The following is a 115,343-nucleotide window of genomic DNA, read 5'->3' as shown; positions in this document are numbered from 1 at the left end:
TCCCGGCGAAGTTTGCTTTGATTATTCGTTCCTTGGTGACTCAAGAAGGTATTGCCCTTAGCCTCAACCCAGATTTCAAAATTGTTGAAGTGGGTTATCCCTATATAGCACGGCGGTTGCTGACAGGAGAATCGCCCGCATTACGGCGACGATTATTGAATGTGTTGTTCAAAGATGGTAAATTTCAGTGGCAGCGGTTAGAAAATTTAATTGCGATCGCTCGGACTGATAACAACTTTGATGTATTGCCCACAGCCCAGATGGGATTCCAATATTTAATTTCGGAAGAAGGCAAGTTTCTGCGGCGGCAGTTGGTGCTTGCTCTCACCGAAGATGACCGCCTCCACACCGAAGATGTCCAACGCCTGTGGAACCTGGTTAAAGATGACATAAAACCAGATCGTTTATTAAATGTAGCGATCGGCATTTTAACAAACTTATCCAGGGAAGGAGCAGCTGCTATCCTGCCAAAAGCTACATTCCTTGGGCCTTTTGCTGGGAAGCAGTCAACAAACAAAAAGTAAAAAATCTTTATTTAATATAAATCAGGAGTTTTCATGTACTATTTTCCTCTGCAACCGCCTTATTTTCTGTTACTTGTTGGATTTCTGACAGCATTAACATCTGGTTTGGCATTATCTGGTACTTTGAAAGTAATTGTGCAGAAATGGCCAACCGAACGTACAGAAAATACTAAACCGCGTTCCTCACTAAAACAATTACTTGTGCCATTTATCGGCATAACCGGCGGTACTAGTCTATTTCTATCTTCAGGTTTAGCAATATTTGGCTTTCCCTCCTCTTTAGCTTTAGGAGTCGGTTTACCAATTAGTGTGTTTACTTGTTTATTAGTTTGGTTGCAGTTGGGAAGCATGATGACCTTTATAGAACGCGAAGGTATGCAATCTTTAGATTTAGATTCTTTTTCTTAGATAGTAGAACGCTTCACCAACATACAAATTACCGTAAATACTCACCGCCAGCAATGATGTTCCACTAAAAATGAAATCATTAGCTAGTGGTGAATACTTATTTTGTACTAAAATTTTATAAATCCAAAATTTAATTGCGTTAAGATTACGTACAAATACTGAAATTTCCATTCTCAGTATCTCTGCTAAAGAGATATCAATTATGACTCAAAGTATACTCAACTTTGTTTATAATTTTGGCGTTGCAGATTTTTATTTAATTAGAAGGAGTGTAAAAAGCTATGACTCAAGACAAAAAGGCATTTTGTTTTTGTACTTTAGCATGTGGGAAGAACTATCGTGATCTTGCATTGTTATTAGCAAAAGATATAGATAAATATTCGCCTAACACTTCTTTTGTTATTTTAACTGATTGTCCTAGCGACTTTAGCCAACAACCTAACGTTTTAGCATTTAAGCACAGACAACAAAGCGTTAAGTTTTACCATGACAAAAGATTTGCAATAGCCAAGGGTTTATCTCTATTTAATTCATGCATATTCATTGATGCAGATATGCGAATATTAGCGCCAGTTCCACAAAATCCGAAATGGATTTCAATACCAGGAATAACGGCAAGGGGTTGTGAAAATATGCCGAAAAAGTATGCCAAGGTTCTAGCTGGTAATCCTGATACCAAACTTCTGAAAGAGTTTAAAGTGGCTAAAAAGGCTGCTTCAAAGTTAAATTTAGAACTAGAAAATGAAAATATTAACTTTGTTTATGAATATTTATTTGCAGTTACAAAAGACTCTGGAAAGGAAATAGAATTTCTCAAACAGTGGGAAATCCTCGCATCTTATTGTGAGTTAAATGGACTGTATGATTCCGAAGGTAATGCAATAGGTTTAGCAGCTGCTAAAGCAGGTTTACCCGTTAGATGGAGTGCAATGGAGGGTATCTCTTTCTTTAAGAATAGAATTGAATTTGTCAGAATCAAAAAGGGAGAGTCGAAAATGGAGGATGTGGCAATATATTTTGAGCAACAAACAAAGCTAGAATACCCCAAACGCTTCATTGGGCAAAGAATTATGCTTAAAAGCAATAAAATTATTAAATATTTATATAATTTACTGCGCTTAAGAATTATAACTTTGAAAGACTTTGATTTTTATTACCGATAAGTGGGCTATAGATAAGCTACAAATTAAACAACTTTCAAGTCGGATTTTGTTTAATTATTTAGTAATTCTATCCTTGAAATTACGATAGTTCAGCTTAATATTGTTGACTTTTTGATTGAAAAAACTTGTAGTAGTCTTTTGCAGACGTATTAGTGGACTCTGACGCTTAAAGCTTGTGGGTCTTTGTTCTGGCGACTTTAAATATCTATAATGCAAAAACACATCTCGATATGGAATATTAACATCTTCACCAGCGCAAAGTTGAGTAAAGTTTGATGAATTTATACTCATATAGTGCAGATATGTCAGCCGCCGTCCTTGGTCATAAAGGATGTTATCTACTACATCAAATTGAGAACTCCAGTGATTACCAGTTGACTGTTTGCAGTCATGAAAAGCAAAATTATAATATGGAATTCCACTTTTCAATACCATATAGTTAAATAAAGATTGGTCAGGGCCTAAACAACACATGACTTCAGCTTCACCCGCTATTAATTTGTTGAGAAAGTCGGCTCTTATAGCTGGGGAAAAAATATTCTTTTTAGTGGCAAACCAACCAGCACAAAATACTTTAGATTGCAAGTTATCTGAGTTGAAAACTTGCTGCATCTGCTCTGAGGAACCATCAAAAACAAACTTTAAATCAGACTTATACTGAAAATCATTGACTACCCAATCATAAGCATCTAATTTTTCATATACATAATCTACGCGCCCCATTAACAAGGTATCTGCATCAAAATAAATAAATCTATCAAAGGGGCCATCCATACCACATAATTTGCGGTGCATTGGTAGCCGATAGAGTTCTGGAAAGCCCCACCCTCGCCAAGTTTTTTGTGCTCTAGGATAATTTTTCCATATCTGAGTAGCAAAGTCATCCCAGTAAGCTATGGAATCAGAATCTTCAAATAAGGTGACATTTTCTCTAGATGCAATCTCTGCCTTTACTTTGTCTAACTGCTCATTATATGGAATTATACAAACAGGAATTTTTCTACCAGCATTAGCTTCTATACTGTTGAGCAACGCAACTAATTGGTCATAGACGACATCATTGGCTAGGATGTAAATGCCATCAATCATTGGGATACTCCTAATATTAAGTACGGGCAGAAACAAAGGGAAATAAACGGCGAGTCAGTTTGGGGATAAAGGCGAATTTACCCTCATGGAGATAGCGATAGTGTTCCCACAATTGCCAATAGGGACTACCAGTTTTCATCCGTGTGCCAGCCCAATGCAGATATTTTAGTCTTTGTCCTCGGTCATAGAGGGCGTAGTCTTGCTGTTGGAAATTTTGCGAACCTGCCCAACTACCAGGCCCTCCTCCAGGGATTTTAACGAGATTTCCACGTTTGGCAATTAGTTTGAGAACAAGATAATTTAAAATGGGTTGGTCTGTAACTCCTTCAGAAAAATCAAAATATTCGCGATGTGCAGCACATTCGCGCAAAGCTTCATCCATCTGTTGTTCGGTAATAGTTCCTTTTCTCGAAGCCCAAAAACCGCTATTGAAAACGTCTTCAAGTTGAGCATCTGAAAAAATTTGCTGCTCTTTCACAAATGTAGAAAAGATATTTCGCAGCTTGTCATTGGCATGATGGTAATCACAACAGAAGAAATCAACTTCTGAAAGCTTGTCTAAATTGTCGGCAATTTTTTCAAAAACAACAATATCCGTATCAATATAAATAAACTCATCTAAAGGGCCAAACCACGCCACAAGTTTACGCATTTTGTTGGGTAAGGCAAGGAAATCTCGATCAAAAATTTCTCCGATGCGTTTGGTAAATTTATCAATAAGTTCTAAATCTGGAAAAATTTGTACTTTATGCAAAGTAGCAAGCTGTTCTGCTACCTTATGATAATTTTCATTAAAAGGTATGAGATAAACGGTAACTTCTGGATCATAGTAACGAATGCTATTGAGTAAAGCGATCGCATTATCGATAACCCGGTCATTGGCAACAATATAAATGCCCCTAGTCATAAATTATCCTTGGTTAATTAACTTAAGTTTTCGCAAAGCTCTTGTAAGTAAATTTGGTGTTGGGGCGTCATTATAACTTTTGGGAGGGTTCTTAAAAACTGGACGCTTTTCTGGTTCGTGTAAGTAACGATAATAGAGAAATAAATCTCGATAGGGAAACTCAATATTTTCTCCAGCACAGACTGCTTGATTGATATTAGGAGGAATACCAATGTAATGGAGATAAGTTAGGCGATTACCTTTGTCATAAAGAATTTTATCTTTTTCTTCAAAATGATCAGAAGTAACAGAATTACCTGTAATTTCATGATTTTGTAAGTTATGGGCAAAGTTATAAACTGGTATGCCAGACCTCATAAACATATAGTTTATAACTGGTTGGTCTCCTGTTGGATAGAGTATTTCTCTCTCCCCTGCTCTCAAATTAGCTAATAGCTTATTTAATTTATCTGGTTCAAACAAGCCTTTTTTAGAAGCGTAAAATCCTGAACAAAATATTTCTGTTCTGATCCGATTTTCATCAAAAACTTGTAGTAGTTTAACTGAACTAATGTTATAAACTTTATCTGGATGTTTAAACTGGAAATCGTAGACAACACAGTTATATTCATCTAATTTCTGAAAAATCAAATCTAGTGAATTCATCACTAGAGTATCAGCATCCAAATAAACAAACCGCTCAAAGGGCCCATCAAACGCACAAAATCGCCGATGACCACCATAAATTCTGTATTTATTTTTGTTCATACTAGCAGGACTGGCCTCTAGCATAAATTGATCCCAACGGTTGATTGATTCTTGATTATCGTAAAGGAATACATTAGGGCGTTTAGCTATTTCGTCAGCAATTCGCTGTGTCTGATCATCAAAAGGATAGATACAAACAGGAGTTTCCGGCCCCAAGATAACATCAATACTGTTGAGCAAAGCTACCAGTTGATCGAAAACATAATCATTGCCAAGGGTACAAATACCATTCATAATTTATGAGTGTTGTTCAACAAAGTTTGACAACCAGTTAAGCAGGTTTAATTTGTGTAAAATGATTTGACGTGCTTCTGCGATCGCATCCTTAGCCTCATACCAAGCATCAGGCGTAGCTGTCACTTCTTGAATGTAGGCAATGCCTTTTTCATCTAAACTAGGCAACCGCAAAAAACTACCCGGTGGCAATAATTTATCAGCAGCCGGGCCGCCATAGTATATTGGCAGACACCAGGCAAGTAAACTATCCCAAAGTTTCTCACTCACATACCAATTATTATCAGCATAATTTTCAATTGCCAGATTGTAATAGTATGGTGCCATGCCATACCACTTATTACCCAGTTCTCCCGACTTTTTCGCCCATTGGGGTAAGTTACGCCCATACAAATCAAATTTCATACCACTAGATTGTAGGGACTGTAAAAAATTTAAACGTTGGCGATGATTAACTGTACGGCTAATTCCTGAAGTAATCCAACTACATGAGGCAACCTTTTGGGGAGGTGGCATTTCATTTAAATCTTGAAATGAATTTGAATGATACCAAATAGCAGGCATATAGTCGGGAGTGGGAGCAAAATCATCAGGGCCAGAAACATAGCCGCAATACTGCTGGGCTTGTTGATAATTATGATTATTTATTTCTACAATTTCATCTAAAGGCGGTTCTCTTAGTAAATAAATAATTTGCTCTTTACTCACATCACGCAGTAAAGAATCAATATTTACTACTGATTTTTGCTGCCGTTTGCGAAAACTATCTAACCAGGATTTTTGTGGCGATGCTTGGGGAAAATCAAATTGATACATCAGCAGAAAATCTGGTTTGGCTGCCAGTGCTTGCATTTGCATATTGCCCCAAACTCCAAATTGATTCGGAGTTTGTTGCCACAGCCAATCGGCTCTAGTTTCTAAACCTCGATAGCTGCTAATCATACCTACAGTTTTGATAGTCATTTTAGTTATTAATCAGTTATTATTTATCATTATTTATTTTGCCCATTTTCCCTTATACAACAAGTTGGGGTAACAGAGATTCATCAACATAACTAAGAATTTTTGCCGCTCGATTTTCCCAGGAAAACTGCTTGACAAAATTGATACTATCTGTATAACCTTCTATTTTTCTGGGATGAGTTTCTAAAACCCGCTTTAGACATTCGGCAAATTTGCTGGGGTTATCTGGCTCACACCAAGCAGTAATCGACTGAGTATCTTGAAATTCAACTAATGATGGAATTTCTGTTGCTACAATGGGAGTCCCAGAGGCGAAGTAGTCAAACAGCTTTAAAGGAGATGTGAAAGTTGCCGCTTTTCCCGAACAATGAGGGTGAGTTAAAACATCAGCTGCTTGTAGCAAAGATGCTAAATCGTTATGTAATATATAGCCCAAAAATTTAATATTATAAACTTGTTTTTCTTTTACCAATTGCTGATAATATTCAACTTGTGTTGGCTTACCACCTGCACAAACAAATTGCACATTAGGCATTTCGTTAGCCACATCAATTAGTACATCAATACCTTTAAATTGCTGTAACGCTCCCGCATAAAGTACCAATTTTTGGCTTTCGTCTGGCAATAGTTTTTGACGCCATTCTGCTGCTTTTTCTGGTTGTCTCTCCATAAATAAGCGATTAAAACCATTGTGCAGTTTAATCACTTTTTCTGGTGGCATCCCATTTTTAATCATGCTTTCGCGGATAGTATCTACAACTGTGACAGCAAGTTGCAATAGCGGATTTGTAACAATTTCTGGCTCAAATGGTTTATCTTCGTGGTGGTGGTGTTCATAAATTGCCGGAATGCCATTTTTGATGGCAGCTTTGATAAAATTCCAGTTGCGACTGTGGACAATTTTAGTAGTTGGAAGTATGTGAAATGGTAAATAATACTTGCTGGCAATGGTATTAGAGTCAGTAAATTTACTCCGAAAATGGTCAATCGGCCAAGGCATTGGTAAGGGAGCAACTTTTAACTTGTCATGAAGGTTGTAATATTTAATAAGTTCTGTTGGTGTTTGTCTCGGTTGAAAAGGACGAGCTAAATTAGCTGGATTAATAGCTTTTGCTCCTTTTTCAGGATATACCAAAACTGTTGAGTATCCCAAGTTGGCAGCGCCGTTAGCTGCATTTGTAGACTGTACTAGGTGAGCCTCTGGCTGCGGCAACTCTTCACCAATGAAAAAAATATAGTGTTTTTTTAAAGCATAATTTTTCATAATTTTAAACATTAATACTATTCTCAAAAATTTCTAAATGGTCGAGCAAATATATAGCATATTCATAACTTTCAGTAATTAATCCCTTTTGTTCTTCTGTGGTGTATGTCAAATTATCAGCTAGAGAGCGGAGAGAGCTAAGTATGAGATTTAGAGAAACCCGAAACTCAATGGAGAGATGATTAAAGGTCTGATAATAGGTACTTATAATATCTTGATTTTGTTCAGAAATTGAGATAATTTCCCCCTTTGTTTGCAAGTTAATAACATCCTCAAAAACATCTATGGTGTTGAGAATCCTCCAAGCTGATTTGTAAGAGTCTTCAATTAATTTCTGCTGTTCTTGGGAATCGTCTACCAAATCATCAAGTAATAAACGTAGGAACCCAATCATCGAGTTCAACTGTGTCCGAATTTCGTGAGAGATGCGGAACAAGCTTTGCTTGTGTTTAGTAGCGGCTTCAGGATGTTCAACAAATTTATTTGAGTTTAGGCGCATTGCCTTAAGAATTTTTGTCTGAATCAAGTTTTTGTTAGGGCGATCGCTAAATTGCATTGAGTACAAACGCGAGTAGTAACCACCTTTTTGTAAAAGTTCTTCATGGGTTCCCACTTCTACCACCTGTCCTTGATCTAATACGGCAATTTGATTGGCTTTTTGGACTGTGGAAAGGCGGTGAGCAATTATAAGGGTTGTGCGATCGCGACTCAAATCATCAAGCGCAGATTGTACTAAGCGTTCGGAAACGGTATCTAAAGCGCTGGTGGCTTCATCTAAAATCAGAATTTCGGGATTTTGAAGCAGGGCGCGGGCGATCGCTAATCTTTGCCTTTGTCCACCAGATAACATCACGCCGCGATCGCCAATCAAGGTATCAAATCCTTGAGGCAATTTGCTAATAAACTCATAGGCATTTGCCCGCTTGGCTGCTGCAAGAATTTCATCCTCAGTAGCCTCTGCTCGTCCGTATGCGATGTTATTCTTTACCGAGTCATTAAAAAGAAAGGTATCTTGACTAACAATCCCCATTCGCTTTCGCAGGGATACAACATCGAACTCCCGCAAATCAGTACCATCAATGGTAATACTGCCAGCTATTGGATCATAGAATCTGGGCAAAAGGTCTGCTAAAGTTGATTTACCAGCACCAGAACTGCCTACTAATGCTAAGGTCGTGCCACGCGGTAAAAATAAATTCACATCTTTGAGTACCAACTTTTCATGACCAGGGTAGGCAAAGCAAAGAGAATTAAAAGACACGCCCTCAAGTAATTTTGTATAGGGAACCTTACCCTTATCCATGAACGGCTTATCGTGCAGGCTTAAAAACTCATTCGTCACATCTACACTGGCAGCAGTACTGGCAAAGTTGCTGCGAATACTATTTAACTGAGAAATTAATGGCAGCACTCGCAGCAGCACTAATAAATACGTTAGGAGTACAGTGGAAAGAGAAGAAACTTGAGAAGCAAAGAAGGTTTTGCTCAAAAGTACAATCAGCAGTAAAGCTGTAATACCCATCACCTCACTCAGAGGTGTAATCGCTTCTGAATTAACCTGAGATTGGAAATCTGCTAATTCGCGATCGCGAATTAATTTTTTAATCCGTTGATATTCTTTTTCTTCATTTCCCGTCGCCTTTACCAGTCGGATTCCGTTCAAAGTCTCCAGCACAGAGATTGAATATGCTCTAGACATCTCACTAAGCTGTTTCCCAAAATTTCTAGAGCGGGAAATTGCATACTGATTTATTAACGTCACCAACGACAGCAAAAGCGTAGCAGCAATTGTCAGCTGCCAAGAGATTGACAGCAATAAACTGACGAAAACTAAAATTGTGATTCCCAGGATAACCATCCTGACTGTACTACCTATAGCAGTTGCAGCCCGACCAATTTCTCCACCAAGACGGTTGATTAAATCACCAACCTTTGTCTTGGCATAATAATCTATATCAATTTCTAGTAATAACTTTAACCCAGTTTCGCGCATATCCGATGTCAGCTTTCGGGTTAAAGAACTCGATGCTAAGGCGCTGGCATAAGTAGCTAAGTTTTTTAAAAAAATTGTGAATATAATCGCCCCAGCCATTACTACTATCCGGTAAGATTCTGGAGTATTATCAAAGGGAGATACCAAATTTTTTAGGATGGGAGGGGCAGTACTTAAATCTACTTCTTGTCCCACAATTTTTAAAATCACTGGCACAATTAAAGCTGTGCTAATTCCATTAAATAAGGCTCCAGAAAATCCTAACAATATTGTCAGCAGAATCAAACCTGGATAGGGTTTAGCGAATCTTAGTAGTAGTTTTCTGGTAGACATTGCGTATTTTTATGCCACTTTCACTTATTAATATAATTCACAAATTACTTGTTAGATTGGCTAATTATCAGATAAATAAAACTAAATAATCTTCATTTCTCAACTCCGTTAAAACACAGTTAAACCTACAACACCAGCAATCGCGAGATTTTGCCAGATAGTATCTAGAATCGATTTGGCACATAAGGCAATGAAAATCTCTTTTTTAATGCCCAATGCCCTATTAATATTCACAACTGAGCAATTACCGACTTCAGTACAGAAGCCATAGCCTCTATGCTATAGTGTTCCACACATCTTTCTCTTGCCTTGATACCTCGCTGGTTTGCTGACTCTAAATTTTGAAAAATCAATTGAATTTGTTCAGCAATCTGTTCAGGGCAACCAGGCTCGACTAAATAACCAGTATCACCTAAAATTTTGGGAATATCTCCAACTCGTGTTGATAATATAGGTTTAGCCATTGCCATTCCATCTGTCAACTTTAGGGGAAATTGAGCACGAGTTTCTGGGGTATCTCGCTGGGGGACGACTACAATGTGAGCCGCCGCTACCAAATCAGGCATAACATCAGCTGGATACTTTGGTAATTTGATAATCCAGCGTCCCCACTTTTGTTGAAGTTGCTGATCATAATCATCATAAGGACTGCCACCTACAATGACTAGTCTTAAGTCTGGCTGATTAATTTTATCGAGTGCTATGAGAACATCTTCTAGACCTTTATAGGGTCTTGGCGCACCAGGAAACATTAAAATACGATATTGAGATAAACCATAACGGCTTCTACTAGACTCAGCATCATATTGAGTGGGATCAAATAAAGAGGTATCCTTGCCATTGGGAACAAATGTCCCGCCAAAACGTTGGTGCAAAAATTCAGTATGTACTGTCACTGCATTAGCTTGATTCACCAAAGCTTCCATCCATTTCAAGTACAAAGGATGATTAGGTAATCTCAAAACACCGTCTTTTTTAAATAAGTCTTTTGCTAGCTGTTTGAGTGTGGGACGATATTGCCATTCATCGCCGCCATACCAGCTAAGTTCCCAATCATCGATGTCTAAAATTACTGCTCGGCGAGTGTATAGTTTCTTTAATAGTGCGACTCCAAAACTAGCTGGTTGAGGCTTAATTGCATAAATAATATCTCCATCAATATGTTTTAAAATTTTACCTACGGATTTAAAAAAACTTGGATAATTAATACCTTCTACAGCATATACTTCAGATTCTAAGGGAATTGCTCCGTACAACTCATTACCAAATAAGAAGCCCAGGATTTCTACTTCGTATCCCAGCCTAATCAAGGCTGCTTTTAATAACGAAGCACGAATAAAACCATCATTAGTAGATAAATTCCAGACAAGCAACGATACCTTTAATCTATCTTTCATAAATGCTAAATTTCCTACTTATAAATGCATCATTTATTACGCCAGGGATTTTGAACTTGATTTGGTAAAAAAACTTTAGCGAATCTGTCAAAAACCCTTGTATATAAGGAACGAGTAATGTTTTTAGCATATTGAGGCCTATAAGGATAGGTACAGTGAAGAACTTTAATTGTATCCTGAATATTGTAAGCATCCTGCCACTTACTGAGATAATTATAGGTTGGTGGCAGTATTTTCATGTGAGGGCGTACAGATGCGATCGCAGAAGCAAAAGCTCCTTGATCTTTTAGGAGTAATTTATCTTGGTTATTTTTGACAATCTCAAAATAACGTTGGAATTCTTCAAAAAATACCTTGGTTACTTCTGTTTTCCGAAAAGCCATAAAACCGCCATTATATTGCACACTATCTGCTTGTAATGGTAAACCTACAGATTGCAGAATTGGCAAAACATTTGGCAAAAGGTCTTCTTGTTTACCACGTAATAAATTTGTAGCTTTAAGAATAGAAGGTTGCACATCTTCAGTTAGTAAAAAGTCATATTCATCTAAATACTCAAATACATCATTGATATCCGAAAGTAAACAAATATCAGAATCTAGGTAAATTGTTTTATCAAACTCAGAAGCTGCATATAGAGCCAATTTTGCTTGGCGTGATGCTAAAACAGTATTTTCATTTGCAGGCGCTGGCTTTAAAATTACATTTTTGAACGCCTTTAGCAAGGGATAAAGAACTATTGGAACTTGGTCAATTAAAATAATGATCGGTTCTTGATGAAACTTTCTAACCGCCGCTAAAAAATGAATACAATCTTGAAAAGAGTATAGTCCAGTTAAAATTGTAATAAATCCTTTAGTTTTTGTTGACATAAATAAAATGATAATTGTTGTTTATTAGGAAATTAAATAGGGATTTTTTCAAAATTTTACTCTATTTTTAGTTATATTCAAATTAAATAGAGTAAATATAAACAAAATATTAACTTGAAAAATTATTATTTTTAAGTAAAAAAATAATAGAATAAATCTAACTTTTTATTTGTTGGTATTCCCAGCGAAATTTTACTGATAAATTCATCTGAAGTTGATTTAGTTTAAGTATAATTACCTTGTAAGCACGGTTGTATAATATCATCATGGTTAATATTGCACTATAGCTATAATAAACAAAGTATAAATACTTAATATAGCTTGTGCAGGTAGCCCTATTATTCACTGGAATGTAGGATTGCTACTCAATACCAAACATTTATGTTGTAAGGGAGACAGAGGTAATGCAGGTAATCCGTCTGGAAGCACTCTCAGACAACTACATATTCTTGTTGCATGACGAAAAGCAAAATATCGCCGCTGTTGTCGATCCAGCGGAGTCTCAACCAGTATTAAAGAAACTGGCAGAATTACAAGCTGAGTTAGTAGCAATTTTCAACACGCACCACCATAACGATCATGTGGGTGGTAATAAGCAATTAATAGAACAATTCCCCCAATTGATAGTTTATGGAGGAGCGGAGGATCGTGGTAGAATTCCCGGTCAGCAGGTGTTTTTGCAAGAAGGCGATCGCGTCGGGTTTGCAGATCGCATAGCTGAAGTTATCTTCGTTCCCGGACATACCCGCGCTCACATCGTTTACTACTTTCCCCCAGAAAAAGCTGGTGAGACAGGCGACTTATTTTGCGGCGATACCTTATTTTCTGGCGGTTGCGGTCGCTTGTTTGAAGGAACACCGAGCCAAATGGTGGACTCTTTAAGCAAATTGCGCTCTCTACCTGATGATACACGCATCTGGTGTGCCCACGAATACACCTTGAAAAATCTGCAATTTGCCCTAACTGTGGATGGCAACAATACCGACTTACAAAGACGCTTCAATGAAGTAAAAGCTTACCGTAGCCGAGGAGAAGCTACCATCCCCTCGCTGCTGGGAGTGGAGAAGCGAACAAATCCCTTTTTACGTTGGGATCAGGAATCATTACAATTAACTGTTAAGAGTAGCGATGCAGTCCAAACCTTTGCACGGATACGAGAAATGAGAAATAACTTTTAAGTATGGGCATTGGGCATTGGGCATTGGGAAGACACAAGGGGACAAGGAGAAAGACTTCTTACTTGTTGCAAGTTCTCACTTAAGTCACCTTGTCTCCCCTGCTTCCCCTGCTCCCTCTGCTCCCTCTGCTTCCCCCACTCCCCACTCCCCACTCCCCACTCCCCATTCCCCAATTCATTCAATTTTCTCTAATAGTTGCGATCGCACCCTTCCTTTCGCTACGATCTGTAAGCTTTAGGGTATAGGCAAAGAAGCTTGGAATACAGCACTGACATTGTGAGCTATCTTACCCAAACCCGAATTAATCAGATTTTACAGGAAAAACGATGGCGAAACGCGTACAGTTAGTTTTAAATCAGGATATCAGCAAGCTGGGAAAATCTGGCGATTTAGTGGAAGTAGCTCCTGGCTACGCTCGTAATTATCTGATTCCCCAAAAATTGGCAACCAATGCCACTCCTGGTATTCTCAAGCAAGTAGAACGCCGTCGTGAGCAAGAGCGTCAACGGCAATTAGAACTCAGACAACAAGCTCTTGAGCAAAAAGAATCTTTAGAAAAAGTTGGCAGCTTGACAATTGCCAAGCCAGTTGGTGAAAACGAAGCAATTTTCGGTACTATCACCACCCAAGATGTTGCAGATGCGATTAAGGCAGCCACCGGTCAAGAAATCGATCGGCGTGGAATTACCATCCCCGATATTAATCACCTTGGTACTTATCAAGCCGAAATCAAGCTGCATTCGGAAGTAGCGGCACAAATCGATATTCAAGTCGTCGCTAGCTAGGAGACAGCAGAGGGAGCAGGGGAAGCACGCTAACTCTTGTACAGACGCGATTAATCGCGTCTCCCTTGTACAGACGCGATTAATCGCGTCTCTAGCAAAATTTCAAAACTAAAATCGTTTATGGCTGAAGAACTGAGTTTTCAATTGTCTGGTAGCGATCGCCTCCCTCCACAAAATATTGAGGCGGAAGAAGCGATTTTGGGAGGTATTTTACTAGATCCAGAAGCGATTAGTCGAGTTAGCGATCGCCTCCTTCCCGAAGCTTTTTACATTAGCGCTCACAAAGATATTTATCAAGCAGCTGTGAGGCTCCACGCCCAAGGAAAACCCACAGACTTGCTCTCAGTCACCAGCTGGCTGACTGACCATGAAATGCTTGCCCGCATTGGTGGTAGAAATAAATTAGCAACTCTGGTAGACCGCACAGTGTCAGCCGTCAACATTGACGCCTTAGCAGGGTTGGTGATGGATAAATACCTGCGGCGGCGCTTAATTAAAGCTGGCAATGAAATTGTACATCTTGGTTACGAGACAGAAACAGAATTACCACAGGTTTTAGATCAGGCAGAACAGAAAGTTTTTGGCGTTACTCAAGAGCGTCCCCAATCGGGTTTAGTTCACATTTCTGATACTCTAATTAATAATTTTCAGGATATTGAAGATCGAAATCAAGGCATCGCCTTACCTGGTATTCCCTGCGGATTTTACGATTTAGATGCCATGACCGGCGGCTTTCAGCGTTCTGATTTGATTATTGTCGCTGCTAGGCCTGCAATGGGAAAGACAAGCTTTTCGATGAATATTGCACAATATATTGCCAATTACGAAATTATTATCAAGCATGATAACATTGACGAGCGGAAGAAACTACCAGTTTCTATTTTCAGTTTGGAAATGTCCAAAGAGCAACTGACGCAACGGTTATTAGCTAGCGAAGCGCAAATTGAAAGTAGTTATCTGCGGACTGGACGCCTGAGCCAAACACAGTGGGAACCTTTAAGCCGTGCTATTGGTATCCTTTCGGAGATGCCGATTTATATTGATGACACACCTAATATTACAGTTACACAAATGCGTAGTCAGGCAAGAAGACTGCAAGCTGAACTTGGAACACTGGGTTTGATTGTAATAGATTACTTGCAATTGATGGAAGGAGCAGGCGATAATCGCGTTCAAGAATTATCAAAAATTACGCGTCAACTCAAAGGTTTAGCGCGTGAACTATCTGTACCAATTATTGCTTTATCTCAGTTAAGTCGAGGAGTGGAAGCACGCACTAACAAACGCCCGATGTTATCTGATTTGAGAGAATCCGGTTCGATCGAACAGGACGCGGATTTAGTAATAATGTTATACCGCGATGAATATTACTCTCCAGATACTCCCGATCGCGGGATTGCAGAAGTGATTATAGCTAAACATCGCAACGGGCCTACTGGTACTGCGAAACTTTTGTTCAATCCACAGTTTACAAAGTTTCAAAATTTAAAAATTTAGCTATTGAATTGGGGGCTGGGGACTGGGAGAAACCAATGCCCAATGCCCAATTCTCAATGCCCTAGTTTCTACTTAACTCCCAGCAATTCCACTTCAAACAGCAGAGTTGCGTTGGGTGGAATCACACCACCAGCACCACGAGCGCCATAACCTAACTCTGGGGGGATGATTAACTGACGACTACCGCCCACTTTCATAGTGCTAAGTCCTTCGTCCCAACCTTTGATTACCTGTCCAGCACCGATTTTAAAGCTGAAGGGTTGGCCGCGATCGCGTGAACTATCAAACTTAGTACCATCTTCTAAAGTGCCGACATAGTGAACTTCAACCGTTTGTCCAGATTGAGGAGTCGCCCCAGTCCCCTCTTTTAACTCCACATACTTTAATCCAGAGGGGGTGGTTACGGCATTAGCATCAGACATAGTATTGCTCGCAATTAGAGTATTATTTTCAGTTACAGTTGGGGGCGCTGGCGGCGTTTGGGTTATCTGGGCAGCAATGGCAGTATTCTGTTTACTACCTACTTGCCCTACAGCCAAAAGTACAACACACGCCAGCATGAACGCCACGCTGAGGAAAATTGCTTTCAAAATCAGTTCTCCTTACTTAGGTATCCTGGCAAAAACATTACCAACAGGACACAATTAGTTTAAATCAGAAAGGACATTTTAACGCCAAAGCTTATTTTCTAAATCGCGCAATTGACGCTCTAAACGATCAATTCTACCGCGCAGTTCGTCTACTTCCGACTGGCGAGCTACCCCCAAATCTTGCATCATATTTCGCATTTGCCGTTGCATTTGGACATCGAAGTTTCCCTGCTCCGACTTTAACTGCTGGGCAATATCATCTATAACTGCCTTGGCTTGCTCTGGATTGAGCTTACCGTCTTTAACTAAATCATCGCTGACTTGGCGCAGTTTTTCTGCTACTAAAGACGTTGTGCCAAGACCCACCATCATAAGCTGTTGCAACCAGTTGTTGCTCTCCATACTCCCTTCCTCTTAAATTATTTCAAACCAGCCGATCCTTGCTCCTGAGTGTAGGCAATCAAGCTATGCTAAAAGCGTGGTTATTCTAGCCTACATCTCTATTTTGGCAAATTAGCAAACACAGAGATCGCACGGTGTGCTTATAGAACGACTCAAGTTTAAGGTTGCCCCGAGTTTAAGGGAAAATTTTATTCAGAAGGACGCATTAATTTGGACAATAGGGCTGGCTGAATATCCTAAATTTCTCCCTAAAGAGGTTTAGATTAGCCTCAATGACCACACAGAAGCTACCCTGATCATTTTTTGGGCAACACTCGAGCAGTGGAAAGCCTTACCCCAAGCAGATTTGCAGACTATTAAAGATAAATTCATCCAAGCACTGAGAGAATCTTATCCAGTAGTGGAGTCAGCAAAGTATCAAGTACGGAAATTTCCCCATTTCTAGGTGAAAGATTACTCTCGACTCCAAGAGTTGGGGCTTAACAACAGGCAAGCTTCCGCCACAGTTACTAGTGAAGCGATCGCCCCAAAAAATTATAGGAATCCAACTTGAGTTTTGCCAAGTATACTGAGAACCAAAACCTGATTTGGCAAGCTTTCAGTCAGCTTGGTTTTTCAAAAATCAAATCGGATTCCCATATCATAAAATGAGTTAGAGGTTAGATAAACTCATTGCTTTTAAAACTTAAAGCATCTTCTTTGTATCTCCATTTTTAAAAGTAGGGAGAAGTTAAATTTTTGCACGCCATTTCTGAAAGGATATCTCGTAATCCTCTGTTTTACTCTGATAAACACTCCACCAATGAAAAAATAGTCCTAACCCCCATCCTAATGCTGGGAAGATAGCCCAAAAATAACTAGGACTAGTTATTAAATTCAAAATAATAAGGAATAAATTCACCGCTATGAAGGAAATAAAGTGTGACCAAAAGGCTCTGCGTCGGAAAGTATTAAATGTGCGTCGCGAACGTTCCTCTTCTTGTTGAGCTAACCACTTTTTTTCAGTTGTTTCCAAAATATCAGAAGAGATACCTAACTCAGATGCCATTTCTATAAGCTGTTCTCGTGAAAATCCACCTTCCTGTTTACGAGCAAGTGCTATTTGAAGGATTTTTTGCACATCTTCTGAATCGTAAGTCATTTTAATTACCTTATAAGTTTGTGTGTAAATGCGCCTTTGATTTCACGAAGTTTTCGATAGGCTTCGTTCAATTCAGTTAGCGAATGCCTTCACATTTTGCACCCAATACTTAGTGACATTCACAAGCTTATTATTTTCTCACAATCGATTTAGGGCTACTGTATTTGTCAATACCTCTATATTGCTTTTATGACAATGCCGTAAGAGCGATCGCTCTTACGGCATTAAGCCAAACATTATTTGAAAGTTGAATGCTAGTCGGTAATTCTGAAGTGGTTAGGGGAGTTGCTTATTGGACATGAGTGGCCCTTATGGAAAGCGTAAGGTGATGTCTACGACGGGCATAGATACAGCACCTTTTCCATTAAGATTGTGTAGCGATCGCTTTCTTGTTTTCCGAGAGTGACAAAAAACTTTTTACCTAATTGCCTTCTTTTTCTTCAGCCATATTCCCAACAACCCAGCAATTGCTATTCCTCCAATACTTGATGGTTCAGGCACAGGTATTACACTCACATTATCTAAGTAGAAAAATGCGTATCTATCCACATACCCAAACTTTAACTCTGTAGATGATGCGTCTGCCGTAAAATTGAAATTATATTGTGTGTATGGCTGGTAAGAAATGTTTTTTTGATCAAAAATCTTATTTCCACCTACAAATGTCTGAAATTCATTATCAAGGTCAGGTGCCTCGGCTACAGATGCTAAAAAGTAACTAAGTTCGTATGTCTGACCAGGTTGTGTAGAAAGGGTCTGTGATATGTAGCTAAGGTCTACAAATCCACCAAGTGATAAACCCTGATTACCACTATGATGTAGAGGGAAATTGCTAATTTTAGTTAATGATGTATTTATCGGATCACCAGATTATTTTTTAGTGAGCTTCACGAAACATGACTCCAAATAGTTCAAATTTCACGACAACGACGTGGTGATTAAGGCGCGAGAAAGCCATAACCTTTAAAGATATTCTGGGCAGTAGTACCAGCTAAGTAGTTAGAAAAACTCCGTGCCGTCGTTAAAACTGTAGTTCTGGTGAGTATACCTAGTGGGTAGACAATTGCATCGCTCTCTCTTGTTAGAGCAGTTTGTACGACTCTTACCTTGTTAGAAATGGCAGCATCGGTTGTGTAAACAAAACCTGCATTAATAGTTTTATTTACACCGTTAACTTGAAGAGTTTTATTTTCAACAGCAGTTAAAACGGTACGCACATTACTAGCAAGGGATAATTTAGGACTAACAGTCGTGAAAATACCTCGACTAGTAAGAACTTGTTTGGCATAATTTCCTGCTGGCACAACTGGAGGAGTACCTGTGTAGTCACCTATAGCAATGCCAGTAATGTTAGCGTTGGTCAAACCATTAATGGTACTGAGACCAGCACTACCAGCACTAACAGGAGGTGTCGTAGGAGCAATCAAAGCTAGACGATTTTTGACAATGTTCTTACGGCTATTTGTCACCAATTTGCTTGGGGTTGCATTCTGTAATACATTTATTTGGTCTGTCGCAGCAGAAATAAAAATATCTGCTGGTGCGCCTGCTTGTATTTGGCTCAGTAAGGTACCAGAAGCACCAAATGTATACACAACGTTAACACCTGGGTTAGCATTTTGGTATCGAGTTTTAATGTCATTTAGCGCGTTTGTTAAGCTGACAGCCGCATACACGTTAAGTGTGGTTACGGAACTTGCTGGCGATAAATTGACAAACTGCAAACCTATTACCAACATCATGCTGGTAACTGCTGTAGCAATGCAAGCAATAAATCTTCTTCTGTTCATGAAAGTTATAGTTTGGGGAAAATATTACCTAGAAGTTTGATTAAATAAGGGGAACCCTAAAAACCAACTTTTTAAAGCGAGCCACTGCGCCTAAGTCCTATTGGAAATAAGCAGCTAATCACAATTGCTAAAAGCATTAATGTGATGGGCTGTTTATTATTTCCAAGTGAAATTACACAAACAACGAGTGAAATGTATTTAATGATGAAATAATACCAGTTAAATACGCTTACTACCAATTTTTTTGGTTAACAAATGCTGACACAAAGCTAGAGCAAGTACATTTAAATTTTCTAAAAACCCTATTTTGCTTACTCAGCAAAGATTTTACTATAAGATTGCCAGATAACTTCTAAATATCTAAAACTCTGCTTATACCAACAATGTACTTTTTGAGTATCAATTTAACTAATTTTATTGGTATTGCGAGTGCTGCACTAATAATCTTGGATGCGATCGCTCCTGCCTCTGTATAAAGAAGGAGCGATGCCTGCGGTGGTAAACTACACATCATAGAGTGCTTGTAACTCATCCGCCCAAACAATGTATATATAATTCTCTATTTGTATAAAAATATAGACAATCATTTATGATATCAATAAAAAATTTTATTCGGTATACGTCTAACGATAGATAGATTTTATTAAACAAATAGTTTAGATTTGTAACAGATTACACAGAATTAGGTAAAACACATGGCCAATATAGTTGATACCGCCGCTAATAATGGTTCTTTCAACACACTAGTTGCAGCAATCCAAGCAGCTGGTCTAGTAGATACACTGAAAGGCCCTGGGCCATTTACCGTCTTCGCACCTACTGATGAAGCGTTTAATAAGCTTCCAGCAGGTACAGTAGACTCATTACTTCAAGATATTCCAAAGCTCAAGAAAATCTTGACCTATCATGTAGTCTCAGGAAAGGTACTAGCTGCTGATGTAGTTAAGCTAAAGACAGCTACAACAGTTGAAGGTTCAGATGTAAAAATTGACGCTTCTAATGGCGTTAAAATCAATGATGCAACTGTTGCAACAGCAGATGTTGATGCTGATAACGGTGTCATCCACGTAATTGACACAGTTTTGATTCCTGCATAAGCAAACGTCAGAATAGCTAATGCTATTTCTGGGGCGGCGACTACCTGTAGTCGTTTCTCTATTACAGTCTGGTTGAATGTTTTTTAGTAAACACCAACTATCAACAAATCCATCTAGATACTGTCTAGATGGATTTATTGTTTCATAGGTTTAGATTTAATTAGGTGTAATCAAATTTTTAGTTTCGCCAAACCCAAATAACGAATACCTTCGGGGGAAATATCAAAACGGCAAGGTAAGACTTCTAAACCGAGAGCGATCGCATCCCGTAATAATTTACCATATATAGGATCTGTGCGATCGCCAGGGGAGAACTCAGTACAATCACCGCGATTGATAAAGTAAAGCATCACCGCACGAGTTAGAGGTAGCAGCGCCATTAGTTCTCGCAAATGCTTTTGTCCTCTTGTAGTTTCCGTGTCGGGAAATAAGGCTAGTCTTCCCTCAGACAAAGTTGTATTTTTCACTTCTAAATAAATCGCGCGTTCCTCATCACTCCCCATCAAGAAAAAATCCACTCGACTTTTTTTATCTAGCCCATAAACTACCTCGCCTTTGACTTGGCTATAGCCGCCCAATTCGGGGAAAAGATGTTTCGCCAAAGCTAGCTTTACCACCCGATTGGGCAAGAAAGTATTTATGCCTACCCAAGTCGGCTCGTTGTCATGTACCTGAATTAGTTCTAAAGTGTAAGCCAATTTGCGGTTAAGATTATCACTTTTGGAAAGCTGTACAGCACTTTGGGGAGTCGATACTCCAGTCATTGGCCCTGTATTTGGACAATGTGCTGTCACTATTTCGCCAGAAGTAAGTTGAACGTCGGCAAAAAATCGCTTGTAGCGTTTTAGCAGAATACCCGAATACAAAGGTGGGTAACGGTAAAGCCAATCTATCATTATGAAACCTTGTTGCTGCTAGTAAATATACGTCGATTCCTTATCCACCTACCTCTCAACAGCAAATCTTTTCAGCAGCTACTCTGCCCCATAACAGAAATTGAGTAACTGTGTATATCATAAAATGCGAATTTTTGTAGTTAAATTAACAACATAGTAATATAAAGTAGCATATACTAGGTATTATAATCCTCCCATAAAGAAAAATCCGGGAGAATTCCAACGTGCAAGGAGGTAAATCCTATGCAAAAAGTGTGGTCATCAACGGAATTAGAATATGCTTTTCTGTTTACTCTAAGAAAGGTAAATTCGATAAATGTAGAAGGTTTCAAGCCATTTTTTAGTAATATGCCTATTGACCCTTATATCAAAGGCAACTATCGTTCGAGAAGATTATCTCGGTTCACAGTTTCTGGAAATGAGTTAATCAAATTACCTCATGGCTACTTCTTTCAAAGTAAAGAGTATAATCCATTAGTGGGCGACGTAAAAAGAGAGTTTACAGAATTAGATGATGCACTCATAGAACTTGATATTTTTAGAAATCTTGTTTTAGCATTTAGCGATTCTTGTAAACTTCATCCTGAAGCTGAAATCGGAGTTCATCAAATTAGAATTATTTGTTCGCCAGATAATTTTGCTAATCCAGCCCCTGAAGGTATCCATCAAGATGGAACTGATTTTATTGGCGTTTTTTCAGTAGATAGAGATAATATTCAAGGTGGAGAAACACATCTATATACTGCCAAAAGAGAAAAACCTGTGTTTAGCAAAGTTCTAAATCCGGGGGAACTATTATTGGTCAACGACCATGAGTTTTTCCATTTCGCCAATCCCATAAAACCACAAACTGACGCTCAAGGAAGTTTTGATGTTTTTGTACTGACTTCTCCTAGCTTACTTTCAGAATAATTCTAGTTAACTGTAAATATTCTACAATCTACGAGATATGGGGAATTGAATGTAGTCATTTCCCCAGCTTTTTTATTTGTAATTGTAAATAATCAATCGTAATTAATAAACCTGCAATTTTTGCTATCTTTATATCACTTGGAATCGGAACTGTATCCAGATCACATCCACAAATTGCTGAATATAATAAGGAACTTGTAATATTATATGTTTGCTTGTTAGCCCTGTTAGCTAGTCCAACATCTTTAGAAATCGGAAGCATAAATCCAGAGTAACCACAGATTTTTATTGATACATTTTTTAATACACGAGAAACAAAGGCACGCTGAATACTTAAAATATTAAAGGTGAGTGTATAGGTGAGGCTACGAAACAAGCGTGCTGGAATTCAACTAACTGAATCAACTAAACAAATGCCATGAATGACGAATTCTACAATAGAGGATTGGAAAAGGCTAGGCGAAAAGACTACGCTGGAGCAATTGAGGAATTTAACCATGCTTTACAACTGACACCTTATTTTACCGAAGCTTACTTGCAACGGGGTTTGGCACATTATGACTCAGGTGCAATCCTTAAGGCTGTTTCAGATTATACCGAAGCCCTGAAGCTGAATCCTGAGAGTGTAGAGGCATATTATTGTCGTGGATTGGCAAGGGTGGCGCTGAAAAATTTACCGGGGGCGCTAGACGATGTTGAACGCGCTATTCGTCTCAATCTCAACTATGCTTCTGCTTATTATCTGCGGGGGATAGTGCGACGCAAACAGGGTTATATTCAAGACGCGATCGCTAATTTTAAAAAAGCTGCACAATTATATCTAGAACAACAGGATAAAGACAATTGTCGTCTGTGTCTGGAACAAATTAAACAGCTACAACCCCAAAAATTACCTGTTGTACAGCAATCACGTTCTCCAAATGCGCCCATTTTATCCACAAATGAATATTTCACGCAATTATTAGAAAAGGCTGAAAAGGGAGATACGCAAGAGGCACTAGCTGATTTAAACTGGGTATTAAAAGCCGATTCACAAGATGCCCAAGCTTACTGCTGTCGTGGGGTTGTGCGTTGCAAAATGGGGAATTATCGAGAAGCGATCGCAGATTTTAATCAAGCATTGCGATTAGATTTTCAAGATGCCATTGTCTATCGCAACCGAGGTAAAGCGCGTTCTATATTGGGCGATCATCAAGGTGCGATCGCGGATCTGAATCAAGCACTTCAGATGCAACCCGAAGATCCCTTAGTCTATATTGCCAGAGGCAATGCTTATCGAGCAATGGGTAACTATCTCGGTGCAATTCAAGATTACAGCTACGCACTACAAATAAACCCTGATGATGCTCAAGCTTACTACAATCGCGGCATTGCCTATACTTGCATGGAAGAAATGCAAAATGCCCTGGAAGATTATCAACGGGCGGCGAGTATTTTTTGTGAACAAGAAGACTGGGGAAATTATCAACAAGTCTTAAGTAGTCTAGAAAAAATCCACAAATTTAGTCCAGAGTCAAAAAAGCAAAAATATAACCTACTACGTCAGCGACTTTTGCGAATGGTTGGCGGATATTGGGAAATTGCCGAAAGATTAATTCAGCAGAAGCAGGATTACCATCCTGGGATGTCAGACGAGTGGTATTTGCAAAAAGTGATTGATGATTTAGAACGCGATCGCGGTAGATAATATCATGTCCGCCAAATTACCCATAATAAAAGAACCCCACCCCCAACCCCCTCCCCGCAAGCGAGGAGGGCAGGGTGGTTTCATACAACCACAGAAAAATTAAAACTGGGTTTCAAAGCCTCTCTCCGCTTCGGGGAGAGGTTTGGAAGTGGGGTAAAAAGCTATGTCACAAAACGAGAAATCAAGACTTATGTATTTTTCTTTTTTCGTATGAAACCACCCTGCTCCCCGCAAGCGAGGAGGGGACTATGATGTACCTCATTTGATTAGGAAAAGCTATAAGTAATCAAGCGGACATGATATCACTTGTTATTTTCCAATGAAACTAACTGACTACCGCTTCAGCTTTTTCCTCTACTTTTTCCTTCACTAACACATAAGGCGTTTCTGCACCTTGCGCGAGATATTCAGCTAGCTGACTTTCAATTTGATCGCGCACAATTTGGCGATACTCTAGAAAATGCTCGTTGTGGGCGCAAGCAGAGATGTAATGTTCAATAACTCCAGGGTTACGCTTGAGAATGCTGAACAAATGATGCCAGAACTTCCAACGGGTTTCCCGTTTGATGCCTTGTCGCCAAATTACAATTAACAGCGCTTTCACAACCACCCACTCTGGCATTTTTGCTGGCGCTTTCCAACTCGGCAAACCCATCATCAAGAAACAGCGATAGGTACGATCCAAATACTGCACTGGGTCGTATAAAGTACAAAACGCTTCAATATATTCTCGTGCAAGTTCTTCTAGGGGACGGGTGGGCAGGAAGTTCATCAATGTTGTTTGGTTGATGTTGCCATCTTGATTTTCCCGTAGTCGTCCTTCTTTTTTCAGGCGATGCCAAAGCGCAGTGTTAGGTAACGCTTGCAACATGGCAAAGGTAGTAGAGGGAATGGCTGCTTGTTCTGCAAAGCGGACAATGCGATCGCCTGCACCTGCTTTTTCGCCATCAAACCCGATAATAAACCCAGCCATTGGGCGCAATCCGGCTTTGATGATGGTTTCCACTGCCTCAGTTAGAGAACTGCGAGTATTTTGAAACTTCTTGGTCATTTGCAAACTATCCTCATCCGGCGTTTCGATTCCCAAAAACACCGCCGAGAAACCACACTCAACCATCAACTCCAACATTTCTGAGTCTTGGGCTAAGTCAATTGAAGCTTCAGTATCAAATCGGAAGGGATACTTGTGTTCTGCCATCCAAACTTTTAACTCTTTGAGCAACAATTTTACATTTCGTTTGTTGCCAATAAAGTTATCATCCACCATAAATACACCCCGCCGCCAACCCAATTCATAGAGGCAATCTAACTCTGCTAACAGTTGTGCTGGGGTTTTGGTGCGTGGTTTGCGCCCGTAGAGAACAATAATGTCACAAAATTCGCACTGGAAGGGACACCCACGCGAAAACTGCACCGACATCATGTCATAGGCATCCAATTCTAATAAATCAAAGCGGGGTATTGGTGTGCTTGTGACATCTGGCTTTTCTGTGGCGCGGAAAGTGCCAGATGTTTCTCCCCTTTTGATTGCCTCAATAAACATGGGGAGAGTGATTTCTCCTTCATCCAAAATCAGAAAATCTGCACCAACATTTTCAACTTCGTGAGGTACAGAAGTGGGGTAGGGGCCGCCAACTGCGACTAGCTTGCCACGTTTTTTTGCTTCCTGGATTTGTTCAAGTAAATCTTGTTTCTGGACAATCATCGCAGAGAGGATTACCACATCTGCCCATGCCCATTCTTCTTCTGTTGCTGGGCGGATGTTGCGATCTACCAGTTTGAATTCCCATTCTTGGGGCAGAATCGCCGCCACTGTTACTAAACCCAGAGGTGGTAATAAAACTTTGCGATTGACTAACTCCAAGATTTTTTCATAAGACCAAAAAGTTTTGGGAAATATTGGATACACTAACAAGATTCGCATGTAGTATCAATCCTCACACTTTGATTGTTATCCCACTCTAACGAAAATAAAGAGTTATTGACTTTTTATTAAAGTTGTTTTATTTTACCATTGATATTTTTCCCTCCAATGGACAAGTAGGGACGGGAATTCTTACAGCTAATCGGCAAAAAGAAAAGCATGTTGCAACAGGAGTCAGGAGATTTCTAGTTTCTCTAACTACGGCCAGGCTGCAAACTAAATGCATATCTGTAGGACTTACGCAACTGTCACAGGCGATCGCCAGATGTGTTCAGGATTATCACTAAAATTTATGAAGAATCTTAATCGCCTGTAATCCTGAATAGATATCCAACCTTTGATTTAAAGGCTTTACAGACTGATATTATCACCATCTGAGCGCGAAAACAGCTTTTCCTTAACTGTCACAGTAGACCCGATTAAATTCATCAGTACTTTTCAGCAGCTTCCTGTTTTGCGAGCTCGTTGGAAGGAAGTTAGACAGCAAAAAAGATTAGCTATTGTGCAATATTATTATGTTGCCTATCTCCAAGCACGTCAAGCAGCTCTAATTGCTACTTATCAAATACAAAAATTTACTGGAGGCTCCGGCATTGCCAGCCTTTATTCTCAAGCAACTTCTCCTAAGAATGTCAATCATCTTGCTAACCCAATACGCTTGGGTTAAGAAGAATCGTAGGTTGGGTTTCACTTCGTTCAACCCAACAAAGCCTTGATAATGTTGGGTTTCGTTCCTCAACCCAACCTACACCAGTTTTATTTTTTAGCCTTAACCCAAGCGTATTGCTTGCTAACCCTGATTACGTTGCAGCTGCAACATCTATGTTAGAAGCAAACACACGCAAACGATTGACACTAGAAGAACTGGCAGCTTGTGTCGGCTTATCTTTGCAAGAAATGACCGCTATCATTAGCAAAGAATAGATATTTTATCATGCACGTTTAACGCCACTAATTTTTAAAACATCACTCATAGTTGCACAATAATTTGGCAAGCCGAAACTATCAGGATTGATAAATTTTTCGTATGTGAAATGCCGATAGTTCATACAAAATCGATCCCAAGCGGCCATCTGAATGCGGAACAGAATAATAATCAAATTAGCTAATGCTAAAGATATGGGAATGCGAAAGTAAATCTTTTTGCCCAGATAAGCACAAACTTGTTTCACTGCTTGATTAGCAGTTAACGGTGCTTGACCTAAAACAAGCCGACGTGGTTGATCGTTTTTGGCAGGATGATCAATTAAATATCGCACGACAGTGGCAATATCTCGTCCGTGGATAAAGTGAAAACTACCATCTGCTTCCAAAAAGCGAATCAAATTAATATATTTCGTAACTTCTGGAATGCCAGAGGTGGCATGAGAATAGGGTTTATTGGCATCACCACCCAATACTAAAGTGGGAAATACTGTGGTAATTTTAGGTGCGATCGCTAATTTTTCTTTTTTCTGTAAGCAGTCATATTTGGAACGGATGTAATCTGTCCCAATTTCCCCAGCTTCTTTTAATGGTTGATTATAGCGATCCAAAACGCTAGCTGTCGAAAAATAAATTACCTGCTGGCAACGTTCTGGATCTAGCAGTTCTAGCAACTCTATAGTCTTGACAACATTAATATCAAATGTCTCATCACCACCCCAAGCTGTGGCTGTGAGTACTGCCGTATCAATTGTGGATAGCAAATCGGCAAACTGGCGAATATTTTGCATATCACCTTGCAAAACGTTGATACCTGAACGGGCCTTAGTATCAACTTGCAGTTTACTTGGGTTCCTAACTAGTAGATACAGTTCGTAATCTGTTTCTTTAATTAAGGCTTCTGTTAAATAATGACCTATACAACCACTTGCACCAGTCACTAAAATCCGTTTCTGGCTCATAGAGAATTTATCAAAAGTAAGGAGTTAAAAGTTAAGAGTTAAAAATGAAGTTAAAAGTTCCGAATCAGAAGCCATGAATCAAGTTAGGAGTGAGGAGTGAGGAGTTAAGAATAAAAAAATAACTCTGCACCTCGCAACTAAATAGTTTATAACTCCTAACTCATAACTCATAACTCATAACTCCTAACCCTTAACTCCTGCAAGATTCAGTTCTTTTGCTGTTTCAAAGAAGAAAGCGACATTTTCTTCTGGAGTTTCTGGGAGGACACCATGACCGAGATTGAGAATGTGACCCCAATTACCAGCTTTGCGAACGGTATCAAGAATGCGATCGCGGATAAACTGTTTAGAGCCAAATAGCACGCCTGGGTCAAGATTTCCTTGAACTTTGACTTGCTTACCCAATCTGGCTCGTGCGTCTGCCATATCCACTGCCCAGTCTACACTGACTATATCAGCGCCAGATTGTCCCATTCTTTCCAACACACCCGCACTACCGCTAACTAGCAAAATCAAAGGTGTATCGGGGTGGGTTTGCTTGACTTGTTGGAAAACTCTCTGCTGATAGGGGAGAGCAAAGGTGTCATAATCTTGAGGACTCAATTGACCCGCCCAAGAATCGAACATTTGCACAACTTGAGCGCCAGAGTCAATTTGGTAGCGGGCATAAATGGCGATCGCATCTGCTAATTTAGCTAACAATTGATGCAATATAGTCGGATCTGAAAATGCCATGTTTTTGATGATGGAATAGGTTTTGGAACCTTTTCCCTCAACTGCATAAGCTGCTAATGTCCACGGCGCACCCACAAAGCCCAACACCGTTGATTTATCGCCTACTTCAGAACGCAACGCTTGTAAAATTGTCTTGATAAATGGTAGAGCTGCTTCTGGTTCTAAAGGATGCAGACGTTCAATTTGTTCTTGAGTGCGGAGGGGCGAGTGAATGATTGGCCCTTTACCTTCGGCAATATCCATGTCAATGCCCAAACCAGGTAATGGGGTGACAATATCAGAAAATAAAATTACTCCATCTGGCTGGAAGGCTCTCCAGGGTTGCAAGGAAACTTCAATTGCTACATCTGGAATTTCCGAGCGATCGCGAAACGAAGGATACTTATCTCTTAAGTCTCGATATGCTTTCATATATCGTCCCGCTTGTCGCATCATCCATACAGGGGGACGATCTACTACTTCACCACGAGCAGCCCGTAAGAGATGAGGAGTCGTTGAATAAACACCCATTTATTACTTCATCCTATTTATGCCACTGTTTAGCTTATCATTCTGGGATTACGCTTTTCCAGCAAGTTCTCAGGAAAAGGTGAATAGCAGGGCATAATAGTAATATTTTATAATATTTTGATTATTGGATATGAGCGATCGGTTGGCTTGACTACAGTATTAATGCCAGCAAGTGCGACAAGTTATGGTTTTTTTGGCTTCTCCCATCAAATCATCGCTTTGAGTCCCACGTAGAAATGCACCTCTCACTTCTGCATCAAGGGAACGCATGAGGAAAACTCCATGACAAATAACAAATGTGTCTCTACGTCTGGCGTAAAGACACATCCTTAAGGGTTTTCAACGGGTATCTTGATAAATTTATGCTTTCACTGTCGCTTTATGTTGTGAGCGTTTGAAGAGTGACATCATACCACAAGCACCTATTGCTAACACACCTAACATCGCATTAGGTTCGGGAACGCTCTTGTTGGCTAGTCTATAGGCGTGGTTATCTGTTTCAAAGGCAACACCATCTGAGCGCATCACAACTCGGTTAAATGTTTCTCCTGTATCAGCTACAATATTGATAAACTTATTAGCATCAGAGCTAGTCCAGCTACCATTAGCTATAGCAGTTGGCACATTTGCACCACTAAAACTCTTTAATAACTTATCGCCGTTGTAAATGTCAAAATAGTTGTAACTATCCAATGAACCTGCATAAAAACCGAAGTAATTAACAGCTTCTTTGAAGTTAAGATTGACAAAACCACTGTTACCTGCAACAGCAGTATTTTTTGGAGCAATTGTTAGAAAGTTGGTGTTATCCCCATAAGGTGAGGCGTATTGACTATCTTTACTACCTTGAACAATGTTAGTAGTAATATTAGAGTAAGTAACAAATCCATTAGGATCATTTGCTGTGCCATCGTCAAAGGTAACAGTTTTCGCATCAGCATAGCTAGAAAACGGGCCAGTGTTGACTTGCAGAGTGAAGGCACTAGCTGGATTCGCACTCATGACTACAGCAGTTGTTCCGAGTAAAGCCAAGGAGATTTTTTGCAGCATTTTAGTAATAAACCTTGAAGAACGCAAAGAGAATTAAGATTGAACTTTTCTTGAAACCTAGCTATGAAAAACTGGTTTCATTACTTCAACAACATAGAAGAAAATCACAAAGATTATTAGGTCTTTGCAACTGACCGTTGTTGGGTAGAATAAGCCGAAGATGTAAGTTTATCTTGATGCTTTGTAATCCTATTTTGATTTTTATCAATCGCAAAAGATAGGGTGTATATACTAAAATATCTTTAAAGATTATGTGAAGGTTCTTGCGTAATTGTAGTGGGCAGGACAAACGCATCTAAATTACTCTTGATCGCAACCAAGGTTAAGAACCAACAAAAAAATCACCATTTCTCGTTTAGTTTCCAAGACTCAAAGCGATGTCTACGATGGGCTACCCCTAAATCTTTAGCAATATAGCGGTTCCCATTCAGATGCAAAACAACATCAATACGCTTGGCTTTGTGAAAAATTGCTTTGTTGGGTTGCCCTTTGCTTAACCCAACAAAGCCCCCGAAATGTTGGGTTGAGGAACGAAACCCAACCTACGCAACTGCTATTATTGACATAATATCCTCGCCTTGGGAAAGTGGCGAGTGGCCAGTGGGGAATGGAAAATAGGGACTGGCGATTGAGAAATAGGGTAAAACAAGAATCAATATTTAATTGAGGATTGGGCATTGGGCATTAGTTATTCTCCCCCTGCTCCCCTATCTCCCTGCTCTCCCTACTCCCTAGTCCCCTAACTTGATATGCAAACTGACTCTAACAGTCCGGATCATGTTGCATCTGCTAATAATGATCCTAACCCAGGAAAATTTTTGATTCCGCGATCGCAGCGACAGAGGTTCTTTATTCAGTTTACCTTAATGACCCTGATCGGATGGGTTGTGGGTGGCGTTGCCAGTATCGCCTTAGAGAAAATTATTCTCCAAACCTCACCTAGCGTTGCAATCCAACCACAAACATGGGGCATTTTGGTTAGAAGTCTCAGTAATGTTATATTTGCCGTGATTTTTGCTGCTGATCAAGCCCTTGTCCTTTACCGATATTTACCGGGTTGGCAGTGGATATTTGCTACTAGTGTAGGTTGGCTGATTGCCAACGGCGTTTCTACAGCTTGGATTAACTATATTTCAACTATTGCCATATCGTTAAATGAAACTTTATCTCCTGAACAAACTTTTATTTTTGGATTTCTGTCTGCGATCGCATATATAATTTCTGGTATTTGGCTGGGGCTTTGCCAATGGCTGGTATTGAGGCGATACACAACAGGCATTTGGTGGTGGAATTTTTTACCCTCAATCTCTTTCTTCTTGATCACTATTTTGGTTTGGTTGCTTTTTATTGTGCAAAATTTGATTCCAGAAGCCAACCGTACTTTTATTTTGTATTGGAGTGGACAAGGGTTTACAGCACTAATTTTGGGAATTATACCAGCAATTGGCTTGTGTACCTTGAAAATAAATTCAGATCGCCGGAGTGGAATTTCTGGTTAATCATAATTAAACATTGGGTTTGAAACCTAGTTTTTGCAAAGCTAAGTAAAAAGGAAGCCTTAGTTAGAATTTTAAATTTCATTTAGATTGTAGGGAATCCCAAATTGAATCGAGGTTTGCTTGAGCTTGTTTAAGTGCTGTTTCTGGAGATGCTCCTAGCATGGTGGCTTCGATGGCTCGACCTAAACTGTCAGACAAGCGACTATAGCCAGGAATGATTGGTCGAGAACCTGATACGGGCATTTGGTCAATAAAGACTTTCAAGACAGGTTTTTGCTGGAGAAATTCTTGATAAGCCTGACTTTGGGTAGATTTAATGTTAACTGGTAAAAAACCCGTCCCTATACTCCATTCTGTTTGGAATTCTTCACTTAAAACATACTCTAAAAATTTTAGTGCGGCTTGCTCTCTTTTTGGTGTAGTCTTCATCAAATACATATCTCCAGTGGCTGTCACCGTAGCAGGTTTCACACTTGCAGGTATGGGGAATACTTTAAAGTCAACATTAGACTTCATGATATAAGTCCAAGGGCCTGTGATCTGCATTGCAACGCGGCCTGAAATAAAAGCGTCTTCTTCATAACCTCGCTCTGGCGAAGAAAGGGTTGCTGAACCATCTTTTAATATATCCTGCCAAAATTGTAAGGCTGCGATCGCACCCACATTCGTCAAATTTGGACGGTTATTTGTTACAATCTCTCCACCAGCACTCAATAAAAAAGGAAACCAACTAAAGACAGTCCATTCTTCTTTTCCTAAAGGCAGCAACATTCCGTATTGTTCAGGTCGATTGTCGCCATTGCGGTCTATAGTCAACTTTTTGGCAACTTCCCTCAACTCTTCCCAAGTCTTAGGAATTTGCGTAATTCCCGCAGCTTGGAAAAGTTTAGGTCGGTAAAAAATCCCTAAATTGCTTGTAGAAAGTGGGATTGACCAAAGATGACCATCTAATTTTAGTTCCTCCCATAAGTTGGGGCTAATTTCCGACTTTAATGGAAAATTTTCCAGCCATTCTTCTAAAGACTGAATTGCCCCTAGTTCCATAAACTGACCTGTCAATTGAGGATCGAATGACAGAATATCTGGAGGCGCATTGCCCACAACTGCTGTTAAGATTTTTGGCAATTGGGGTTGACCTATGAAAATAGATTCCACCTGAACATCAGTATGAGTCTGATTAAATTTATCTACTAGTTTATCAAACACATACCGATTAGTAGGGGGATTGATTGATTGCCATAAACTCAGATGAATTACTCCATCATTCTTCTGGACTATCTTCTGACAACCATATAAGAATATTAAAAATATACTCAGAATAATTCCTATCAGCGAAAGCCGCCAAGGAGAATTGGTCAACTTGCGGAAAAAATTTGGAATTTGGGATTGAAAAAGGGTAACTTTCATGTCAATTTTTAGATTTGTTGGGCATTTCTCATTTCACCCTTCTTGAACTACAGTGCCGTGTAGTCAATTTTATGAATATTAAGTTGCTCTATTCTCAAACGTTCAAAATCATGTAAGGCTTTTGACAACCATCCCAATTATCGTAGTCATCCACTTGAATTATGCCATTAAGAACAATACCTTCATAAAAGATATTGAAGATATCGATATTTATTTTATCTATGAGTTCATTAACATCTTTATAGTTAAAAATCTCTATTGAATTCCCAATATTCTATAAAAAATATTTATCCTCTTGCATCAAAGTTAAAATATAATTTAATAAGGAAGGTGTAGAAATATAATCCCCAGCAACTAAGTAGGAAAATACATTAACGACGGCAAATGTACCATAAATTATTATTTATGTCTACCCCAATGGGTGCGTTAGGTTCAGGGTTGGGAGGTGGAGTAGAGTTAACGCTATCTAATATTGCTACAGAGATGCTCCGACGAGGACATAAATTAGAGATTGTTGCACCGCAAGGGTCTATTAGCAATTCATTACCTATTAGAGAAATTACAGGAGAACTAATACAGATACCAGCGCAAAATCAGAGTCGTAGTGATCCAATTTTGCTGCATAAAAATTCTGTTCTGGCGAATATGTGGGATTATGCTCGTCAAGTGCAAGCAGATTATGATTTGATTGTGAATTTTGCTTATGATTGGCTGCCACTGTATTTAACACCATTTTTTAACCGTCCGATCGCACATCTGATCAGTATGGGTTCTTTGACAGATGCAATGGATCAGATTATTGAACAAGTAGCAATCAATTTTCCGAATACTATCGGTGTTCACAGTCAAACCCAGGCAGCTACTTTCACATTTGCAGAACGATGTATATGTCTGCTAAATGGTTTGGATTTATCTATTTATCAATTTTGTCCCAAACCAGATCACAGCTTGGCGTGGGTAGGTAGAATAGCTCCTGAAAAAGGACTAGAAGATGCAGTAGCAGCAGCAGAAATCATCGGTATTCCATTAAAAATATTCGGATTAAAACAGGAAATATCTTACTGGGAGAAAATTTCTCAAGAATATCCTAATGCTCCCATCGAATATTTAGGATTTTTACCAACGGTTGAGCTACAAAAAGAGTTAGGGCAATGTCTATCTCTTTTAGTAACTCCTCGTTGGGTAGAAGCATTTGGAAATGTAGCAATAGAGGCGCTTGCTTGTGGAGTACCTTTAATTGCTTACCGTCGGGGTGGTTTAACAGAAATTGTCCAGGAAGGCAAAACTGGTTTTTTGGTGGAACCTGATAGTGTTCAAGGTTTAGTAGAAGCGATTAAGCATTTGGATGAAATTGACCGCCAAGCTTGTCGCCAACAAGCAGAAACTTTATACTCTTTAGAAGCTATGGGCGATCGCACCGAAGAGTGGTTTCAAAAAATCCTGAGAAACTGATATACTACTAATCAACATTTGCGCTCAACTATGGCGCGTAGCTTGCCGCCGTAGGCATCGCTAATATTCCCGCATCCCCATCTAAAATTACCTCTATACCCACTGGTAAAGCTGCATTGGGGCTATCATGACCAAAAGGCAAATCAGAGACAACAGGAATCCCCAAATCACCCAAGCGATCGCGCAATACTTCTTCTACACTAAAACTAGACACAGTTGGCGGCGCTTCACAGCGAGTAAAACCGCCCAAAGCAATACCGCAGACTTGAGACAAAGCACCACTTAAGCGCCACTGCGTCAACATCCTGTCAATACGATAAGGTGCTTCTGTAATATCCTCCAGCGCCAGAATTACACCATTCAGATGTGGCAGGATTGGTGTACCCAAAAGGTGAGTAGCGACTGTGAGATTACCTGGTAGTAAAGCGCCGGTAACCACACCACCACCCCAACCACAACCTTTGAGAGGGGCGAAAGAACTACTTTCTACCCAATCAAATAATCTCTCAATTGACCAATCTGGCTCATCTGCCAAAGTCGTCAGTACGGGGCCGTGAACGCCGGAAATTCCTGCTGTATAAAGGCTCCATAATAAAGCTGTGATATCAGAAAAGCCTATGAGCCACTTGGGAACCACTGAGTTTGGCCAATTCCAATCTTCTAGGATGCGGGTGCTACCAAAACCGCCTCTGGAACAGAGAATACCGCGACAATCGGGATCTTGCCATGCTGCTGCTAGTTGGTGACGGCGGGTTTCGTCTGTGCCAGCAAGATAACCCCATTTGTCATCTATCTGGGGGCTGATTTCTACTCGATAACCACGCGATCGCCAAATTTCTACACTCCGTTCAAATGCCTCAAATTCTCGCAAAGCACCACTAGGGGTAATTACTCGTAGTAAGTCTCCAGGTTTTAGGGGCGGTGGTAAGGTTTTAGATGGCATGAAAAAAGTTAGGAGTTAGGAGTTAGGAGTTAAGAATTAAGAACTATACCTCAGAACTCCTATAAAATTTTGTTGAATCATTTTTGAAATTACCGAGTGTTCCTATAATTAGCATAAGAATTACACAAACCGAAAGGAAACATTTGCAGTCAAAGGCTCTGGTAGTGGTTTTCCTTGTGCTTGGTAATCTTCAATCAAAAGTTCCAGCACTTCCTCACCATTATTGAGAGCATCTGCGTAGGTATTTCCATGAGTATGTGCATAAGGGCCAAACTCAGGTAGGCTGACAATGTACTTTTTATCTTCCATCGACCACTGAATTACAATACTATATTGTGGTTTCATTCCTGTTCTCCTTTATCTTCCTCCTCCAGTTGTTTTATTTCTATGAGCGCATTTATAACATCTTTTTCCTGGTAACGATCTGCATCTGCTCCGTCTTTTCCAGACAAAGTAAGGCTGTAAAATAGCAAAGGATGGCTCTATAGTGTATGACTGCCTTTGCCACTTCTATAAGTAAATCCAGCTTTGAGGAGCATTGCTTTTAGTTCCCGAATTTTCTTGGGCACTGTTAGAAATTTCTGACCTAGCTACAAATATTTTGTCATGATTATCAGGGAAAATCTCAGACCTACAGGGACGATACAGTAGATGTTTTCAATCAGGATTGCTAGCTTTTTGCGGCAAAAGATAAATACCCCCAGATATTAAAGTTAGGGCCACAGAAACCCAAAAGGCAATCAGAGAGGGAATTTGCCACACTTGAGCAAGAGGCGCAATCAAAAGTGCGATCGCAACTATTTGACTAACAGTTTTGAGTTTACCCCAAATATTCGCCCCCGTAATCGTCGTTTGATTCACCCGCCAACCAGCGATCGCTAATTCCCGCGCTAAAATCAAAAATACTCCCCAAGCCGGCACTTTTCCTAATTCAATAAAAACCAGTAACGGCGCAAGTACCAGAAGTTTATCCACTAAGGGATCAAGAAACTTACCCAATTCACTAATTTGGTTGAGTTTTCGCGCCAAATACCCGTCTAACCAATCAGTTAATGCAGCAATGAGAAAAATCGCCAAACATATCCACTGAGCTTGAGGTGTGGGATTATATAAACCGTAAAGCAGAAATGGTATCCCTAATAGACGAGAGAAGGTAATCCAGTTGGGTATGGTCATAGAGGGGATGAGGGGGATGAGGGGGATGAGGAGGATGAGGAGGATGAAGAAGACAAAGAAAACAAGAGGGATAAACAAGTAATTTTTCTCCCTCATCTCCCCCATCTCCCTTATCTCCCCACTTTCCCCCTAAGCGTGGGAAAATCTGTTTTCTGTAGCTCTCCTAAAACAATACTATGACTGAACACACAGACTCTCAATTCCGCATCGAACGCGATTCGATGGGCGATCGCCAAATTGCTAGTAGCCTTTATTACGGCATTCAAACCCTGCGGGCTATCGAAAACTTTCCCATAAGCGGCATAAAGCCTTTAGCTACTTACGTAGATGCTGGTCTAATCATTAAAAAAGCTACAGCAATTGTGAATGGGGAACTGAATTGCATACCTCAAGATATTAGTCAGGCGATTGTCCAAGCAACTGATGAAATCCTGGCTGGGAAGTTCCGAGATCAATTTGTCGTGGATGTTTATCAGGCGGGTGCTGGAACATCCCACCACATGAATATCAACGAAGTTTTGGCAAATCGCGCCTTAGAAATTCTTGGTGAAGAAAAGGGCAATTACAAACGTGTTAGTCCCAATGACCACGTTAATTATGGGCAGTCTACCAATGATGTGATTCCGACCGCAATTCGCATTGGTGGATTATTAGCATTATCCAAGACATTACACCCAGCAATAGATGGTGCGATCGCATCCTTAGAAAACAAAGCTGTAGAATTTCAAGATATCGTCAAATCTGGCAGAACCCACTTACAAGACGCAGTACCCGTGCGTTTGGGTGAGAATTTTCGGGCTTGGGCACAAATCCTCACAGAACATCAAAACCGGATTTACACCGCCTCTGGTGATTTGATGGTGCTGGGTTTGGGAGGTAGCGCAGCCGGAACGGGGTTAAATACTCATCCTTTGTATCGCGCCCGTGTGGTAGAAGTTCTTTCAGAATTGATTGATACTCCTTTAGAACCTGCACCCCATCTTATGGCAGCCATGCAGAGTATGGCCCCATTTGTAAATGTTTCCGGTGCTTTACGCAACTTAGCGCAGGATTTAGTCAAAATATCTCACGATTTACGACTGATGGATTCGGGGCCAAAAACTGGTTTGAAAGAAATTCAACTCCCTCCAGTGCAACCCGGTTCCTCGATTATGCCAGGAAAATATAACCCAGTAATGGCAGAGATGACATCAATGGTGTGTTTTCAGGTGATGGGTTACGACAGTGCGATCGCATTAGCCGCACAAGCCGGACAATTAGAATTAAATGTGATGATGCCACTAATTGCCTATAACCTAATTCACAGTATCGAAATTCTTGGGTTAACCATCGCTGCACTCACCGAACGCTGCATCCAGGGAATTACTGCGAACCAAGAACATTGTTTAGCTTATGCCGAAGGCAGTTTAGCTTTAGTAACCGCACTAAATACCCACATCGGTTATTTAAACGCTGCTGCTGTCGCCAAAGAATCTTTGGAAACTGGTAAATCCCTGCGGCAGATTGTTTTAGAACGCGGGTTGATGAGTGAAGCAGACTTAGCTACAGTGTTAAATCTAGAACAAATGAGTGGTATCTTACCGCTCAGAACAGAATAATAGGTTATGAGGCATGGGGCATTGGGCATGGGGAATTGGACATAGTATTCTCCTTGTCCCCCTCATCTCCCTCATCTCCCTCATCTCCCTCATCTCCCCCACTCCCCACTCCCCACTCCCCACTCCCTCTATCCCCATTTATCTATGCAGACTCAAAAACCATCTGTTAGTCTTATTCGGGCTACATCTTACGAACGAGAGGCTTTACGAGAATCCTTAGTCATTCTCCTGGAACCTTTTGGAGGAATAGCAGCGTTTGTAAAAAAAGGCGATCGCGTTTTACTCAAACCGAATCTACTTACAGGTACGCGTCCTGGTAAAGAGTGTATCACCCGTGCCGAACTAGTTTACGAAGTTGCCAAGATGGTAATTGAGGTTGGCGGTAAGCCATTTTTGGGCGATAGTCCTGCTTTTGGCAGTGCCAAGGGCGTAGCAGTAGCAAACGGCTATCTGCCTATTTTAGAAGAACTCAATCTTCCCATCATCGATTTTCACGGTCAGCGTTACCAAACCATTAGTGAGAATTTTAACCATCTGCGACTGTCTAAAGAAGCAATGGAAGCAGATGTAGTGATTAACTTACCTAAAGTGAAATCACACATGCAATTGACATTAACACTGGGCGTAAAAAACTTGTTTGGTTGCGTCCCCGGTAAAATGAAAGCTTGGTGGCACATGGAAGCTGGAAAAGATGCGAATAGATTTGGTGAAATGTTAGTAGAAACTGCCAGGGCAATTAACCCTAATTTAACCATATTAGATGGCATCATCGGTCATGAAGGAAATGGCCCCAGTAATGGTGAACCTCGCCAACTCGGCATTTTAGCAGCCGCATCAGATATATTTGCCTTAGATCGGGCAATGGTAGAAATCCTCAATGTTCCTCCAGAACAAGTGCCCACAGTTGCAGCTTCCCAAAGGCTAGGAGTTTGTCCAGAACTAGCTGCCATAGAGTTTCCGCATTTAAATCCTGACTTATTAAAAATACAAGATTGGCGGCTACCAGACAAATTGATGCCCATCGATTTTGGTATGCCCCGCGTAATTAAGTCTACGTTTAAGCATCTTTACACCCGATTTATCAAGGAACCAATGAGTGTTTATGGAAGGGAGTAGGGAGTGGGGAGTGGGGGAGATTAGGCGGACAAGGAGACAATAACCCATAACCCGTAACACATGCCCAATCCCAATACGGTTCGGTTAAGATCCCCCCGCCTGCGGCGACCCCCTTAAAAAGGGGGTAAAAGAGGGTTATAAAGCCCCCCTTAAAAAGGGGGGTTGGGGGGATCTGCTGGGCAAAATATCACTAACCGAACCGTATTGTGCCCAATCCCCAATCCCTACTCCCTACTCCCTACTCCCCAATTTAATGCAAACTTCGTTACAGCAATTTGATTTATTAGCAGACTAATCTGTAATTACCCTCCGATTGCTTAACCAGACCGCCCTATGATAGTTAGTGGCGGTTTTTTTAGCTGATTAATTTGTTATACAATTTCTCGTCTTAGATCAATATGCTTGGGTTAAGCATTTTTTCTCTTCTCTCTGTTTCCTCTGCGCCTCTGCGGTTCGTTAAAAATTTGACTTTGATAAAGAGTTTTAGCCTTAACCCAAGCGTATTGCGTCTTAGATTTTAATTTATCCAAAAACTTATACGGATTTAGGGTTAGGAAATTGGGATTGGGTATTTTGTTCAGATATGAGCAAAGTTTGGCGATAACTCCTACACCTCTACGCCACCTTCTAATATCAAGTTCGGCAAATTACTTACGATATGTCATTGCGTTCGCCCTTGGCGTTCCCGTTGGCGCAGCCTCTCCAAGAGTTGGGTATGCAACGAAGTGAAATGAAGCAATTCCCTTGGCTTTGGGATTGCCGCGCAACTCTTAGAGACGCTGCGCGAACGCTCGCTTTTGACTAAGTACTAAGTCGGACATGATATAAAATATTTTTGAATCTACCTACATATAGATTGACAAAATTCCTGTGATATCACATAGGTTTTAAAATTTAAATTCTAAAATATTTGTTTAGTGGTATCACTGAATCCATGCTGCACACATAGTTGATGCATCTGTATTTATTCGGTAGCTATCCTTGGTTACAAAAATTATTCCTATCCATTTCTTCTCTAGCGTCAAAGATTTTTATGTATAACTACTGTATAACAATCAAAAGCACTGAATATCTATCAGTGCAATTGCTAATTTGTGTCCTGTATCACAAATAAGCAATTCAAGTAAAATGACCTTATCAAAGGCGTTTTAGGATGTTATAATCATGAAGTATCGGAGAAATATGTTTTGCTAATTAATCTTTAAGCAGCGAAAAAATGTAATTTATGATGCTGTCAAAGTTGGCTTTGCGTATGCGAACCATTACACCATACAGGGAAACATCTGAAAATATTAATTGCAAAATAAAACATGATTTGTTTACTTGTAACTTTGTATTAAGAAGCCCATGTATAAAAAGGCTACTATGACAGTTATAGAACTGGTTTAGATTGTAGGATGCTACACATTCTACAGTTTAAAAATAGCTAACATAGAATTAAGACTCTCAATCAGAGAGTAGACCTACACAGTGTTACGAAGAACTTCAATTTTGTATGAATTCAAATAGCCAGTCTGCCAATACCGACACATATTCCCAACGTTTGGCAGACATTGTGGGAACTGCGATCGCTCTATTAACTCTCATTCTACCCGTATTTGTTATCGCCCACTATTCTTCAACTGATGTTCAAAATAACCAGCAGCCCCTGGTTCAAAATTTCAAAGGAAGTCAAGATTGATAAAGCTTTACAGTAGCATTTCACCAACAGGAAAGCTACAGAAAAGGAGAAAGCTGATTTTAAGAAAATTTCTCTAGATTTGGATGTAGTTCATCAGGAATAAGCTGAAATCTGTATTGTGTGACTCCAGATTTCAGTTGTCTTGACAGAGTACGGGCAGAAATAAACCCCCCCAACAGCAATTAAGGGCGGGAGATAATAATACCCTCTTGGAAAAAGCGTTGCGAAGTTTCTTCACAACGCTTTTTCCATTTCAATAGGAGTGGCAGAGATGAAGGGGAGGCAGGGGGCAGGGGGCAGGAGGCAGGGGGCAGGAGGCAGGGGGCAGGGGGCAGGGGGCAGGGGGGAGAATAAAAAATTAGCTCTTTCCCCTCAGCAAGAGCAGCACCCCGCCCCTCTGCCTCTTTTCAATGCCCTATCTCGTGAAATGAATACGTTGGGAAGAGATCCATATTGCCCTAAAATTCTACACGGGGAGCGAAGCTGACTGAGTGCCCCCATGATTCATTGTTATCAGAGGAGTTTTTGTGGACTTATCTCGTATTCCTGCCCAACCGAAACCCGGTCTAATCAACGTTCTGATTGAAATTACTGGCAAAAGTAAAAATAAATACGAATACGACAAGGAACTAGAAGCTTTTGCTCTAGACCGAGTACTTTATTCCTCGGTACAATATCCTTATGACTACGGCTTTGTACCCAATACTTTGGCTGATGATGGCGATCCTTTAGATGGCATGGTCATAATTGACGAGCCAACCTTTCCAGGCTGTGTGATTGCCGCACGACCGATTGGCTTCTTGGAGATGATTGACGGTGGCGATCGCGATGAGAAAATCCTTTGTGTTCCTGACAAAGATCCGCGCTACACTCAGGTCAAATCCCTGAATGACTTAGCGCCACACCGCTTAGATGAAATTGCCGAATTTTTCCGTAGTTATAAAAATTTGGAAAAAAAGGTGACTGAGATTCTCGGTTGGCAAGATGTGGACAAAGTTGCAGCTTTAGTAGAAAAATCCGTCAAAGCTTACAGAGGATAATAAAAGAGTTAGGAGTTAAGAGTTAGGAGTTAAGAATTATGAGTTAAGAGTTATGAATTTTTATTTCTTACTCCTCACTCCTCACTCCTCACTGCTAACTCCTCACTTTGATAACTTTCGCTTGTTACGGATTTTAAAATCTGCCACCAACCCCAAACTCAAATGCAGCGCACTCTCCTTTTGGCAAAAATTCATAACTGCACCCTCACGGGGGCGAATATCAACTACGTGGGTAGTATCAGCATCGATGAAATGCTTTTGGAAAAAGCTGGCATCTTACCCTATGAGCAGGTGCAAGTAGTTAATAATGCCAACGGTCAGCGTTTTATTACTTATGCGATCCCGGCTCCAGCCCATTCAGGAATAATTGAGCTAAATGGGGGTGCGGCACGTCTAGGCATTATTGGCGATCGCTTGATTATAATGACTTACGGGCAGTTCACTCTAGAAGAGTTAAAAAGTTACTCTCCTACGGTAGTCATTGTGGACGAAAAAAACAGGCTGTTGGAAGTGCGGCACTACGATGACCTGCTCAGTAAGGTCTAATTTCAAGGAAAATGTCAAATTTTGAGTTGTCGGATTCCCAGAGCTACATAAGAGAAAAATCATCTACCCTGCCAAGTAGCCCAGCAGGTGAATTTATCGTGCAATTTTGGGGTGTAAGAGGTTTGATTCCCACTCCAAGTAGCAATACCAATCGTTATGGTGGTAATACCGCTTGTGTAGAAATGCATGTAGCTGGGAAACGCTTGATTTTTGATGGCGGTACTGGCTTACGTATACTGGGTAAAACTTGGCAAGAACTGCAACAGCCATTAGAAGCCCATTTATTTTTTACCAACTGCCAATCAAACAGAATTCAAGGGTTTCCCTTTTTTGCTCCAGCATTTATTGTGGAAAATTGTTTTCACATTTACGGCACAGCTGCATCAAATGGAGCCTCAATCAAACAATGTCTGTACGATCAGATGCTCCAGCCACACTTTCCTTACCCTTTACAGGTAATGCAGTCGGAATTGCAGTTTTACAATTTGACTCCAGAAAGTGACGTGAAGCTAGATGATGTCACCATTACAACTGCATTAATTAATCAAACTCAGAGGTCAGTTGGCTACCGAGTCACTTGGCAAGAGTATAGTGTTGCTTACATCACGGATTTGCACCAGAATGCCGATCAAGTCGAGCGAGAGCGGATTTTACAGTTTATTAAAGGCGTTGACTTGCTGATTGCCAATGCCACTTACACTCCTCCTACGTCTCATAACCATGACTCTGCTGATTTACTCTGGCAAGCTGCGGTGAATGCAGCTCTTTCTGCTGGGGTTAAACGGCTAGCCATTTCTCATCATCACCCAGATGACCATGATGATTTTCTTGACCAGGTTCAAGTCGATATTAAATCTGCCTTTCCTCAAGCAATACTAGCTCATGAAGGTCTAGTATTACTTGTTGGTAAGTGATTTAGACTACCTTGGCACTTTGAAATCGGTGTAGAGCGATGCCGGTACCTTTTTGTGTAAATATCAGTATTAAATGTTAAAGTCTTACAGTCAAATTTTATTGAACATTCTACTAGGGATTACTGCCCTTCTTTCAATAGGTGTTGGTTTCGTTTGGCGGTATCCTTTCGAGTTATTAAGTCACGGCAGAGTTTATTACTTTTTAGTCTCTTTACTCATCACTATCGGGATTTTGTGTGCTTGGTTCGCTGGAATTCGTTGGCAAGGCACACTGTTTTTTGCTCTTGCTTTGCTAGCGTTTAATAGCGTTTGGATATTACCTTGGTATCTGCCTAATAGCCACCAAGGGCGAGGCGAATCTCTTAGAATTATAGAATTTAACATCAACAAGAAAAATACTCAGTTGACATCTGTCGCTAATCTCGTTGAACAGCAAAAGCCTGACATAGCTGTATTAATCGAGATCAGCCCGCCAGCTATGAAGGAACTAACCGGGCACCTGCAAGATACTTTACCCTTTGCTTACCGGACTCGTGGTGGTAGGTTGGCTGTTTTTAGCCGCTTTGGGTTGGAAAATCCTCAAGGAAAGACACTAAGTGCAGGAACGATTTTAACCACATCTGTAAAAATTGGCACTAAAAATATCACTTTGGTAGCAGCCCACCCTTCAGTACCGATCAAACCTGATCTTTTTACTAGGCGTAACACCGCATTAGCTGAAGTGACTCAGTACTTGCAAACTCAAAAGGATAAAAGACTAATATTTGCAGGTGACTTAAACCTAACTCCTTGGTCGCCCTACTATAAAAGACTAGTTGAAAAAACGGAACTACACAATACAAAACTAGGCTTTGGAGTAGAACCTTCATGGATTGAACCGACAACTCAAGTTCACTTACCAGCCTTGATTATAGGCGTACTTAAGCTGCCTATAGATCATATTTTTGTTAGTAATGATATCAAAGTCGTAGATTGTAAAACTATCAAAGGTGGAAATTCCGACCATCGGATGCTATTAAGCGATTTAGTCATTTAAAAATGGTCATCATCCAGAAGAAACTCTTTCAAGAAGAAAATCCAAATTATCATTAGGATAATACTCTTTTTTTTCTCCAAACTTGAATAAATATATCGTTTTGTTGCCAATCAATCTGATAGATGAATCTTCAATTTTTAACATTGTTCCTTCCGGCAACCCTACAACATAAATATCTGGATTGAAAACTAAGAATTCTTCCAGTCTTTGTTCTCTTGTCTCTCCATTGTGATTTGGGATTACTGCATTTGTATAGTGTGGGTTTATTTGAAAAGGAACTAAATTCAATCCTTGAAAACTTATCGATTCAATTATTGGCATATCATTGTATTTTTTTCTTGTATGATAATGTCAAGTCTTCTATCGAATTGTCATTTTGTATACAACACGCAGTAAGGGCACAGCATTGCTGTGCCCCTACTATTCCACACAATTAAAATCGGCTATATTGCTCCTCTACGAAGCATTTTGCAACTCGGCTGTGCGGACTGAAAGCTGCTGTGTCTGATTACCTCGTTGCACTTTCACCTGTAATACTTGACCAAGACGACTGTCTTCCACAACGTTCTGTAATTGTTCAGCACTGGTAATAGCTTTACCATCAACTTGAAGAATTACATCCCCACGCCGGATACCCGCAGATGCTGCTGGAGAATTGGGGACAACTCGCATGACAAAAACACCATTAATTTCTGGTATCTGAATAGGAGAATTGGGATCGGTGTTATTTTGCTTGGCAAGTTCGGGTGTCAAAGTTAGCATTTGCACACCTAGATAGGGGTGAGCAACTTTGCCATCACGTTGCAGTTGGGCGGCGATCGCTTTAGCTTTATCAATAGGAATTGCAAACCCAATACCCATCGCGTCAGGACGAATGGCTGTGTTAATGCCAATCACTTCACCTTGGCCATTCAATAGTGGCCCGCCAGAGTTACCAGGGTTAATGGCGGCGTCTGTTTGAATGAAATCCAAGCGTTTATCGCTAATGCCGACTTGAGCGCTAGAACGTTTGAGGGTACTGACAATTCCCAAGGTAACGGTGTTATCAAATCCCAAAGGATTACCAACTGCGATCGCCCAGTCTCCTACTTGGACGTTACTGGAAGAACCCAAGGGCGCTACTGGTAAATCGTTACCAGCATTAATTTTGACTACTGCCAAATCTGTGACTTCATCAATGCCTTGAACTTTCCCTTCAAAGGTGCGACCATCTTTGAGCCGGACTGTTACTTTATCAGCTTTATCAACCACATGAGCATTAGTCAGAACTAACCCGCTCTTGTCAATAATGAAACCTGAGCCTACACCGCGTAACTGCTGCTCTGGAGGCATCTGTTGAGAGAAACCGTCACCAAAAAACCGACGGAAAAAGGGGTCTTCCAAAAATGGATCAACGCGACGAGTAATTGTCCGCTCAGTATCAATCCGAACAACTGCTGAACCAACACGATTCACTGCTGCTGTCACAAAGCTGGTGTTACCGATCGCAGCAGTGGCTGGTGATTGCCGTTGGGCAATCAGTTGTGAAGTATCTCTAACAATTACTGGGGGTGCTGGTTCGGCTTGCGAGGGCAACACTTGCAATGTGCTAACGGTTAGCAGAACCCCTAGCGCGATCGCTAAAACATGAGTACTGAGTTGGCGTAAAGACCTGGGTAATTTGAGAAATCGCATAATCACAACCTGATTTATAAGCTTAATTGTTGCTTAGTCGTGACAAATCTATTTACAGTTATTTTTACAAAATTGACGTTGGCTTTTTACTTGGGGTTTCGCCTGCTCTCCCCAATAATGGGGTTAGGGCATTTTGCGAACTACCTGTAATCAAGTTAATAGAAAATTTAACCCAAAAGCTATTATGGACATTTACCCTTTACAAGTTCGGTTTTTACCCATCAATAAAACTTTTGGATTGCGAATGAGACTGGCTTACTCTCTGTTCTAACGGTGAACTATAGATGAACTAACTTTTGAATAAAATTTCATTCCGATTAGCTGCGCCTAGTTGGGGTAAAGAGTTGATGGCTGAGTGGGGAGTTAGGGTAACAGGAACAGTTGGAGGTAGTTGTAATTGTTTTACAACACTTTGCAACAGTTGATCTTGTCCAGTCCGCAAACCCCAGACATTTGTCCCCCGGTTGATAATAGCAAACCAAACCAAACCGCGATCGCGTGTGGGCATCACTCCCGCCAAAGCGCTCACATCCCGCAGAGTGCCAGTTTTAATCACAGTAGCAAGGGGAATGTGTCTGGAATATAGTGTCCCCCTGTGATCAAATCCAGACATGGGGAACAAGTCAGCCAGATTCAGTTGATGGGCAGATGCTTCACCTTGAATAGCCATCAACATGGCACAAGCAGCCCTGGGAGAAATGCGATTTTCCGGCCCTAATCCAGAACCATTGATTAACTGAATTTCTAGTTGTGGCACTCTCGCAAGGTGAGCAGCAGTTGATTGCACTACAGTGGCTCCTCCCACTGAGTCTGCTAGCATCTCTGCCATATCGTTGTTACTATAAACATTCATTTCCTTGATTAGTTGTTTCAAGGGCAATGAGCGATGACGCAATAACAAAGTTTGTCGAGGGTTTGGTTGCGCCTCAACTTTCACCGCACCAGCAATGACAACTTGAGGCTTGGGCGTTCCCTTGGGCATGATTGAGTGTGTATAAATAGCGGGGCGGGCCCAAGTCGCACGATTTAGTGTTTGCTTGAGCATCATACCTGCTAGCATCGGCTGACGTTGGAAATTCATGGCAAAACTGCCATTAACGATCAAATTTCCCTTTACCTGCTTGATACCCATTTTATTGAGAGTATTACCAACAGCGATCGCTTCTTCCCAAACAAACAAAGGATCGCCACCACCAGTAATTACCAAATCGCCCTGCACAACCCCATTTACCACTGGCCTAGTGGCACTAACTAAGGTATCAAATTGGTAGTCTGGCCCCCAAGTTTTCAAAGCAACTAGTGAAGTAGCAATTTTGGTTAAAGAGGCAGCTGGCAGAGGTGTTGTACCTTGGTGATTTGCCATCAGCATCGGCCCCGACTGCATCCAAATTCCCTGACTCTGGGCCAGATTTTGCGCTATCAGTTTCGATGTTACTAGCTGTTTCAGATATTCCTGCACCGTAGTAGCTCCAGTTGGATTAGGATCAGGGGCAAGAACCAAGCCAGGGCTACTTTGCCAAGTCAAAGCATCTAAGGCATCTAGAGGTTTGATTTGTACCCCGGCCATCTCTAGCCAGAGCGACACCAAACCTGAACCCAATAATTCCAGCATGTTCTATTCCTCTGATAAGATGTGACACAGTGTTTACTGTGCTAATATACAAGCTTTTTTACAAGAATCAGTATTGAGTCATAATAACTGCTGTTTTTCTCATCTGTAAGTAGGGTGAATCATATTGTTTTCGCGGCTCCTTTGACAATGCCAAAATGCCCATTGCTCAGGAAGATAACCGCATGGGAATAAAAAATCTCTAGCTGAGGTAATGATATGAATTAGTTATGAGAAAAGTTTATGGACAGGTATGAAGCGATCGCATCTCATCAAAATAATTCGTAATTCGTAATTCGTAATTCGTAATTGAATTAGTTAAGGATTCCTACCCCGACTAATTATAGAGCAACAATTTTAGAATTTAATACGGGACTCAAACCCTAAAATTACCTTAGCGCAGCGCGTTCGCTCTTAGCGTCTCAAAGAGAAGGAGTCCGTGAGCGTCATTACAAATTACGAATTACGAATTACGAATTACGAATTAGCTAACACCTACTTTCTTTCTGGATGCGCTGCATCCTCTGCTGAAGGAGTACCCATCCGGTTAATTGTGGCAATCATCTGATACAAGCGCCCCAAGTCGCGTTGATTGAAGTACAAAATGAGCCGGGGTAGTCCAACAGTTTCATCTTGTGCTTCTTGAGGTAATGCCTGACTTTTTTCAATCCGTCCTTGAATAATAATGTCGCTGAAATTAGCATTCAGTTGCTCTACCTGAGCGTCTGATATATCTGTCTTCAGGCGGATGACTAATTTATCGCCTACATATCGACAAGAGTGATAAACCTGGTAAAAACGAGTAATGGCATCATAAGCCACATCCAAGTTGTCTGTTACCGTGTAAAGGCTAGGGTCTTCAGGACTGACAAGACCATTTTGCACTAGTTGCTTATGAATGTATTCGCTCCAAGACCGCCAGTAATCACCACCAGGGCGATCGATTAAAACTAGAGGTACTGGGCCAAATTTACCATTCTGGGTTAATGTCATGCATTCAAAAGCTTCATCTTGAGTGCCAAAACCTCCCGGAAATAAGGCTATAGCATCACTTTCTTTGAGGAGAAACAGCTTGCGGGTAAAGAAATATTTGAAGTTAATTAGCTTGGGATCACCCTCTATAAACGGGTTCGCTTTTTGCTCAAAGGGTAACTGAATGTTTAATCCAAAGGAATTTTCTCGCCCAGCCCCTTCATGACCCGCCTGCATGATTCCACCGCCACCGCCGGTCATCACCATGAATCCTAATTCAGAAACAGCGCGAGCAAACTCAAGGGCCATTTGGTACTCTGGTGTATCTGGCGCTAGACGAGCAGAACCGAAGACGGTGATTTTGCGAACGTGTCGGTAATTATAAAAGAGTTGGAAGCCGCGCTCCATATCTGCTAAAGCAGCCGACAATATTTTCCAGTCGAGACGCTCAATTTCGGTATCAGCTAGACGAACGATAGTAGCAAGTGCTTGCTGAATAAATTGCCGATTTTTTAATGTCGGTAACTGAGCGATCAATTCAGCGATATTCGCCTGTAAAGACTCTAATGTGTCAAACGACGCAGATGAGGTCATGAGAACTGCCGCAACAATGGCATTATATTTTACGTGAACTACTCACACTCTAGCAAGCGGGATATGCCGAAGAATGACGAACCGCAGAGGCGCAGAGGACACAGAGGAAGAGAAGAGGCGATCGCACTGTGCTAATAATTAGACATTTGCTGTTTCTGAGTTCATCATTCAAGCTGAGATATCCATAGATGGTGTTCAGAACTCGGAAGGTCGTGTTCAGAACTCGAACGATGGTGTTCGGAACTCGGAAGGTCGTGTTCAGAACTCGAACGATGGTGTTCGGAACTCGGAAGTTGGTGTTCGGAACTCGGAAAGTCGTGTTCGGAACTCGGAAGTTGGTGTTCGGAACTCGGAAAGTCGTGTTCGGAACTCGGAAAGTCGTGTTCAGAACTCGGAAGATGATGTTCACCGTGAGTTCGACGAACCTCTCCCTGTCTTGAACTAAAGTTCAAGTCGATCACTTTGTAAAAACTGCTTCAAGGCTGCGGTTTTCCCTTTATTAGCTGGTAATTCTTCCCACTTATCTAACCATTTTTGTTGGAGTTGTCCATCCATTTCGACAATTTCCACCCGCTCTAAATTGCGGGGCAAGTAAGGGATACCTTGTAAAGACATCGACCTACCAGTGATTAACACCCGATGTCCCATTTCCGGGTAATTTTTGCACTCCTGCTGAAATCCAGAGACTTGTTTGATAAATGCTTCTAGATTGACGTTGGTTCTAGCCTCAATATGCAATTCATCAAACCCGTCAAGGATAAACAAGAAACGGGTATTTTTATTCGTCAACCAGTTTTCATCATTTTGAATAAAACTAATTTTCAGTTTTGCTTCTAAAGTGTTTTCTAAACGCGATTCAAAAGAGTCTAGATCCCGTAACCCAGTGCGCCCTTGCGGTTAAGAGACTTGAAGCAACTGGCGCGACACGGAGGAAGAGAAAAGGCGATCGCACTGTGCTAATAATTAGACATTTGCTGTTTCTGAGTTCATCATTCAAGCTGAGATATCCATAGATGGTGTTCAGAACTCGGAAAGTCAGGTTCGGAACTCGAACGATGGTGTTCGGAACTCGGAAGGTCGTGTTCAGAACTCGAACGATGGTGTTCGGAACTCGAACGATGGTGTTCGGAACTCGGAAGTTCGTGTTCAGAACTCGGAAGTTCGTGTTCAGAACTCGGAAAGTCCTGTTCAGAACTCGGAAAGTCGTGTTCAGAACTCAAAAGGTAATGTTCAAAGCTTGGCTTTTCCCCTCATCCCCCTCAATTCAATCCCAGTTCTTCCTTCAACGCCTCCGGCACATTAACTGCTGTTTCTAATCCCCGCACACCTTCCCACTGCTGCTTTTTACCCCAGGTCATTTTTTCCATATTGGCGTCGCTAAGGTCAGCACCACCGAGAATAGCGTAGCTAAGGTTACTGTGGCTAAGATCCGCACCATTGAGGATAGCACCACTGAGGTTACTGCCACTGAGGTTAGCACTGTTAAGGTTGGCATAGCTGAAGTCTGTACCGAAAAGGATCGCGTCGGTGAGGTCGGCACCACTGAGGTCGGCTTCGCTGAGAATCACCCCACTGAGGTCGGCTTCGTTGAGGATTACCCGACTCAGGTCTACACCACTGAGGTCTGCGCCTAAGAACATTGCACCGTTGAGTCTGGCGTTGTTAAGCTTGGCACCGTTAAGTTTGGCATAGCTGAGGTCAGCGGCGATGAGGATGGCATCACTAAGGTTGGTACTGAAAAGAATTGTGTCACTAAGGTTAGTACCGTTGAGGATGGCGTGACTCAAATCAGCACCACTGAGGTCGGCACGACAGAGGTCGGCATGGTTAAGGTTGGTGCTGCGGAGGTTGGCTTCACTCAGATTTGCACCGAAAAGGATAGCGTTACTTAGGTCGGCATGGCTAAAGTTAGTACTGCTGAGGTCGGTGCGGTTGAGGTCGGCGCGGTTGAGGTCGGCGCGGTTGAGGTTGGTGCTGCTAAGGTCGGCGCGGTTGAGGTCGGCGCGGCTAAGGTTGGCACAGCTAAGGTTTGCACCGCTAAGGTTGGTGCTGCTGAGGTCAGCACCACTGAGGTTGGCACCACTGAGGTTGGCACCACTGAGGTTGGTATCGCCGAGGTTGGCACCGCTAAGGTTGGCACCACTGAAGTTTACGCCAGTTAAGTTGGCATCGCCGAGATAAGCAAGGCTTAGGTCAGCACCCCTAAAGTCTGCCCCAGTGAGGTTGGCATCGCCCAGGTAAGCACCGTTAAAGTTGCCGCCTCTGAGAAATTGCCCGACTATACTGCTAAAATTGCCAATTTCCAGGGCATCGCTATAGTTGATGATCCGCAGCAGTTGGGATGTGAAAAAATTGTCTGTGTCTGGTTGAGCAGATGGATAGAAGGTAATTTTTTGTTTGAGTTGATCTCGCTCTTGGGCGTAGCGGTGTAACTCTAACAGTAAAATTAGTACGTTTAGCCCTGTATATATGTCAACCTGTCTCAGCCCGATCGCAATATTTTGCGCCGCTAGCTTTAACATTGTTTTTTGAGGTAGGTTATCATCTGGTGTCCCATCGATAAATTCTCCCTGAGACCAGCGATGATAAAAATCTTCTAACCGCCAAAAAAGCAGTTCTGGGCGAATTTTTTGACCAGTCACAACCAATTCCATTAGTTGGTTGACTATTTCTGGTTTCAGCGCCCCATTGCCCAGTAAATCATAAATCTCTTCATGCATCTGGCGATCGCACACTCTAAAGGAAAATCCAGAAGATAGTGTGCCTGATGTCCCATCGCCGATTTTAGAAGTCAAACCGCTCTTTGGTATTGTCCATTTTTCTAAACTTTCTTCCAGCCTTTGAAACCATAAACTTTCCTGTAAATTATCTTGACCAAATTTAACGCTTTTATAGGGTTCTTTAATACTTTTTCCTAGAGGTAAAACTGCTTCGGTTTTTACAGATGTGGTCTTTGGCATCTCTTCTAACCTTATATCCCTCACATAATTTCTCAGCAGTTGCCAAACTTGAGATAAATATGTTGACATTTCTGTGTCCGTTGTTACATTTAAATTACTGCTTTGATAATCCGGAATTAAAAATTTTTCTATGGTAGTTTGCTTGCCATTGCCAAAAATTAATAGTATCAATAAATACTACACGAAAAATATCATGCCTTGGCGATTTCTCCGATGGGTTACACCAACGCTGTTCCTGAAGAGCAGCTTCTCGCTAACCTGTAGTAAGCTCAAGTTTATTCTCCTGATGCAAATAAAGTGTCATCAGAAAAATTCTTTCAAGAATCAAGTTATTTTCCGCCTTTGGCTAATTTGTTATACTTTTTTTCCAAGATATTTACTAGTCTGATGTAAAAATAATACTTACTGTTTGTGAGAGTTGCAATTCTTAGGAAGAATCCTACTGTACAACAGCGTGAACATTGCGGAAAAATGACAACTAAAATTGAAGTCTAAACTTTGCTGCTTGATCTAAAGCATCTGAAAGAATCGATAAAAAGCAGGCTATATAGCTTTGCAAAAGTGAAAAATTAACTACGGAATAACTATCGGGGATACATGGGATGAAGAACAGCTTAACTTTTTATATTATTTTGTTACATGGTTTGTTTTTAGGAATAGCAACGGCTAGCGCCAAGTCACCGTCTGTTAACATTGATACATTAGCAGCCAACCATAACGCTGTGCGGGTTCTAGAAGCCTTAGTTACAAGAAGTGGAGAGAAATCCAATAGTCAGTTAACGACAGAAACTTCTTCAACTAAAACCTCAGCATTATCGCCAAAGAATACCAATATTCCTCAGGAAAAGAGGCTACCGTCAGGGCAAGTTTGGGTGGTTAATCAAAATAAACACGCACAGCCTCAACCGTTTATTTGGGTAGTAAAAGACCTTAAAAAAGCAGGACAGCAACCATTCTTGCAAGTTGCAAAACCCGCAGAAAAGCCTAAACCTAGCAAAACACCAACAGCAAAGGATGATTTAGAGCCATTTGACGAAGTAATCAAAGACACTCAAAAGTCAGGGGGATTGTTCACCCTTTATCGCAATAAAGAAAAGAATAAAGTTTATTTAGAAATTAAGCCAGAGCAACTCAATAAAAATTACCTAGCTACAGCAACCCTGGAATCGGGTATTGGTGAACGGGGTATTTACAGTGGTATGCCTCTGCAAGATTTTTTGTTTTATTTCCAACGAGTGGATGATAAATTAAACTTTGTCATCCGCAATGTTAATTTTCGCACTCGTGAGGGAGATCCCCAGGTGCGATCGCTAGCCCGATCTTTTAGTGATTCTGTTCTCTACAGCATTTCCCTTAAAAGTATTCATCCAGAACGCAAAACTCTTCTTATCGACTTAGGAGATTTGCTACTGACAGATTTAGGTGGATTATCTGCAAGTTTAGGAGTTCCATCAACCACAGACCAATCTTATTTTGGTACTGCTAAAGCTTTTCCCCAAAATTTAGAAATTGAGTCAGTTTTAAATTTTTCTGGTGGCAGTGACCGTGACAGTGAAGTGGCAAGCTTTGCGTCACTAGCTGACAACCGTGGTTTTACCCTGCGCGTTCACTACAGTCTCTCCCAACTACCTGATAAAGATTATCGCCCGCGCATTGCTGACGATCGCATCGGTTATTTCATCACCGCCTACCAAGATTTATCCAAAGATGATCGCGGCGATTCTTTTGTCCGCTACATCAATCGCTGGAATTTGGAAAAACAAGACCCAAAAGCAGTAATTTCTCCACCCAAAAAACCGATTGTCTTTTGGATTGATAACGCTGTGCCCTTAGAGTACCGCGATGGTATCAAAGAAGGCGTTTTAATGTGGAACAAAGCCTTTCTCAAAGCTGGATTCAAGGATGCAATTGAAGTCCGCCAAATGCCAGATGATGCCACATGGGACCCAGCAGATATTCGTTACAACACGATTCGCTGGATCAACACAGTCGATGGTTATTTTGCAATGGGGCCATCTCGCGTTAACCCATTGACTGGGGAAATTTTGGATGCAGATATTCTCGTAGATGCTAGCTTTGTGCGGGCACTTAAGAGTGAGTATCGCAAAATCGTCCAACCTAGCCAAACTGAAAATCGCACTACTATATCAGCTTTGATGCAAAATCGTCTACTTTGCGCCAATGGTTTAGATGCAAAAAACAATGGTGTGCCCCAGCAGGTGCAAGGGCAACAGGGTTTGTTGAGCCGTTTATCGAAAATGGCAGGCGAGTACGATTTATGCTACGGGATGGAAGCTGCTAACCAGTTTGCCTTTGGTTCACTGGCGATGTCACTGCTGCCAGATACCATGGCCACTCCTGACCAGATGAAAGAATACATCAATCAATATTTACGTTTAATCATCGCTCACGAAGTTGGGCATACTCTTGGTTTGCGCCATAACTTCCGTGGTAGTACACTGCTATCACCACAGGAGATGAATAATACGGAAATTACCAAAGCTAAAGGTCTGACGACTTCGGTGATGGATTATATTCCTCCAAATATTGCCCCTCAAGGGACAAAACAGGGAGATTATTTTCCCAGCATGGTAGGGCTTTATGATGAATGGGCAATTAAGTATGGCTACATCCCAATTCAGACATCAACTCCCATAGCAGAAAAGCCAATTTTGTCAGAAATTGCTGCACAATCCTATAAACCAGAGTTGAGTTATTCTACAGATGAAGATGTGTATGACCTTGACCCAACTGCTGATGCTTGGGATAACAGTGGCAATGTCCTGCTTTATTCTCAGTGGCAATTGAATAATTCGCGGGTGATGTGGGAACGTCTTGATAAGCGTTATCCAATGGCTGGTGATAGTTACAGCGATGTGAGCGAACGTTTTAGCACAGTATTGGGTAACTATTTCCAGCAAATATATTACACCACAAAATACATTGGGGGACAGTCTTTCTATCGCATCCACCCCAGCGAAATACCATTTGGAGTTAGCCCACAGCGATTACCATTTGAACCAGTACCAGTTGAAGAACAACGGCAAGCTTTAGAAACACTGCAAAAGTATGTGTTTGCAGAAGATGCCCTCAGCTTTTCACCAGAACTACTGAATAAATTAGCACCTTCCCGTTGGCGACATTGGGGTAGTTCTGTGCAAGTTGGTCGTTTGGATTTTCCAATTCATGACTTGGTGCTATTCATGCAGGGTTCTGTATTACGGGATTTACTCTCAGGCGATCGCCTCTCTCGCCTCAAGGATATTGAACTGAAAACGAAGGCCGAAAATGCACTGACTCTGCCTGAACTATTTGACACTTTGCAATCAGGTATCTGGACAGAAGTAATCAAACCAAAAGGTCAACCAATGAAGATTGCCAGTTTGCGGCGAGGCTTGCAACGGCAATACCTGGATATTTTGACTGCTATGGTGTTGCGAAAAGAATATGTCCCAGAAGATGCTCGGACTCTGGCGTGGTATAAACTCAAGCAACTAGATGAGAAACTCAAGCGGGTTAATTCAGATGATGAATATACCAAAGCGCACTTATTAGAGACACGCGATCGCATTGAGAAAGTGTTGAATGCGCCGTTGCAAGGGAATTAAAAAGGGAGTGGGGAGAGACGCGATTAATCGCGTCTGTACTAGGGAGTAGGGGGAATAATTTTTAATTGTTTCTCCCTCTCCCTTTTCTTTTTCCATCACCACTTTGGCAAAATATATTTAGAATGCCCATACATACTAAGAAAAAAGTTTATTCCAGTAGTTAGATAGTTAAATGCTGAGGGCAACATAATAAATAGTTAAACTGCAAGCAAGAGGTTTATTGTTTGGCAACTGTTCAAGATTCTTTGGTAATAGCTAATCCGTTGCCATCGGGTGATGGATACACATGGACTCTTGCCTCTCGGTTGGGTGAGATGATTTCGGACATTGAGGCACAGTTTGGTAAGCGCGTAGTTTACCGCCGTAGGCATCGCTCTTGGACAATTCTAGGAATTGAGTTTTGTGATAGCGGCCCTCAAACATGGTTCCCAGGAGACTGTCATATCAAGACCATTCAAAAAATGATGATAAAAAACTATACTATGGTCAATGTTTAGATTAATATAAATATCACCGTCAGCATAAATATCAAATACCATTTATGCTCCTAATTCTTATATATACTGAACGGTGTGTGCAGTAAATTCCAGTGATGTCACCTAAAGAATTAGATAGGATATTAGCCAGTAAATAAATCCGCATAAATACCGCTTTATTTTGTAGCTTTTGCGTAAAACGAGGCAGCAGATAATAAAATCTAACTCTGCTACCTCTGCTTTCTCCTAACTACTCAATGCCTTTAAAAACCGTTGCAAACTCTTAAATACACTCGGCTTTCTCGCAGGTGCAGCATCTGTTGTTGTTTGCGGTTGTCCCTTCATGAGGATGAGATCCAACTCATCACCCGATGGTTTTGTGGGTAATTCGGCAATTCTTTGATATTCGCCGTTAGTTTCCAGCCAAACTTCCCACTGGCCTGGGTAGCAGCGACATAGGGCACTTTCATCGTCTATAGGGCGGAGGTAATAGGCAGATTCAATGGTACTGATAAAACGATCGCGGATTTTTCTAGCTGTATAACCAATGCCCACAGTTCCAGAATCTTCTAGACGGGGATTTAACAAGACTAAAGGGCGATCGCCTATTTCTTGACATAGCTTTTCCAACTGCGGTACTTCTACCGAAGTGGGCGCGATGAATAAGAAAATTTCATCCTCTGCCTGAATTTTTGTCTGCAAAGAAGCAGCCCTTCCCGTACCAATATCCAAAATTTGAAATGGTGCATCACCCCAATCGCGTCGGGCTAAAGCCGCAGCACCAGCGTCAGCAAAGAAAATCTTCAAACGGGAATCATATTCTGTAAACAGGGGCAGAAATTGTTCCGCCACCGGCATAAACTTGAGTTCTGGGAACAGGAACTCAACTTGTATGCGAGTACAGCCATCTGCAAGGGCAGCTTGGACGGCTACACGAGATTGAGCGATCGCATCTTCAAGAGTATTGGGAAGTTCACTCATAGTTTATTATGTGGGTTTAGCATTACTCCCATTGTTCCAGTATTAGCTCTTATTGAGTAGGCAGGCGATGACGATTAGCCCCAGGATATAAAGGCTCAATGGGCGTTGGGTTTTGCGACGCCGATAGCGAACGCGAGTGCGTCTCCAAGAGTTGCGTTAGCGAGTATTCGTACCCCTACGGGGATCTTGCTACGCGCAGCGTCTCGTAGAGAGCGTCATAGCCCGTCGTAGACATCGCCTCTGATATCATATCTGCTCGATTACTTATTCAACCCGGAGAACCCCACCCCCCAAATCTATGCTTTGTTTCCCCTCCTGCTTGCGGGGCTACGGTGTACACACAAGTATCACCAGCATAGGTTTCAATTCTAGTAGTTTCGTAGGGTGCGTTATGGACACGCCGAAATAACAAATGCGTACGCCGAAATAACAAATGCGTACGCCGAAATAACAAATGCGTACGCCGAAATAACAAATGCGTACGCCGAAATAACAAATGCGTACGCCGAAATAACAAATGCGTACGCCGAAATAACAAATGCGTACGCCCGACGAAATAACAAATGCGTACGCCGAAATAACAAATGCGTACGCCGAAATAACAAATGCGTACGCCGAAATAACAAATGCGTACGCCGAAATAACAAATGCGTACGCCATGATTGCAAGAATTTAGCTTTGTCACGCCAGCGTAACGCACCCTTCTCCTATCGGAGACGCTACGCGTAGCTTGCTTCCCGAAGGGTACGGGTGACGCTCCTGCGTCGCTCTAAGCGAAGCCATGCCGCAGGCTTTACGCTGCGCTAACAGCAGTCGCCTGCGGAGGAGCCAGTGCGGTCTTGGGGTCTCCCCAAGTGGAGCATCTGGCGTTGGAAACCCTCCCGCAGCGCTGCTTCACTGCAAATCTTTGGTAGATGAAGTTTTTCCGACTTGTGTGTACACCGTAGCCTGCTTGCGGGGAGGGGTTAGGGGTGGGGTGTTGACTTACGAGAGCGGCAATCTAGCTGAAATGCTTACTACGGTAGCGAATCTAACATTGTGTGCAAACACTAACTTGAAGGTTATCTATGGACGGGTTCAGGATTGATGTTGTCTGTTGGTATTGATATGGGAATCTTAACAATAAAGTATTAATATCAGCGTCTTTTATGAAACCTGTTTTGCGTAAAGGTCAACTAACAACATGGAAAGATGACAAGGGCTTTGGCTTCATCCGCTCCAGTGATGGCAATCAAGACGTTTTTCTTCATATCACTGCACTCAAAGAAACAAATCATCGTCCACAAGTTGGTGATGTAATTTGCTATCAGCTAACGATTGATAAAGACGGAAGAGTTCATGCTTGCAACGCCTTCATTGAGGGAATTGTATCCAAACCTATACTGAGAACCTCACCTTCTGTAATAGAGAAAGCAACATTCAAACCCACAGTGAAATATTCTTTAATATTTGAGGTGTTGCTTTTATCATTATTACCGGCTTTGGGAGCAATACACTTTGCATTTACGACTTTCAACCCAATCCCTTTGATTCTCTATCCTGTAATGAGTTTTATTACCTTTGCACAGTATGCGGATGATAAATCTCGTGCAAAGCAGGGGCGTTGGAGAATATCAGAAAAGAGATTACATTTATGTGAATTTATGGGTGGATGGTTGGGGGCATTCATTGCCCAACGAAGATTACGCCACAAAAGTAGCAAGGTTTCATACCAAGTTGTATTTTGGGTAATAGTAGCTATTCACATTGTATTTTGGTTGGATTGGCTTTTCTTGGGTAAAAGACTAGTAGGTTTAGTTTTTAGAGGATAGCAAAGAACCCTTGCAAAACAAACTGCTGAGTCGAGATTCCCTGACTGCTTGCCCATTTATTGAAGAAGTGCGAGCGCATAGAAGACACACTTAATCTGTACTCCAACGCTTTGTAAGTTGAATACGATAACCTGAAGCTTCAGTAAGCAACTCGTAGGACAATACAGTTCAGTTAACGCTAAAAACCTTAAACTATGTAGGTTGGGTTGAGGAACGAAACCCAACATTTGCCGGGCTTTGTTGGGTTGCGCTTTGCTTAACCCAACCTACAATTTTTCTTAACTGAACCGTATTGACTCGTAGGAGTGAAAATGCATAGGATTTCCAAGACGAGCATCTTGAATATGTTCAAAGGAAAATTCTCGTTGCATGTAATCAATAAGACAATCTTGAACTACCAAAACAAGATGTTTACTGAGATGTTCAAACGTGTGAATTTTGTGATGGAGTTGCATCAAGATTGTCTTTGCAGTCATTTTCCAGTTCATACCAAAACCTTTCCCCGATGCAACATCTACATCTCTCACTGAAACACCATGACGCTGGAGAAAACGTTGCCGTTCTGGCCAGACTGTGCCAGAAGATTCCAAGCAAGTTATTGATATAGTCTTCCCACTTATCTTCAAGACCAATTCCTCCATTAATGTAAGCTCTTTGTCCCCAATAGGGGGGAGATGTGATTACACAATCGATACAATCAGCAGGAAATAACTTTAGTAGGGCATAACTGTCAGCTTGCAAGAACAGTGGTGTGCGGTTTGATGAAGTGAGGTAATCCTTAACAGTACCTATATCCTTTAGAAGCTCGTTCTCCTCAATCATCGGAACACCTAGCGAATTCATCCTATTACTTTACTTGAATTTGAAAGAACTGTTGCTTTAATGATTCGCTTGTCAGCCTTTGCAAAACTTGCTTCAATACCATCACTGTCCAATCTATATCAGCTTCAGTCGTATCACGCCCCAATGTGATGCGAATTCCGCCCAAGGCAGCTTTTTCTGAATAACCCATCGCTAACAATATCGGACTAGGGCTAAGTTTACCACTGTGACAGGCAGCACCAGCACTAATGCCGATACCAGCAAGATTTAGCTGTCGCACCAAGGTTTTACCGCTAAGTTTTTCCCCATCGGCGTATTCTAAGCACATACTGATATGGTGAGGCAAACGATCGCAACCATCCCCTGTAGCAATTAAACCAGGAATTTCAGCTAATTGGGCAAAGGCGCGATCGCGTAACTCAATTAACCGTGGTGTTTCCGTAGCCAATTCTTCGGCTGCTAATTCTGCTGCTACACCAAATCCCGCTATTATCGGTACTGCTTGCGTACCAGAACGCAATCCCATTTCTTGTCCACCACCACCCAGTAAGGGCATCAATTCCACACCAGGACGCAGGTATAGCGCCCCTACACCTTGGGGGCCATATATTTTATGACTGGAAAGGCTAAGTAAGTCTACAGGGAGTTGTTGCACATCTATGGGTAAGCGTCCCGCAGCTTGCACCGCATCTGTATGGAACAAAGCACCATGCGATGGCTCCGCCCGCCGCAGGCATCGCACTATCTTACCCAGTTCTGCGATCGGTTGCACAGTCCCAACTTCACTTTGACCGTAAATTATAGAAACTAAAACTGTGTTATGTCGCAACGCCACCTTTAAATCCAGGGGGTTGACTCTACCTTTAACATCTACAGACAAGCGCGTAACTTCCCAACCCCACATTTCTAGCAATCTTACTGTTTCAGAAATTGCTGAATGCTCCACGCTGGAGATAATAATATGTTGAGGAACAGTATACAACCGAGCCACACCCATAATCGCCAGATTATTTGCTTCGGTACCACCAGATGTAAAGATTATTGATGCTGGATCGACAGCGTTAATTAAACCAGCAACTTGGACTCTGGCTTGTTCCACAACCGTTGCAGCCCTTTGCCCCCACTCATGTAAGCTGGAAGGATTGCCCCACTGTTCGGTGAGGACTGTTTGCATAACAGCGATCGCTTCTTTTCGAGTGGGAGTAGTGGCGCTGTAATCTAGATAAATTTGCATATAACCGATAATGGTGAGAACACACGTTGGTAGTAGGCTGCTGATCTTGTCAGCATATACAGTTTGAGTGGACAAATCCTGAAAAAATCTCTGTAATGCCTCTAACAGTGGATTTTTCCCTTTACTTGGAAAGTTATTTTTCTACTTAATTCAGAAGACAAAATTTTGGGAATGATAAATATGTTTACTCCCAATCCACTTTTAACAGATTACAGTGCAACTTATCTCTAGACAAAGATATTTTTTATATATCTTTTTACTGATATTTCCCCTTGCTGCTTGTCAACGAGTCCAGTCTTTCAATCAGCGTCTACAACCTTTACCACAAGATCCGTTAGTTCAAGTTTACTTTAACCATTCTGAGTCTTCAGAATACAAGGAACCTTACCGTCAACAAACTCGCCTTGGGGATGATTTAGAAAAACAGATTGTCGATGCTATTACACAAGCTAAGTCTACAGTAGATGTGGCGGTGCAAGAATTACGTTTACCCAAAGTTGCCCAAGCACTGGCTGATAGACAAAAAGCTGGGGTAAAAGTCAGGATAATTTTAGAAAATACCTATAGCCGACCTTGGAGCAGCTTAACATCTGCTGAAGTAGGTAAGTTAGATAAAAGGGAACAGGAACGTTATAACGAATTTCGCAAATTTATCGATATTAACCAAGATAATCAACTTAGTCTAGGGGAAATAAATCAAAGAGATGCTTTGATAGTTTTGCAAAATGCCAAAATTCCCTGGATAGATGATCAAGCAGATGGTTCAGCAGGTAGCAGTTTGATGCACCACAAATTTGTGATTGTGGATAATCGCATTGTAATTATTACTTCAGCCAATTTTACTTTAAGTGATACTTATGGTGATTTCACAAATTCTAGCAGTTTAGGCAATGCCAATAACTTATTGCAGATTGACAGCCCAGAATTAGCATCTTTATTTACAGAAGAGTTTAACATTATGTGGGGAGATGGCCCAGGAGGTGAGCCAGATAGTAAATTTGGTTTGCAAAAACCAATACGTTTACCTCAACAAATAACTTTAGGTAACACCCAAATTACTGTGCAATTTTCGCCTACTTCTCCAACTCAACCTTGGGGTAACAGTAGTAATGGTTTAATTGGCAAAACTTTAGATTCAGCAACCAAATCTGTTGATATGGCGTTATTTGTCCTTTCCGATCAGCGGATTGCCAATATCTTAGAAAATCGCCATCAACAAAGTGTGCAAATTCGCGCTTTAATTGAACCACAATTTGCTTATCGTCCTTATAGTGAGGCATTGGATATGATGGGGGTTGCTCTTAGTAACAAATGTAAATATGAAGTTGATAACCATCCTTGGCAAGATCCAATTACAACCGTAGGCGTACCTGTGTTAGCCAAAGGTGATTTATTACATCATAAATTTGGTGTTATTGATAGTCAAACAGTAATTACAGGTTCTCATAATTGGTCAGATGCTGCCAATAATGGTAATGATGAGACGCTTGTAGTGATTCAAAGTCCCATAGTTGCTGCCCATTATGTGCGAGAATTTACTCGTCTTTATGCCAAAGTTAAACCCGGCTTACCACCAGGAATTCAAGAGAAAATTAAAGTAGAAGAAACACGGTGTCCACAGATAAAAAGTTCTTCATCAAGTGAACTACAAGCAATTAAATAATTCGTAATTCGTAATTCGTAATTCGTAATTAAGTTTTGTAATGGGGATTTAACCCCAACACAAAACAAAATTTTTATTGAACCGGGGGACTTAAACCCACGGAACTAGTTAAACAAATAAATATTAACACTGCAAGTCTAGAAGAATTAGCAACTCTCCCTGGTGTGGGTAAGAAGTTAGCACAACGGATAATTATTAGCCGTCAACAGCAAAAATTTACATCTTTACAAGACTTGGAAAGAGTTCCAGGAGTGAGTGCTAAAACTGTAGAAAAATGGAACAATTGCGTAATTTGGTAGGGGCGCACAGCTATGCCTCCCTACTTAGTTAAAAACATGTAAGATTACACAAATGGCATATTTAAGTGCGATCGCTACCTAAACTAATCAAACTGCGGAAATGCCCATTCTGAGAAAATCGTTTTGCTATTATTTGTTGATAAACCGCCTCATAGCCATCAGTCATTTGCTCAACGCTGAAACAGTCTTCAACATACTGACGGCAAGTATAGCGGTCTAACTCTATCACCCGATCAATGGCGCTGATGCATTCTTGAGTATTATTGCACAGGAAACCCGTCTTGCCGTGAGAAATTATCTCCTCAGTAGACCCCAATTTCATCGCAATCACTGGTGTACCCGAAGCCATTGACTCCACCATCACCAATCCAAAGGGTTCTCGCCAAGTGATGGGGAATAGAGTTGCGACTGCACCTCCCATAAGGGCATTTTTTTGAGCATGGTTAGCTTCACCTAGATACTCAATTTGCTTCCCGTCAATGTGAGGTTTAATTTCCTTCTCAAAGTATTCCGCATCAACGGCATCAATCTTACCTGCCATTTTCAAACGCCAACCAGCAAGTTTTGCAATTTCTATTGCTAAGTGCCCTCCCTTCTCAGGAGACATGCGGCCCAAAAAGGCTAAGTAGGGCGGATCTTCTGGTTGGGCGTGAAAATTATAACTGCTGACATCAATTCCGTTGTAAACCGTTGCTATACAGTTCAACCCTAACCTTGGTTCTCGTTGTGAATCGGAAATACTAACGTAGGGTTGTTTTTTACCAAAACTAAACATCTTTTCATTATCAGGGGTAAAAATTCCGTGCAACGTGTGAACCGTAGGGGTTGTGACGAGATTCGCGTATGACAGCGCCCCACACCCCACATGGGAGTGAATAATATCAAACTCTTCTGCGCGTTCATAAACCGAAGCTAGATTCAGCATTTCGTAAACGCTGTAATCTTTAATAGTGCGATCAAGTCTGAGGGCACGGGGATGAACTGACACTAGTTTTGCCAGACTAATAGAATCTCCCGATGCAAATAAAGTTACTTCATGTCCGCGTCGAACTAATTCATCGGTCAATAACCCCACTACTAACTCTATACCACCATAAGCTGGAGGTGGAACTCTCTCCCACAATGGCGCTACTTGAGCTATTCGCATCACAAACCTCCTAACAAATAAAACTTGAATTAAAAGTTTTTTCTTTCTTTTCTTTCTGTTGTTGTAGTGCTTGTAATTGATTAACTTGGTATCATAAAGTCACTTGAGATACTAAGTTTGTTAACACTTCTCTCAAAATATTATGCTTTTACTTCTATATATTTTGTCTATCTTAGTACGGAAATTACCCACCCCTAAAGAGGTAAATCAATTCTAATTTATTAACTTATGTGTGATTTGGTACAATTTTAAATATAGATAGATTTTTTTATAAAAAATAATTTAGAACTTACGCACGAGTTACGGAATAACGAACCGCAGAGGCACAGAGGGCATGGAGAAATCAGAGTTTGAGAGATAATTTGCGTAAGTCCTATAATTTTATAAAATCCTAAAAAATGAAGCTAAATATGGATAATCAGCGAAAATAGTCTATTATCTGATTTTAAAATCTTATTTAAAGAATAAATTGCGTAGTCACTTTTTGGGCGGTTTTCCGTACTCTAAAGGAAAACTCATAGCCACCTAAAGAACACATTGTCGTAAAGTAGGTACTTTAAAATTAGAAGCGGCAAAGTTTATCAGGAGGCACAAGGAAGACAAGAGAGTTAAATAATTCGTAATTCGTAATTCGTAATTCGTAATGACGCTCTCTACGAGACGCTGCGCGAACGGGGACTCGCTAACGCTGCGCTAACGTAAATTTTGTTTTGTAATGGGGATTTAGACCCCACCACAAAACTTGCGGCTTGTTAGTTGTCGGGGACAAAAAAGCGCGGAATTTGGTTAACTTATTGACTTATTACATTAAATGTGTTATGTTCCTATCAATAAAAATCAAATATAAACGTGAATATCTCTCCTTCTCTCAAAAAACCGCGTGTCTCATGGCAGGCGGTTTTCTCACTGCTCATGTTTGTGTTCATGTACCTGCCCATACTGGTACTTAGCTTTTATAGCTTCAATCAGTCACCTTACAGTGCAACTTGGCAAGGATTCACTCTCGATTGGTATCGTAAGTTGTTCAGTGACGATCGCATTTTATCAGCTTTGCAAAACAGTTTAATAGTTGGTGGTTGTGCAGTGGCAATATCAGCAGTGCTGGGAACCTTGATGGCGGTTGGGTTAGCGCGTTACGAATTTCCTGGTAAGAGATTGTATCGGGGTGTTGCTTACCTACCATTGATTATTCCCGATATTGCGATCGCAGTAGCAACCCTAGTATGTCTAGCAGCCTTTGCAATCCCTTTGAGTTTGTGGACAATAGTTGCAGCCCATATCGTGTTTTGTCTGGCTTACGTCGGACTTGTGGTTGCTTCACGGCTTACCAATTTAGATCCTCACTTAGAAGAAGCAGCACTAGATTTAGGCGCTACACCAACGCAAGCCTTCATAAAAGTATTACTACCTCAATTGATGCCTGGTATTATAGCTGGCTGTCTCTTGGCCTTTGTTCTCAGCTTAGATGACTTTCTCATTGCTAGTTTTACTGCTGGTAGCGGTTATAACACCCTACCAATGGAAATTTTTAGCCGTATAAGATCAGGAGTCAAGCCTGATATTAACGCATTGAGTGTGATGTTGATTTCAGTATCTGCGATCGCTGCTCTTGTAGCTGAACTAATTCGCATTTCTGGAGAGAATAAAAGCTGAAAATAAGACTCGCAATTGGTAATTAAATAATTCGTAATTCGTAATTCGTAATTCGTAATGACGCTCGCGGACTCGCTAACGCTGCGCTAACGTAAATTTTGTTTTGTAATGGGGATTTAACCCTAACACAAAACAAAATTTTTATTGAACCGGGGGACTTAAACCCACGGAACTAGTTAAAATTATGCATGAGTTGGTTCCTTATGAACTTTTTCGAGTCGGAAAGAAAAGCTATATTAAAAGAGACGTTGCAATGTAATCTTTCTACATCTTTTGTACCCATGTATTGATATTTACTAATATTTATAAACGTCCCAATATCAACAAATATATAGGATTTATTCATCTTTCTGCCTTCGTTCGGAAAGAAGTTTATAGTTTTTCCTAATCAAATGAGGTAATCAGAGCAAGCTCTTGAAGAGCGGGGAGGGGGTTGGGGGTGGGGTTCAGTACCTACTCAACAGAAAACCGATATAAACACATGAATAAACTTCCGTGTTCGCTTCTCTACATAACTGTTTTCAATTAAATGATATTGGGGCTAACTTTGGAGAAGATGCTATTTCCCCCTGATTATGCAAATCTGCCAAAATCCCAATTGCTCAAATCCATTCAACTCTGATAGCAATAGATTTTGCGTGAGTTGCGGACAAAGCAACTTTGGCAAACTTCTAAGAAACCGTTACCGAGTATTGAGACTTTTAGGTGAAGGTGGATTTAGCAGAACCTATGCTACAGAAGATGTAGACAGACTAAACGCGCCTTGCGTCATCAAGCAATTTTTCCCCCAGTTTCAGGGAACAGGACAACGTACCAAAGCAGCAGAATTTTTTAAAGAAGAGGCTTTTCGGTTGTATGAACTGGGAGAAAATCATACCCAAATTCCCAGATTACTTGCTTATTTTGAACAAGGTGCTAGCTTGTATCTCGTACAAGAATTTATTCAAGGAAAAACTCTCTTACAAGAAGTTCAGCAACAAATCTATAGTGAATCACAAATTTGGGAACTTTTAGCTGATTTATTGCCAGTTCTGCAATTCATTCATACTCATAATGTCATTCATCGGGATATCAAACCAGAAAATATTATCCGCCGTGCAAGTGATGAAAAACCCGTATTAATTGACTTTGGCGGTGCTAAACAGGTAACACAAACCAGTATAGGAAGACAAGCTACAGTAATTTATACCCTTGGTTATGCCCCAACCGAACAAATGGCTGGATTTGCTTGTCACGGCAGTGATTTGTATGCTTTAGGTGTAACTTGCGTGCGTCTTTTAACTCGATGTTTGCCGTTGCAGGATGCTTCTGGACAGATTACTGACCCTATTTATGATGCCATGAACGCTAAGTGGTTGTGGCGCGAACGTTTACAAGAAAAAGGCATTACTATCAGCGACGACTTAGGGAAAATTTTAGATAAATTACTAAAACATCTACCGAGTGAAAGGTATCAAACAGCAGTAGAAGTTCTCAACGATTTGAAATTTGCAAAATCGAACATTGAACCTGTTGCCCTAAAAATTGTTTCGATGCCTCAACCCATATTACCGCCGCTACCACAAAAAGTAATAGTACCATTACCCCCCTTAGAAACCTTTGAATTTGACGTAGTGACAGTAGACACAAGTGGTAGAGAAGTAAACCGCATGAGTTGTAATGCAAACTTCTTTGCCGAAGAATTGGGTAAATCTGTCACATTAGAAATGGTATCGATTCCTGGTGGTACTTACATGATGGGTTCACCGGAGTGTGAAGGAGATGCTGACGAACGTCCTCGACATAAAGTTACCGTTGAACCATTTTTTATGGGAAAATTTCCCGTAACTCAAGCACAGTGGAGAGTAGTAGCAGCTTTACCCAAAGTCAAACAAGCTTTAAATCCTCATCCGTCGAAATTCAAAGGTTTAGATAGACCAGTGGAAAATGTATCTTGGTATGAAGCTGTAGAATTCTGTCTCAGACTATCAGAAAAAACTGGACGCGACTATCGTTTACCGAGTGAAGCTGAATGGGAATATGCTTGTCGGGCTGGAACTACAACATCTTTTCACTTTGGCGAAACCATTACCTCTGAGTTAGTCAGTTGCACTATCGAACCAAAAAGCAAATTCCGTAAAGAAACAACAAACGTCGGTAGTTTTGAAGTTGCCAACGCCTTTGGATTGTACGATATGCACGGGCTAGTTTGGGAATGGTGCGCTGATTCGTGGCACAACAATTACAGCGACGCACCCTCAGATGGAACAGCTTGGGAAATTGGCGGTGATATTAATCGCCGAGTGCTACGCGGTGGTTCTTGGAGTTTCAATGCAGAACTGTGTCGCAGCGCTAGCCGTAGCTGGAATGAGTCAGACGGTGGACTGAGGGTTTGTGGTTTTAGAGTAGTATTTTCCGTAGAGGAGATTATTTAGCAATTTAATTCAAAGGCTGTAGAAATTATGAAGGATAGAATTGAGAAAGGTGACATAGTACTTATAAATAAAAGTGGAAAATATCATAATCAAGTGGGTAAAGTAAGTGAGATTGATTATAATATTTTCTTTGTGAAAATATTAATAGTAAAATTATACCAATTCTCCAAAATGAGGTAACAGATGTAGATCAGGAAAGTCCTGCGGCATCTAAGTTTATTAATTGCGAATTGCGAATTGCGAATTGCGAATTGGTATTAGGTAATCAAGAAGAAACGTTTGAAGAAAAAGATTTACAATTACAAAGTAAAAAGCCGAGCCTGAAAGAAGTCATTGCATCAGTAGACAAAATTTTAGAACTAGTTGAGCAGATTCCTCACTTAGCGACAAAAGAGAAAGTAGAGTTATCCAACCGTCTGAAATATCTCAAGTTAGATATCCCTAAACTAGATAAGCAGTTGATTCTAAAAAACTTCGACAGTATAGATAAAATACTCGCAGCAACAAGAGAAGCAGACTCATCAGCAAGCTTTTGGCAGGAAATAGATTCTAATTTGGAGAAAATAAGTTGGTGGATTAGAACAAGCCTGTAAAACAAAAAATAAGTCAGCAATAATAAATCAAACTATATCTTTTGCAAGCTTAAAGAGACGTAGCTGTGAGACACCATTTATAGCGCTTCTCGTTTGCATAAAGCAATACGCTTGGGTTAAGCATTTTCTCATTCTCTCTGTGTCGCGCCAGTTGCTACCCTACGGGAACGCTAAGAGCGAACAAGTCGGGAAACCGCAAGGGCGCACTGGCTTCTCTGCACCTCTGCGGTTTGTTCTGGCGTTATGTTATACCAATTTACGAAAATGAGATTGACGCTTACACCCACCAAATTTGGGCAAAATCTTCTTAAGTTGACACCAATGGGCAAAGACAAGCCCCTACGAGAAATCTATATGTATTATCAGGATTTTCGTGAATTGGTATGAGACAGCAGTTGGGCCATTTGCTGATTAATAATTGCAACATCAAAACGCCGACTAGCAGTAGTCCGGGCATTATTAGCTATAGTTGCAGTTATTTCCATCTCCTGAAGACAGGTAATAATTATTTGTGCAAGTTCCTGGGGTTCTCCTGGCGTCACTAGAAAACCATTAAGTCCATGTTCTACTAATTCCATTACACCCCCAGCTTTTGCTGCAACTACAGGTTTTCCACATAGCATTGCCTCAACAATCACTCTACCAAAAGGTTCTGGGGAAGTAGAGGTATGTGCTACCAAGTCACAAGCTGCCATTAACTGAGGAATATCAGAACGAAATCCTAAAAATTTGACGCGGTTTTCTAATCCCAGTTCAGCAACTTGTTGGTGTAACTGTTGGACGTAATCTTGTTCGCCAAATAGTGCATCACCCACTAAAATTGCCGTCACCTCTGGCGGACATTTGGCAAGGGCATCAATTAAAATATGCTGCCCTTTCCAAGGGGCAAGACGGCTAAAGTGTCCGACTACAAATTTTCCTTGCAATCCTAACTGTTGCTGTAATTTATTAACTTCAAACTCATCAGTTTGATAAATTTTTGAATCAAAGCCGTTATAGACAACTTCGATAATATCTGGGCGTCCTCCCGCTTGTACAAAGGCTGTTTTACTAGCTTGGGAATTGGCAATTACTAATGATGCAAAACGATTAGCTAAGTTAACAGCAATGCGAAGATTAGTTTGGCTAAAATGTTCTTTGGAAAGAATATCATGTAAATGATAAACTAGAGGGCGACGGCTGAAGAAACTTGCTAATGCTCCGACAACTAATGCTTTTTGGGTGTTGGCATAAATTAAATCGTATTCACGCGCTATTTTAACTACCTTAGTAATCAAAGGCGCAAGTTGTGCCAAACTCTTTAATCCTTGCACCAAACTGCTTTCTTTGCGAACTTGGATTGCTTGAGTTGCGAGAACTTCTACTGGGATATGATTTTGCTGTAGTAAATCTTTAAATGACCCATCTGCAAATAAACCTACCAAAGCGCAATCACCATAAGGTTTAGCAATATCTATTAAACACAATTCTGCGCCGCCTGGTTTACCACTTTGGTCTAGAAAAAAAATTCTCATTAAACCTCTATTTTAGCTAATTTGACTTACGTAGCACCCCTAATATCTATTACAATCACTTGTTTCTGACTTTTCTTTTCACGGTATCTGGAAAACCTCACTTCTATTTCTCTCTCCTAAGAGGAGAGAGACTTTGAATTTTCCCCCTTTCCGCGTCGGAAAGGAGGTTAGGGGGCAATACGCTTGGGTTAAGGCTAAAACTCTTTGTCATAGTTAATTTTTTTAACGAACCTTATTAGGCGCAGAGAGCACTGAGAGAGGAAAGAAACGCTTAACTGAACTGTATTGGGTTAGGGGGTTAAGTGTTTCGTGGCTTTTCCACATAACGTGAAAAGTCAGTCAATTGTTTAAGCTAATAAAATATTCCGTACTTGTTGGGCGATTTGATTCCAGTTGTAGTGTGTGGTAGCGTACTGGCGACAGGCTTCTCGTGAAGGTATGGGGATATTTCCCAAAAGCACTTGCTCTAATTTTTCAGCAATGGCTGAGGCTTCTGTTGAAGTAGTAATTAAATCGGGTGAAAATCCTGATAAAATTTCTGGCATTCCACCAACTGGAGTACATAAAACAGGAGTACCACAGGCTAGAGACTCAATTATTACTAATCCAAATCCTTCAAAAGATTGGCTAGGCATAACAGTTAATTCAGCAGCTTGATAAGCTATAGGCAATTGCTCATCAGGTAGAAAACCTAAAAATTTAACGTTGTCGTCTAGTCCTAATTCTGTAGCCTGTTGTTGTAGTGAAGTTTGGATGTGACCACGACCTGCGATCGCTAGCCAAATATCTGGTATTCTGGGCTTAATTATAGCCAGTGCTTGCAATAATTTGTCAACTCCGGTTCGATGTACTAAGCGGCGTGATGTAAATATAATCCGGCGATTACTTGGCCAGCCTAGTTTTGTACAAGCCTCCTGGGGTGATAAATTTGGCTGAAACCATTTAATATCAACTCCACCCGGAATAATATTAATTTTGCTCCACGGTACTTGATATTTATCATGTAGAATTTTACCAAATGCTTTGCTCAAAACAATAAAGCGATCGCAGCGATTATAAGTATTTTTTTCTATTAGCCAGTGCTTGATTAAAAGACTAAGGTTTTTATTAACCACTTCTTGCTGACTCTCAGAAGCCCAAGGGCCATGAAAGTTAAAAGTCACTGGTACTCCTTTTGGTAAAATATCTAAAATAGGAAAGCTATATAATGCAAAGTGCAAATTAATAGCATCTGGTTTGCTTGTTCTTGTTTTCTGGAAATTAGTGCGAATCGACCATAATCTTTGCCAAATAGCACTATCAACAGAAGCCAAATTAGTCAGCTTAATCGGCGAATTTATTTCAATCTCTGGTAGACCGACTCCGCATAATTCAACCTGGTCTTTATTTGCAGCTAATTTATGAGTTAGTTCATAAATATACCTTTCTAATCCTCCGGGACTTTTGGGAAACCAGCCTAATCCAAGGGTGAGAATAGATGCTGATGATGAAGCAAAATTTTCTGGTTTCTTTTTCACTGATATATCTCCTATAAATATATTAAAACAAACGCACATCTATCATTGGTGTCAACTTAACGTGAAAGCTATGTCCCGCAAGGAACTAAAGTTCCTTGCTAATAGCGAAAGTCATCTAAAGATGACTAAATAATCCGAAAAATCTTTAGTCTACTTTAGTAGACTTTAGCTAAAAGCCAAAGAACTTTAGTTCTAGGCGGGTGAGTCAAGCCGAAAGTTTTGCTATTTGTAACTTAAGTTGCCACCAATGCACATCTATGTACTCCTACATCTGTATCCAAACCTGAATCACTAAAATTTCCAAATATACATTACCAATAAAAGTTTTTGTATAGAACACCAATTTATAAACTATTTATATGTCAACGTCAACAAGGAATTAAAACTGTGTTTTTAGTAACTAAACAACACCGAGCTAGATATATATGATACCTGCCAATCAAGAAAGCTGAATGCTATATAGGGAGAGACAAAAGCTGATATAAAGTAATAAATATAAAATTATTTTGTATTAATTTTTACCACTATTACTAAACAATCAGTAAATCTTAATACCTTAAATGTATTAGCTGAAAATTCAAAGAATCGGGTGAGCTTTATAAAGCTTATGTAAAACTTGCTATCAAATGTCATGTCTATGAATAACCTGTATCTTAGCCACTTCAGAATAGTTATATTTTTTGCGGATTACCGAAAAAATGATTGTATATAAATAATTAAAAGCTTAAAAAGTATATAGCAATCCTATCTGAGTTGTGAAAATTACTTTTTAATCGAACCACAGAGGCGCAGAGAACACAGAGAGAAGAATCAACAGAAACTTTCACAAATGATTTAGGACTGCTATATGAAAAATAAATTACTGGCGCAGTTAATAAAACTCCGTCACCAACTCAACCAGCACCTCAAAAAAATATTTAAGATTAGATATATACAAAAAAGTAAAACTTTCAACTTTTTACTCAGTCTGACTGTTGGAGTAATTGTTACTACTCTTGGAATTACAACAGACTGGGCGACAACTGGAACACGCACTCTTATCTACAAAACATCGTCGATAAATAATACTATTGGCAGTGAAAACCTGCCGCTACAAAACAATACCGAAACATCCACGCTTACACACAAAGAAATCTCGATAAGTAATACTATTGCCAGTGAAAATCTGCTAGTACAAAACAATACGGCAACATCCACATCTACTTATAAAACATCGTGGATAGGTAATACGATTGGCAGTGGAAATCTGCGGGTACAAAACAATATTGAGGCAATGTATGTTGCCCCTGATGGCACAGTTTATACCAACAGCCATTGGGATGAGGCGGGAATGGAAGCAGCCATATATAAGGATGGTAAGGTTATTAGTGCTATTGGGGATACTCACGGCTGGAGTCGTGGAGGTGGCAAAGCTGTAACAGTAAATAGTAAATATATTTACATTGCCATGACTCAGGGATCGAAGGGCAAAACCAATGAAGATTACCCAGCAGAAGGAACAACTTGGCATTGCGTTAGACGTTATGACTTGTCGGGAAAACCTGCGCCTTTTCCTGAAGGGCGTGGCTGGGATAAAAGTATGTTGATTACCAGTACTAAAAGTGAAGTCACGGGATTAGCAACTGTGGGAAGCGAGTTGTATGTGAGTGATTTTGCTGCTAACCGGATTCGTGTTTATGATACTGATACGATGAAGGAATTACGCAGCTTTACCGTTGCAAATCCGGGAGCAATAACTATTGATCCACAAAAAAATCTGTGGATTATTCAAAGTAAAAATGGAAGTAAGCCTGCCAAAATTCTCCATTATTCGCCGAGTGGAAAGCAATTACCCCAACAGATTGCAGATATCGTTGAACCAACTGCAATCGCAATTGATCATCAAGGTAAGCTGTTGGTGGCAGAAAATGGGCCACGTCAGCAAATGTTGATTTATGACATCAAAGATAAGCCGGTGCAGGTGGGTAGTTTCGGCTGTAAGGGTGGTATCTATGCAGGAGTTGCTGGTGAAGTTCGAGATTTGAAACTTTATGGACTTACTGGAGTTGGTACAGATGCTTCAGGTAATATCTATATAAATAGTAATGGTTTCAACAAATCAGGAACAGATTTGCGGAAATTTTCGCCATCGGGAAAATTAATGTGGCGATCGCTGGGATTGATATTCGTCGATAATGCAGATGCTGATCCTAAAACTGATGGTGTAGATTTATTCACCAAACAAGAACACTATCTCATGGACTACAGCAAGGCTGCTGGTAAGCAATGGACTTACAAAGCCTACACTTTAAATGCTTTCAAATATCCTCAAGATCCCCGTCTGCATACATCGCCAGATGGAACCTTTGTTCGTCGCATCCAAGGAAAGCCGTTTTTGTTTCTCACAGATATGTATAACAGCTTTCTGCAAATATATCGTTTTAATCCAGCTACAGATGGGAAAGTAGCTATCCCAGCCGGAATGTTTGTCGGTACTAATGGCGATAAAAAATCAATAGCGGGAAATTGGCCACCGAATCAACCAAAACTAGGGGAATGGATCTGGCGCGATCGCAACGGTAATGGCAAATTTGAAAACAACGAATATGATACCAGCAAAGATTATCCCTATATCGGCGGATGGTGGGTAGACAGCAAAGGAGATGTTTGGAAAGCTTTGCGAACAGAAGATGGCATTCGACACTATCCTTTACAGGGAATAGATGCTAAGGGCAACCCCATCTACAGCTATAGTTTGATGGAAAAGCAAACTACTCCCAACATATTTAACGACTTGCGGCGGATCGAATATTTCCCCCAAACAGACACCATGTATTTGTCAGGCTTCACAGTAGATCACCCTGCATTCGGCGACGATACTGGAGTTGCTGGATCTGAGATTGCCCGTTTTGACAATTGGAGTAAAGGAAATCGTACTCCCCGTTGGCGAATTGTAATCCCTTATGACACCACCGGTAAACGTGAAGTGTCTACGGCGGCTATGAGTGTGGCGGGAGACTATGTATTTGCCGTGACAGTCAAAACCGCACAGGTATATGTCTATAATGCCAAGACGGGAGCGCAAGTACAACAGTTAAAACCAGGCCCAGAAGTTGGCAGCGAAAGTGGCTGGATTGATATACCCTACGGTATCCGCGCTTTTCGTCGTTCAAATGGTGAGCATCTGGTATTTGTGGAAGAAAATTGGAAAGGAAAAGTAATTATGTATCGGCTGGCGGGATGAGCGTTTAATATCGTGTGCGCTTAAAAACTTATCATCAGGTTTAGGGAATAGCTATAGCAATCCTATCTGATTTGTAAAAATTCGCAGTGTCCAGATTCACGACTTATCAAAGAAGTCGAGGAGCTAACTTTTCACAAATAATTTAGGATTGCTATAGTAATCCTATCTGATTTGTGAAAAATAATTTTTTTTGAAGAAGAAAACATTCGTCAGAATTCAGGAGCAAAGCCGGAGACGCTCTGCGGCTTGGCGTCAGAATCAAGACGCTCTTTACGAGACGCTAAAAGCGAAGGCAAACTCGCTCTAAGCGAACGCGAGTGCGTGTCGCAGACAAGCTATCCATAATGGCTTTTGTTTGAGTTTTTTCAAGTATTTTTCATCGTCATCTCCATAAAATCCTATAAATATAATATCACCGTCTATCTTTGATAGTTCTTCTTCAGGAATAAAAAGGTATCCGTTTGGAGTAATAACATCTTGTAATTTTGTGCGTTGCAGTCCAGCATCATTCAGTATTGAACCAGCAAATACATTTTTAAGTTCGCTAATGAATATAGAGCCATTACTACTTTGAAGATAGACATAAGAAAATTTTTGATTTTGATAGCGATCGCCCAGCGCAATTTTAAGTTCTTGAATTCGCTGATAATAACGATTCCATGCCTGTTGATAAGCGTCTTCTCTGCCTAACACTTTAGCGACAAAGCTAAAATGTTCCTTATCTGTAAGTATTGTCCAAATCTCCAGCGCGATCGCCTACGAAAAACAAGCCTATTCCAGCCCCCGCATCAACTTGCCCATTCCTGAGCAAATTATTATTCAATGCCTCAAATCCACGAATTCTATAGGTGGCGTATGGACCAGAGTTAAAATCTTGAGTTACACCAGGAACATTTCTGAGTGCATCGTCTAAACGAGTTACCTGTTGATCGCGCAGCACCTCTTGGGGTACGACTTGAATTGATTGGGGAATGTCACGCAAAGGTGTGTCGGTTCTTGTCCCAGTCGTCGCGGATATTTGTACACCACATCCATCACATCATCTCGATCTGGGTGTTGGGAACGTTCCACCGTCTCCTCAAATAGTTCATCAAAGCCTTGCTGGGAAAGGGTGATTGTCATAGCGATCGCTTGAGATCAAAACTTTTACTCTTAATAAGAAATTATCTCATTAAAATAATTCGTAATTCGTAATTCGTAAATTTTGTTTTGCATTAGCGAACGCGAGTGCGTCTCTAAGAGTTGCGTTAGCGAGTCCGCGTTCGCTTTTAGCGTCTCTTCGAGAGCGTCTGGGGATTTTAACCTCACCGCAAAACTTGTCGCGATTTAGAGGCTGTTTGAAAAGTCCTTTTGTTAGTAGCAAAAAGTTTTAGATCCCCCTAAATCCCCCTTTTCAAGGGGGACTTTGATTCTAATTCCCCCCTTTTTAAGGGGGGCTAGGGGGGATCAACGAGTACTTAAAATCACAGCTAACCACTTTTCAAACAACCTCTTAGAAGCGAGGGACTTAGACCCCTCAAAAATGTTAAAATTAGTAGTTTGATTTTGGCGTTCCTGCTTCAGGTTGCCGTAGGCATCGCTTCTGTAGTTTACGAGCCAAAAATCATACCGGAATTTCCATAGTCAATTAATTTAACTTATTTGGTTTCGGGATTAATTAGAATATTGGCGGGTTTAATATCTTTATGAATAATGCGCGAACGATAAAGTACATCTAAGGTATTGCATAGTGCGATCGCTATTTCTAAAAACTCTATCAAAGATTCTAGATTTCTCCCCACTCCCTAGTACAGACGCGATTAATCGCGTCTCCCCATTCTTTAAGAGAAATCCCCCCAAAGTCTTCCATCACCAGCGCATAGCCATTTTGGTAGGCTTGGAGGCTGTAGGTTTGGATGATTAGCGGTGAGTTGAGATTTTTAGCAATGGTGTACTGATTGCGAAACGACAAGAGTTCAGAAAAGGTGGGATAAGGATTTTTCAGCAGTTTAATCACTACCAGTTGACAAGATGTACTCCTGTTAACTCATTACCGTGGTTTCCTCCAACGATCGCAACTCGTTTAATCTGACTCATAACAACCTCATCTTTAAAAAATTACCCTACGGTTATTGAGAATGGTGCAAGATACAAGATAGAAGTATACCTGCTACTGACTAAATCTTGTAAAAGGCTGACGCGATGTCTACGACGGGCTACGCCTACGCTCTATGTTAGAGCCAAAATATGATAACTGTTAAGCTGTTGGTTTGAGTACAAAAGGGGAGGAAATTTATGGAGTATAATTTTCAAGCGATGCCTCCGGTGGTCACTGAGCGGCTGGTGAGCGGAGTCGAACCATGTCGAAGTGCGGGCTACGCCTACGCTGAACTTTACAAAAACGCCCTCCTCAACGACGTACTCCCCTTTTGGGAAAAATATTCTCTCGATTGGCAGCAAGGCGGCTATTTCACCTGCCTTGATCGCAAAGGTAAAATTTATGATACCGACAAATTCATTTGGCTGCAAAACCGCCAGGTGTGGACTTTTTCGATGCTTTACAACCAGCTAGAAAAACGCGAAAACTGGTTAAAAATTGCTAGTAATGGCGCTAATTTTCTCGCCCAACATGGCAGAGATAGTGATGGTAACTGGTACTTTGCCCTCACTCGTGAAGGGAAACCACTGGTTGAGCCTTACAACATCTTTTCTGACTGCTTTGCAGCAATGGCATTTAGTAAATATGCACTCGCTGGCGGCGAAGAATGGGCAAAGGATGTGGCGATGCAGGCTTATAATAACGTATTACGCCGCAAGGACAACCCCAAGGGCAAATATAATAAAACCTATCCCGGCACACGCCCGATGAAATCATTGGCTGTACCAATGATTTTAGCCAACCTGACTCTAGAAATGGAATGGCTTTTGCCAAAAGAAACACTAGAGAATGTCCTAGCTGAAACCGTCTGCGAAGTGATGACCGATTTTCTCGACCAAGAACGGGGGTTAATGTACGAAAATGTTGCCCCTGACGGTTCTCACATAGATTCTTTTGAGGGACGGCTGATTAATCCAGGTCACGGTATCGAAGCCATGTGGTTCATCATGGACATTGCGCGTCGCCAAAACGACACCAAAACTATTAACCAAGCCGTTGATGTGGTGCTAAATATCCTAAATTTTGCTTGGGATAACGAGTACGGCGGATTGTATTACTTTATGGATGCAGACGGTCATCCCCCACAACAATTGGAATGGGATCAAAAGCTGTGGTGGGTTCACCTAGAGTCTTTAGTTGCATTAGCAATGGGCTATCGTCTGACGGGGCGTGAGGAGTGTTGGGAATGGTATCAAAAAATGCACGATTACACTTGGTCACACTTTGCTGATTCAGAATACGGTGAATGGTTTGGCTATCTCAATCGGCGTGGAGAAGTATTATTGAACCTTAAAGGTGGCAAATGGAAAGGATGTTTTCACGTACCGCGTGCATTGTACCAATGCTTACAGCAATTTGAGGCGATCGCTACTCCTTTGCAATAGACTTTTTAGAAAAATTCATATTCATAACCACAACTTAAGCTGTGGTAACGACAGCTTCAGCATTAATAACAACAGCTTCAGTTGTAGTAACAACGGCTTTAAAGTTACTTATGAATGCTTCAGTTGTAGTAATAACGGCTTCAGCATTGATAACAATACCTTCAGTTATAGTAACAACAGCTTTAAGGTTACTTATGAATGCTTCAGTTATAGTAACAACAGCTTTAAGGTTACTTATGAATGCTTCAGTTGTAGTAACAACAGCTTTAAGGTTACTTATGAATGCTTCAGTTGTAGTAACAACGGCTTAAGTTATTGCGATGCCTGCGGCGGTAAACAACGCAGTCAGTTTAATATCTGTTAGTGTACAAGTAAAAGTAGAATCAGTGCCATTGGAAGGATGTCTCATGAATGCTGTGACACCTAAGCGATTTACGATCGCAGAATACCATCAATTGATTGAACTCGGATTTCTGACAGAGGCCAATCATATTGAATTGATTCGAGGGGAACTGATTCAAATGACAGCAAAGGGAACACCTCATACAGTTTGTAGTTCTATCCTGTGCCGTCAATTAGATCGGCTATTAGGCGATGGAGCAGTCATCCGTGGACAAGATCCCATCACCCTTCCCAATCAGAGTGAGCCTGAGCCGGATGTTGTCATTGCAAGAGGAAGAGATGAAGATTATCTCGCTCATCATCCCTATCCCGAAGATATTTTGTTAGTGATTGAAATTTCAGATAAAACTCTAGATTACGATCAAACAACCAAGCTTTCATTGTATGCAGAAGCCGGAATTTCTCATTACTGGATTGTGAATTTACCGGCTCGTCAACTTGAGCGTCATAACCAACCGTATCAAAATGCTCAAAATAAGTTTAGCTATCTCAGCAAGCAGATTTCTCTATCTAACCAGTCAGTGGCGATTCCTGGATTTAAAGATGCATTATTAGACTTGAATCGGTTGTTTCAAAAAGGTACTTGTGAATGATTTTGTTGGTGCGATGCCTACGGCGGGCTACGCCTACGCGTAAAAAAGTGTTCTATTCTCTGAAATATGTTTAAATACTGATACGTTATGCTTTAAATGATTTATCTTATACTAAAATACGCAAAAAGTATGCTGTTAGTATGCACCACATCGAACTAATTATATTAATTTTGGATTTGTTTCCGAATTACATGGGTTCAGACAAGCTATTGAGAATGCTAAAAATGCTTGATAATCATTTTAATGTAATTGATAGGCAGATAAGTGAAATAAAATCTCTTCTGTCTATGCTGTAAGTAAGCATTTTTCAGTTTTCTAATACATAACTACAAACTTTTGTTTGAGCCTGTGTTTGAGATTTGGGTTTCAACTTCACCACTATTTCCACATCACCCTTCGGGTTCAGCAGTAAAGAGCGACGGGAAACCCGTCTTCAGGGCTGCTTCACAACCTAAAGCATTTAGAAATCTGAAAAGTCGCTCTGTTGAAAAACCTGATAGTTTTCCCCTTATTAAAGCAGAAATCTTAGGTTGATCAACTCCCAATAGTGCGGCGGCTTCTGATTTAATTAAAGGTATTGCCCAAACAAAAAACTTTTAATATGAGAAAACTGTCTCTGATTCTCCCCTTAGCTATTCTAGGTTTTGGCAGTGTAGTTGTTAAGAGCCAAGAAATCTCCTCACCCAATACTTACACTCAATCTGTTACCCGTGAAGTTTTAGCGAGTGGTTATCCAACTCAAGATAAAAAGCAGATTCTTGAACTTGTACGCTATATCATCGCACCAAGAGCAAAACTCCCTACTCATACTCATCCGGGAATGCAGATTGAACGAGTAGAGGCGGGAACTTTAACTTATACTGTTGTGGAAGGAGAAGCTAAAGTAACGAAAGCTAACGGCACAGAATTGATTCTTAAAAAAGGGAAAACTATACAGCTTACAGTGGGAGATTCTTTAGTTGAATCTGCCGGAATGGTTCATTATGGAGAAAACCAAACAAACAAACCGATTATTCTGTTGTCTGCTTCTCTATTTAATGCTAATCAACCAAAAGCTATTTTAATCAATCCTGAAAGCAGATAAATTTGATGAGAGATTTCGACTTTTGTCAGAGGTTTACTCATTAGTATTTTAAATGGCATCACACAGATAACGATATGAGTCACCAGAGTTAGCTCGCCGCAGGCATCGCCTCCGTGGTCGGATAGGATTGAACTTGGTTAGCCCTACCCCACACCATACCCTGTGTATTCTCTGGCATAGACAGGCTGCAAGCCCAATACAATATCTTGTTTTAGTACACCCATTGCGACCAATTCATCAGCAATCAACTTATCAGTCTGATTACGTTGAATCCAAATTTTATGGTTCTTAATGTCCAAATGAATCACACAATTATAAATGCGGCGATGTTTATCCCATCCCAAATCAACAATTTGATAATGGTCGTGTTCTGTATCAAAAATTATTTGTGTATCAATTTCGCCGTTTATCGGGATAACGTCGCTGTATTCGGTCAATAGTTTTTGAATACACTGACGATAAAATGCTAGTTTATCCATTTAACTATCACCTCATCCACTGGATCATATACAATCAACTTAATTCGGTATTGCCGCACTGATGCTTGGGGTAAATCCCGTTGGAAAAACGATTCGTAAGCAGCAATTGGCACTGCTAAGTATAATATGCGTTCTCTTTCACTAGCTTCTAAAACTAAACGGTAGTTCAAAAATTGACCCAACGCCAGATGAAAATCAAACAATGCTGAGTCACTCAAAAAACTTTTAATCTCAACCGCAATCTTTTCTCCTGCTTTTTCAGCCGCTAAGAGTCTTTCTGCACCCAAATCTATTCTAACTTCATCCTCCTTACCAAACTCGATCCTTAATGGGTCATGTGTAATTATCCACTGCTCTTTCTGAAGACCCTTCTTGACTGCTTCATGGAATAAGTCTTTGGCTGACATTTCTGTTTACACACTTTTTTACCTCAATACAGTTCAGTTAGCGCCAAAAATCATAAACTGCGTAGGTTGGGGAGCCACTGCGCCCTTGCGGTTTCCCGACTTGAAGCAAGTGGCGTTGGAGGAACGAAACCCAACATTTTCGCGGGTTTGTTGGGTAACACTTAAGTTCCACCCAACCTACGATTATCCTTAACCCAAGCGTATTGTTTTTTACCTGATTTAAAATCAGTATAGTAGTATCTTTATCATTAATCACAAACTAAATTCGGCTGCACCATCCTCATCCACATCTGCATCTTTATCCATAGCAGTAGGCTTAAATTTAGAGCCATGAATTAATTCACCAAACACAATTCCTGGATTTTGGTGAAGAATATTCAGCACACTCATAAAATCTCGGACAATTTCCCCTGGTGTAAGTAATGCTTCTGCACCCAAGCGATTAATAATTTCTTGCACAAACTCCTTCAACTCACGATTTGTCAAAGTCTGTTCATACCCAAAATTGAGTGCATGAATCTCAGCTAAACGTTGCAAAAGCGTTAATATTTCTGCTTCACTCAACGGATTTAGGCGAATCACTGGCCCTAAATGTTCCTGAACATTAGCTTGTGCAACAAAACGGCTTTCCTTTGTACGTCTTTGCCAAGCTTGGTCTGCAAAAAGTCCCCGTTTGGGGTCTTCTAAAAATTTAGTTGTTCCACCAACAACAATACCAAGATGTTCTGCTTTGCACTGCATGGTATCGTTAAACATTGCCAGGAGTCGATTATAATTCTTTTCCCGCGTGACTGTAGTAGATATTTGATATAAATGTACGGCTTCATCAACTAAAATTAACAGTCCTTTATAGCCAATTTCAGCTACAAATTTAGCAAATAGTTTTATATAGTCATACCAACTATCATCATCAATAATAACGCGCACTCCTAAAGCTGCTTTCGCCTCAACTTTAGTAGTAAATTCTCCCCGCAACCAGCGCATTGCCGCATTTTTTAAATTATCATCATCCAATCGGTAGCCACGCCAATAAGCAATAATCACGCTACCAAAATCAAAACCGTGAACTAAGCCTTCAATATACTGAACTACTTCCCTAATTTTCGATTCAACTTGGTCATCAAAACCATCGTCATTCGGACGCATTTCAGTTTCTTTAACCACTTCTTGTTGAATTTTATTAATCCATCCTTCTAAAATCGAGACTAAAGCACCACCATCAGGACGAGTTTTTGTAGCTAGGTGGCTCATTAATTCTCGATAGGTAGCTACACCTTCATTGCTGCTTCCAGCTAATCGACGTTCAGGGGATAAATCAGCATCAGCTACTACAAAACCTTGCTCCATAGCCCGGTTGCGAATTAGTTGCAATAAAAAACTCTTGCCAGAACCGTAGTTACCAATTATGAAGCGAAATGCTGCTACACCTTCTGCAATATCATTGAGATTTTGTAATAGGCTTTTTAGTTCTTTTTCTCGCCCTACTGCTATATATTCAACTCCCACTCTTGGTACTACCCCCGCACCAAGGGAATTGATTAAAGCAGTGGAGATTTTTTTCGAGATTTTGAGCTTTGCCATGTATTACACTTCACTTTATTCTAAACGCAGAAGCACGCAGCAGTAATTAGCCTTGGCGAATAGAATTCGCACGCCAGTTGCTTCAAGTCGGCAGAGCCGGACGCCAGGTGCCTCAAGTCGGGAAACCCGCCCATAGCACTGGCTCCCCAACGCACTGGCTTGGCTATACAGACAAAACCCACCTCCGTGGGTTTCAAATTCCTAGAGTCCGCGCAGGCGGACTACCCTGCGGGAAGCCGCAAAGCGTCTATGTTTGTGTAGCCGCAATTTATATATAATCGCCAGGTATATTTGCAAAGGTGAGATACTCGCATAGGTTAAAGTACATATTTACATTAATAATAATTTAATTTGACGAAGCATGTTTAGCCATTCGCTCTTCATACATTGCAATCATTTTTTTGACATCCTTCATATATTCAGGGTAAACTTCTGGGCTTTGAGAATTTGAATCAATTATTAATTCACCAATAGTATCATTTGCTCGTTCATTGATAGAATCGATTAATAGATTTGGCATAGTAATGTTTGCTTCGGCAATTTTTTTAATAGCAGCATTAGGATTATCTTGTTCGACTATAGCTTTTAATACTTGTAGTTCGTATACTGGAATATTTTCTAAAAAATTAGTCCATTCTTCAGGTAAATTATCTGATGTATCAGCTTCGGAAGTGTTTCTGATTGCTGTATCCATTATCTCAGAAAAAGGAAACAATTCATTATCATCTTCATTGGAATTATCAGACAAATGCTCTGGATTGAATGTTTCTATTTGTTGGAGTAATTCCCATACTTGATTTTGTAATGAATCTCGTTCTTCTTGCAATAATGAAACTTGCTCTTGCAACTGCTGTAATTCGGCTTTGTGTTCTGCAAGTTGGGTTTGTGAAGAATTCACGATAGCTTGGATATTTTCTCTTTCGGCTTTTACCGCTACCAGTAATTGATTTTTTTGGGTTGTCTCAACTTCTAGTTCTTGAATTGCAATTCGCAGTTCGTATAATTTTTCTTCTAATTGGGGTTTGAGTCTGCCTAAAAGAGTTAAATTGCTTTCAACTTCTTGCTTCTCTTGCTGGAGTTCGGAAATTTGACTTTGCAAATGGGTGATTTCACTACGAGATACATTACAATTAGACTCTAGACGCCGCTTTTCTGCTGTGAGGACAGAAAAAGCATTGTTCAATTCTGTTTGATTTTTCTGTAAGTTATTAATTTCACTTTGCAGGGTATTGACTTCCGTTTCTAACTGTTTTTTTTGTCCGGCAAATGTTCTTAATTCTCTATGTAGGCTATCCCTTTGCTTACGGCTTTCTGTGACTTGATTTTGCAGTTGTTGTGACTCTGCATATAATAAATTATGATGTTCTTCGATTTGATTTATTTCTCTGACAACGCGAGCTTTCAATCCCTCCATTTCTTTAATTCGCTTGCGGATAGAACCTAAAATAAAGATTTCATAATTTCTGCGTCGCTTATCTACGAATAATGCTGCTGCATAGATAGTAACGGCAGTAATTAAACCTGTGAGAAAGGCTTTATTAAAATCCCAGTTTGGGACGAGGCTAAGGCCAAAACTCACACTAAAGGCAACTATGCCTAAAATAAATCGATTGCCGATCATTACTGATTGCATATTGCTGGTTTTTAGCGTAGTTAAATTATCAGAATAAGTAGCTCTCATACTAATTCGTAATTCGTAATTCGTAATTCGTAATTCGTAATTAAAATACACATAGGTAAATGTTTAATGCTCAGTGTTGGATGTATTGTTATTTGTAGCAAAAAGTCTTAAATCTGCTTTTAAAAAATCAACAAACTGCCGTGCTGTACGTCCAGAACGACCATTGTGGCGAGTTGCCCATTGTAATGCTTGAAATTCCAAATCTTCTGGGGTAATATTAATTTCAGCTTGTGCTGCTAGATGGTGTACAATTTTTAAATAAGTTTTTTGATTGGCTGGTTCAAAGGTCAAGGTTAAACCAAAGCGATCGCTAAACGAAAGCTTTTCCTGCATCGTATCCCAGGCGTGGATTTCCTCGTTATCCTTGGGGGCAGGTCTATCCACAAAAAACTCCCGAATCAGGTGGCGGCGATTGGAAGTAGCATACACAACTACATTTTGCGGCCGCGCGGTTAAATTACCTTCTAAAACTACCTTGAGCGCTTTAAAGGCATCATCATCTTCTTCAAAGGAAAGATCATCGACAAAGATGATAAATTTTTGTGACACTCCCCGTAAATGTTCCACAATTTTTGGTAAGTCTTTTAAATCAGATTTTGCCACTTCCAATAAGCGGAGGCTGCCTTGGGCTTTGTCCTTGCCGGAGACATCGCTATATTCATTCAACAAAGATTTCACTAAAGAAGATTTGCCAGAACCGCGACTCCCGTAAAGTAATACATGCAGTGCCATCTCTCCTGATAATAAAAACTCTGTATTTTTTAGCAAAGCATCTTTTTGAGACTCATAACCTACAAGCGCACTCAGCTTAATTGGATCAGAATACCGAATACCGATAAACTGCCCAGCTTGCCAGCGTAAAGCGCGATATTCTGCAAATAAACCAGAGCCACATTGCCGATAATAAGCCGCTAACTCTTCTACAGCATCACCCCAATTATCTAACTCTTGTAGATATGTAGCAAATGTCTCTACTCCTACGAATTCTTGCTCTTTATACCACACTACTGGCGAAATCGGCATGTGAGCTACGCCTTGTATCCACTCACTTAAAGAAGCGCTGCTACATTCATAGAGACTTTGCAATACTTGTAAATCATGGCGAACTGCTGCTACTAAAGCTGGGGGTAAATCCTCAAATTCTTGCACTTGAGCCAGCCTTGTAAAAGGATTCTCAGAAAACAGAAGTTGAGTAATTAAATAGTCTTCCCAATTTTGATTTTTAGCAGCCAAAGCGTGGAAGTAACTACCGTAGGCTTGGAGACAACCCCGGGCATCGGCATCAGTGTAACGTATAGCTTGCAACAGTTCCAGAAATGCCATCCCTACTTCGCCTTGCAGAACAGACTGGTACAGTAAAAGTGACGCTGCTTGGCGCTGGAGATATTGAACCTTTGTATATGAGGAAGTACTTGCTATTGGCATCGCTTGATTATCCATCAATAAACTGTGTGGTATAGCTAAATAGCTATGGTAAATTGTCTGCTGACGCTGGCAGTAAAGTCAAAGTCTACATAGGTTTTAACAATGAATTTAAGTATAATTGCTGCTTTTGCCTACGGCATATTAGCGATCGCTGGTGGCATTATTGGCTACATTCAGGCTAGAAGTAAGGTTTCACTCTTAAGTGGTAGCATTAGCGGTTTATTACTAGTACTTGCGGCTTACTTTCAACTCCAAGGGCAAACCTGGGGTTCGATTTTAGCACTGATAGTTACTGCTGTTTTAGTAGTCGTCTTTGCAGTTCGGCTGGCTAAAACACGCAAGTTTATGCCGGCGGGATTAATGACGATTTTGGGGATGTTGGCTTTGGGGGTGATGGTGAGTCAAATGGTGGGGAATTGAGGGGTGAAATTTAAACGCAGAGGAGCGCAAAGGGAAGCGCGGAGGTACGCAAAGTTGTAGTTAGCGTAAAATTTGGTCAATCATTCGGTTCGCTTGGGAAGCATAACTGCCGCCAAATAAATTGAAGTGATTCAAGATGTGATATAGGTTATAGAGCGTTTTTCTTTGCTCATAGCCTGCATCTAAGGGAAAGACTTCGTTGTAACCTTGGTAAAATGCTGCGGGGAATCCACCAAATAATTGTGTCATGGCAATATCAACTTCGCGATCGCCAAAATAAGTTGCTGGATCAAAAATCACCGGTTCTCCTGAGTTAGTACACCCGGCATTTCCGCCCCATAAATCGCCATGTACTAAAGATGGTTGCACCTGATGATTCGCCAATAGTTCAGGGATTGCTGCTAGTAATTTTTCTGAAGAGGGGAAATTTCCTCCCTTTCGCCTTGCCAACTGAAATTGATAACCCAGGCGATGTTTAATATAAAATTCTGTCCAGTCTGCTATCCAAGTATTGATTTGGGGTGTGGAACCAATGGTATTGTTAATTTTCCAACCAAAACCTTGGCTACTGCTAGCTTTATGCATCGCCGCCAACTTGCGCCCCATCTCTTCCCACGAATTGCTGTTACCACTACCAAGTTCTAACCATTCCAGCACGATGTAGCTAGAATTCTCAGCTACACCCCAGCAAATGGGATTTGGGACGCGAATACTAGCTGTGGCTAGCATTTCCTTTAAACCCAATGCCTCAGCCTCAAACATCGCAGCTTGGGATGGTTGGTTAATCTTAAGGAAGTAGGTTATCTCACCATTGGAAACAGCATAACCTTGGTTGATGCATCCGCCACCAACCGATCGCCGTTGCTGACTCTGAAATTTTTCGCCAGTCACCTGGCTAATTTGAGCATCGATTTGAGTCCACATGATTGAATTGGGGAGTGGGGAGTGGGGAGTGGGGATGAGGGAGCAAAGGGAGCAGGGGAAGAAGAATTATTGATTAATGCCCTACTCCCTACTCCCTACTCCCCATTTCTAATTTACGGCTTGACGACAACTACACCATAAGCATCTGGAGAAAGAAACTCTTTGGCTGCTTGCATCAAGTCAGATGCATTTTGGCTCTGAATGTGATCTGGGTAGTTAAAGGCGGGTTCTAAATCTCCCACCAAGGAATGATAGTAACCATACAACCCTGTGCGATCGCTTGGTGTTTCATTGCTAAAAATAAATTTGTTCGCTACTCGCCGCCGCACACGGGCAATTTCTGATTCTGTGACTAACTCGGTTTGGACTGTGCGAATATGTTGAGCGATCGCATCTTCTACTTCTGCTAAATTTTCCACTGCACATTTAGCTGAAATATAAAATGTCCCTTGCAGCTGATTGCTCATGTTGCTCACAGAAATTGAAGAAACTAATCCCCGTTCTTCTCGTAAATCCCTCACCAGTCTTGATGTCCGTCCATGTCCCAAAATTCCTGCTAAAACATCCAGTCCATAGGTGCGATCTAATTGAACCATTCCTGGAACCCGCCAAACCATCACTAGTCTTGCTTGCTGGAGACTTTCATCTACAAATTCTCGACGGACAATTTCTGTAAATGGTGGCTCAGTGGGCAGAGACGCGATTAATCGCGTCTGTACTGGGGAGTGGGCAGAGACGCGATTAATCGCGTCTGTACTGACTTTTGTAAATCCTTCAGCAACGGTTGCAATTAATTCTTCCACAGGCAAATTGCCCACAGCTACAGCAGTAATTGACTGGGGTTGATACCAACTAGTATGAAAATCCCGCATCTGCTGAGGTTTAAGTTCGGCAATCACCGATTCAGGCCCCAACACTGCACGGCGATAAGGTAGCTCATCAAAGGCTGTCTCCATCGCCCGTCGAAATGTACGCCGTTGGGGATTATCCTCTGAACGCCTAATTTCTTCTAAAACTACTAATCGCTCACGTTCAAAAGCATCATCAGGAATACTAGCATTTGATACTACATCTATTTGTAGTGGAGCAAGCTCGGCAAAATCTTTGGGGGCTGTGGTTATATAGTAATGAGTATAGTCTTGGCTAGTAGCGGCATTGGTAACAGCACCCCGTTCTTCAATTCGACGTTCAAACTCACCGCTAGCCAGTCGTTCTGTTCCCTTAAAAATCATATGCTCTAAAAAGTGAGCCATGCCGTTAATGGCATCAGATTCTACGGCTGAACCAACTTTAATCCATAAGTTGAGGTTTACAGCTTCAACTGGCATCTGCTCTGCTATGATTGTCAAACCATTGGGCAACTGATGCAGGGTTGGGGTATTAAGACGAGGAAGTTTCCGCAGGGTTGAAGTCATTGCTACTTGTGTGAGGAGCTATATTACCTCTTTATCTTATCCGTCACCGAAAATCAAAGAGCGCAAACCCCTGCTTTCAAGTAGCGATCGCTAGTTTATCCAGTGTGCCAAAGTTGCTTGAAGAGTGTAGCAATTATACTGTAGAGGCAGACTGCTGTCATGCGTGTCAACTTATATGATGTCCGGGTAATTAACCATAATACCCGGAACCCCACCCCGCAAAAGCTGCACTTTACCTCCCCTCCCCGCGCTTGCGGGGAGGGGTTGGGGGTGGGGTTCTTTTATTATGGGTGATTTGGCGGACATGATGTTAGTACAGTTTTGCATAAAAGCGTAGCGTTTTTAATGTAGGGGAACGCATTGGCATTGTAAGCTGACGCATTAGCATTGTAAGCCGACACATTGGCATTGTAAGCTGACGCATTGCCATTGTAAGCTGACGCATTGCCATTGTAAGCCGACACATTGGCATTGTAAGCTGACGCATTGGCATTGTAAGTTGACGCATTGCCATTGTAAGTTGACGCATTGCCATTGCAGGGTATTGCCTTTCTTTAATTTGCTACGAATTAATGAAATGCTGTACTTAGAGCCAGGGCGAATGGAATTCGCGGCTACAAAAACAAAGCCCACCGAGGTGGGCTAAGAGAAAATTAAGTTTTTTAAGCCGCAAAGGCGGGTAAAGCCTCGTGTAGACGAGCCAGCGCTGTGCGTATTTTCCCCCCGTTGTTCGCGCAGAGTTTACCTTTGGAAGAGGCGACTGGCGTGCGGTTTCTAACCGCCCTTTTTTCCCTACATTAGTCTCTACGCATCACCCAATACGCTTGGGTTAAGGCTAGGACTCTTTTTTTTAACGAACCTTATTAGGCGCAGAGAAGCCAGTGCGCCCTTGCGGTTAAGAGACTTGAAGCAACTGGCGCGACACAGAGAGAAGAGAGAGAAGAGAGAGAAGGAAAAATTGCTTAACTGAACTGTATTGACGCATCACCCTATTTAACGAGAGTAAGGGTTATTGAAGGTTTCCCAAGCAGCAATAGCAGCTTTTTGCAGGCGGAAGCTGAAGTTTAGTAAGTCTTTCATCATTAAGTGCCAGTTTCTTTCAGCTTCATCCTGAATTATCGCCCAAGAGTCTTCTAAGCGATCGCGTTCCTTCACTTTCCTACCTTCAATCAATTCTCGTGCTTGTCGCACAGCTTTCAAATAAGTTTCACGCGTGAGAGTACCTGCTGACTCCGCTTGGCTGCGTCTTTCTAGTGCTTCAATCAGCGCTTTGGTTTCGCGCTTCACTTCATCACTTTCGCCAGCCATTTCGGTTTCTACTAATTTGTCGGTTTCAGGACTAATTTCTATAATTACTATGGATTCAGTAGATTCAATTACTGGGGTTCCAAAGGATTCGATGTTGCTAGCAGTCATAGTTAAAACATCCTTAAATTACAAAGCTTACTCTCGGATGAAAACTGCACCCTGTACTGATAGTCATAAGTCACAATAATTCGTAATTAATAATTCGTAATTCGTAATTACCCCAGAACTAAAGTCGCTTGCTCTGAAAGAAGGATGCTACGCCTTTTTTTTGTTTGACATAACTAAGTTAGAGGCTTGTCTGACTTTTCACGGTATCTGAAAAACCTCTCTCTAAATCTCTCTTCCTAAAAGGAGAGAGACTTTGAATTTTCCCCCTTCCCGACACGGGAAGGGGGTTAGGGGGTTAGGTTTTCGTGGACTTTTCCACATAACCTGAATTGTCAGAGAGGCTTGTACCTTGAATTTATTAATTACGAATTACGAACTACGAATTACGAATTATTTGGTCATTGTCAATTCCACTAATGACTAATGACTAATGACTAAGCTGTCGTTGGCAGTTGTTGCTCTAGTTTCAGTAATGCTGCAACTCGCTCCTCTGTAGCAGGGTGACTAGAGAACAAGTTACCCATAAACTGTCCAGAGATAGAATTGATAATTAATAACGGCTCATAAGCTGGATTGGCATTTAAAGGCATCTGCCTTGCTGAGGCTTCTAAACGTTGCAGTGCCCTGGCTAAGGCGCGGGGATTACCAGTTAATCTAGCTGAACCTGCATCAGCAGAGAATTCTCGTGTGCGCGAAATTGCTAGCTGAATAATCGTCGCAGCCACTGGCGCAAGCATTACTGTTAATAAGATACCCAAAGGATTTGCACCTCTGTTGTCATCTCGTGAACTACCGCCAAACCATAAGCTGTAACTAACCATTTGCGCTAGGAATGAGATAGCACCAGCAACGGTAGCAGCAACAGCTTGTGTAAGGGTGTCACGATTAATAATGTGGGTGAGTTCGTGGGCGATAACGCCTTCGAGTTCGTCCTCTGGCAATATATTCAAAATGCCTTCGGTGACAGCAACAGCAGCGTGTTCTGGATCGCGCCCTGTAGCGAAGGCGTTTGCACCAAGGCTAGGGACAATGTAAACTTTGGGCATGGGGATGTTAGCGCGATCGCTTAATCTCTGCACAATCCGATAAAGCCCTGGTGCTTCCCTTTCACTCACAGGCTGGGCTTGATATACTGCCAGCGCAATCTTATCTGATTGATACCAGGAAAACAGGTTTGTTACTGCTGCTAAACCTATCCCTATTATCAAGCCACTAGTACCGCCAATTACCCAGTAACTAATTGCGATCAAAAGACCACTTAAAGCAGCTAGCAAAACAGCCGTTTTCAATTGATTTGTCATATTTTCGCTCTCCTGCTAATGCTGTGTAGATTTTTTAGAAAACAGCATTAATTAAGCCACACTTTGATTGTATCCAGGTAAACTTAGCTATACGATACAGAAAACCTATCAGACAAGTACGGTTTTCCCACCTAACTTTGATAAATACTAATTATAGTTGTTTTGGATACTTGCTCTATTGGGAGAAAATTTAACATTTATAGATAACATAAACGCATCTATCTATAGAAGTAAATCGTCTATGGTTCTAATTAATAGATAATTGCGAAAGTGCGTAGTTTACCGCCGTAGGTATCACATATAGGACTAGTATTTGATTTTTGAAATGCACGTAGTGGACTGTCTACGCAAAATAGTGCATTAGACGTAGGTTGGGTGGAGCGGAGCGCAACCCAACATATATCAGGATGTAGGCAATGGCTTAGCCTCCACCCAACCTACAATTTTTTTGCAATCATTAAAGCCTAGACAGTCCATTACAAGACTACCGAGATTTTTTCAGAAATCAAATATGATTCCTATAGTTAGAGTAGTCATGTATGGGCGATCGCTATTGATAAAGTAAAATAGCCACTCAATCAAAAGGAGAGGAGGAAATCGTACATAAATTTGCTGGGCAAAAGGTGTCTGAAATCCTGAAGTACAAGAAGGGTAGTATAAAACAGGCTCCACTCCCGGAAGAATCGCCCAGTTGGGATGAGTTTTCTGAAATGTTATGGGAGGAGATTGAAGCGGGAGCAGAGGTAAATTAACCGGGTTTTAAAGTTGTTCGCAAGTTATTAAGCGATAAAAGGTTTGACAAATGAATAATCATGGATTTGGCAAACTAGTTACCTTTTTAAATCAATTACAAAAAGAGAGAATTAGTTACACCTTAGCCCATCATCGAGATGAAACCATTATGGTGAATGTGGCGGTGGCTGGGGAACGATGGGAAGTGGAATTTTTTGAGGATGGTTCGGTTGAGGTAGAACGATTTGTTAGTAGTGGAGAGATTAATGGGGAAGAGGTTTTTAGTGAGTTATTTGCTATGTATTCAGAGCCAGAAACTAATTCTGCCAAACATACCCAGAACCCTAACTTAGCAAGCACAACGTGAAGCGATCGCAGCTTCCAGCAGATTGGTTGCTACTGCATATTGTGCCAAAATTGTCAGATCCACATTTGACAGTAACTCATAATGAGCGATGCCTAGTTGAGCATTTACTAAATCATCCCTTCCAATTCTTCCAAAGCTTGAAAACTTCCTACTTGCCAACTACGTTCCACGGCAGCAGGAATAATCTGAGTAATAGCTATATCCTCAAAATTAGGACTGGTATTAGATTTTATATATTTCCCATCTCTGAGCAAATAAATAGAAAGGTTTCCACTGTCGTAAACCCATAATTCTGGGACTCCAATGGCTTCATAAGCATCGAGAGTAGTTTTTGATGTGACATCAGTCTCAATTGCTAAATCTGGCGGCGGATCATCAGGTTGTAAGCGGCGATGACCAATCATTTGTTGATAATTCTGAATATAAAAGCAAGCATCAGGTTCAACTCCTGCTACACCTTGCCGTTTAAAAGTGGTGGAACCAAAAGGTTGGTATCTAATATTTTTAGCCTTCAGCAATATTTTGACAATATCAGAAATTAAATCTTTGGGTATTTCATGTTCTGGTAAAGGAGCCATAATTTCTAAAGTCCCCTGGCTATAGGTAATTCGTGTAGTTCTTTTTTCTCCCAATTCTTGTAAAATAGATTCAAATTCTTCCCAGCTAACATCTGGAATTGTCACTGTGCTACCAGGTGCTAACTGCATCTGGCTAACAGGTTTGAAAACGGGGATGGCAGCAGTCACGTCGCTTCGCTCCAATTCAAAATTCAAAATTCAAAATTCAAAATTCAATATCTATCAGGTTGCGGTGGATAATATAGCCCACCGTAACCTTTAGATTAATAGAATGAGTTTAACAAAAGCGGCTAAGGGACTTCCAAGAAATAAATTACCCAAATAAATGAACCACTCCAGACACAGAGAACACAGAGGAATGAGGAAGAGAGAGTTTTTCGCCAGTTCTTTGGGTTTTTTTATTTGGAAGTCCCTAAAAGCGATCGCCTACACCTTAAAATTCTCGGTAATCCGCTTCATCGCTTCTTCGACATTCTCCCGGCTGTTAAACGCCGAAATGCGGAAGTAACCTTCACCCGCAGCACCAAAGCCAGAACCAGGGGTTCCAACAACGTTGACAGTTTGCAGCAACTTATCAAAGAATTCCCAACTGGATAAATCATTAGGAGTTTTCACCCAAACGTAAGGTGCATTCACCCCTCCATAAACTGATAATCCGGCGGCTGTGAGTTTCTCGCGGATAATTTTGGCGTTTTCTAGATAGAAATTCACCAATTCCTTAATTTGTGCCTGTCCTTCTTCAGAATAAACCGCTTCGGCTCCCCGTTGAACGATGTAAGAAACCCCATTAAATTTGGTAGACTGGCGACGATTCCACAGTTTCCACAGTTCCACATCGGAACCATCGGCGGCTTTTCCTGTGAGTGTCTTCGGTACTACAGTTAACGCACAACGAGTTCCTGTAAAACCTGCGTTCTTGGAGAAAGACCGAAATTCGATGGCAACTTCTCTAGCACCTTCAATTTCATAAATTGAGTGGGGAATCGACGCATCGGTAATGTAAGCTTCGTAGGCTGCATCAAAGAAAATAATCGAGTTATTAGCTTTGGCATAGTCCACCCATGCCTTTAAATATTCCTTGGTTGCAGTTGCGCCAGTGGGGTTATTGGGAAAGCAGAGATAAATTAAATCTACTTTCTCTGAGGGAATCTCGGCGGTAAAGTTGTTATCAGCCGTAATTGGCAGATAAACTAAGCCTTCAAATTCGCCTTTATCGTTGGCATTTCCCGTATTTCCCACCATGACGTTAGTGTCTACATATACGGGATAAACGGGGTCAGTAACAGCTATAGTGTTGTCATGTCCAAAGATTTCCAGAATGTTGCCGGTGTCGCACTTGGAACCGTCGGAGATAAAGATTTCGGAAGCATCTATATCGGCTCCCCGTGCTTGGAAATCTTGAGTAGCAATTTTCTCCCGCAACCAAGCGTAGCCTTGCTCTGGCCCGTAGCCTTTGAAGGTATTGCGATCGCCCATTTCTTCCACAGCTTTAATCATAGCTGTGCGGCAAGCCTCCGGCAGAGGTTCGGTAACATCGCCAATGCCCAGCCGAATGATTTTAGCATTACTGTTCGCTTCTGCAAAGGCATTCACCCGCCGAGCAATTTCTGGAAACAGATAACCTGCTTTCAGTTTCAGGTAGTTGTTGTTAATAGTTGCCATGTGTAAATATGAAAAACGCCCTAAAATAGCTTACTGCTAATTTATGAGGGCGGGGAGAAATCAATTCAAAATTCAAAATTCAAAATTCAAAATTCAAAATTCAAAAAAAGACTGGAGTAGATATAGCTTCAGCTTCCCCCACAGAGGAAATAACTCCTAACTCCTGTACAGACGCGATTAATCGCGTCTCTACTCTTAACTTAACAATGTCCAACTAGACATTTACTGGTTGTTTATTATCGGCTGATGCGTAATTGCGATCGCTAATTCCGAACTGCGTGATTGATTCTTGTCCTGTAATTAATCTTGCTCCGCGATTACGGGTGAAATAGTTCCATCCCCACTGAATGATTACTACTAATTTGTTGTCAAATTCAATTAAGAAGTAGATGTGAATTACTAGCCAAAACAGCCATGCAAAGAAACCTTTCAGCTTGATAAAGCCCAAATCTACCACAGCAGAATTGTGCCCAATCATTGCTAAACTACCATGATCAACATAAGCAAAGGGCGGTAAACTGTTACCTGCAAGCCGCTTTTGGACTAGTTCTGCTACATATTCACCTTCTTGCTTCGCTACAGGTGCAACACCAGGTAGGGGTTTACCATTTTGATGAGAAAAATTTGCTAAGTCGCCAACTACAAAAATATTCGGATGTCCCTTAATACTCAAGTCAGGTTCGACGATAATCCGTCCAGCGCGATCGCACTCAGCACCTGTGCGCTCTGCTAGCACTTTTCCCATTGCTGAAGCTTTTACACCTGCTGCCCATAATACCGTTTTTGAAGCAATTTCTTTAACTTCATCGCCTTGTTTGAGGGTAACAATATCATTTTCAATATTTGTTACCAGTGTTTTTGTCTGCACAACTACCCCCAACCGCGTCAGGGATGCTTCCGCTTCTTGTGATAACTCTGGTGCAAAAGGTGGCAGAATCCGATCTAGACCTTCTAATAGCAAAATCTTGGCTTCGGATGTGTCGATGTTGCGGAAATCTTCTTTGAGAGTTTGATTTGCCAATTCTGCGATCGCACCAGCTAACTCTACACCAGTTGGGCCACCACCAACAATTACAAAGGTTAACCAGGCACGGCGTTTTTCTGGATCGGTTTCTTTTTCTGCGGCTTCAAACGCTGTAAAAATCCGGCGACGCATTTCTATAGCATCTTCTACAGTTTTCAAGCCTGGGGCAAATTCTTCCCAGTTGTCTTTGCCAAAGTAGGAATGCTTCGCACCTGTGGCAACAATTAACGTATCGTAAGCTATTGCTTCGTCGCCCACAGTCACTTGTTTTGCTTCTGGATCAATATTATTCACCTCTCCCAGCAGCACTTTCGTATTCTTGCTCTTACTAAGCACAGAACGCAACGGTGAAGAAATATCAGCAGGAGATAGCGCACCTGTGGCGACTTGGTATAGGAGGGGTTGAAATAGATGAAAGTTACGTTTATCAATCAGAGTGACGTTTACTGCTGCCTTGGCGAGTGTTTTTGCCGCATAAAGTCCACCAAAGCCACCGCCAACAATAACTACTTGATGAGGTGGATTATTGTCAAGTGAATTTACCATAAGAAATATTATCGTGTATGCCGACTATTGTAACTATTCTTAACAAATTTGTATCAAAATTGTCATCACATATTTTGTATTCCTGCTTACATTTGACGAAGGATTAAAGTAATCAAAACTACAAGACAAACAGAACTTTTCAATATGGAGGCGCAGATAATAAGAGTTGGCAATATTTGAATCACTCTTTGCCTGTGTAGATTTATCAAGGGTAGATGTAGGATTTATGCAAGTTCACTCAGAACTACTTGATTCTGGTGTTTGTGTCAAACGTGGTGAATGAGTTCGCCGCCAACGGGTAAAACCATAGATAAGAGCAGCAAAAATTAACAAATAAGGACTGTAAACAATTAACCAAATACCCAGCTTGAGTAAGCCAACGGAAAATGAACTAAGGGAGTGGGTAGATTTGTTCCAAGTCTCCTGAACTTGCAAACCAAAGGCAGGTTGTGAACTGGTGCTAGAAACTGCTGCTTCTAAATTCAGCGTAATAGTAGAATAAGCAACTTGATTTTGTAGGCTTTTGAGTTGGGCATTAATTTGTTCTATGGTTTCTCGGACATTACTCAGTTCTTGGGCAACACTAAGCACATCTCTAACAGAACCCGCCCGATCCATAATTTTTTGCAAATTGGCTTCAGTTTTTTGCAAATTGGTTAATCTAGCTTGGAAATCTACCAGGCGATCGCCCACATCTTCTGCTGTGATATTACGGCTCTTAACAGTGCCCAATTTAGCTAGTTCTTCCAGGGTAGATTCCAGCAGGTTCTCTGGTATCCGCAATTGTATTGTGGCTGTGTAACGCGGGTTGTCGTTTTTGGGTTGTTGTTGTTTCAACCCGATCAAATCCCCTTGCTGTTTATTGATAATTTGCGAAACAGCATCAATAGTCTTCTCTACAGAGTTGACAGTCAAAGATATAGCTGCCTTTTTGATGAGTTGGGGACGAGAACGGGCTATAGGTGCAGTTTCCGCCTTTTGGGAACTGCTTTCATTAGCAGGTGCAGATGCTTGATTTGCCGCGCCATCAGCTGCCATTGGAGGTAACTGCTTATTTGCTAACTGATGGGAAGAGGCACAACTGGTGAAAATCACCCCTCCTAATAATGCACTTACAAATAAAGCAGATGTGCGCGGTAATTTAGTTGAAACGTACATAATCTACCCCTAGATGGATGAAGTTAAACCCAGTATTACTGAAGTAAAACTCAAAGCCTGTATTGTTGCGATTTATGTAACAGGGGTAAAGTAATTCGTAATTCGTAATTCGTAATTCGTAATTCGTAGTTCGTAATTAATGACGCTCTCTACGAGAGGCTGCGCGTAGCTTGCTGATATTGTAGGGGAGGGGTACGCGGACTTTCTACCGCTACGCTAACGTAATCATGTTACAGATGGGGATTTAGACCACACCCGTAACTGCACGACCTCAGGACTTACGCAAACAATAGCCGAAATCCTTATTTCACGTAGGGGCAATTCATGAATTGCCCCTGAGCGCGTGTACTTTTGCGTAAGTCCTAGACCTATAAAGATAGGTCGGCGACTCTGACCCTTGGTTTAATTACGAATTACGAATTACGAATTACGAATTATTAATGGCTCATAGTTCATTTGTGGTTACTCAATTTGAGGTACAATCTTAAGCCTGCTAATAAATGACGATGCTTGCTGACAGGAGATGCTTCTATGGCCCGGATGTATTATGACGAAGATGCCAATTTAGACCTTTTGGCTGGAAAAACTATTGCTATCATCGGCTATGGTTCCCAAGGTCATGCCCACGCTCTCAATCTCAAAGATAGTGGTTTGAATGTGATTGTGGGACTATATCCGGGTAGTAAGTCAGTCGCAAAAGCTGAGGCATCTGGGTTAACTGTGAAAAATGTTGCAGATGCTGCCAATGCTGCTGATTTCATCACGATTTTGTTACCTGATGAAGTCCAAAAAACGATTTACAAAAACGAGATTGAACCAAATCTCGAAGAAGGGAATGTGTTAGCCTTTGCCCACGGCTTCAATATTCACTTTGGGCAAGTTGTACCACCAGCTAACGTAGATGTGGTGATGGTAGCACCCAAAGGGCCGGGGCATTTGGTACGGCGGACTTATGAACAGGGTGAAGGTGTACCAGCGCTATTTGCCGTTTATCAAGATGCTAGTGGTCAGGCACGCGATCGCGCCATGTCGTATGCTAAAGGTATCGGTGGTACTCGCGCTGGTGTTCTCGAAACGACTTTCCGCGAAGAAACCGAAACAGATTTATTTGGCGAACAAGCGGTATTGTGCGGTGGTTTGAGTGCTTTAATCAAAGCTGGATTTGAAACTTTGGTAGAAGCTGGTTATCAACCAGAATTGGCTTATTTTGAATGTCTGCATGAAGTCAAGCTGATTGTTGACTTGGTTGTGGAAGGCGGTTTAGCCAAAATGCGCGACAGCATTTCTAACACTGCTGAGTATGGCGATTATACTCGTGGGCCGCGGATTGTGACTGAACAAACCAAAGCTGAAATGCAGAAGATTCTCAGCGAAATTCAATCTGGACAATTTGCACGAGAATTCGTTCTAGAAAACCAAGCTGGTAAACCAGGATTTACTGCATTGCGTCGCAAAGAAGCTGAACACAAAATTGAGGAAGTTGGTAAAGATTTACGCGCTATGTTTAGCTGGTTGAAAAAAGCTTAAGCAAAAGAGAGAGCCAAAGGACTAAAGTCGTGGCTACTACAGCAAAGCCTACGTGGTACGCTTTTGCAAGCGTACCACGTAGGCTGGGAAATTTACGTTAAAAAACAAGTGCAGTTTTCCTTGTTGATTGTGGATTTATCATTGTAAATTCGTAAATATATACCAAGTACCATTATTGGGTCGCCAGACAGCGAAATCATTTTTCCTATCACCACTATAATCGCCAGGGGCTGGAATATCACCAGTTAATCCCCATTGTTGAGTAACAATTTGACCTGTAGAGCTTTTAATTACATACCAAGTACCATTATTGGGTCGCCAGACAGCGAAATCATTTTTCCCATCACCATCATAATCGCCAGGGGCTGGAATATCACCAGTTAGCCCCCATTGTTGAGTAGTAATTTGACCTGTAGAGCTTTTAATTACATACCAAGTACCATTATTGGGTCGCCAGACAGCGAAATCATTTTTCCCATCACCATCATAATCGCCAGGGGCTGGAATATCACCAGTTAACCCCCATTGTTGAGTAGTAATTTGAGCTTTTGCTTTAAAATTTGATATCCCAATCAAGAACGGGACAGTTAAAGCCATCATTAATAATCTATAACCAACTTTCATGGAAGTATTCCCCTGTGTAGTGTTTAAATATCTTGCTTGAGGCTGGAATTACCTTGGTACACCCGAATCTGTATCTGTAACCTTAGTATCAAAATCTCTGCTTTAACCTTTATTGTGTTTGTGTTTTTAGACTTATACCATTTCACTTTATGATACAAATACGCTGGTAGGGGCTTGTCTTTGCCCATAGGTGTAAACTTAACGTAAAAGCTATGTCCCGCAAGGAACTGAAGTTCCTTGGCTTTTAGCGAAAGTCTTCTGTTGATGACTAAATATAGCCAAAAATCTTTAGTCTACTTCAGTAGACTTTAGCTAAAAGCCAAAGAACTTTAGTTCTAGGCAGTTGAGTCAAGCCGAAAGTTTTGCTATTTTTAGCTTAAGTTGACACCAATGGGCAATGCCATGCCCCTACGAGAAATCTATATGTATCAGGATTTTCGTGAATTGGTATTACTCGTTGTCAATTAGCAACTTTATAATACATAGTTACTTGATGATTATTAGAGCTTTTAATCATTCTTAACTAGATGATGTTCATGAATTGTCAACTCATCTATTTTAATAAGTTGTATTTTCATAAATTACCACCCCATTGTTCCTGGGCTACCTTTAAATGGCCCGACAATATCAGCAGTAATCCATCCCCCGTAGAAATCGCCAGGTTGAGACATAACTAGCTGATCATTTACATAGCAAGCATCCATTAAACTAGGGTAAAAAGCATAGTATTCTTGAATTGTTACAAAATCAGGTGTGGGTTCAATATATCGCCAAGCAGCGTTATTTATATACTTATCACCGATGCTGATATCATAATATTGACATTTACCTTTCCATTCACACCAAGTTTTTTTAGGTGTTTCTATCAGATATTCTAGTTTAATGTCTTCTGAAGGAAGGTAATAAACCGGAGGATGGCTAGTTTCTAAGACTCTTTTAGCTTTAGTTGTTTCTGCTAAAACAATACCATTACAAATTATCCGAATTGATTTGTTGCTATCTTCTAAGCGAGCCGGACGGGGATAATCCCAAACTGATTCTTGACCGGGTTCTGGTACGATTGGATTTGGTCGCATTCTCAACAATCTCCTTTCAAATCTTGAGCAATTCTAAAACCAGCGTGTTGATAAAAGTAGGGACGAAACCAGTTGCGATAGGTTGGTAATGCCATTGAACCATTAGTAGCCCAAGAACCGCCAAGCATCATCTGATGTTTACCATCAAAAAAGGGTGCTGCTTGATCTTCGTAAAGCGGATGAGGTTGAAATCCTGGTAGGGCGTTGAATGTGTCCCCCAACCATTCCCAGAGGTTTCCTCTAAGATCGTAAAGTCCAGAGGCGGTATTAGCTGGTTTGAACATTCCCACAGGGCTGGGGGAAATGAATTGTAAGTTGAGATTATACTTAGTTGATAAGTGCTTATCCTCAGAGGTAAGTAAGGCTTGATTCCATTCGGCTTCAGTCATCAAGCGAATTTCTGAGCCTTGAGAACGACAAAATGCGATCGCTTCGTAGTAATTGACTTCTACAGGCCAGTCTAGGGGTAAGTCTATTTCGTCGAATGTGGCTCGATAGCGATAACCATCCTGGAAGGGTATCCAGAATTTCGGATGTTGGACGTTGTAGAGTTGCTTCCAATCCCAAGATTCAGCATTCCAGTAATCTGGATTATTGTAACCACCAGCTTGAACAAATTTCAGATATTCGCCGTTAGTGATGAGATATTGACTAGCTAAAAACGGTTTCACTTCAACAGTGCGATCGCCATATTCGCTATCCCAACCATAAGTAAGATCATCCTTGGGTTTTCCTAATTTCACTACACCACTTGGAACCCGGCGCATTTCATTGTTGGGAATTTTACCCTTACTAGGTGCGTAATTCCAGCCTTGGGGACGTTTTAGGCGATCAGTAGGCAATTGACGCACCAGCATCGAAGAGGTTTCAAAGTGAATCCGACTATGTTCTATTCCCATCAGCAAAGCCCAGAAGGGATGCTGTTGATGAATCGGGAGATCCAGGGGAGTATTTTGAATAACTTTTGCGATCGCTTCTCGCGCCTTGTCTCGATATTGCCAAACTTTTTCTACATCAGGCCAGCTAACTCCTTGCATAGCTGCGTCGAGTTCTGTCGGTGTTTGTGGATCAACTCCGACTTCAAATAGGGTTTCGTATTGTGAATTAATTCCAGCTTTGATTAAACCAACGCCAATTAACTTATTGATAAAAAAAACAGCTGAGTGACCAAGATAAAAAATTATCCGGTTTCTTAAAGGATCGGGGTTAAAATAAAAAGTTTCTTTCTCAACCAAACTTTTCATGAGTGTTTCTTCAAGTTCCCAAGAATTCTCAAAGTAATTGAGCAGGTTTTGTGAACTGCAATCATTGAGTGTGGGGACTTGAGTTGATGTCAGTTTATTTATGGTTAGAACTAAAGCCATGATATTTTTGACAGAGCATTCCTAGCACAAATTACATAAACTACGACTTCTTACAAAAAAAAGTGTTGTTCATTACATTTTGTCTTGTGTCGTTATGATCAGACAATTTACTCAATTTGTAAATAGATAAAAAGTGTAGTTAAAATTACTCTAATTACGGCTTGTCAAAATAATATAAATAATGTATTAACGTTGAACAAGTATAGGCGAGGTTAAAACATTTATTAACTGTCTTATTGCTATCAAGTTAAGATTGCAACTAATTAGAGAAGCATACGGCGATGCCTTCACAGTAGGCATCGCGGATTTTAGATTTTATCTAATCTAAAATCCCAAATCGTTACCGATTCACCGCCGCAGCTTCCCGTGCTGCTGTTGCTTGATCTGGGTGGATACCCAAGCGAGTGAGATTAATCCGACCTTTGTTATCAATTTCGCGCACTTTGATAATCACTTCATCGCCCACTGCTACTTCATCCTCAACTTTGCCAACGCGGTAGTCAGCTAGTTGTGAGATGTGGATCATCCCTTCTTTTCCAGGCAGAAATTCCACAAATGCACCTATCGGTATAATCCGAGTGATGCGTCCTGCGTAGACATCCCCTTCGTGTAACTTGCGGGTCATGCCTTGGATGATATTTCTGGCTCTCTTGGCCTTGTTCTCATCCACAGCAGAAATTGTCACAGTGCCATCATCTTCGATGTCAATTTTTGCACCAGTTTCCTCTGTGATCCCCTTAATCGTCTTACCTCCAGGCCCGATGACCAGACCAATCATGTCTGAATCAATCTTGATTGTTAACAGACGTGGGGCATAAGGTGAGGTTTCAGTCCGTGGCGTGTCAATGCAGGCGAGCATTTTCTCCAGAATGTGCAACCGGGCTGCTTTGGCTTGGTGGACGGCTTGGGCAATAACCTCCAACGACAAACCGGAGATTTTCATATCCATTTGCAAGGCGGTTATCCCAGTATCTGTACCGGCAACTTTGAAGTCCATGTCGCCCAAAAAGTCTTCAATGCCCTGAATATCGGTGAGGACTCGCACTTCGTCCCCTTCCTTAATCAGACCCATTGCTGCGCCACTGACGGGTTTGATAATTGGTACACCAGCATCCATCAGGGCTAGGGTGGAACCGCACACTGAACCCATTGAAGTGGAACCGTTGGAGGAAAGTACTTCCGAGACAATGCGAATCACGTAGGGAAATTGTTCTTTTGACGGTAGCACAGGTAGTAGCGCTCGTTCTGCTAATGCGCCGTGACCAATTTCACGCCTTCCTGGGGCCCGCATTGGCTTGGTTTCCCCGACTGAGAACGGCGGGAAGTTGTAATGATGCAGATAACGCTTGTGTTGATCTAGCTGCATGTCATCGTTGAGGTTTTGGGCATCCCCAGGTGTACCCAGAGTACAAGCGGATAATACCTGAGTTAGTTCCCGGTTAAATAAACCGCTCCCGTGGACTCGCTTTGGTAAAACATCAACTAAACAAGAAACAGGTCGCACTTCATCAAGTTTACGACCATCAACGCGAACGTTATCTTCAACGATTTGCCGCCGCATGAAGTATTTGGTAATATCTTTAAAAGTGTTACCAAGTGCCTTGCTATTTGCAGTTGCGGCAACTCGAATTGGATCTTCTTCTGGCAGTTGGGTGATCGTCGTGGCAATTTCATCCTTGACGACATCTAAAGCGGCATCGCGTTCGGGTTTGGTAAAATTAAATTGTGACAGGATTTTCTTAATCTGGCCACTAGCGCGATCGCGGATATAATTTTCTAGCGTTTGGTCTGCTTCTGGTGGTGCTTCTTGCACTATTACTAGACCCAGTTCTGCTACTAAATCTTGCTGCGCTTTGATTAAGTCCCGTACTGCTTCATAACCAAAGTCAATCGCCTCGATAATATCTCGCTCTGGCAATTGATTGGCTCCCGCCTCCACCATGATTACGCCATGTGGTGAACCTGCTACTACTAGATCCAAGTCTCCGGCTTCAATTTCTGCGTATGTAGGGTTAATGATAAAATCATCTCCCACTAAACCAACCCGCACTGCTGCCATTGGCCCATTAAAAGGAATTTGGGCAATTAGGGTAGCGATGGAAGCACCTGTAACAGCTAACACATCGGGTGGTACTAACTCGTCCATCGACAGCGTTAAGGCAATAATTTGCAGGTCATCCCGTAGCCATGAGGGGAACAGGGGACGCATGGGGCGGTCTATAAGACGGCTGGTGAGAATTGTTTTTTCTGGTGGACGACCTTCTCGGCGCATGATCCCTCCGGGAATCCTACCAGCGGCATATAGCCTTTCTTCATAATCTACTGTAAGGGGAAGAAAATCAATGCCTTCTCTGGCTTGCGATCGCGTAGCCGTCACTAAAACGGATGTGTCCCCTGATTCTATCAAAACCGACCCACCAGCCTGGGGAGCTAGTAGGCCTACTTTCAGTCGAATATCCCTTCCATCGAAGGATATTGACTTATCAACTTCTGCCATTCAGTTTTTTTTCCTTCTCTTTCGCTATTCTCTTTCTGTGGCAATCCTAACATTTATGCACTATGACTGACTTCTAGTACATACAAAGATAACTGTTGACTGATGACTGTTGACGGTTAACACTCATCAGTCAACAGTTAAGGCTGCAAAAGGCATCTTTTAAGGTAAAGTGCGATAAAACATTAGCGCGTCTGCCATCTGGTCATTTTCCAGCTTCGCCGCACGCGGAATGCGCCCAATGATCTCAAATCCTAACGACTGCCAAAGTGTAATTGAAGGTATATTAGTTTCAAAGACCAAATTGAACATTACTGCTTCATAGCCCAGGTTTGCTGCTATTAAGAGCATAGCCTCTCCCATGAACCGCCCGATCCCCTGACCACGTAACCCAGGTTGTACAATAAAACCAGCGTTGCAAATATGGCAACACCGACCCGGGAAGTTTGGTTTTAAATAAAACGCCCCTAATATTTCTTTTGGTTTGTGTGTAGCATCCTGACCAGATGTCCTGACAACAAAGGCATCCTTACTCAACCAGTAAGCTGAAAATCCTGCCTGAGATAGAGGTTGCCTTTGGGGATAAGTTTTACCTTCAAAAATTACAACATTGAGTAATGCTCTTACAACCTCCTGTTCTTGAGGATGCATATAATCTAGTTCAACTATTATCCCATTGTTTAAAACTTTAATTAGGGGAAAAATCATTATTAAGAATTTTTAGGAAAAATAATTGTTTAAATATTATTAATTATATGCGATATTGGGTCAATAATTTTATTAATAAGATGCAAAAAGTAGAATAATTGCAGTTTAGATTCTTTAACTTTGGGAAATCTGAGTAGTGAGCAAATGGCGATTTTACACTGTAATTGGTTACTAAAAAATCAAAATGGTTGTTTATTTATTTGGGGGGAAACTTGGCGATCGCCACGAGTGAATTTCGAGCCTAATGGATCTGGAGATATACCACTACATCCATTGGCAATGACATCGGTTGAGTTGAGTGAGTGGTTGCGTTCGCGAAGCGTCGCCTTTGGCGATTCGCAGAACATGGCAATTACCAACTTCATCCAGCAACCTCAAGTTGCGATGGCTACTACTGGGCGAACACGGAAAGCCGCCAGTGTCACTGAGATCAGTTTACCAACGCATTCGCAAATCATTGCCCTACCAACTTATATCCCAGAGGGCAGTGGCGAAGGAACAGCAGCGATTTTCCCTGTACATTCTGCCAGCTTGGGGCTAGACACAGACTCCCCGCAATATTTACAACCGTGGCGAGTTGAGGGTTTTTGTCTTAACCCCAGCGAAGCAGTAAAATTTCTCGCTGCTATTCCCCTAAATGCTGCTAAAGGGGAAGATGCCTTTTTAGGAGGAGATTTACGTTTTTGGTCGCAGGTTGCCCGGTGGAGTTTAGATTTAATCTCGCGGTGTAAGTTTTTACCAACAATTGGGCGACAATCAGACGGTGTATTTGCTGCTAAATGGCAAGTACTTCTAGACAGTGCTGTAGATGGAACTCGCCTAGAAAAATTTTCTGCGGATATGCCGTTGGTTTGTCGTACTTATCAAGAGGGAGTGGGGAGTGGGGAGTGGGGAGTGGGGGGAGACGAGGGGGACAAGGGGATTAGGGGACAAGGGGACAAGGAAAATAATCATGCCCAATGCCCAATCTATGTAGACTTTCCAGGCGAACCTCAAGAATTATTACTGGGATTTCTCAACAGTACGATAGATGCCCAAGTGCGAGGGATGGTAGGTTCCCAACCTCCAATGGAAGCCAAAGCGATGTCTACGACGGGCTACGCCTACGCATCTTTACCAGCTGCGGTGCGTCAGTGGTTGCAAGCTTTAACCAGTGCATCTGATACAGTCAATGCAGATGCAATTGAAGTGGAACGGTTGGAAGCGGCACTGAAGGCTTGGACTATGCCGTTACAATACCAATTAACTCTTAAAACTCTATTTCGTACTTGTTTTCAACTGCGTTCTCCAGAGTCTGGCGAAACAGATTGGACATTGGCGTATTTGCTGCAAGCGGCTGACGATCCTGAGTTTTTGGTGGATGCGGCAACTATTTGGAACAATCCAGTTGAACGATTGGTTTATGAAAATCGAACAATTGAGCAACCACAAGAAACATTTTTGCGAGGTTTGGGGGTAGCTTCCAGATTATATCCAGCGATGTCTGGCGACAAGGCGCAAAGCGCCTACGCACCCAGTTTTGAAACCGAATATCCCCAATCTTCTCGTATCACCCCCATGCAAGCTTATGAGTTTATCAAAGCTGTAGCTTGGAGGTTAGAAGACAGTGGTTTGGGAGTAATTTTGCCTCCCAGTTTAGCGAACCGTGAAGGATGGGCAAATCGTTTGGGTTTAAAAATTACTGCAGAAACCCCAAAGAAAAAGCAGGGACGTTTAGGGTTGCAAAGTCTACTGAATTTCCAATGGCAATTGGCAATTGGTGGACAAACTATTTCCAAAGCTGAGTTTGATAAACTTGTGGCTTTAAATAGTCCGCTAGTAGAAATTAACGGCGAGTGGGTGGAATTGCGACCCCAAGACATCAAAACAGCCCAAACTTTTTTTACCACTCGCAAAGACCAAATGGCGCTTTCCTTGGAAGATGCCTTGCGTTTCAGTACAGGGGATACCCAGGTAATTGAAAAGTTACCAGTGGTCAGCTTTGAGGCATCTGGGGCATTGCAAGAGTTGATTGGGGCGTTAACAAATAATCAGGCGCTTGAACCTTTACCCACACCAACAGGCTTTAAAGGACAGTTGCGACCTTATCAAGAACGTGGTGCTGCTTGGCTGTCCTTCTTGGAACGTTGGGGCTTGGGTGCGTGTCTCGCCGACGATATGGGATTAGGTAAATGCGTAGCAAATGATACCCTAGTAAATGTAAATGGACTGTTACGCACAGCCGAGACAATCTGGACAACTCACGCTGGAGAAACAGAGTTTGACGGCGAAGGATTTTGGGCTAAACCCACAGAACAATTACTAGTTAATTCCATAGATGAAAAAACTGGCAAAATTGTCCAAGCGAATGTCAGACGGTTGTATCGACAGCAAGTCCGCGAGAAATTACAAAAAATCACGCTAGAAGACGGTAATAGTATCACTATCACTCATCGTCACAAGCTGCTGACAAGTAAAGGTTGGACAAATAACTTACAGGTGGGCGATTACGTTTGTGTACCAAGTAAAACGCTTTGGAATGGAAAACCACAAGACCATGATTTAGTCAAGTTTCTCGCTTGGCAGATTGCCGAAGGGCATGAACTACCCGATGTGGGAATCACAATATCCCAAAAAGATACCAGAGTCCTAGAGGATCTACTCCAGACTTGCCAACGTATTCAAAACCGTTATAACCTCAAAATTAACAGCCCTAATATCTCTAACTTCCCTAACAGAGTTTCTGATCTTCGAGTTAACAGCCAAGCCTATCGGCAATTCTTAGAAGCTAAAGGTTATGTTTGGGGTAAGCTCTCGGCAGAAAAATCTATTCCGCCCTTTATTATGCAAGCAGACTTGGATAGTGTGCGGATATTTTTACAAAACTATTTCGATGCTGAATCTGCTGTTGTTTTGAGCATGGGGAGTATTGAGATTGCTACAGCTTCAGCTTTACTGATTCAGCAACTTTCTGCACTGTTGCGTCGTTTCGGCATTTGGTTGCGAATATCGCCCAAACTGAAGTGTGCCACTAATGGAACTCGTACTTTTCGCACCTACTATATCGGTGTGATTGGAGGAAATTCTGCCCGCAGATTTCTGCAAGAAATTGGTTTTAATAACTCAGAAAAACAGCAGAAATTAGAACAAATTTGTCAACTGGTCAGTAACACAAATATTCAAGGAATTCCTGCTTCTGATATGGTTGCCCAAACAGTCATAACAACAGGACTCCCGTTGCGGCATTTTGGGATGCACAACACTGTTTACATTAATGGCTCACAGCAATTTTCTAGAGATAGTTTACAGCGAGTAATAGCTGGGATGAGCCGCATGATTAGTGGAGAAGCTCAAAAGCAGTATCAACTGCTAAAACCTTCCAAGTGGACAACTCAAACTTTGTCAGCCTATGGCAACCTAGATGTAGAACAATTGAGTTTAACAAGGCAGTCTTTGCAATGTCTTCTCGACCAAGAGGTATTTTATTGTCGGATTGAGGCTATTGAGGATGTGGAGTACGAAGGGTGGGTTTACGACTTTGAAGTTAATAAACATCATAATTTCGTTGCTAACAATATTATTTGCCATAACACTGTCCAATTCATTGCCTTCCTTCTCCACTTGAAAGAACAAGATGCACTAGAAAATCCAACTCTATTGGTTTGTCCAACTTCTGTTTTAGGCAACTGGGAAAGGGAAGTCAATAAATTTGCACCTAGCCTGAAAATTTTGCAATATCACGGCGACAAACGCCCAAAAGGGAAAGCATTTTTAGAAGCAGTAAAAAAACATGATTTAATCGTCACCAGCTACTCACTTCTTCATCGAGATATCAAGTCATTGGAAAGTGTCTCTTGGCAGATAATAGTTTTAGATGAAGCCCAGAATGTAAAAAATCCAGAGGCGAAGCAGTCAAAAGCAGTGCGGCAATTAGAAGCGACATTTCGGATTGCATTAACGGGGACACCAGTAGAAAATAGACTGCAAGAACTCTGGTCTATTTTGGATTTTCTCAATCCTGGGTATTTAGGCAATAAGCAATTTTTTCAGCGTCGGTTTGCCATGCCAATTGAAAAGTATGGTGATAGTGCTTCTTTAACTCAATTACGTTCATTAGTGCAACCATTTATACTGCGGCGATTGAAAAGCGATCGCGACATCATTCAAGACTTGCCAGACAAGCAAGAAATGGCCGTATTTTGTGGTCTAACTGGTGAACAAGCTGCACTTTATCAACAAGTCGTAGAACAATCTTTAGTAGACATAGAATCTGCTGAAGGATTGCAACGCCGGGGGATGATTTTGGCTTTACTAATCAAACTCAAACAAATCTGCAATCACCCAGCACAATACTTGAAACAGGCGACATTAGAGCAACATAATTCAGCCAAACTTCTGCGGCTAGAAGAAATGTTAGAAGAAGTTTTATCTGAAGGCGATAGAGCTTTGATCTTTACACAATTCGCTGAGTGGGGTAAGTTACTTAAACCCTATTTAGAAAAACAGCTTGGGCGAGAAATATTCTTTTTATATGGCAGCACTAGCAAAAAACAACGTGAGGAAATGATCGACCGTTTCCAACACGACCCCCAAGGGCCACCGATTATGATTCTTTCTCTGAAAGCGGGTGGAGTAGGACTAAATTTAACACGAGCAAATCATGTATTCCATTTTGATAGATGGTGGAATCCAGCCGTTGAAAATCAAGCAACAGACAGAGTATTTCGGATTGGTCAAACCCGGAATGTCCAAGTACATAAATTTGTTTGTACAGGCACTTTAGAAGAAAAAATTCATGACATGATTGAAAGTAAAAAACAACTAGCCGAACAAGTTGTGGGTGCTGGTGAAGAATGGTTGACAGAGCTGGATACAGACCAACTTCGCAACTTACTAATACTTGACCGCAGTGCAGTAATTGACGATGATGCAGAATAAGTTCGTAGTAAGGACTTTAGTCCTTGATTTAAACGCTAAATTCCTCACTACAAACCCTCAAAATTAGTGTGGCACACTACTAAGTTTTTAAATTAATTATGACTAATTACACATTACAAGCAAGTCGAGAATGGTGGTCACAACAATGGCTAGATTTGCTAGATTCCTATCGTTTTAAAAAGCGTTTAGAACGTGCTAGAAACTATGCCCGTCAAGGAAATGTTCTGAGCATACAATTTAAAGGTGCGAAAGTATTGGCTAGGGTGCAAGGTAGTGAAGTTGAACCTTATAAAGTTTCCCTTTCCCTTGAACCTTTTAGTGATGAACAGTGGAGTTATGTAATTGAAAGCATGTCCCAAAAGGCAATTTTTGCTGCCAAGCTACTAGCAGGAGAAATGCCACAAAATATAGAAGAAGTATTCACGGCTAATGGTCTTTCGATATTTCCATTTACCCTTGCTGATGTCCAGAGTAAATGCTCTTGTCCTGATAAAGCAAATCCCTGTAAACACATTGGTGCCCTATACTATCAGTTAGGCGATCGCTTCAGTGAAGACCCCTTTGTATTATTTCAATTACGCGGACGCACCAAAGAGCAAATTATCAGCGATTTACGTCAATTACGTAGTGCCAAGATTAAACCTAATACCACAGAAACGCCCGATATTCAACAGTCAATTCCTAATAACAAATACTCAGTAAAAATTGACTCTTTCTGGCAATACAATGAGCCACTAGAGTCATCATTAGTAGTGATTGCACCGTCCACTAATGAGATGGTATTAGATGTATTAGGAGCAATTCCCCTAGCGAAGGAAGAGGAAAATGCAGTAAATTCAACTTCCAGTGATGTAGTAATGAAGTATTTAAATACAGTTTACAGAGACGTGAGCCAGAAGGCTTTTTTAGCAGCAATGAATGTGGGAGGAAGTTGATATTAATTCGTAATTCGTAATTATTTTTCGTGAGATTGTTGTAATTTTAGTTTCAGACCAAAGTGCTGTAGCACAAAGAGCCATCTGCGAAGATAAAATTCTCAAAGCCCGTAGTAGAGAGTGTAATAACATCTCCATTGTTATTGAAGCTGATGTTAGCTGGGTTTAGGGCATTGCCCGAAATTACACCAGAAAAAGTGAGTTCAGAGCGATTGAAAGCACTGAGGTCTAAGGTGTCAAAACCTTTTCCACCATCCACAGTCCCAGTACCAAACCCTTTGAAGTAGTCATTTCCAGTACCTAGATCAATACCGATACCGCCACCAATAGTAACTTTTTGTTGAACTTCATTGATGGTACTGGTGGCTGTAATTTTGTCATTGCCATCACCAGTCCGGATCGTTCCTTGTCCATAAATACCATAGGCAGTACCACCAATTTTTGCTGTAGCCTGTCCGGTAAGAATGTCACAACCATTCCCAGTATCAATTACTCCGTCGTTGGAGATGCCTATAACCATGAGGTCGCTGTAGGCTAAAGGGTCGTCAATAGCACCAATTTTTGCTGTAGCCTGTCCGGTAAGAATGTCACAACCATTTCCAGTATCAATTACTCCGTCGTTGGAGATGCCATAGGCGATGAGGTTGTAGGCTGAACCGTTGCCAGAACCAGTAATTGTGTCGTTGCCCTGCCCTGTGGTGATGGTGGCACCTTTCATGTTCTGGATGCCAGTTCCATCACTGTTTATGCCGCCAGTACCTGTGCCAGTGCCTATGATCGTGTCTTCTCCGTCTCCGGTATCCAGTTTCTTACTGTTACTGATACCAGTTCCAGTACCGCCGATACCACCTTCACCACCAGTACCCGTGCCAGTGATAGTGTCATTTCCGTCCCCAGTATTGAGATTGCCATTATTGCTGATGCCAGTCCCTGCACCGTTATCGCCGGGTCCAAGTCCGTTGCCGGCAATGCCGCCGATACCGATGCCAGTGATCGTGTCATTTCCGTCTCCGGTATCCAGTTGCCCAGTGTTGCTGATACCTATCCCAAATCCGCCGTTGCCGCTGGCGCGACCGCCACCACCAGTGCCGCCCTGACCAGTACCAGTGATCGTGTCATTTCCGTCCCCTGCATTCAGTTTGCCACTGTTACTGATGCCTGTTCCAGTAGCACCACGGCCGCCACCGTAGCCACTTTCGCCATTGCTGCCAGTGCCAGTACCAGTGATCGTGTCATTTCCGTCTCCTGCATTCAGTTTGCCACTGTTACTGATGCCTGTCCCTGCACCGCCACCGCCGCCGTCACCGCCGCCGCCCTTGCTGCCAGTGCCATTGCCGATGATAGTGTCATTGCCCAACCCAGTATTAAGGATGCCAATGTTACTGATGCCTGTCCCTGCACCGCCACCGCCGCCAGCAGTGCCAGAAGCCTCTTCCGCACCGTTGCCTCCACGACCCCCAATACCCTTGCCAATGATAGCGTCGTCGCAGGGCCCAGCATTCAGATTGCCATTATTGCTGATGCCGATTCCAGCACCGCTTTCGCTGCCATTGAGGTTCTTACCGATAGCACCATCACCGCCTTTACCGCCAGTACCGATGCCTTTAATGGTGTCCTTTCCTAAGCCTGTATCAATGAAACCTCCAGTTAAAATATCAATCCCAATTGCTGGAAATTTATTTAAATCTTCCCCAATTAAAGTATCGGAACCAGCAGTGCCTGTGAAATTGGGTGGAACCGTAAATCTAGGCATAATCAAAATCCTCTAAATTTAGATTAGTATGGTCAGTTCGCTCATTTGGATTGTCGCTTGGCTCTGACTTTTGACGGCGACAACTACTTTTCTTCAACTAACCTATTACCTCTTGTAAAGCATTACTCGGTCTGCTGGATTTTTGGCGACTGTCATTGTTACGACCTCCAGAATGTTTTATTGTCCAAACTCAAGCCTAGCCTGTTCTACCAAATCGGCTGTTACAATCTCTTGGTTTGCTTCACGAGCCAGTTGTTCAATTCTGGCTCTAGCTTGAGCGCGGACAAAAAAGGGAATATTTTGCAATTTTTCCTTAGCTTCATCTGTCCATCGCAAAGCATCAATAAAATTGGAATCGCTCATATTATTAATTATCTTGGTAAGTCACTCAGTTAATCAATAGATTATTAATTTTCTTATAAAAAAAGCCCTTGCTTTTATGCAAGAGCCTCTAAATGATTTAATTATCAGTTATGAAAGAAACTTTACAACCTAATCTAGGTCGTCCATGAACATCACTGGCTCAGTATCACGGTTAATTCCTTTCTCAAAACCACCAGCCGCAGCCCGTGCGCGACCAGCGTGCCACAAGTGACCAACTAGGAAGAAGAATCCTAGTACGAAGTGAGAAGTCGCCAACCAAGCGCGAGGAGATACGTAGTTGAAGGAGTTAATTTCAGTAGCCACACCACCCACGGAGTTCAAAGAACCCAGAGGAGCATGGGTCATGTATTCAGCAGCGCGACGAGCTTGCCAAGGCTGAATATCGTTCTTGATTTTTTCCAGGTCAAGACCATTGGGGCCACGTAGAGGCTCCAACCAAGGGCCACGGAAATCCCAGAAGCGCATGGTTTCACCACCGAAGATGATTTCACCAGTTGGAGAGCGCATTAGGTATTTACCTAGACCTGTGGGGCCTTGGGCAGAACCAACGTTAGCACCCAAGCGTTGGTCACGAATCAAGAAGGTCAAAGCCTGAGCTTGAGAAGCTTCTGGTCCAGTAGGGCCGAAGAATTCGCTGGGATAAACGGTGTTGTTGAACCAAACAAAGATCGAGGCAATGAAGCCCATCAGTGAGAGAGCGCCCAAGCTGTAGGAGAGGTAAGCCTCACCAGACCAGATGGATGCACGGCGTGACCAAGCAAAAGGCTTGGTAAGGATGTGGAAAATACCGCCAGCAATACAGATAAAGGCAATCCAAATGTGACCACCGACCACATCTTCCAAGTTATCGACGCTGACAATCCAGCCTTCCCCACCGAAGGGAGACTTGATTATATAACCGAAGATAACTGCTGGGTTCAATGTCGGATTGGTAATAATCCGAACATCACCACCGCCTGGTGCCCAGGTGTCATACAAACCACCAAAGAACATTGCCTTTAGCACCAACAGCAGCGCACCGACTCCCAAAATAATCAGGTGGAACCCGATGATGTTGGTCATCTTGTTCTTGTCTTTCCAGTCGTAACCAAAGAAAGAAGAGTATTCTTCTAAGGTTTCTGGACCACGAACGGCATGATAGATACCGCCAAAGCCAAGGACGGCTGAGGAAATTAGGTGGAGTACCCCAACAACAAAGTAGGGGAAGGTGTCGATAACTTCACCACCAGCACCAACACCCCAACCTTGGGTAGCAAGGTGAGGTAACAGGATCAAGCCCTGCTCGTACATGGGCTTTTCAGGAACGAAGTGAGCGACTTCAAACAAAGTCATCGCTCCAGCCCAGAATACAATCAAACCAGCATGGGCAACGTGAGCGCCCAGTAGTTTGCCAGATAGATTGATTAAACGTGCGTTACCAGACCACCAGGCAAAGCCAGTGGATTCTTGGTCGCGTCCAGTGCCGCCTAATATATTTGGTCTATTAGAGAGCGTTACCACGTGGTAATACCTCCTCAGGGAATACAAATTGTTCGTGGGGTTGATCTTGAGGAGCCATCCAAGCGCGGATACCCTCATTCAGCAAAATGTTTTTGGTATAGAAGGTTTCAAACTCTGGGTCTTCCGCCGCCCGTAATTCTTGGGAGACGAAATCATAAGCCCGCAGGTTGAGTGCTAAACCGACGATGCCGACAGCTG

The 115,343-nt window shown here is 41.4% G+C and carries 96 protein-coding genes and 5 pseudogenes (1 of these 101 running past the window's edge); 37 read left to right on the top strand and 64 right to left on the bottom strand.

The features are described from left to right. The 3 genes from LC653_RS12215 to LC653_RS12205 all read left to right on the top strand — a co-directional run. On the top strand, positions 1-524 hold the end of the coding sequence (locus LC653_RS12215) for an ABC1 kinase family protein (protein ID WP_229494724.1). The gene continues 1,201 nt to the left of window position 1, outside the view; only the last 524 of its 1,725 coding nucleotides appear in the window; its start codon lies off the left edge, out of view; it ends in the stop codon at positions 522-524. Between the two features lie 33 nt (positions 525-557). Continuing rightward, positions 558-932, top strand: coding sequence for a hypothetical protein (locus tag LC653_RS12210; protein WP_229494723.1), 375 nt, complete (start codon positions 558-560; stop codon positions 930-932). 281 nt (positions 933-1,213) lie between these two features. Continuing rightward, the gene (locus LC653_RS12205; RefSeq protein ID WP_229494722.1) at positions 1,214-2,095 is read left to right on the top strand and encodes a hypothetical protein; all 882 of its coding nucleotides are present in this window, start codon (positions 1,214-1,216) and stop codon (positions 2,093-2,095) included. 54 nt (positions 2,096-2,149) lie between these two features. Here the strand turns inward: LC653_RS12205 and LC653_RS12200 are convergent, their stop codons facing one another. The 8 genes from LC653_RS12200 to LC653_RS12165 form a co-directional block, all read right to left on the bottom strand. Beyond that, the gene (locus LC653_RS12200) at positions 2,150-3,184 is read right to left on the bottom strand and encodes an Npun_R2821/Npun_R2822 family protein (RefSeq protein ID WP_229494721.1); all 1,035 of its coding nucleotides are present in this window, start codon (positions 3,182-3,184) and stop codon (positions 2,150-2,152) included. 16 nt (positions 3,185-3,200) lie between these two features. Further along, positions 3,201-4,091 carry an Npun_R2821/Npun_R2822 family protein gene (locus LC653_RS12195; RefSeq protein ID WP_229494720.1) on the bottom strand — a complete coding sequence of 297 codons (891 nt, stop codon included), beginning with the start codon at positions 4,089-4,091 and terminating at the stop codon, positions 3,201-3,203. A gap of 3 nt (positions 4,092-4,094) precedes the next feature. Then, the gene (locus tag LC653_RS12190) at positions 4,095-5,072 is read right to left on the bottom strand and encodes an Npun_R2821/Npun_R2822 family protein (protein WP_229494719.1); all 978 of its coding nucleotides are present in this window, start codon (positions 5,070-5,072) and stop codon (positions 4,095-4,097) included. 3 nt (positions 5,073-5,075) lie between these two features. Continuing rightward, positions 5,076-6,035: a glycosyltransferase family 10 domain-containing protein gene (locus LC653_RS12185; RefSeq protein WP_229494718.1), complete on the bottom strand. Its 960-nt coding sequence runs from the start codon at positions 6,033-6,035 to the stop codon at positions 5,076-5,078. A gap of 52 nt (positions 6,036-6,087) precedes the next feature. Then, positions 6,088-7,299, bottom strand: coding sequence for a glycosyltransferase family 4 protein (locus tag LC653_RS12180; protein ID WP_372478172.1), 1,212 nt, complete (start codon positions 7,297-7,299; stop codon positions 6,088-6,090). A gap of 4 nt (positions 7,300-7,303) precedes the next feature. Next, positions 7,304-9,625 carry an ABC transporter ATP-binding protein gene (locus LC653_RS12175; RefSeq protein WP_229494716.1) on the bottom strand — a complete coding sequence of 774 codons (2,322 nt, stop codon included), beginning with the start codon at positions 9,623-9,625 and terminating at the stop codon, positions 7,304-7,306. 230 nt (positions 9,626-9,855) lie between these two features. Next, positions 9,856-11,022: a glycosyltransferase family 4 protein gene (locus tag LC653_RS12170; RefSeq protein WP_229494715.1), complete on the bottom strand. Its 1,167-nt coding sequence runs from the start codon at positions 11,020-11,022 to the stop codon at positions 9,856-9,858. Positions 11,023-11,051: 29 nt separating this feature from the next. Next, positions 11,052-11,894, bottom strand: a complete 843-nt coding sequence (locus LC653_RS12165) for a putative nucleotide-diphospho-sugar transferase (RefSeq protein ID WP_229494714.1) — start codon at positions 11,892-11,894, stop codon at positions 11,052-11,054. Positions 11,895-12,298: 404 nt separating this feature from the next. Between LC653_RS12165 and gloB the strand changes: the two genes are divergently transcribed. The 3 genes from gloB to dnaB all read left to right on the top strand — a co-directional run bounded on the left by gloB (position 12,299) and on the right by dnaB (position 15,354). Further along, positions 12,299-13,072: a hydroxyacylglutathione hydrolase gene (gene gloB / locus LC653_RS12160; protein WP_229494713.1), complete on the top strand. Its 774-nt coding sequence runs from the start codon at positions 12,299-12,301 to the stop codon at positions 13,070-13,072. Between the two features lie 326 nt (positions 13,073-13,398). After that, entirely contained in the window at positions 13,399-13,857 is a 459-nt protein-coding gene (gene rplI, locus LC653_RS12155) for a 50S ribosomal protein L9 (protein ID WP_229494712.1), read from the top strand. 120 nt (positions 13,858-13,977) lie between these two features. Next, on the top strand, positions 13,978-15,354 hold the full coding sequence (gene dnaB, locus LC653_RS12150) for a replicative DNA helicase (protein ID WP_229494711.1): 1,377 nt from the start codon (positions 13,978-13,980) through the stop codon (positions 15,352-15,354). 68 nt (positions 15,355-15,422) lie between these two features. Here dnaB and LC653_RS12145 read toward each other — a convergent pair whose 3' ends face one another. The 5 genes from LC653_RS12145 to modA all read right to left on the bottom strand — a co-directional run bounded on the left by LC653_RS12145 (position 15,423) and on the right by modA (position 19,277). Beyond that, positions 15,423-15,944, bottom strand: coding sequence for an FKBP-type peptidyl-prolyl cis-trans isomerase (locus tag LC653_RS12145; RefSeq protein WP_229494710.1), 522 nt, complete (start codon positions 15,942-15,944; stop codon positions 15,423-15,425). Positions 15,945-16,022: 78 nt separating this feature from the next. Beyond that, positions 16,023-16,346 (bottom strand): phasin family protein, encoded by a 324-nt coding sequence (locus tag LC653_RS12140; protein ID WP_109011445.1) that lies wholly within the window; start codon positions 16,344-16,346, stop codon positions 16,023-16,025. Between the two features lie 730 nt (positions 16,347-17,076). Then, positions 17,077-17,487 (bottom strand): 2TM domain-containing protein, encoded by a 411-nt coding sequence (locus LC653_RS12130; RefSeq protein WP_229494709.1) that lies wholly within the window; start codon positions 17,485-17,487, stop codon positions 17,077-17,079. 417 nt (positions 17,488-17,904) lie between these two features. Next, positions 17,905-17,988 (bottom strand): PEP-CTERM sorting domain-containing protein, encoded by an 84-nt coding sequence (locus LC653_RS47290; protein ID WP_372478171.1) that lies wholly within the window; start codon positions 17,986-17,988, stop codon positions 17,905-17,907. 437 nt (positions 17,989-18,425) lie between these two features. Next, positions 18,426-19,277, bottom strand: coding sequence for a molybdate ABC transporter substrate-binding protein (gene modA, locus LC653_RS12125; RefSeq protein WP_229494708.1), 852 nt, complete (start codon positions 19,275-19,277; stop codon positions 18,426-18,428). Between the two features lie 695 nt (positions 19,278-19,972). On the opposite strand from modA, the gene LC653_RS12120 reads away from it, so the two are divergent. Continuing rightward, positions 19,973-20,374 carry a fasciclin domain-containing protein gene (locus tag LC653_RS12120; protein WP_229494707.1) on the top strand — a complete coding sequence of 134 codons (402 nt, stop codon included), beginning with the start codon at positions 19,973-19,975 and terminating at the stop codon, positions 20,372-20,374. 170 nt (positions 20,375-20,544) lie between these two features. On the opposite strand, the gene sfsA is transcribed toward LC653_RS12120, so the two are convergent. Beyond that, entirely contained in the window at positions 20,545-21,270 is a 726-nt protein-coding gene (sfsA, locus tag LC653_RS12115) for a DNA/RNA nuclease SfsA (protein WP_229494706.1), read from the bottom strand. 243 nt (positions 21,271-21,513) lie between these two features. Between sfsA and LC653_RS12110 the strand changes: the two genes are divergently transcribed. After that, positions 21,514-22,182, top strand: a complete 669-nt coding sequence (locus LC653_RS12110) for a 2OG-Fe dioxygenase family protein (RefSeq protein ID WP_229494705.1) — start codon at positions 21,514-21,516, stop codon at positions 22,180-22,182. Between the two features lie 2 nt (positions 22,183-22,184). On the opposite strand, the pseudogene LC653_RS12105 reads toward LC653_RS12110, so the two are convergent. Next, positions 22,185-22,498: pseudogene (locus tag LC653_RS12105) on the bottom strand (DUF711 family protein); the annotation flags it as partial. Positions 22,499-22,600: 102 nt separating this feature from the next. On the opposite strand from LC653_RS12105, the gene LC653_RS12100 reads away from it, so the two are divergent. After that, a complete protein-coding gene (locus tag LC653_RS12100; protein ID WP_229494704.1) occupies positions 22,601-23,869 on the top strand; it encodes a tetratricopeptide repeat protein in 1,269 nt (422 codons plus the stop codon). Between the two features lie 325 nt (positions 23,870-24,194). Here LC653_RS12100 and LC653_RS12095 read toward each other — a convergent pair whose 3' ends face one another. Next, complete coding sequence (locus tag LC653_RS12095; protein WP_229494703.1) at positions 24,195-25,793, bottom strand: B12-binding domain-containing radical SAM protein; 1,599 nt, start codon at positions 25,791-25,793, stop codon at positions 24,195-24,197. 454 nt (positions 25,794-26,247) lie between these two features. Between LC653_RS12095 and LC653_RS12090 the strand changes: the two genes are divergently transcribed. Beyond that, positions 26,248-26,460 (top strand): hypothetical protein, encoded by a 213-nt coding sequence (locus LC653_RS12090; protein ID WP_229494702.1) that lies wholly within the window; start codon positions 26,248-26,250, stop codon positions 26,458-26,460. Positions 26,461-26,725: 265 nt separating this feature from the next. Here the strand turns inward: LC653_RS12090 and LC653_RS12085 are convergent, their stop codons facing one another. From LC653_RS12085 to LC653_RS12075, 3 genes are all read right to left on the bottom strand, one after another. Beyond that, positions 26,726-27,679, bottom strand: coding sequence for an NAD-dependent epimerase/dehydratase family protein (locus LC653_RS12085; RefSeq protein WP_229494701.1), 954 nt, complete (start codon positions 27,677-27,679; stop codon positions 26,726-26,728). Between the two features lie 183 nt (positions 27,680-27,862). Beyond that, complete coding sequence (gene hemE / locus LC653_RS12080; protein WP_229494700.1) at positions 27,863-28,924, bottom strand: uroporphyrinogen decarboxylase; 1,062 nt, start codon at positions 28,922-28,924, stop codon at positions 27,863-27,865. Positions 28,925-29,284: 360 nt separating this feature from the next. Next, entirely contained in the window at positions 29,285-29,974 is a 690-nt protein-coding gene (locus LC653_RS12075; RefSeq protein ID WP_229494699.1) for an Npun_F0296 family exosortase-dependent surface protein, read from the bottom strand. Between the two features lie 749 nt (positions 29,975-30,723). Between LC653_RS12075 and LC653_RS12070 the strand changes: the two genes are divergently transcribed. Next, entirely contained in the window at positions 30,724-31,473 is a 750-nt protein-coding gene (locus LC653_RS12070; RefSeq protein WP_229494698.1) for a hypothetical protein, read from the top strand. 78 nt (positions 31,474-31,551) lie between these two features. Here the strand turns inward: LC653_RS12070 and LC653_RS12065 are convergent, their stop codons facing one another. Then, complete coding sequence (locus tag LC653_RS12065) at positions 31,552-32,880, bottom strand: ABC transporter substrate-binding protein (protein WP_229494697.1); 1,329 nt, start codon at positions 32,878-32,880, stop codon at positions 31,552-31,554. A gap of 405 nt (positions 32,881-33,285) precedes the next feature. Between LC653_RS12065 and LC653_RS12060 the strand changes: the two genes are divergently transcribed. Beyond that, positions 33,286-34,332 (top strand): glycosyltransferase family 4 protein, encoded by a 1,047-nt coding sequence (locus LC653_RS12060; protein ID WP_372478169.1) that lies wholly within the window; start codon positions 33,286-33,288, stop codon positions 34,330-34,332. A 28-nt stretch (positions 34,333-34,360) separates the two neighbouring features. Here the strand turns inward: LC653_RS12060 and LC653_RS12055 are convergent, their stop codons facing one another. From LC653_RS12055 to pgsA, 3 genes are all read right to left on the bottom strand, one after another. Further along, positions 34,361-35,275, bottom strand: coding sequence for a S66 peptidase family protein (locus tag LC653_RS12055; RefSeq protein ID WP_229494695.1), 915 nt, complete (start codon positions 35,273-35,275; stop codon positions 34,361-34,363). A gap of 120 nt (positions 35,276-35,395) precedes the next feature. Next, positions 35,396-35,620, bottom strand: coding sequence for a type II toxin-antitoxin system HicB family antitoxin (locus LC653_RS12050; protein ID WP_229490177.1), 225 nt, complete (start codon positions 35,618-35,620; stop codon positions 35,396-35,398). 312 nt (positions 35,621-35,932) lie between these two features. Continuing rightward, the gene (gene pgsA, locus LC653_RS12040) at positions 35,933-36,451 is read right to left on the bottom strand and encodes a CDP-diacylglycerol--glycerol-3-phosphate 3-phosphatidyltransferase (RefSeq protein ID WP_229494739.1); all 519 of its coding nucleotides are present in this window, start codon (positions 36,449-36,451) and stop codon (positions 35,933-35,935) included. Between the two features lie 176 nt (positions 36,452-36,627). Between pgsA and LC653_RS12035 the strand changes: the two genes are divergently transcribed. From LC653_RS12035 to LC653_RS12005, 7 genes are all read left to right on the top strand, one after another. Continuing rightward, complete coding sequence (locus tag LC653_RS12035; RefSeq protein ID WP_229494694.1) at positions 36,628-38,049, top strand: aspartate ammonia-lyase; 1,422 nt, start codon at positions 36,628-36,630, stop codon at positions 38,047-38,049. A 144-nt stretch (positions 38,050-38,193) separates the two neighbouring features. Next, positions 38,194-39,165 (top strand): Npun_F2552 family protein, encoded by a 972-nt coding sequence (locus LC653_RS12030; RefSeq protein ID WP_229494693.1) that lies wholly within the window; start codon positions 38,194-38,196, stop codon positions 39,163-39,165. 1,495 nt (positions 39,166-40,660) lie between these two features. After that, positions 40,661-40,846, top strand: coding sequence for a TLTLP motif-containing protein (locus LC653_RS12025; protein ID WP_109011461.1), 186 nt, complete (start codon positions 40,661-40,663; stop codon positions 40,844-40,846). A gap of 527 nt (positions 40,847-41,373) precedes the next feature. Then, on the top strand, positions 41,374-41,886 hold the full coding sequence (locus LC653_RS12020) for an inorganic diphosphatase (protein WP_100901064.1): 513 nt from the start codon (positions 41,374-41,376) through the stop codon (positions 41,884-41,886). A 162-nt stretch (positions 41,887-42,048) separates the two neighbouring features. Beyond that, a complete protein-coding gene (gene panD, locus LC653_RS12015) occupies positions 42,049-42,432 on the top strand; it encodes an aspartate 1-decarboxylase (RefSeq protein WP_229485580.1) in 384 nt (127 codons plus the stop codon). Between the two features lie 11 nt (positions 42,433-42,443). Further along, positions 42,444-43,346 carry an MBL fold metallo-hydrolase gene (locus LC653_RS12010; RefSeq protein WP_229494692.1) on the top strand — a complete coding sequence of 301 codons (903 nt, stop codon included), beginning with the start codon at positions 42,444-42,446 and terminating at the stop codon, positions 43,344-43,346. Positions 43,347-43,419: 73 nt separating this feature from the next. Next, entirely contained in the window at positions 43,420-44,382 is a 963-nt protein-coding gene (locus LC653_RS12005) for an endonuclease/exonuclease/phosphatase family protein (protein ID WP_229494691.1), read from the top strand. Between the two features lie 9 nt (positions 44,383-44,391). Here the strand turns inward: LC653_RS12005 and LC653_RS12000 are convergent. The 8 genes and pseudogenes from LC653_RS12000 to LC653_RS11965 all read right to left on the bottom strand — a co-directional run. Then, positions 44,392-44,709: pseudogene (locus LC653_RS12000) on the bottom strand (Type 1 glutamine amidotransferase-like domain-containing protein); the annotation flags it as partial. A gap of 129 nt (positions 44,710-44,838) precedes the next feature. After that, complete coding sequence (locus LC653_RS11995; protein WP_229485576.1) at positions 44,839-46,056, bottom strand: HhoA/HhoB/HtrA family serine endopeptidase; 1,218 nt, start codon at positions 46,054-46,056, stop codon at positions 44,839-44,841. 289 nt (positions 46,057-46,345) lie between these two features. After that, a complete protein-coding gene (locus LC653_RS11990) occupies positions 46,346-47,668 on the bottom strand; it encodes a D-alanyl-D-alanine carboxypeptidase (RefSeq protein ID WP_229494689.1) in 1,323 nt (440 codons plus the stop codon). A 492-nt stretch (positions 47,669-48,160) separates the two neighbouring features. Beyond that, positions 48,161-49,231, bottom strand: a complete 1,071-nt coding sequence (locus tag LC653_RS11985; RefSeq protein WP_229494688.1) for an LOG family protein — start codon at positions 49,229-49,231, stop codon at positions 48,161-48,163. 164 nt (positions 49,232-49,395) lie between these two features. Further along, on the bottom strand, positions 49,396-49,683 hold the full coding sequence (locus LC653_RS11980; protein WP_229494687.1) for a hypothetical protein: 288 nt from the start codon (positions 49,681-49,683) through the stop codon (positions 49,396-49,398). Continuing rightward, positions 49,673-50,020, bottom strand: coding sequence for a hypothetical protein (locus LC653_RS11975; RefSeq protein WP_229494686.1), 348 nt, complete (start codon positions 50,018-50,020; stop codon positions 49,673-49,675). The genes LC653_RS11980 and LC653_RS11975 overlap by 11 nt, the downstream gene beginning before the upstream one ends. A 200-nt stretch (positions 50,021-50,220) precedes the next feature. Next, a complete protein-coding gene (locus LC653_RS11970) occupies positions 50,221-50,451 on the bottom strand; it encodes a hypothetical protein (RefSeq protein WP_229494685.1) in 231 nt (76 codons plus the stop codon). A 39-nt stretch (positions 50,452-50,490) separates the two neighbouring features. Continuing rightward, the gene (locus tag LC653_RS11965; protein WP_229494684.1) at positions 50,491-52,260 is read right to left on the bottom strand and encodes a pentapeptide repeat-containing protein; all 1,770 of its coding nucleotides are present in this window, start codon (positions 52,258-52,260) and stop codon (positions 50,491-50,493) included. Between the two features lie 533 nt (positions 52,261-52,793). Here LC653_RS11965 and LC653_RS11960 point away from each other — a divergent pair. Next, the gene (locus LC653_RS11960) at positions 52,794-55,799 is read left to right on the top strand and encodes a zinc-dependent metalloprotease (RefSeq protein WP_229494683.1); all 3,006 of its coding nucleotides are present in this window, start codon (positions 52,794-52,796) and stop codon (positions 55,797-55,799) included. Between the two features lie 224 nt (positions 55,800-56,023). After that, a complete protein-coding gene (locus LC653_RS11955) occupies positions 56,024-56,296 on the top strand; it encodes a hypothetical protein (protein WP_229494682.1) in 273 nt (90 codons plus the stop codon). A 225-nt stretch (positions 56,297-56,521) separates the two neighbouring features. Here the strand turns inward: LC653_RS11955 and LC653_RS11950 are convergent, their stop codons facing one another. Continuing rightward, a complete protein-coding gene (locus LC653_RS11950; protein ID WP_229494681.1) occupies positions 56,522-57,256 on the bottom strand; it encodes a DUF1995 family protein in 735 nt (244 codons plus the stop codon). 1,148 nt (positions 57,257-58,404) lie between these two features. Here LC653_RS11950 and LC653_RS11945 point away from each other — a divergent pair. Beyond that, complete coding sequence (locus LC653_RS11945; protein ID WP_229494680.1) at positions 58,405-59,067, top strand: DUF1294 domain-containing protein; 663 nt, start codon at positions 58,405-58,407, stop codon at positions 59,065-59,067. Between the two features lie 278 nt (positions 59,068-59,345). On the opposite strand, the gene LC653_RS11940 is transcribed toward LC653_RS11945, so the two are convergent. Together LC653_RS11940 and LC653_RS11935 are read right to left on the bottom strand one after the other, a co-directional pair. After that, positions 59,346-59,708 carry a NotI family restriction endonuclease gene (locus LC653_RS11940; RefSeq protein ID WP_229494679.1) on the bottom strand — a complete coding sequence of 121 codons (363 nt, stop codon included), beginning with the start codon at positions 59,706-59,708 and terminating at the stop codon, positions 59,346-59,348. A 206-nt stretch (positions 59,709-59,914) separates the two neighbouring features. Beyond that, positions 59,915-61,123: a cysteine desulfurase family protein gene (locus LC653_RS11935; protein ID WP_229494738.1), complete on the bottom strand. Its 1,209-nt coding sequence runs from the start codon at positions 61,121-61,123 to the stop codon at positions 59,915-59,917. 214 nt (positions 61,124-61,337) lie between these two features. On the opposite strand from LC653_RS11935, the gene LC653_RS11930 reads away from it, so the two are divergent. After that, a complete protein-coding gene (locus LC653_RS11930) occupies positions 61,338-62,786 on the top strand; it encodes a phospholipase D-like domain-containing protein (protein ID WP_229494678.1) in 1,449 nt (482 codons plus the stop codon). A 116-nt stretch (positions 62,787-62,902) separates the two neighbouring features. Continuing rightward, positions 62,903-63,085 carry a ComEA family DNA-binding protein gene (locus tag LC653_RS11925; RefSeq protein WP_372478170.1) on the top strand — a complete coding sequence of 61 codons (183 nt, stop codon included), beginning with the start codon at positions 62,903-62,905 and terminating at the stop codon, positions 63,083-63,085. 61 nt (positions 63,086-63,146) lie between these two features. Here LC653_RS11925 and LC653_RS11920 read toward each other — a convergent pair whose 3' ends face one another. Continuing rightward, a complete protein-coding gene (locus LC653_RS11920) occupies positions 63,147-64,232 on the bottom strand; it encodes a glycosyltransferase family 4 protein (RefSeq protein ID WP_229494677.1) in 1,086 nt (361 codons plus the stop codon). An 849-nt stretch (positions 64,233-65,081) separates the two neighbouring features. Between LC653_RS11920 and LC653_RS11915 the strand changes: the two genes are divergently transcribed. The 3 genes from LC653_RS11915 to LC653_RS11905 all read left to right on the top strand — a co-directional run bounded on the left by LC653_RS11915 (position 65,082) and on the right by LC653_RS11905 (position 68,892). Continuing rightward, a complete protein-coding gene (locus LC653_RS11915) occupies positions 65,082-65,885 on the top strand; it encodes an ABC transporter permease (RefSeq protein WP_308189076.1) in 804 nt (267 codons plus the stop codon). A gap of 575 nt (positions 65,886-66,460) precedes the next feature. Continuing rightward, complete coding sequence (locus LC653_RS11910; RefSeq protein WP_229494676.1) at positions 66,461-68,299, top strand: bifunctional serine/threonine-protein kinase/formylglycine-generating enzyme family protein; 1,839 nt, start codon at positions 66,461-66,463, stop codon at positions 68,297-68,299. 251 nt (positions 68,300-68,550) lie between these two features. Next, positions 68,551-68,892, top strand: a complete 342-nt coding sequence (locus tag LC653_RS11905) for a hypothetical protein (protein ID WP_229494675.1) — start codon at positions 68,551-68,553, stop codon at positions 68,890-68,892. A 362-nt stretch (positions 68,893-69,254) separates the two neighbouring features. On the opposite strand, the gene LC653_RS11900 is transcribed toward LC653_RS11905, so the two are convergent. Both LC653_RS11900 and LC653_RS11895 read right to left on the bottom strand, forming a co-directional pair. Then, entirely contained in the window at positions 69,255-70,406 is a 1,152-nt protein-coding gene (locus LC653_RS11900) for a glycosyltransferase family 4 protein (RefSeq protein ID WP_229494674.1), read from the bottom strand. Positions 70,407-70,753: 347 nt separating this feature from the next. Continuing rightward, positions 70,754-71,923 carry a glycosyltransferase family 4 protein gene (locus LC653_RS11895; RefSeq protein WP_229494673.1) on the bottom strand — a complete coding sequence of 390 codons (1,170 nt, stop codon included), beginning with the start codon at positions 71,921-71,923 and terminating at the stop codon, positions 70,754-70,756. 847 nt (positions 71,924-72,770) lie between these two features. Here LC653_RS11895 and LC653_RS11890 point away from each other — a divergent pair. Beyond that, positions 72,771-75,146 carry an NHL repeat-containing protein gene (locus LC653_RS11890; RefSeq protein WP_229494672.1) on the top strand — a complete coding sequence of 792 codons (2,376 nt, stop codon included), beginning with the start codon at positions 72,771-72,773 and terminating at the stop codon, positions 75,144-75,146. A gap of 303 nt (positions 75,147-75,449) precedes the next feature. Here the strand turns inward: LC653_RS11890 and LC653_RS11885 are convergent, their stop codons facing one another. The 4 genes and pseudogenes from LC653_RS11885 to LC653_RS48275 all read right to left on the bottom strand — a co-directional run bounded on the left by LC653_RS11885 (position 75,450) and on the right by LC653_RS48275 (position 77,222). Next, positions 75,450-75,878, bottom strand: coding sequence for an ABC transporter substrate-binding protein (locus LC653_RS11885; protein ID WP_308189077.1), 429 nt, complete (start codon positions 75,876-75,878; stop codon positions 75,450-75,452). Between the two features lie 49 nt (positions 75,879-75,927). Continuing rightward, positions 75,928-76,161, bottom strand: a pseudogene (locus tag LC653_RS11880) (TonB-dependent receptor plug domain-containing protein); the annotation flags it as partial. A gap of 625 nt (positions 76,162-76,786) precedes the next feature. Continuing rightward, positions 76,787-77,166 (bottom strand): annotated as a pseudogene (locus LC653_RS11875) (protein kinase domain-containing protein); the annotation flags it as partial. After that, positions 77,142-77,222: a M14 family metallopeptidase gene (locus LC653_RS48275; RefSeq protein WP_229494736.1), complete on the bottom strand. Its 81-nt coding sequence runs from the start codon at positions 77,220-77,222 to the stop codon at positions 77,142-77,144. The gene LC653_RS48275 and the pseudogene LC653_RS11875, both read right to left, overlap by 25 nt. Before the next feature lie 198 nt (positions 77,223-77,420). Between LC653_RS48275 and LC653_RS11865 the strand changes: the two genes are divergently transcribed. The 3 genes from LC653_RS11865 to LC653_RS11855 all read left to right on the top strand — a co-directional run bounded on the left by LC653_RS11865 (position 77,421) and on the right by LC653_RS11855 (position 79,663). After that, positions 77,421-78,668: a n-acyl-d-glucosamine 2-epimerase gene (locus LC653_RS11865; protein WP_229494670.1), complete on the top strand. Its 1,248-nt coding sequence runs from the start codon at positions 77,421-77,423 to the stop codon at positions 78,666-78,668. A gap of 41 nt (positions 78,669-78,709) precedes the next feature. Then, positions 78,710-78,979, top strand: coding sequence for a hypothetical protein (locus tag LC653_RS11860; RefSeq protein ID WP_229494669.1), 270 nt, complete (start codon positions 78,710-78,712; stop codon positions 78,977-78,979). Between the two features lie 96 nt (positions 78,980-79,075). Beyond that, positions 79,076-79,663: a Uma2 family endonuclease gene (locus tag LC653_RS11855; RefSeq protein WP_229494735.1), complete on the top strand. Its 588-nt coding sequence runs from the start codon at positions 79,076-79,078 to the stop codon at positions 79,661-79,663. Positions 79,664-80,052: 389 nt separating this feature from the next. On the opposite strand, the gene LC653_RS11850 is transcribed toward LC653_RS11855, so the two are convergent. Beyond that, positions 80,053-80,208, bottom strand: coding sequence for an XRE family transcriptional regulator (locus LC653_RS11850; RefSeq protein ID WP_229494668.1), 156 nt, complete (start codon positions 80,206-80,208; stop codon positions 80,053-80,055). Between the two features lie 56 nt (positions 80,209-80,264). Between LC653_RS11850 and LC653_RS11845 the strand changes: the two genes are divergently transcribed. Then, positions 80,265-80,747: a cupin domain-containing protein gene (locus LC653_RS11845; protein WP_229494667.1), complete on the top strand. Its 483-nt coding sequence runs from the start codon at positions 80,265-80,267 to the stop codon at positions 80,745-80,747. Between the two features lie 143 nt (positions 80,748-80,890). Here the strand turns inward: LC653_RS11845 and LC653_RS11840 are convergent, their stop codons facing one another. The 5 genes from LC653_RS11840 to LC653_RS11820 all read right to left on the bottom strand — a co-directional run bounded on the left by LC653_RS11840 (position 80,891) and on the right by LC653_RS11820 (position 86,335). Then, entirely contained in the window at positions 80,891-81,226 is a 336-nt protein-coding gene (locus tag LC653_RS11840; protein ID WP_229494666.1) for a XisI protein, read from the bottom strand. Further along, entirely contained in the window at positions 81,214-81,633 is a 420-nt protein-coding gene (locus LC653_RS11835) for a XisH family protein (RefSeq protein ID WP_229494665.1), read from the bottom strand. The genes LC653_RS11840 and LC653_RS11835 overlap by 13 nt, the downstream gene beginning before the upstream one ends. 252 nt (positions 81,634-81,885) lie before the next feature. After that, positions 81,886-83,214 (bottom strand): ATP-binding protein, encoded by a 1,329-nt coding sequence (locus tag LC653_RS11830; protein ID WP_229494664.1) that lies wholly within the window; start codon positions 83,212-83,214, stop codon positions 81,886-81,888. Positions 83,215-83,560: 346 nt separating this feature from the next. After that, on the bottom strand, positions 83,561-84,847 hold the full coding sequence (locus LC653_RS11825) for a tellurite resistance TerB C-terminal domain-containing protein (protein ID WP_229494663.1): 1,287 nt from the start codon (positions 84,845-84,847) through the stop codon (positions 83,561-83,563). Positions 84,848-84,958: 111 nt separating this feature from the next. Further along, the gene (locus LC653_RS11820; RefSeq protein ID WP_229494662.1) at positions 84,959-86,335 is read right to left on the bottom strand and encodes an ATP-binding protein; all 1,377 of its coding nucleotides are present in this window, start codon (positions 86,333-86,335) and stop codon (positions 84,959-84,961) included. A gap of 87 nt (positions 86,336-86,422) precedes the next feature. On the opposite strand from LC653_RS11820, the gene LC653_RS11815 reads away from it, so the two are divergent. Next, complete coding sequence (locus LC653_RS11815; protein WP_229494661.1) at positions 86,423-86,740, top strand: TMEM14 family protein; 318 nt, start codon at positions 86,423-86,425, stop codon at positions 86,738-86,740. Between the two features lie 60 nt (positions 86,741-86,800). Here LC653_RS11815 and LC653_RS11810 read toward each other — a convergent pair whose 3' ends face one another. From LC653_RS11810 to LC653_RS11795, 4 genes are all read right to left on the bottom strand, one after another. Then, complete coding sequence (locus LC653_RS11810; RefSeq protein WP_229494660.1) at positions 86,801-87,664, bottom strand: fructosamine kinase family protein; 864 nt, start codon at positions 87,662-87,664, stop codon at positions 86,801-86,803. A 113-nt stretch (positions 87,665-87,777) separates the two neighbouring features. Continuing rightward, positions 87,778-89,079, bottom strand: coding sequence for a M16 family metallopeptidase (locus LC653_RS11805; protein WP_229494659.1), 1,302 nt, complete (start codon positions 89,077-89,079; stop codon positions 87,778-87,780). A 993-nt stretch (positions 89,080-90,072) separates the two neighbouring features. Then, positions 90,073-90,495, bottom strand: coding sequence for a hypothetical protein (locus tag LC653_RS11800; RefSeq protein ID WP_229494658.1), 423 nt, complete (start codon positions 90,493-90,495; stop codon positions 90,073-90,075). Positions 90,496-90,929: 434 nt separating this feature from the next. Further along, a complete protein-coding gene (locus LC653_RS11795) occupies positions 90,930-91,796 on the bottom strand; it encodes a zinc metalloprotease HtpX (RefSeq protein WP_229494657.1) in 867 nt (288 codons plus the stop codon). Positions 91,797-92,598: 802 nt separating this feature from the next. Here LC653_RS11795 and LC653_RS11790 point away from each other — a divergent pair. Further along, positions 92,599-92,895 (top strand): hypothetical protein, encoded by a 297-nt coding sequence (locus LC653_RS11790; RefSeq protein ID WP_229494656.1) that lies wholly within the window; start codon positions 92,599-92,601, stop codon positions 92,893-92,895. 107 nt (positions 92,896-93,002) lie between these two features. On the opposite strand, the gene LC653_RS11785 is transcribed toward LC653_RS11790, so the two are convergent. From LC653_RS11785 to LC653_RS11770, 4 genes are all read right to left on the bottom strand, one after another. After that, positions 93,003-93,641, bottom strand: a complete 639-nt coding sequence (locus LC653_RS11785) for a Uma2 family endonuclease (protein WP_229494655.1) — start codon at positions 93,639-93,641, stop codon at positions 93,003-93,005. 258 nt (positions 93,642-93,899) lie between these two features. Then, entirely contained in the window at positions 93,900-95,135 is a 1,236-nt protein-coding gene (locus LC653_RS11780) for an LL-diaminopimelate aminotransferase (protein WP_229494654.1), read from the bottom strand. 214 nt (positions 95,136-95,349) lie between these two features. Further along, positions 95,350-96,705, bottom strand: coding sequence for an NAD(P)/FAD-dependent oxidoreductase (locus LC653_RS11775; RefSeq protein ID WP_229494653.1), 1,356 nt, complete (start codon positions 96,703-96,705; stop codon positions 95,350-95,352). Between the two features lie 234 nt (positions 96,706-96,939). After that, complete coding sequence (locus tag LC653_RS11770; protein WP_229494652.1) at positions 96,940-97,863, bottom strand: DUF4349 domain-containing protein; 924 nt, start codon at positions 97,861-97,863, stop codon at positions 96,940-96,942. Between the two features lie 531 nt (positions 97,864-98,394). On the opposite strand from LC653_RS11770, the gene ilvC reads away from it, so the two are divergent. Beyond that, complete coding sequence (ilvC, locus tag LC653_RS11765) at positions 98,395-99,390, top strand: ketol-acid reductoisomerase (RefSeq protein ID WP_229494651.1); 996 nt, start codon at positions 98,395-98,397, stop codon at positions 99,388-99,390. A gap of 138 nt (positions 99,391-99,528) precedes the next feature. Here the strand turns inward: ilvC and LC653_RS11760 are convergent, their stop codons facing one another. From LC653_RS11760 to LC653_RS11740, 5 genes are all read right to left on the bottom strand, one after another. Further along, positions 99,529-100,014, bottom strand: coding sequence for an FG-GAP repeat domain-containing protein (locus LC653_RS11760; protein ID WP_229494650.1), 486 nt, complete (start codon positions 100,012-100,014; stop codon positions 99,529-99,531). Positions 100,015-100,595: 581 nt separating this feature from the next. Further along, positions 100,596-101,090, bottom strand: coding sequence for a DUF427 domain-containing protein (locus LC653_RS11755; protein WP_229494649.1), 495 nt, complete (start codon positions 101,088-101,090; stop codon positions 100,596-100,598). A 2-nt stretch (positions 101,091-101,092) separates the two neighbouring features. After that, positions 101,093-102,454: a 5-histidylcysteine sulfoxide synthase gene (gene ovoA, locus LC653_RS11750; protein WP_229494648.1), complete on the bottom strand. Its 1,362-nt coding sequence runs from the start codon at positions 102,452-102,454 to the stop codon at positions 101,093-101,095. A gap of 340 nt (positions 102,455-102,794) precedes the next feature. Continuing rightward, a complete protein-coding gene (locus tag LC653_RS11745; protein WP_229494647.1) occupies positions 102,795-104,951 on the bottom strand; it encodes a polyribonucleotide nucleotidyltransferase in 2,157 nt (718 codons plus the stop codon). 159 nt (positions 104,952-105,110) lie between these two features. Continuing rightward, the gene (locus LC653_RS11740) at positions 105,111-105,656 is read right to left on the bottom strand and encodes a GNAT family N-acetyltransferase (RefSeq protein ID WP_229494646.1); all 546 of its coding nucleotides are present in this window, start codon (positions 105,654-105,656) and stop codon (positions 105,111-105,113) included. Positions 105,657-105,800: 144 nt separating this feature from the next. On the opposite strand from LC653_RS11740, the gene LC653_RS11735 reads away from it, so the two are divergent. Next, complete coding sequence (locus tag LC653_RS11735) at positions 105,801-110,573, top strand: sll1366 family intein-prone helicase (protein WP_229494645.1); 4,773 nt, start codon at positions 105,801-105,803, stop codon at positions 110,571-110,573. A 98-nt stretch (positions 110,574-110,671) separates the two neighbouring features. Next, the gene (locus tag LC653_RS11730; RefSeq protein ID WP_229494644.1) at positions 110,672-111,508 is read left to right on the top strand and encodes an SWIM zinc finger family protein; all 837 of its coding nucleotides are present in this window, start codon (positions 110,672-110,674) and stop codon (positions 111,506-111,508) included. Between the two features lie 52 nt (positions 111,509-111,560). On the opposite strand, the gene LC653_RS11725 is transcribed toward LC653_RS11730, so the two are convergent. From LC653_RS11725 to LC653_RS11710, 4 genes and pseudogenes are all read right to left on the bottom strand, one after another. Beyond that, positions 111,561-113,261: a hypothetical protein gene (locus LC653_RS11725; protein WP_229494643.1), complete on the bottom strand. Its 1,701-nt coding sequence runs from the start codon at positions 113,259-113,261 to the stop codon at positions 111,561-111,563. A gap of 177 nt (positions 113,262-113,438) precedes the next feature. After that, positions 113,439-113,624, bottom strand: coding sequence for a PCP reductase family protein (locus tag LC653_RS11720; protein ID WP_229494642.1), 186 nt, complete (start codon positions 113,622-113,624; stop codon positions 113,439-113,441). A gap of 129 nt (positions 113,625-113,753) precedes the next feature. After that, positions 113,754-115,145 (bottom strand): photosystem II reaction center protein CP43, encoded by a 1,392-nt coding sequence (psbC, locus tag LC653_RS11715; protein WP_229494641.1) that lies wholly within the window; start codon positions 115,143-115,145, stop codon positions 113,754-113,756. Then, positions 115,129-115,343: pseudogene (locus LC653_RS11710) on the bottom strand (photosystem II D2 protein (photosystem q(a) protein)); the annotation flags it as partial. The gene psbC and the pseudogene LC653_RS11710, both read right to left, overlap by 17 nt.

Source organism: Nostoc mirabile CHAB5784 (genome assembly GCF_020829645.1).
GTDB classification, from domain to species: Bacteria; Cyanobacteriota; Cyanobacteriia; order Cyanobacteriales; family Nostocaceae; genus Nostoc; species Nostoc mirabile.
This window is presented reverse-complemented; position numbering and strand designations above follow the sequence as displayed.

Bases quoted from the DNA above. Each gene is read 5' to 3' on its own strand.
- LC653_RS12210 (WP_229494723.1), top strand. From the start codon at position 558: ATGTACTATTTTCCTCTGCAACCGCCTTATTTTCTGTTACTTGTTGGA.
- LC653_RS12205 (WP_229494722.1), top strand. From the start codon at position 1,214: ATGACTCAAGACAAAAAGGCATTTTGTTTTTGTACTTTAGCATGTGGG.
- LC653_RS12200 (WP_229494721.1), bottom strand. From the start codon at position 3,184: ATGATTGATGGCATTTACATCCTAGCCAATGATGTCGTCTATGACCAA.
- LC653_RS12195 (WP_229494720.1), bottom strand. From the start codon at position 4,091: ATGACTAGGGGCATTTATATTGTTGCCAATGACCGGGTTATCGATAAT.
- LC653_RS12190 (WP_229494719.1), bottom strand. From the start codon at position 5,072: ATGAATGGTATTTGTACCCTTGGCAATGATTATGTTTTCGATCAACTG.
- LC653_RS12185 (WP_229494718.1), bottom strand. From the start codon at position 6,035: ATGACTATCAAAACTGTAGGTATGATTAGCAGCTATCGAGGTTTAGAA.
- LC653_RS12180 (WP_372478172.1), bottom strand. From the start codon at position 7,299: ATGAAAAATTATGCTTTAAAAAAACACTATATTTTTTTCATTGGTGAA.
- LC653_RS12175 (WP_229494716.1), bottom strand. From the start codon at position 9,625: ATGTCTACCAGAAAACTACTACTAAGATTCGCTAAACCCTATCCAGGT.
- LC653_RS12170 (WP_229494715.1), bottom strand. From the start codon at position 11,022: ATGAAAGATAGATTAAAGGTATCGTTGCTTGTCTGGAATTTATCTACT.
- LC653_RS12165 (WP_229494714.1), bottom strand. From the start codon at position 11,894: ATGTCAACAAAAACTAAAGGATTTATTACAATTTTAACTGGACTATAC.
- gloB (WP_229494713.1), top strand. From the start codon at position 12,299: ATGCAGGTAATCCGTCTGGAAGCACTCTCAGACAACTACATATTCTTG.
- rplI (WP_229494712.1), top strand. From the start codon at position 13,399: ATGGCGAAACGCGTACAGTTAGTTTTAAATCAGGATATCAGCAAGCTG.
- dnaB (WP_229494711.1), top strand. From the start codon at position 13,978: ATGGCTGAAGAACTGAGTTTTCAATTGTCTGGTAGCGATCGCCTCCCT.
- LC653_RS12140 (WP_109011445.1), bottom strand. From the start codon at position 16,346: ATGGAGAGCAACAACTGGTTGCAACAGCTTATGATGGTGGGTCTTGGC.
- LC653_RS12130 (WP_229494709.1), bottom strand. From the start codon at position 17,487: ATGACTTACGATTCAGAAGATGTGCAAAAAATCCTTCAAATAGCACTT.
- modA (WP_229494708.1), bottom strand. From the start codon at position 19,277: ATGAACAGAAGAAGATTTATTGCTTGCATTGCTACAGCAGTTACCAGC.
- LC653_RS12120 (WP_229494707.1), top strand. From the start codon at position 19,973: ATGGCCAATATAGTTGATACCGCCGCTAATAATGGTTCTTTCAACACA.
- sfsA (WP_229494706.1), bottom strand. From the start codon at position 21,270: ATGATAGATTGGCTTTACCGTTACCCACCTTTGTATTCGGGTATTCTG.
- LC653_RS12110 (WP_229494705.1), top strand. From the start codon at position 21,514: ATGCAAAAAGTGTGGTCATCAACGGAATTAGAATATGCTTTTCTGTTT.
- LC653_RS12100 (WP_229494704.1), top strand. From the start codon at position 22,601: ATGAATGACGAATTCTACAATAGAGGATTGGAAAAGGCTAGGCGAAAA.
- LC653_RS12095 (WP_229494703.1), bottom strand. From the start codon at position 25,793: ATGCGAATCTTGTTAGTGTATCCAATATTTCCCAAAACTTTTTGGTCT.
- LC653_RS12085 (WP_229494701.1), bottom strand. From the start codon at position 27,679: ATGAGCCAGAAACGGATTTTAGTGACTGGTGCAAGTGGTTGTATAGGT.
- hemE (WP_229494700.1), bottom strand. From the start codon at position 28,924: ATGGGTGTTTATTCAACGACTCCTCATCTCTTACGGGCTGCTCGTGGT.
- LC653_RS12075 (WP_229494699.1), bottom strand. From the start codon at position 29,974: ATGCTGCAAAAAATCTCCTTGGCTTTACTCGGAACAACTGCTGTAGTC.
- LC653_RS12070 (WP_229494698.1), top strand. From the start codon at position 30,724: ATGCAAACTGACTCTAACAGTCCGGATCATGTTGCATCTGCTAATAAT.
- LC653_RS12065 (WP_229494697.1), bottom strand. From the start codon at position 32,880: ATGAAAGTTACCCTTTTTCAATCCCAAATTCCAAATTTTTTCCGCAAG.
- LC653_RS12060 (WP_372478169.1), top strand. From the start codon at position 33,286: ATGTCTACCCCAATGGGTGCGTTAGGTTCAGGGTTGGGAGGTGGAGTA.
- LC653_RS12055 (WP_229494695.1), bottom strand. From the start codon at position 35,275: ATGCCATCTAAAACCTTACCACCGCCCCTAAAACCTGGAGACTTACTA.
- LC653_RS12050 (WP_229490177.1), bottom strand. From the start codon at position 35,620: ATGAAACCACAATATAGTATTGTAATTCAGTGGTCGATGGAAGATAAA.
- pgsA (WP_229494739.1), bottom strand. From the start codon at position 36,451: ATGACCATACCCAACTGGATTACCTTCTCTCGTCTATTAGGGATACCA.
- LC653_RS12035 (WP_229494694.1), top strand. From the start codon at position 36,628: ATGACTGAACACACAGACTCTCAATTCCGCATCGAACGCGATTCGATG.
- LC653_RS12030 (WP_229494693.1), top strand. From the start codon at position 38,194: ATGCAGACTCAAAAACCATCTGTTAGTCTTATTCGGGCTACATCTTAC.
- LC653_RS12025 (WP_109011461.1), top strand. From the start codon at position 40,661: ATGAATTCAAATAGCCAGTCTGCCAATACCGACACATATTCCCAACGT.
- panD (WP_229485580.1), top strand. From the start codon at position 42,049: ATGCAGCGCACTCTCCTTTTGGCAAAAATTCATAACTGCACCCTCACG.
- LC653_RS12010 (WP_229494692.1), top strand. From the start codon at position 42,444: ATGTCAAATTTTGAGTTGTCGGATTCCCAGAGCTACATAAGAGAAAAA.
- LC653_RS12005 (WP_229494691.1), top strand. From the start codon at position 43,420: ATGTTAAAGTCTTACAGTCAAATTTTATTGAACATTCTACTAGGGATT.
- LC653_RS11995 (WP_229485576.1), bottom strand. From the start codon at position 46,056: ATGCGATTTCTCAAATTACCCAGGTCTTTACGCCAACTCAGTACTCAT.
- LC653_RS11990 (WP_229494689.1), bottom strand. From the start codon at position 47,668: ATGCTGGAATTATTGGGTTCAGGTTTGGTGTCGCTCTGGCTAGAGATG.
- LC653_RS11985 (WP_229494688.1), bottom strand. From the start codon at position 49,231: ATGACCTCATCTGCGTCGTTTGACACATTAGAGTCTTTACAGGCGAAT.
- LC653_RS11965 (WP_229494684.1), bottom strand. From the start codon at position 52,260: ATGTCAACATATTTATCTCAAGTTTGGCAACTGCTGAGAAATTATGTG.
- LC653_RS11960 (WP_229494683.1), top strand. From the start codon at position 52,794: ATGAAGAACAGCTTAACTTTTTATATTATTTTGTTACATGGTTTGTTT.
- LC653_RS11950 (WP_229494681.1), bottom strand. From the start codon at position 57,256: ATGAGTGAACTTCCCAATACTCTTGAAGATGCGATCGCTCAATCTCGT.
- LC653_RS11945 (WP_229494680.1), top strand. From the start codon at position 58,405: ATGAAACCTGTTTTGCGTAAAGGTCAACTAACAACATGGAAAGATGAC.
- LC653_RS11940 (WP_229494679.1), bottom strand. From the start codon at position 59,708: ATGGAGGAATTGGTCTTGAAGATAAGTGGGAAGACTATATCAATAACT.
- LC653_RS11935 (WP_229494738.1), bottom strand. From the start codon at position 61,123: ATGCAAATTTATCTAGATTACAGCGCCACTACTCCCACTCGAAAAGAA.
- LC653_RS11920 (WP_229494677.1), bottom strand. From the start codon at position 64,232: ATGCGAATAGCTCAAGTAGCGCCATTGTGGGAGAGAGTTCCACCTCCA.
- LC653_RS11910 (WP_229494676.1), top strand. From the start codon at position 66,461: ATGCAAATCTGCCAAAATCCCAATTGCTCAAATCCATTCAACTCTGAT.
- LC653_RS11900 (WP_229494674.1), bottom strand. From the start codon at position 70,406: ATGAGAATTTTTTTTCTAGACCAAAGTGGTAAACCAGGCGGCGCAGAA.
- LC653_RS11890 (WP_229494672.1), top strand. From the start codon at position 72,771: ATGAAAAATAAATTACTGGCGCAGTTAATAAAACTCCGTCACCAACTC.
- LC653_RS48275 (WP_229494736.1), bottom strand. From the start codon at position 77,222: ATGAGTCAGATTAAACGAGTTGCGATCGTTGGAGGAAACCACGGTAAT.
- LC653_RS11865 (WP_229494670.1), top strand. From the start codon at position 77,421: ATGGAGTATAATTTTCAAGCGATGCCTCCGGTGGTCACTGAGCGGCTG.
- LC653_RS11855 (WP_229494735.1), top strand. From the start codon at position 79,076: ATGAATGCTGTGACACCTAAGCGATTTACGATCGCAGAATACCATCAA.
- LC653_RS11845 (WP_229494667.1), top strand. From the start codon at position 80,265: ATGAGAAAACTGTCTCTGATTCTCCCCTTAGCTATTCTAGGTTTTGGC.
- LC653_RS11840 (WP_229494666.1), bottom strand. From the start codon at position 81,226: ATGGATAAACTAGCATTTTATCGTCAGTGTATTCAAAAACTATTGACC.
- LC653_RS11835 (WP_229494665.1), bottom strand. From the start codon at position 81,633: ATGTCAGCCAAAGACTTATTCCATGAAGCAGTCAAGAAGGGTCTTCAG.
- LC653_RS11830 (WP_229494664.1), bottom strand. From the start codon at position 83,214: ATGGCAAAGCTCAAAATCTCGAAAAAAATCTCCACTGCTTTAATCAAT.
- LC653_RS11825 (WP_229494663.1), bottom strand. From the start codon at position 84,847: ATGCAATCAGTAATGATCGGCAATCGATTTATTTTAGGCATAGTTGCC.
- LC653_RS11820 (WP_229494662.1), bottom strand. From the start codon at position 86,335: ATGGATAATCAAGCGATGCCAATAGCAAGTACTTCCTCATATACAAAG.
- LC653_RS11815 (WP_229494661.1), top strand. From the start codon at position 86,423: ATGAATTTAAGTATAATTGCTGCTTTTGCCTACGGCATATTAGCGATC.
- LC653_RS11810 (WP_229494660.1), bottom strand. From the start codon at position 87,664: ATGTGGACTCAAATCGATGCTCAAATTAGCCAGGTGACTGGCGAAAAA.
- LC653_RS11805 (WP_229494659.1), bottom strand. From the start codon at position 89,079: ATGACTTCAACCCTGCGGAAACTTCCTCGTCTTAATACCCCAACCCTG.
- LC653_RS11800 (WP_229494658.1), bottom strand. From the start codon at position 90,495: ATGACTGCTAGCAACATCGAATCCTTTGGAACCCCAGTAATTGAATCT.
- LC653_RS11795 (WP_229494657.1), bottom strand. From the start codon at position 91,796: ATGACAAATCAATTGAAAACGGCTGTTTTGCTAGCTGCTTTAAGTGGT.
- LC653_RS11790 (WP_229494656.1), top strand. From the start codon at position 92,599: ATGAATAATCATGGATTTGGCAAACTAGTTACCTTTTTAAATCAATTA.
- LC653_RS11780 (WP_229494654.1), bottom strand. From the start codon at position 95,135: ATGGCAACTATTAACAACAACTACCTGAAACTGAAAGCAGGTTATCTG.
- LC653_RS11775 (WP_229494653.1), bottom strand. From the start codon at position 96,705: ATGGTAAATTCACTTGACAATAATCCACCTCATCAAGTAGTTATTGTT.
- LC653_RS11770 (WP_229494652.1), bottom strand. From the start codon at position 97,863: ATGTACGTTTCAACTAAATTACCGCGCACATCTGCTTTATTTGTAAGT.
- ilvC (WP_229494651.1), top strand. From the start codon at position 98,395: ATGGCCCGGATGTATTATGACGAAGATGCCAATTTAGACCTTTTGGCT.
- LC653_RS11760 (WP_229494650.1), bottom strand. From the start codon at position 100,014: ATGAAAGTTGGTTATAGATTATTAATGATGGCTTTAACTGTCCCGTTC.
- LC653_RS11755 (WP_229494649.1), bottom strand. From the start codon at position 101,090: ATGCGACCAAATCCAATCGTACCAGAACCCGGTCAAGAATCAGTTTGG.
- ovoA (WP_229494648.1), bottom strand. From the start codon at position 102,454: ATGGCTTTAGTTCTAACCATAAATAAACTGACATCAACTCAAGTCCCC.
- LC653_RS11745 (WP_229494647.1), bottom strand. From the start codon at position 104,951: ATGGCAGAAGTTGATAAGTCAATATCCTTCGATGGAAGGGATATTCGA.
- LC653_RS11740 (WP_229494646.1), bottom strand. From the start codon at position 105,656: ATGATTTTTCCCCTAATTAAAGTTTTAAACAATGGGATAATAGTTGAA.
- LC653_RS11735 (WP_229494645.1), top strand. From the start codon at position 105,801: ATGGCGATTTTACACTGTAATTGGTTACTAAAAAATCAAAATGGTTGT.
- LC653_RS11730 (WP_229494644.1), top strand. From the start codon at position 110,672: ATGACTAATTACACATTACAAGCAAGTCGAGAATGGTGGTCACAACAA.
- LC653_RS11725 (WP_229494643.1), bottom strand. From the start codon at position 113,261: ATGCCTAGATTTACGGTTCCACCCAATTTCACAGGCACTGCTGGTTCC.
- LC653_RS11720 (WP_229494642.1), bottom strand. From the start codon at position 113,624: ATGAGCGATTCCAATTTTATTGATGCTTTGCGATGGACAGATGAAGCT.